The organism is Pseudomonas fluorescens (genome assembly GCF_902497775.2).
Taxonomy (GTDB): Bacteria; Pseudomonadota; Gammaproteobacteria; order Pseudomonadales; family Pseudomonadaceae; genus Aquipseudomonas; species Aquipseudomonas putida_F.
Genome location: NZ_OZ024668.1, coordinates 4,858,784 through 4,974,126, shown reverse-complemented (window position 1 = coordinate 4,974,126; position 115,343 = coordinate 4,858,784). Strand labels below are relative to the sequence as shown.

General features: G+C 62.9%; 98 protein-coding genes and 2 riboswitches (2 of these 100 running past the window's edge). Of the genes, 57 read left to right on the top strand and 41 right to left on the bottom strand.

Going from position 1 to position 115,343, the window contains the following annotated elements:
- From ruvX to gshB, 5 genes are all read right to left on the bottom strand, one after another.
- Positions 1-184: the 5' end (the start) of a Holliday junction resolvase RuvX gene (gene ruvX / locus F8N82_RS22900; RefSeq protein WP_038997540.1), read on the bottom strand. Its footprint begins 248 nt before the window's first position; 184 of the gene's 432 nt are visible here — the first part of the coding sequence; its start codon is at positions 182-184; the stop codon falls past the left edge of the window.
- On the bottom strand, positions 184-753 hold the full coding sequence (locus F8N82_RS22895; protein WP_038997539.1) for a YqgE/AlgH family protein: 570 nt from the start codon (positions 751-753) through the stop codon (positions 184-186). Before F8N82_RS22895 ends, ruvX begins: the two co-directional genes overlap by 1 nt.
- 71 nt (positions 754-824) lie before the next feature.
- Entirely contained in the window at positions 825-1,811 is a 987-nt protein-coding gene (locus tag F8N82_RS22890; protein WP_052251595.1) for an ankyrin repeat domain-containing protein, read from the bottom strand.
- Positions 1,812-1,896: 85 nt separating this feature from the next.
- Entirely contained in the window at positions 1,897-2,802 is a 906-nt protein-coding gene (locus tag F8N82_RS22885) for an energy transducer TonB (RefSeq protein ID WP_038997538.1), read from the bottom strand.
- Positions 2,803-2,911: 109 nt separating this feature from the next.
- Positions 2,912-3,865 carry a glutathione synthase gene (gshB, locus tag F8N82_RS22880; protein ID WP_038997537.1) on the bottom strand — a complete coding sequence of 318 codons (954 nt, stop codon included), beginning with the start codon at positions 3,863-3,865 and terminating at the stop codon, positions 2,912-2,914.
- Positions 3,866-4,179: 314 nt separating this feature from the next.
- Here gshB and pilG point away from each other — a divergent pair, with 314 nt between their 5' ends.
- From pilG to trhA, 7 genes are read left to right on the top strand one after another with little or no spacing between them, the layout of a single operon-like run.
- The gene (gene pilG / locus F8N82_RS22875; protein ID WP_038997536.1) at positions 4,180-4,590 is read left to right on the top strand and encodes a twitching motility response regulator PilG; all 411 of its coding nucleotides are present in this window, start codon (positions 4,180-4,182) and stop codon (positions 4,588-4,590) included.
- A 42-nt stretch (positions 4,591-4,632) separates the two neighbouring features.
- Entirely contained in the window at positions 4,633-4,998 is a 366-nt protein-coding gene (pilH, locus tag F8N82_RS22870) for a twitching motility response regulator PilH (protein WP_038999649.1), read from the top strand.
- On the top strand, positions 4,995-5,549 hold the full coding sequence (locus F8N82_RS22865; RefSeq protein WP_080764810.1) for a chemotaxis protein CheW: 555 nt from the start codon (positions 4,995-4,997) through the stop codon (positions 5,547-5,549). Before pilH ends, F8N82_RS22865 begins: the two co-directional genes overlap by 4 nt.
- A 15-nt stretch (positions 5,550-5,564) precedes the next feature.
- Complete coding sequence (locus tag F8N82_RS22860; protein ID WP_038997534.1) at positions 5,565-7,610, top strand: methyl-accepting chemotaxis protein; 2,046 nt, start codon at positions 5,565-5,567, stop codon at positions 7,608-7,610.
- Positions 7,611-7,635: 25 nt separating this feature from the next.
- Positions 7,636-12,948, top strand: a complete 5,313-nt coding sequence (locus F8N82_RS22855; RefSeq protein WP_038997533.1) for an Hpt domain-containing protein — start codon at positions 7,636-7,638, stop codon at positions 12,946-12,948.
- Positions 12,941-13,408, top strand: coding sequence for a chemotaxis protein CheW (locus tag F8N82_RS22850; RefSeq protein WP_038997532.1), 468 nt, complete (start codon positions 12,941-12,943; stop codon positions 13,406-13,408). The genes F8N82_RS22855 and F8N82_RS22850 overlap by 8 nt, the downstream gene beginning before the upstream one ends.
- Positions 13,409-13,463: 55 nt before the next feature.
- Positions 13,464-14,081 (top strand): PAQR family membrane homeostasis protein TrhA, encoded by a 618-nt coding sequence (gene trhA / locus F8N82_RS22845; protein WP_038997531.1) that lies wholly within the window; start codon positions 13,464-13,466, stop codon positions 14,079-14,081.
- Here the strand turns inward: trhA and F8N82_RS22840 are convergent.
- Both F8N82_RS22840 and F8N82_RS22835 read right to left on the bottom strand, forming a co-directional pair.
- On the bottom strand, positions 14,078-14,797 hold the full coding sequence (locus tag F8N82_RS22840; protein WP_038997530.1) for a 16S rRNA (uracil(1498)-N(3))-methyltransferase: 720 nt from the start codon (positions 14,795-14,797) through the stop codon (positions 14,078-14,080). The two genes, trhA and F8N82_RS22840, sit on opposite strands and share 4 nt — an antisense overlap.
- 99 nt (positions 14,798-14,896) lie before the next feature.
- Positions 14,897-16,303: an adenosylmethionine--8-amino-7-oxononanoate transaminase gene (locus tag F8N82_RS22835; protein WP_038997529.1), complete on the bottom strand. Its 1,407-nt coding sequence runs from the start codon at positions 16,301-16,303 to the stop codon at positions 14,897-14,899.
- A 191-nt stretch (positions 16,304-16,494) separates the two neighbouring features.
- On the opposite strand from F8N82_RS22835, the gene F8N82_RS22830 reads away from it, so the two are divergent.
- The 3 genes from F8N82_RS22830 (at position 16,495) to F8N82_RS22820 (ending at position 19,696) form a co-directional block, all read left to right on the top strand.
- Positions 16,495-18,315 (top strand): flavin monoamine oxidase family protein, encoded by a 1,821-nt coding sequence (locus F8N82_RS22830; protein ID WP_038997528.1) that lies wholly within the window; start codon positions 16,495-16,497, stop codon positions 18,313-18,315.
- 217 nt (positions 18,316-18,532) lie between these two features.
- Positions 18,533-19,084 carry a cytochrome b gene (locus F8N82_RS22825; RefSeq protein WP_038997527.1) on the top strand — a complete coding sequence of 184 codons (552 nt, stop codon included), beginning with the start codon at positions 18,533-18,535 and terminating at the stop codon, positions 19,082-19,084.
- Between the two features lie 33 nt (positions 19,085-19,117).
- Positions 19,118-19,696 carry a YceI family protein gene (locus tag F8N82_RS22820; protein ID WP_038997526.1) on the top strand — a complete coding sequence of 193 codons (579 nt, stop codon included), beginning with the start codon at positions 19,118-19,120 and terminating at the stop codon, positions 19,694-19,696.
- Positions 19,697-19,760: 64 nt separating this feature from the next.
- Here F8N82_RS22820 and F8N82_RS22815 read toward each other — a convergent pair whose 3' ends face one another.
- The 5 genes from F8N82_RS22815 to ahcY all read right to left on the bottom strand — a co-directional run bounded on the left by F8N82_RS22815 (position 19,761) and on the right by ahcY (position 26,264).
- Entirely contained in the window at positions 19,761-21,650 is a 1,890-nt protein-coding gene (locus tag F8N82_RS22815) for a DEAD/DEAH box helicase (RefSeq protein WP_038997525.1), read from the bottom strand.
- Positions 21,651-21,871: 221 nt separating this feature from the next.
- The gene (locus tag F8N82_RS22810) at positions 21,872-22,657 is read right to left on the bottom strand and encodes a substrate-binding periplasmic protein (RefSeq protein ID WP_038997524.1); all 786 of its coding nucleotides are present in this window, start codon (positions 22,655-22,657) and stop codon (positions 21,872-21,874) included.
- 65 nt (positions 22,658-22,722) lie between these two features.
- Positions 22,723-23,805, bottom strand: a complete 1,083-nt coding sequence (locus tag F8N82_RS22805; protein ID WP_038997523.1) for a hypothetical protein — start codon at positions 23,803-23,805, stop codon at positions 22,723-22,725.
- 110 nt (positions 23,806-23,915) lie between these two features.
- Positions 23,916-24,761 (bottom strand): methylenetetrahydrofolate reductase [NAD(P)H], encoded by an 846-nt coding sequence (gene metF, locus F8N82_RS22800; RefSeq protein ID WP_038997522.1) that lies wholly within the window; start codon positions 24,759-24,761, stop codon positions 23,916-23,918.
- A gap of 93 nt (positions 24,762-24,854) precedes the next feature.
- Positions 24,855-26,264 carry an adenosylhomocysteinase gene (gene ahcY / locus F8N82_RS22795; RefSeq protein ID WP_038997521.1) on the bottom strand — a complete coding sequence of 470 codons (1,410 nt, stop codon included), beginning with the start codon at positions 26,262-26,264 and terminating at the stop codon, positions 24,855-24,857.
- Between the two features lie 21 nt (positions 26,265-26,285).
- Positions 26,286-26,390, bottom strand: a riboswitch (S-adenosyl-L-homocysteine riboswitch).
- A 182-nt stretch (positions 26,391-26,572) separates the two neighbouring features.
- On the opposite strand from ahcY, the gene F8N82_RS22790 reads away from it, so the two are divergent.
- Positions 26,573-26,971, top strand: coding sequence for an acyl-CoA thioesterase (locus F8N82_RS22790; RefSeq protein ID WP_010221517.1), 399 nt, complete (start codon positions 26,573-26,575; stop codon positions 26,969-26,971).
- A gap of 78 nt (positions 26,972-27,049) precedes the next feature.
- On the opposite strand, the gene F8N82_RS22785 is transcribed toward F8N82_RS22790, so the two are convergent.
- Complete coding sequence (locus tag F8N82_RS22785; RefSeq protein ID WP_038997520.1) at positions 27,050-28,285, bottom strand: cation:proton antiporter; 1,236 nt, start codon at positions 28,283-28,285, stop codon at positions 27,050-27,052.
- Between the two features lie 200 nt (positions 28,286-28,485).
- Between F8N82_RS22785 and F8N82_RS22780 the strand changes: the two genes are divergently transcribed.
- The gene (locus tag F8N82_RS22780; RefSeq protein ID WP_038997519.1) at positions 28,486-29,319 is read left to right on the top strand and encodes an EamA family transporter; all 834 of its coding nucleotides are present in this window, start codon (positions 28,486-28,488) and stop codon (positions 29,317-29,319) included.
- 25 nt (positions 29,320-29,344) lie between these two features.
- Positions 29,345-29,731: an MAPEG family protein gene (locus tag F8N82_RS22775; RefSeq protein ID WP_038997518.1), complete on the top strand. Its 387-nt coding sequence runs from the start codon at positions 29,345-29,347 to the stop codon at positions 29,729-29,731.
- A gap of 6 nt (positions 29,732-29,737) precedes the next feature.
- On the opposite strand, the gene mltA is transcribed toward F8N82_RS22775, so the two are convergent.
- Positions 29,738-30,889: a murein transglycosylase A gene (mltA, locus tag F8N82_RS22770; protein ID WP_038997517.1), complete on the bottom strand. Its 1,152-nt coding sequence runs from the start codon at positions 30,887-30,889 to the stop codon at positions 29,738-29,740.
- 130 nt (positions 30,890-31,019) lie between these two features.
- On the opposite strand from mltA, the gene F8N82_RS22765 reads away from it, so the two are divergent.
- Positions 31,020-31,466 carry a c-type cytochrome gene (locus F8N82_RS22765; protein WP_038999648.1) on the top strand — a complete coding sequence of 149 codons (447 nt, stop codon included), beginning with the start codon at positions 31,020-31,022 and terminating at the stop codon, positions 31,464-31,466.
- Between the two features lie 74 nt (positions 31,467-31,540).
- Here F8N82_RS22765 and F8N82_RS22760 read toward each other — a convergent pair whose 3' ends face one another.
- The 4 genes from F8N82_RS22760 to F8N82_RS22745 all read right to left on the bottom strand — a co-directional run bounded on the left by F8N82_RS22760 (position 31,541) and on the right by F8N82_RS22745 (position 36,158).
- Positions 31,541-31,936: a DUF1090 domain-containing protein gene (locus tag F8N82_RS22760; protein WP_038997516.1), complete on the bottom strand. Its 396-nt coding sequence runs from the start codon at positions 31,934-31,936 to the stop codon at positions 31,541-31,543.
- A 59-nt stretch (positions 31,937-31,995) separates the two neighbouring features.
- Positions 31,996-33,675 carry an NAD-dependent DNA ligase LigB gene (gene ligB / locus F8N82_RS22755; protein ID WP_052251594.1) on the bottom strand — a complete coding sequence of 560 codons (1,680 nt, stop codon included), beginning with the start codon at positions 33,673-33,675 and terminating at the stop codon, positions 31,996-31,998.
- 278 nt (positions 33,676-33,953) lie between these two features.
- Complete coding sequence (metK, locus tag F8N82_RS22750; protein ID WP_038997515.1) at positions 33,954-35,144, bottom strand: methionine adenosyltransferase; 1,191 nt, start codon at positions 35,142-35,144, stop codon at positions 33,954-33,956.
- 12 nt (positions 35,145-35,156) lie between these two features.
- Positions 35,157-36,158, bottom strand: coding sequence for an ArsR/SmtB family transcription factor (locus F8N82_RS22745; RefSeq protein ID WP_038997514.1), 1,002 nt, complete (start codon positions 36,156-36,158; stop codon positions 35,157-35,159).
- Between the two features lie 259 nt (positions 36,159-36,417).
- Here F8N82_RS22745 and tkt point away from each other — a divergent pair, with 259 nt between their 5' ends.
- The 9 genes from tkt (at position 36,418) to F8N82_RS22700 (ending at position 45,738) form a co-directional block, all read left to right on the top strand.
- Positions 36,418-38,415, top strand: coding sequence for a transketolase (gene tkt, locus F8N82_RS22740; RefSeq protein WP_095162101.1), 1,998 nt, complete (start codon positions 36,418-36,420; stop codon positions 38,413-38,415).
- A 103-nt stretch (positions 38,416-38,518) separates the two neighbouring features.
- Entirely contained in the window at positions 38,519-39,586 is a 1,068-nt protein-coding gene (gene epd / locus F8N82_RS22735) for an erythrose-4-phosphate dehydrogenase (RefSeq protein WP_038997512.1), read from the top strand.
- Between the two features lie 12 nt (positions 39,587-39,598).
- Positions 39,599-40,762, top strand: coding sequence for a phosphoglycerate kinase (locus tag F8N82_RS22730; RefSeq protein WP_038997511.1), 1,164 nt, complete (start codon positions 39,599-39,601; stop codon positions 40,760-40,762).
- Positions 40,763-40,792: 30 nt separating this feature from the next.
- Positions 40,793-41,011: a hypothetical protein gene (locus F8N82_RS22725; protein ID WP_038997510.1), complete on the top strand. Its 219-nt coding sequence runs from the start codon at positions 40,793-40,795 to the stop codon at positions 41,009-41,011.
- Positions 41,012-41,062: 51 nt separating this feature from the next.
- Complete coding sequence (locus F8N82_RS22720) at positions 41,063-41,389, top strand: MliC family protein (RefSeq protein WP_038997509.1); 327 nt, start codon at positions 41,063-41,065, stop codon at positions 41,387-41,389.
- 95 nt (positions 41,390-41,484) lie between these two features.
- A complete protein-coding gene (fba, locus tag F8N82_RS22715; RefSeq protein WP_150776734.1) occupies positions 41,485-42,549 on the top strand; it encodes a class II fructose-bisphosphate aldolase in 1,065 nt (354 codons plus the stop codon).
- 213 nt (positions 42,550-42,762) lie between these two features.
- Positions 42,763-44,883: a putative bifunctional diguanylate cyclase/phosphodiesterase gene (locus F8N82_RS22710; protein WP_038997507.1), complete on the top strand. Its 2,121-nt coding sequence runs from the start codon at positions 42,763-42,765 to the stop codon at positions 44,881-44,883.
- Positions 44,884-44,923: 40 nt separating this feature from the next.
- Positions 44,924-45,424 (top strand): YgjP-like metallopeptidase domain-containing protein, encoded by a 501-nt coding sequence (locus tag F8N82_RS22705; RefSeq protein WP_038997506.1) that lies wholly within the window; start codon positions 44,924-44,926, stop codon positions 45,422-45,424.
- Positions 45,425-45,441: 17 nt separating this feature from the next.
- Positions 45,442-45,738, top strand: coding sequence for a winged helix-turn-helix domain-containing protein (locus tag F8N82_RS22700; protein ID WP_038997505.1), 297 nt, complete (start codon positions 45,442-45,444; stop codon positions 45,736-45,738).
- 48 nt (positions 45,739-45,786) lie between these two features.
- Here the strand turns inward: F8N82_RS22700 and F8N82_RS22695 are convergent, their stop codons facing one another.
- A complete protein-coding gene (locus tag F8N82_RS22695) occupies positions 45,787-46,239 on the bottom strand; it encodes a GNAT family N-acetyltransferase (protein ID WP_038997504.1) in 453 nt (150 codons plus the stop codon).
- Between the two features lie 232 nt (positions 46,240-46,471).
- Here F8N82_RS22695 and F8N82_RS22690 point away from each other — a divergent pair, with 232 nt between their 5' ends.
- Positions 46,472-47,212, top strand: a complete 741-nt coding sequence (locus F8N82_RS22690; protein WP_038997503.1) for a substrate-binding periplasmic protein — start codon at positions 46,472-46,474, stop codon at positions 47,210-47,212.
- Here the strand turns inward: F8N82_RS22690 and yccS are convergent, their stop codons facing one another.
- The 8 genes from yccS to putA form a co-directional block, all read right to left on the bottom strand.
- Positions 47,213-49,396 (bottom strand): YccS family putative transporter, encoded by a 2,184-nt coding sequence (gene yccS / locus F8N82_RS22685; RefSeq protein ID WP_038997502.1) that lies wholly within the window; start codon positions 49,394-49,396, stop codon positions 47,213-47,215. It abuts the gene before it with no gap.
- 117 nt (positions 49,397-49,513) lie between these two features.
- Complete coding sequence (locus tag F8N82_RS22680; protein ID WP_038997501.1) at positions 49,514-50,695, bottom strand: NAD(P)/FAD-dependent oxidoreductase; 1,182 nt, start codon at positions 50,693-50,695, stop codon at positions 49,514-49,516.
- A 98-nt stretch (positions 50,696-50,793) separates the two neighbouring features.
- Complete coding sequence (dbpA, locus tag F8N82_RS22675) at positions 50,794-52,131, bottom strand: ATP-dependent RNA helicase DbpA (protein ID WP_232531859.1); 1,338 nt, start codon at positions 52,129-52,131, stop codon at positions 50,794-50,796.
- 105 nt (positions 52,132-52,236) lie between these two features.
- Positions 52,237-53,664 carry a multidrug transporter subunit MdtD gene (gene mdtD, locus F8N82_RS22670; RefSeq protein WP_038997500.1) on the bottom strand — a complete coding sequence of 476 codons (1,428 nt, stop codon included), beginning with the start codon at positions 53,662-53,664 and terminating at the stop codon, positions 52,237-52,239.
- 90 nt (positions 53,665-53,754) lie between these two features.
- The gene (locus tag F8N82_RS22665; RefSeq protein WP_038997499.1) at positions 53,755-55,086 is read right to left on the bottom strand and encodes a TldD/PmbA family protein; all 1,332 of its coding nucleotides are present in this window, start codon (positions 55,084-55,086) and stop codon (positions 53,755-53,757) included.
- A complete protein-coding gene (locus tag F8N82_RS22660; RefSeq protein ID WP_038997498.1) occupies positions 55,086-56,528 on the bottom strand; it encodes a TldD/PmbA family protein in 1,443 nt (480 codons plus the stop codon). The genes F8N82_RS22665 and F8N82_RS22660 overlap by 1 nt, the downstream gene beginning before the upstream one ends.
- A 32-nt stretch (positions 56,529-56,560) precedes the next feature.
- Positions 56,561-58,363 (bottom strand): acyl-CoA dehydrogenase, encoded by a 1,803-nt coding sequence (locus F8N82_RS22655; protein WP_038997497.1) that lies wholly within the window; start codon positions 58,361-58,363, stop codon positions 56,561-56,563.
- A gap of 167 nt (positions 58,364-58,530) precedes the next feature.
- Positions 58,531-62,484, bottom strand: a complete 3,954-nt coding sequence (putA, locus tag F8N82_RS22650) for a trifunctional transcriptional regulator/proline dehydrogenase/L-glutamate gamma-semialdehyde dehydrogenase (protein ID WP_150776735.1) — start codon at positions 62,482-62,484, stop codon at positions 58,531-58,533.
- Between the two features lie 353 nt (positions 62,485-62,837).
- Between putA and putP the strand changes: the two genes are divergently transcribed.
- The 9 genes from putP to F8N82_RS22605 all read left to right on the top strand — a co-directional run bounded on the left by putP (position 62,838) and on the right by F8N82_RS22605 (position 73,600).
- Positions 62,838-64,322, top strand: a complete 1,485-nt coding sequence (putP, locus tag F8N82_RS22645) for a sodium/proline symporter PutP (protein WP_038997495.1) — start codon at positions 62,838-62,840, stop codon at positions 64,320-64,322.
- Positions 64,323-64,448: 126 nt separating this feature from the next.
- Entirely contained in the window at positions 64,449-65,285 is an 837-nt protein-coding gene (locus tag F8N82_RS22640; RefSeq protein WP_038997494.1) for a 23S rRNA (adenine(2030)-N(6))-methyltransferase RlmJ, read from the top strand.
- Positions 65,286-65,443: 158 nt separating this feature from the next.
- On the top strand, positions 65,444-67,201 hold the full coding sequence (locus F8N82_RS22635; protein ID WP_038997493.1) for a carbamoyltransferase family protein: 1,758 nt from the start codon (positions 65,444-65,446) through the stop codon (positions 67,199-67,201).
- On the top strand, positions 67,185-68,315 hold the full coding sequence (locus F8N82_RS22630; RefSeq protein WP_038997492.1) for a glycosyltransferase: 1,131 nt from the start codon (positions 67,185-67,187) through the stop codon (positions 68,313-68,315). The genes F8N82_RS22635 and F8N82_RS22630 overlap by 17 nt, the downstream gene beginning before the upstream one ends.
- Positions 68,315-69,211, top strand: a complete 897-nt coding sequence (locus tag F8N82_RS22625; RefSeq protein WP_038997491.1) for an antimicrobial resistance protein Mig-14 — start codon at positions 68,315-68,317, stop codon at positions 69,209-69,211. Before F8N82_RS22630 ends, F8N82_RS22625 begins: the two co-directional genes overlap by 1 nt.
- Positions 69,208-70,608, top strand: a complete 1,401-nt coding sequence (locus F8N82_RS22620; RefSeq protein WP_038997490.1) for a PIG-L deacetylase family protein — start codon at positions 69,208-69,210, stop codon at positions 70,606-70,608. Before F8N82_RS22625 ends, F8N82_RS22620 begins: the two co-directional genes overlap by 4 nt.
- 51 nt (positions 70,609-70,659) lie before the next feature.
- Positions 70,660-71,616, top strand: coding sequence for a glycosyltransferase family protein (locus F8N82_RS22615; protein WP_038997489.1), 957 nt, complete (start codon positions 70,660-70,662; stop codon positions 71,614-71,616).
- Between the two features lie 67 nt (positions 71,617-71,683).
- Positions 71,684-72,457, top strand: a complete 774-nt coding sequence (locus F8N82_RS22610; RefSeq protein WP_038997488.1) for a glycosyltransferase family 2 protein — start codon at positions 71,684-71,686, stop codon at positions 72,455-72,457.
- A gap of 48 nt (positions 72,458-72,505) precedes the next feature.
- Positions 72,506-73,600, top strand: a complete 1,095-nt coding sequence (locus F8N82_RS22605; protein WP_038997487.1) for a glycosyltransferase — start codon at positions 72,506-72,508, stop codon at positions 73,598-73,600.
- A gap of 5 nt (positions 73,601-73,605) precedes the next feature.
- Here the strand turns inward: F8N82_RS22605 and F8N82_RS22600 are convergent, their stop codons facing one another.
- Entirely contained in the window at positions 73,606-74,208 is a 603-nt protein-coding gene (locus F8N82_RS22600; protein ID WP_038997486.1) for a toluene tolerance protein, read from the bottom strand.
- A 100-nt stretch (positions 74,209-74,308) separates the two neighbouring features.
- On the opposite strand from F8N82_RS22600, the gene F8N82_RS22595 reads away from it, so the two are divergent.
- The 3 genes from F8N82_RS22595 (at position 74,309) to hldE (ending at position 78,862) form a co-directional block, all read left to right on the top strand.
- A complete protein-coding gene (locus tag F8N82_RS22595) occupies positions 74,309-75,484 on the top strand; it encodes an O-antigen ligase family protein (protein ID WP_038999646.1) in 1,176 nt (391 codons plus the stop codon).
- Between the two features lie 15 nt (positions 75,485-75,499).
- Positions 75,500-77,308, top strand: a complete 1,809-nt coding sequence (gene msbA, locus F8N82_RS22590; protein ID WP_038997485.1) for a lipid A export permease/ATP-binding protein MsbA — start codon at positions 75,500-75,502, stop codon at positions 77,306-77,308.
- Positions 77,309-77,440: 132 nt separating this feature from the next.
- Complete coding sequence (hldE, locus tag F8N82_RS22585; RefSeq protein WP_038997484.1) at positions 77,441-78,862, top strand: bifunctional D-glycero-beta-D-manno-heptose-7-phosphate kinase/D-glycero-beta-D-manno-heptose 1-phosphate adenylyltransferase HldE; 1,422 nt, start codon at positions 77,441-77,443, stop codon at positions 78,860-78,862.
- Positions 78,863-78,895: 33 nt separating this feature from the next.
- Here hldE and F8N82_RS22580 read toward each other — a convergent pair whose 3' ends face one another.
- The 4 genes from F8N82_RS22580 to F8N82_RS22565 all read right to left on the bottom strand — a co-directional run bounded on the left by F8N82_RS22580 (position 78,896) and on the right by F8N82_RS22565 (position 82,288).
- Positions 78,896-79,858, bottom strand: a complete 963-nt coding sequence (locus tag F8N82_RS22580; protein ID WP_038997483.1) for a hypothetical protein — start codon at positions 79,856-79,858, stop codon at positions 78,896-78,898.
- 47 nt (positions 79,859-79,905) lie between these two features.
- Positions 79,906-80,715, bottom strand: coding sequence for an aldo/keto reductase (locus F8N82_RS22575; protein ID WP_038997482.1), 810 nt, complete (start codon positions 80,713-80,715; stop codon positions 79,906-79,908).
- Positions 80,712-81,887, bottom strand: a complete 1,176-nt coding sequence (locus F8N82_RS22570; protein WP_038997481.1) for an NAD(P)/FAD-dependent oxidoreductase — start codon at positions 81,885-81,887, stop codon at positions 80,712-80,714. The genes F8N82_RS22575 and F8N82_RS22570 overlap by 4 nt, the downstream gene beginning before the upstream one ends.
- A 68-nt stretch (positions 81,888-81,955) precedes the next feature.
- Positions 81,956-82,288, bottom strand: a complete 333-nt coding sequence (locus F8N82_RS22565) for a DMT family transporter (RefSeq protein ID WP_038997480.1) — start codon at positions 82,286-82,288, stop codon at positions 81,956-81,958.
- A gap of 86 nt (positions 82,289-82,374) precedes the next feature.
- Here F8N82_RS22565 and F8N82_RS22560 point away from each other — a divergent pair, with 86 nt between their 5' ends.
- Both F8N82_RS22560 and waaA read left to right on the top strand, forming a co-directional pair.
- Positions 82,375-83,265: a LysR family transcriptional regulator gene (locus F8N82_RS22560; protein WP_038997479.1), complete on the top strand. Its 891-nt coding sequence runs from the start codon at positions 82,375-82,377 to the stop codon at positions 83,263-83,265.
- 14 nt (positions 83,266-83,279) lie between these two features.
- Positions 83,280-84,548, top strand: coding sequence for a lipid IV(A) 3-deoxy-D-manno-octulosonic acid transferase (waaA, locus tag F8N82_RS22555; protein WP_038997478.1), 1,269 nt, complete (start codon positions 83,280-83,282; stop codon positions 84,546-84,548).
- A 79-nt stretch (positions 84,549-84,627) separates the two neighbouring features.
- Here the strand turns inward: waaA and F8N82_RS22550 are convergent, their stop codons facing one another.
- A complete protein-coding gene (locus F8N82_RS22550; RefSeq protein WP_038997477.1) occupies positions 84,628-86,061 on the bottom strand; it encodes a TolC family outer membrane protein in 1,434 nt (477 codons plus the stop codon).
- 141 nt (positions 86,062-86,202) lie between these two features.
- Positions 86,203-86,307: riboswitch (TPP riboswitch) on the top strand.
- A gap of 157 nt (positions 86,308-86,464) precedes the next feature.
- Here F8N82_RS22550 and thiC point away from each other — a divergent pair.
- Positions 86,465-88,351 carry a phosphomethylpyrimidine synthase ThiC gene (gene thiC, locus F8N82_RS22545; protein WP_038997476.1) on the top strand — a complete coding sequence of 629 codons (1,887 nt, stop codon included), beginning with the start codon at positions 86,465-86,467 and terminating at the stop codon, positions 88,349-88,351.
- 127 nt (positions 88,352-88,478) lie between these two features.
- Positions 88,479-89,771, top strand: coding sequence for a putative hydroxymethylpyrimidine transporter CytX (gene cytX, locus F8N82_RS22540; protein WP_038997475.1), 1,293 nt, complete (start codon positions 88,479-88,481; stop codon positions 89,769-89,771).
- Here the strand turns inward: cytX and F8N82_RS22535 are convergent.
- Positions 89,740-90,486: a DUF3298 and DUF4163 domain-containing protein gene (locus F8N82_RS22535; protein ID WP_038997474.1), complete on the bottom strand. Its 747-nt coding sequence runs from the start codon at positions 90,484-90,486 to the stop codon at positions 89,740-89,742. The genes cytX and F8N82_RS22535 overlap by 32 nt on opposite strands.
- A gap of 186 nt (positions 90,487-90,672) precedes the next feature.
- On the opposite strand from F8N82_RS22535, the gene F8N82_RS22530 reads away from it, so the two are divergent.
- The 9 genes from F8N82_RS22530 to F8N82_RS22490 all read left to right on the top strand — a co-directional run bounded on the left by F8N82_RS22530 (position 90,673) and on the right by F8N82_RS22490 (position 99,936).
- A complete protein-coding gene (locus F8N82_RS22530) occupies positions 90,673-91,293 on the top strand; it encodes an NUDIX domain-containing protein (protein ID WP_038997473.1) in 621 nt (206 codons plus the stop codon).
- On the top strand, positions 91,284-91,736 hold the full coding sequence (locus F8N82_RS22525; protein WP_038997472.1) for a DUF1249 domain-containing protein: 453 nt from the start codon (positions 91,284-91,286) through the stop codon (positions 91,734-91,736). Before F8N82_RS22530 ends, F8N82_RS22525 begins: the two co-directional genes overlap by 10 nt.
- 84 nt (positions 91,737-91,820) lie before the next feature.
- A complete protein-coding gene (cpdA, locus tag F8N82_RS22520; RefSeq protein WP_038997471.1) occupies positions 91,821-92,636 on the top strand; it encodes a 3',5'-cyclic-AMP phosphodiesterase in 816 nt (271 codons plus the stop codon).
- A gap of 102 nt (positions 92,637-92,738) precedes the next feature.
- The gene (locus tag F8N82_RS22515) at positions 92,739-93,347 is read left to right on the top strand and encodes a YqiA/YcfP family alpha/beta fold hydrolase (protein WP_038997470.1); all 609 of its coding nucleotides are present in this window, start codon (positions 92,739-92,741) and stop codon (positions 93,345-93,347) included.
- Positions 93,348-93,383: 36 nt separating this feature from the next.
- Positions 93,384-95,288: a DNA topoisomerase IV subunit B gene (gene parE, locus F8N82_RS22510; RefSeq protein ID WP_038997469.1), complete on the top strand. Its 1,905-nt coding sequence runs from the start codon at positions 93,384-93,386 to the stop codon at positions 95,286-95,288.
- Entirely contained in the window at positions 95,285-96,271 is a 987-nt protein-coding gene (locus F8N82_RS22505) for an esterase-like activity of phytase family protein (RefSeq protein WP_038997468.1), read from the top strand. The genes parE and F8N82_RS22505 overlap by 4 nt, the downstream gene beginning before the upstream one ends.
- Positions 96,268-96,786, top strand: a complete 519-nt coding sequence (locus tag F8N82_RS22500) for a retropepsin-like aspartic protease family protein (protein WP_038997467.1) — start codon at positions 96,268-96,270, stop codon at positions 96,784-96,786. Before F8N82_RS22505 ends, F8N82_RS22500 begins: the two co-directional genes overlap by 4 nt.
- Positions 96,787-96,796: 10 nt before the next feature.
- Complete coding sequence (parC, locus tag F8N82_RS22495; protein ID WP_038997466.1) at positions 96,797-99,055, top strand: DNA topoisomerase IV subunit A; 2,259 nt, start codon at positions 96,797-96,799, stop codon at positions 99,053-99,055.
- A gap of 176 nt (positions 99,056-99,231) precedes the next feature.
- Entirely contained in the window at positions 99,232-99,936 is a 705-nt protein-coding gene (locus F8N82_RS22490) for a PqiC family protein (RefSeq protein ID WP_038997465.1), read from the top strand.
- A gap of 185 nt (positions 99,937-100,121) precedes the next feature.
- Here F8N82_RS22490 and F8N82_RS22485 read toward each other — a convergent pair whose 3' ends face one another.
- On the bottom strand, positions 100,122-101,624 hold the full coding sequence (locus F8N82_RS22485; protein WP_038997464.1) for a HAMP domain-containing protein: 1,503 nt from the start codon (positions 101,622-101,624) through the stop codon (positions 100,122-100,124).
- A gap of 135 nt (positions 101,625-101,759) precedes the next feature.
- Here F8N82_RS22485 and serB point away from each other — a divergent pair, with 135 nt between their 5' ends.
- Positions 101,760-102,974 carry a phosphoserine phosphatase SerB gene (serB, locus tag F8N82_RS22480; RefSeq protein ID WP_038997463.1) on the top strand — a complete coding sequence of 405 codons (1,215 nt, stop codon included), beginning with the start codon at positions 101,760-101,762 and terminating at the stop codon, positions 102,972-102,974.
- 52 nt (positions 102,975-103,026) lie between these two features.
- Here serB and asd read toward each other — a convergent pair whose 3' ends face one another.
- The 3 genes from asd to F8N82_RS22465 are packed head-to-tail and all read right to left on the bottom strand — an operon-like array spanning position 103,027 to position 106,292.
- On the bottom strand, positions 103,027-103,890 hold the full coding sequence (gene asd / locus F8N82_RS22475; protein WP_038997462.1) for an archaetidylserine decarboxylase: 864 nt from the start codon (positions 103,888-103,890) through the stop codon (positions 103,027-103,029).
- Positions 103,891-103,899: 9 nt separating this feature from the next.
- Positions 103,900-104,709, bottom strand: a complete 810-nt coding sequence (locus tag F8N82_RS22470; protein ID WP_038997461.1) for a rhodanese-like domain-containing protein — start codon at positions 104,707-104,709, stop codon at positions 103,900-103,902.
- 47 nt (positions 104,710-104,756) lie between these two features.
- Positions 104,757-106,292 carry an HDOD domain-containing protein gene (locus F8N82_RS22465; protein WP_038997460.1) on the bottom strand — a complete coding sequence of 512 codons (1,536 nt, stop codon included), beginning with the start codon at positions 106,290-106,292 and terminating at the stop codon, positions 104,757-104,759.
- Positions 106,293-106,423: 131 nt separating this feature from the next.
- On the opposite strand from F8N82_RS22465, the gene motA reads away from it, so the two are divergent.
- Both motA and motB read left to right on the top strand, forming a co-directional pair.
- A complete protein-coding gene (motA, locus tag F8N82_RS22460) occupies positions 106,424-107,275 on the top strand; it encodes a flagellar motor stator protein MotA (protein ID WP_038997459.1) in 852 nt (283 codons plus the stop codon).
- A 3-nt stretch (positions 107,276-107,278) separates the two neighbouring features.
- Positions 107,279-108,301, top strand: a complete 1,023-nt coding sequence (gene motB / locus F8N82_RS22455) for a flagellar motor protein MotB (protein ID WP_038997458.1) — start codon at positions 107,279-107,281, stop codon at positions 108,299-108,301.
- A 64-nt stretch (positions 108,302-108,365) separates the two neighbouring features.
- On the opposite strand, the gene F8N82_RS22450 is transcribed toward motB, so the two are convergent.
- Positions 108,366-108,848, bottom strand: coding sequence for a TIR domain-containing protein (locus F8N82_RS22450; protein ID WP_038997457.1), 483 nt, complete (start codon positions 108,846-108,848; stop codon positions 108,366-108,368).
- Between the two features lie 258 nt (positions 108,849-109,106).
- Complete coding sequence (gene rsgA, locus F8N82_RS22445) at positions 109,107-110,138, bottom strand: small ribosomal subunit biogenesis GTPase RsgA (RefSeq protein ID WP_038997456.1); 1,032 nt, start codon at positions 110,136-110,138, stop codon at positions 109,107-109,109.
- A 91-nt stretch (positions 110,139-110,229) separates the two neighbouring features.
- On the opposite strand from rsgA, the gene orn reads away from it, so the two are divergent.
- Positions 110,230-110,772: an oligoribonuclease gene (orn, locus tag F8N82_RS22440; RefSeq protein ID WP_038997455.1), complete on the top strand. Its 543-nt coding sequence runs from the start codon at positions 110,230-110,232 to the stop codon at positions 110,770-110,772.
- Between the two features lie 100 nt (positions 110,773-110,872).
- A complete protein-coding gene (locus tag F8N82_RS22435) occupies positions 110,873-111,484 on the top strand; it encodes a trimeric intracellular cation channel family protein (RefSeq protein ID WP_038997454.1) in 612 nt (203 codons plus the stop codon).
- A gap of 32 nt (positions 111,485-111,516) precedes the next feature.
- Here the strand turns inward: F8N82_RS22435 and queG are convergent, their stop codons facing one another.
- Complete coding sequence (queG, locus tag F8N82_RS22430; protein WP_038997453.1) at positions 111,517-112,617, bottom strand: tRNA epoxyqueuosine(34) reductase QueG; 1,101 nt, start codon at positions 112,615-112,617, stop codon at positions 111,517-111,519.
- A 62-nt stretch (positions 112,618-112,679) separates the two neighbouring features.
- Between queG and F8N82_RS22425 the strand changes: the two genes are divergently transcribed.
- The 3 genes in view from F8N82_RS22425 to F8N82_RS22415 are tightly spaced (at most 3 nt apart) and all read left to right on the top strand, a layout consistent with a single transcriptional unit that may run on beyond the window.
- Complete coding sequence (locus F8N82_RS22425) at positions 112,680-113,540, top strand: NAD(P)H-hydrate dehydratase (protein WP_038997452.1); 861 nt, start codon at positions 112,680-112,682, stop codon at positions 113,538-113,540.
- Positions 113,528-113,998 carry a tRNA (adenosine(37)-N6)-threonylcarbamoyltransferase complex ATPase subunit type 1 TsaE gene (gene tsaE / locus F8N82_RS22420; protein WP_038997451.1) on the top strand — a complete coding sequence of 157 codons (471 nt, stop codon included), beginning with the start codon at positions 113,528-113,530 and terminating at the stop codon, positions 113,996-113,998. The genes F8N82_RS22425 and tsaE overlap by 13 nt, the downstream gene beginning before the upstream one ends.
- A 3-nt stretch (positions 113,999-114,001) precedes the next feature.
- A protein-coding gene (locus F8N82_RS22415) for an N-acetylmuramoyl-L-alanine amidase (RefSeq protein ID WP_200889125.1) crosses the window boundary here: on the top strand, positions 114,002-115,343 show its 5' portion. 83 nt of this gene lie beyond the right edge of the window; only the first 1,342 of its 1,425 coding nucleotides appear in the window; its start codon is at positions 114,002-114,004; its stop codon lies beyond the right edge, outside the window.

The following is a 115,343-nucleotide window of genomic DNA, read 5'->3' as shown; positions in this document are numbered from 1 at the left end:
CGACCACCAGGGCGTCGGGCTTCCATTCCTTGATCAGTTTTTCCACCTGGGCCCAGTCCGGCGTGCCGTTTTGCGCCTTGAGGGTGCACAGCTCGCGGGCCTGGCCGGTGATCACCTGGCCGACCGCGACGCCGATCTGGCGGCTGCCATAGTCAAAGCCCAGCAGTAGGCGTACTTCGGCCATCAGGCGTGCCCCGCCTGGCTGGTCAGCAGGCTGAGGTTGATCCCCAGGCTCGCCGCGGCGGCGGCAAGGCGCTGCTCGCAGGCCATGCCGAAGATGATCTCGGGGTCGAACGGACAGTTCAGCCAGGCGTTGTCGGCCAGCTCCGCTTCCAGTTGCCCGGCTTCCCAGCCGGCATAGCCGAGGGTAATCAGGCTCTGTTTGGGGCCAAGGCCGTCGGCAATGGCGAACAGCACGTCCTGGGAGGTGGTCAGCGACAGGCCGTCGAGCTCGACGGTGGCCTGGAACGTGCGGTCACTGGTGTGCAGGACGAAGCCGCGGTCGGTTTGCACCGGGCCGCCGGTGTAGATCGGCAGGTGAATGCTGCTGGCGGGCGGTTCGACGTCCGGGCGCAGTTGTTCGAGGATATCGGCCAGGTTGAGCTCCAGCGGCCGATTGACCACCAGCCCCATCGCCCCATTGGCGTTGTGCTCGACGATGTAGGTCAAGGTCTGCGCGAAGTTCGGGTCGGCCATGTGCGGCATGGCAATCAGGAACTGATGCTTGAGGTAATCCGGGCTGAGGTTCTTCATGGTTGATAGTGTGGCGGTGAGTGGCCACGCTGACAAGGTGCTGGCGTCACCTTGTCAGCTTTACTGCGGGGTTACTTGAACAGTTTGACCACTTCTTCGGTATACAGGGTTGGCGACTCTTCAGCGGCCGACAGCACGTACTCCTGGACGGTCTTCTGCTTGGCCTGTGGGTACTTGGCCAGGTAGCTCTCCGGGAACGCCGGTGCCTGCAGGCTGGCGCCGGCCTTGATCAGCGCGGCGACGCAATCCGGGTTGTCCATGCGGGCAGCTTCTTCCAGCGGGGTACCGACCGGGAAGGTGCCGTGCTGCTCGTGGTAGGCATCGATCGAGCTGCCTTTTTTCAGCAGCAGGGCAATGCGCTGGCCGGCTTGCGGGTCGGGCTGGCCGTTCATTTCAAAGGCGCGTTCGCACACATGGTGCAGCGGCGTCGAGCCGGTTAGGGTGACCTGATACGGATTGGCGCCGGCAGCCACCAGCAGCTTGATCACCTCCAGGTTCGAGGCACCCGGCCCGGTCAGTGGGGTAAAGCCGTTCGGCCGGACGGCCTTGGCATCGGCGCCAGAAGCCAGCAGCAGCTTGATCAGTTCGGGTGAGCCCTTGCGTGCCGCGGTGTTCAGCGGCGTGGCGGAATCGCCCTGGGCTAGCACGTTGACGTTGGCACCGGCCTTGATCAGGCCCTTGACCATGTGCAGGTCGGCCTCGGAGGCCTTCGACTGTTCGGCCTGGTTGAGGACGAACAGCAGCAGGGTTTCGCCGTTTTCCTGGATTGGCGTGTTGACGTCACCGATCTTTGGCAGGAACAGCTCGAACGGCGCGACGATCTTGTAGGAGGCTGCCAGGAACATCGGCTGGCCTTTCGGGTCGGCACCCTGGTCGAGCAGGGCCTGGATCTTGGCCAGGCGCGCCGGGGTTTCGTCGTACTTGTACTCGCCAACTTCGTTGTACAGCTTCTGCGACAGCTCGGCAGCGGCGTCGGCGAAGGCGGCAGCAGGCAGGGCGCAGGCCGCCAGGGCCAGGCCGAGGGCTGCAGTTTTGCGGGCGAAATTGATGCGCGACATCAACAGAATCCTTTCTTGAGGGAGATATACGGGCGCGCATATTCGCAGAGTGGCTACTGTTTTGCTATCAGGCGGAGCCTTAGATTCAGTTGCTTTGCAGCCGGTCGCCGCGGGCGAAACGCCAGGTACGGATGATCTCCAGCCGGTCGATATCGGCCAGGTCACCGGTGAACGGCGCGAACGGTGCGGCCAGGCGCACGATGCGCTGGGCGGCCTGGTCGAGCAGGGGCTGGCCCGAGGACTCGAGCACCAACACCTCATACAGCGAACCATCGCGGTTGATCGACACCATCAGCCGCAGGCTGCCGTAGATCTGCTGACGCCGGGCTTCGTCGGGGTAGTTGAGGTTGCCGATGCGCTCGACCTTCTTGCGCCACTCGTCCTTGTACCAGGCACCCTTGTCGCGCATGGTCGAGGCGGCATTGAGGCGGTGGATGCGCGGGCGCTTGGCGTACAACTGCTGCTCGTTGGACAGCTCGGCTTCGAGGCTGGCGATCTGGCTGGACAGCTGCGAGCTGTCAAAATCCGGAGTTGCGGCCTTGGGTTTGGGCTGCGGTTTGGCTTCCTTGGGCCGGGTTTCGACTTTTTCCGGTTTCGGTGCCTTGGTCGCAACCACCGCTTTAGGCGGCGTCGGTTGCGGTTGTACCTCGGGCTTGGCGGCCGGAGGCGGGGTGACCTTGTTGATCTTGCTGTCCTGGAAGGGCGCCACTTCGGTGGTTTTTGGCACCGCTTTCTTGTCCAGGGTGCCGCTGCCTTGCTGATTGTCCTGGGCCAGGTAGTCTGCCTTCTGCGGCGCTTTCTCGCTTTTGAAGGTGGCCAGGGTGATTTCCATGGTCCGGCGGATTTCTTCGGGCTTGGCGAAGGTGAAACCCACACCGAGGATCAGCGCCAGGTGCAGCAGCGCCGCCAGGAACAGGGTAAAGCCCAGGCGATCCACCGGGCGTACGCGGGGTGGAGAAAAGTCGGCAGGGATGTCAGCAGGAAGCGTCATCAGGTATCCAGCAGCTGCAAAAACCGGGGAAAACCGGCAGAGCAGGTGCCCAGGTCATAAAAACGACTGGCATGATACCCCACTCTGCGCGGTTGCTCCGCGTCGGCTGTCAGCGCGCCTTGAGCTTGCGATCAATGGCATCCATCAACTGCACGCCGATCTTGGTGCCGAAGGCATTGTCGATCTCGCGGATGCAGGTCGGGCTGGTGACGTTGATTTCAGTCAGGTGCTCACCGATCACGTCCAGGCCAACGAACAGCAGGCCCTTCTCACGCAGGGTCGGGCCGACCTGTGCGGCGATCCAGCGGTCACGGTCGGTCAGCGGGCGGGCTTCGCCACGGCCACCGGCGGCAAGGTTGCCACGGGTTTCGCCCGAGGCCGGGATGCGGGCCAGGCAATACGGCACCGGCTCGCCGTCGATCATCAGGATGCGCTTGTCGCCATCCTTGATGGCCGGCAGGTAGCCTTGTGCCATGATTTGCTGGGTGCCGTTGCCGGTCAGGGTCTCGAGGATCACCGAGAGGTTCGGGTCGCCCGGGCGATGACGGAAGATCGAGGTACCGCCCATGCCGTCCAGCGGCTTGAGGATGGTGTCGCCTTGTTGATTGACGAATTCACGCAGGATGTCCGCGCGGCGGCTGACCAGGGTCGGTGGCGTGCACTGCGGGAACAGCGTGGCGAACAATTTTTCGTTGCAGTCGCGCAGGCTCTGCGGCCGGTTGACCACCAGCACGCCGGCGGCTTCGGCCTGTTCCAGCAGGTAGGTGCTGTAGACGAACTCCATGTCGAACGGCGGATCCTTGCGCATCAGGATCACGTCCAGCTCGCTCAGGGCGCAGTCTTGCTCGGCCTCCAGTTCGAACCAGTGCTCCGGGTCGGCGAAGACTTTCAGCGGGCGCATGCGCGCGCGGGCCTGGCCGGCGCCCTGGTAGAGGTCCTGCTGCTCCATGTAGAACAGCGACCAGCCGCGCTCCTGGGCGGCCAGCAACATGGCCAGCGAGCTGTCCTTTTTATAGGAGATGCGCGCAATGGGGTCCATGACAATCCCGAGGCGAACGCTCATGGGCAAAATCCTCTCAGCGGCATTGGGCCGCATTGGCTCGAATGAAAAGTGGCGTCAGGGTGGCGCTCGCAGCGCTGGCGGTCAAGGGAAAAACGTATCCTGGGCAGTGCTGCGCCGGGTGTCGGCGCGGGCCGATGGAATGCACCCCCCAGAGTGTGCTAAAAAGGCCTGGCACGTGGCCTGCACGGCCGTCTCCAGCTGCAAGCCACAAGGCATAAGCCACAAGAAAAAGCACGCCGCGTTCACCCTGCTTTTTCTTGCCGCTAGAAACTTGTAGCTTGCCGCTCATAGCGAGCAGCGATGGTAGAGCAATTATGGAACAGCCCGGCGCGGCATTGAAGGTGATGGTGATCGACGACTCCAAGACGATTCGCCGCACCGCCCAGATATTGCTCAGTGAAGCAGGATGTGAGGTCATCACGGCCATCGACGGTTTCGATGCCCTGGCCAAGATCATCGACCACCAGCCGCAGATCATTTTCGTCGACGTGCTGATGCCACGTCTGGACGGCTACCAGACCTGCGCCCTGATCAAGCAGAACAGCACGTTCAAGGACACGCCGGTGATTCTCCTGTCGTCCCGCGATGGCCTGTTCGACAAGGCCCGAGGCCGTGTCGTCGGTTCTGATCAATTTTTGACCAAGCCTTTCAGCAAGGAAGAGCTGCTGGACGCAATCCGGGCCCATGTGCCCGGATTCGCCGCAGAAGAACAACACGCACCCTGACGCTGCGCCGCCGCAGGCGTCTATTCCTTCATGGGGAACAGCATGGCCCGAGTTCTGATCGTCGACGATTCGCCGACCGAAATGTACAAACTGACCGGTATGCTCGAAAAACACGGGCATCAGGTGCTCAAGGCCGAAAACGGCGCCGACGGCGTGGCCCTGGCCCGTCACGAAAAGCCCGACGCGGTGCTGATGGATATCGTCATGCCCGGGGTCAACGGCTTCCAGGCTACCCGCCAACTGAGCAAAGACCCTGAAACCGCGCACATCCCGGTGATCATTGTTACCACCAAGGACCAGGAGACCGACAAGGTCTGGGGCCAGCGCCAGGGCGCCAGGGACTACCTGACCAAGCCGGTGGATGAAGACACCCTGATCAAAAAGCTCAACGACGTGCTCAAAGGTTGACCACCCGGCCGATGGGGGAGTCGCTGACGGCTTTCGAGCTGCTGCTGGACATTGACCGACGCTGCCGGCTGCTGGCTGCCGACCTGCCATTGCAGGAAACCCGCCTGCAGAGCTGGAGCGGCATTGGCTTTCGCATCGCCGAGCAGTGGTTCGTCGCGCCCATGGGCGAAGTCGCCGAAGTGCTGCACGAGCCGCGCCTGAGCCGCATCCCCGGGGTCAAGGCCTGGGTCGGCGGCGTGGCCAACCTGCGTGGCCGACTGCTACCGGTGATGGACCTTTGCGGCTTTTTTGGCCTGGGCCTGTCGGCGCCGCGCAAGCAGCGGCGGGTGCTGGTACTGGACCATGAAGAGCTGTTTGCCGGCTTGCTGGTCGATGAAGTGCTGGGCTTGCAGCATTTTCCGCTGCACAGCCTCGACCTGTCGCCGCCAACGCCGCTGCTCAGCGCTGCAGCGCCCTTCGTCCAGGGGCATTTCCAGCGTGAGCGCAGCTGGGCAATCTTCAGCCCTTTCGCCCTGGCCCAGGCGCCGGGTTTCCTCGACGTCGCGCTGTAAAGGAACGCCACCTCCGTGACCACGACCAAGACGGCTCCATCGACCCAGGGTTCCCGTAGCAGCGCACAGATTGCGGCGCTGTTCGTAGTGCTGATCCTGTCGATTATCCTGCTGTTCGCCAATTTCGCCTACCTCAACACCCAGGCCAACTACGACAAGCAGTACATCGGCCATGCCGGTGAACTGCGGGTGCTGTCCCAGCGCATCGCCAAGAACGCTACGGAAGCGGCGGCCGGCAAGGCCGTGGCCTTCCGCCTGCTCAGCGAGGCGCGCAACGACTTCGAACAGCGCTGGGGCTACCTGAAAAAGGGTGACGCCAGCACGGGCCTGCCGGCTGCACCGCCGGCCGTGCGCAAGGAAATGGACGCAGTGCTGCGCGATTGGGAAAACCTGCGCAAGAATACCGACACCATCCTTGCCAGCGAGCAGACCGTGCTGTCGCTGCACCAGGTCGCCGCGACGCTGGCCGAAACCGTGCCGCAGTTGCAGGTGGAGTACGAGAAGGTCGTCGAGATCCTGCTGCAAAGCGGCGCGCCGGCCAGCCAGGTGGCCGTGGCCCAGCGCCAGTCGCTGCTGGCGGAGCGTATTCTTGGCTCGGTCAACACGGTGCTGGCCGGTGACGACACCGCCGTGCAGGCCGCTGATGCCTTTGGCCGCGACGCCAGCCGTTTTGGCCAGGTACTCGAAGCCATGCTCGGCGGGAATCAGGCGATCCAGGTGACCCGCGTGCAAGACCCGGACGCGCGCGCGCGCCTGGCCGAGATCGCCGAGCTGTTCCAGTTCGTCGCAGGTTCTGTCGACGAGATCCTCGAAACCTCGCCTGAACTGTTCCGTGTGCGCGAAGCCGCCGGGAGCATCTTCGGCCTGTCGCAGACTCTGCTCGATGAGGCCTCGCGCCTGGCCACCGGCTTCGAAAACCTGGCCAACGGGCGCACTCTGGATACCGTCGGCGGCTATGTGCTGGGCTTGCTGGCACTGGCGTCGATCATCCTCATCGGCCTGGTGATGGTGCGCACCACCCACCGGCAACTGCGCGAAACCGCCGAAAAGAACGAACGCAACCAGCAGGCGATCATGCGCCTGCTCGACGAAATCGAAGACCTTGCCGATGGCGACCTGACCGTGACCGTGTCGGTGACCGAAGACTTTACCGGGGCCATCGCCGATTCGATCAATTATTCCATCGACCAGCTGCGCGATCTGGTGGCGACCATCAACCTTAGTGCCGAGGAAGTCGCTGCCGCCGTGCAGGACACCCAGAACACTGCGCGTCAGCTGGCCAAGGCTTCCGAGCACCAGGCCCAGCAGATCAGCGATGCCTCGGTGGCGGTGGGCGACATGGCCGAGTCCATCGACCGGGTATCCACCCACGCCTACGAATCGGCGAAAGTGGCCGAGCGTTCGGTTGCCATCGCCAACAAGGGCAACGAGGTGGTGCACAACACCATCAACGGCATGGACAACATCCGCGAACAGATCCAGGACACCGCCAAGCGGATCAAGCGCCTGGGCGAGTCGTCCCAGGAGATCGGCGATATCGTAAGCCTGATCGACGACATTGCCGACCAGACCAACATCCTCGCCCTCAACGCGGCGATCCAGGCCTCGCTGGCCGGGGAGGCTGGGCGTGGTTTTGCCGTGGTTGCCGACGAAGTCCAGCGCCTGGCCGAACGCTCGTCGTCGGCCACCCGCCAGATCGAAGCATTGGTGCGCACCATTCAGGCCGACACCAACGAGGCGGTGATTTCCATGGAGCAGACCACCGCCGAAGTGGTGCGCGGTGCGCGCCTGGCCCAGGACGCCGGGGTGGCACTGGCGGAAATCGAAGGTGTTTCGCAGACCCTCGCCGACCTGATTCACAGCATCTCCGATGCCGCCCAGCTGCAGACCTCTTCGGCCGGGCAGATCTCGCATACCATGTCGGTGATCCAGCAGATCACCTCGCAAACCTCGGCCGGCTCCACCGCCACCGCCGAGAGCATCGGCAACCTGGCACGCATGGCCAGTGAAATGCGCCGCTCGGTGTCCGGCTTTACCCTGCCGCCGACGCCGCCGCGTTGAGGGCATCATGGTGATGGGAGCAGTTATGGCGGATCGGCACGATACGGTGGCGCTGGCCTGGGTCAAAGGGGCGATTGCCGACTGCCTGGGCCAGGCGCGCCTGACCCTTGAGCACTTCGCCGCCGAGCCCGGGGATGAAGCGGTGCTCGACGGTTTCGTCGACCAGTTGCACCAGGTGCGCGGCTGCCTGCTGATGCTCGAACTCAATGGCGCAGCGTTGCTGGCCGAAGAAATGGAACAACTGGGCCTGGCCTTGCGCCAGGGCCGTGCCAGCCAGCGCGGTGAAGCGCTGGGCGCGTTGTTTCGTGGTCTGGAGCAATTGCCGCTGTACCTTGAGCGTCTGCGCAGCGCCCGCCGCGACCTGCCGCTGGTGGTGCTGCCAGTGCTCAACCAATTGCGTGCCGAACGCGGCGCGAAGGCCCTGGCACAAGACAGCCTGCTCAGCAGCAGCCCCGCCGACGCCGAGGAACTGGCCAATCTCGACCTGTACCTGGGCACCTGGCGCGATCGTCTGCAGGCCGGGCCTGATCGTGACGCCTTGCGCTCGGTGGTCGCTGCCCTGTGTGAAGACCTCAAGCGGGTCAAGGAGCGTCTCGACCAGTTCGTGCGTGGTGATCGCCAGCACCTGGATGAACTCGAGCCGCTGCTGGCGCCGCTGCGCCAGATCGCCGATACCTTGGCGGTCCTTGGTTTTGGCCAACCACGGCGGGTGATCATCGACCAGGTGCTGGTGCTGCAAAGCCTGGCCCAGGGCCAGCGTGAACCGGCCGATGCCTTGTTGATGGATATTGCCGGTGCGCTGCTGTATGTCGAGGCCACCCTGGCCGGCATGGTCGGGCCACTGGAGCAGCACAGCCAGAGCCCGCTGCCGGGTACCGATCTGGCCGAAATTCGCCAGCTGGTGCTGGAAGAAGCCTTTGCCGTGATACAGCAGGTCAAGGACCTGATCGGCGATTGCCTCGACGCCGGCTGGCAGCCACAGCGCCTGCAGCCGCTGCCGGGCTTGCTGCAACAGGTGCGCGGCGCCCTGGCGATGTTGATGCTGCCGCGCGCAGCGGCATTGATCGGGCATTGCGGCGACTATGTGCATGAGCAACTGCTGGGCAGCGAAACCCTGACCGATCCTGCGGCCCTGAGCCATCTAGCCGAGGCCTTGAGCGCCTGCGAGTGCTACCTGCAATGGCTGATTGCCGACCCGCAGGCCAATCCGTCGCGGTTCCTCGAGGCCGCCCAGCACAGTCTGGCTGACCTGGGTTATCGCCTTGAGCCGGAACCTGCGGCGCCAGAGCCGCCCGCTGTAGAAGTACCCGAAGAAGCGCCGATCGATGACGAGTTGCGCGAGATTTTCCTCGAAGAAGCCAACGAACTGTTGCCGTTGCTTGATGCAATGTGGGCGCGCTGGCAAGCCGACGGCGCCGATCGTGACGCCCTGATCGAACTGCGCCGGGGCCTGCACACCCTCAAGGGTAGCGGGCGCATGGTCCGCGCCCAGGTGCTGGCGGAGCTGGCCTGGGCGGCTGAACACCTGCTCAATCGCGTGCTCGAAGGCCGGGTGGCAATCGGCGCGGCGCCCCTGGCCGCGTTGCAGCAGGCCCTCGACACGCTGCCTGCGCTGCTCGGCGAGTTTGCCCGGGCACAGGCACCGGCGCATCCGCAGGTTGAACAGCTGGCCGCGCACCTGCACGCACTGGCCATGAATGATCCGCACAGCGACAGCGAGGCCAGCGAATCCATCGACCCGCAGTTGCTGGAGATATTCCGCAACGAGGCCCTGGGCCACCTGGACAGCCTCGAAGCCTACCTGCACGAAGCCGACAAGCATTTGCCGCTGGCGGTCAGCGATAACCTGCAGCGCGCCTTGCACACGCTCAAGGGCAGTGCGGCGATGGCCGGGGTATCGCCGATTGCCGAGCTGGCCGGCGCCCTGGACTTGCTGGCGCGCGAGTACAAGGCCCATCAGTTGGCCTTCGACCTGGAGGAAATCTACCTCCTGGAAACCGCCGAACCGCTGCTGCGCCGTGGCGTGCAGCAGCTTGCCAGTGCGCCGTTGGCGCCGATTGCCGGGGCCGCGACGCTGATCGCCGATGTCCATCAGGTGGTCGATACGCGCCTGCAAGCCCTGCTCGATGCGCCGAGCCAGGGCCTGCGGGTCAAGCGCGACCCGCAACTGATCGCCAGCTTCCTGGCCCAGGGCATGGACATCCTGCTCGACGCCGAATCGTTGCTGCTGCGCTGGCAGGAGCACCCGGGCGAGCGTCAGGAACTCAACGCCCTGCTCGATGAGCTGACCACCCTTGGCCAGAGCGCGCACCTGGCCGACCTGTGGCAGGTCGATGAACTGTGTGAAGGCTTGCTCGACCTCTACGGTGCCGTGGAGGAGAGCAGCCTGGCGGTCAGCCCGCGCTTCTTCAGCGAGGCGCAAAGCGCCCATGAAGCCCTGATCGACATGCTCGACCAGATCGCCGCCGGCCAGGAAGTCGACCCGCGCCCGGAACGCCTGCAGGCCCTGCGTGAGCTGCTCGATGAAGGCCTCGACCCATCGGCCATGGGCCTGGTCAGCAACCAGGGCGCAGCGATCACCGAGCTTGCCAGCGCCACCGCCGAACTGGCGGCCCAGGCGCCGGACCCGGCAATGGTCGAGCTGTTCCTCGATGAAGCCAGCGACATTCTCGACAGCGCCGACCAGGCCCTGGCGCGCTGGCTGTTGGATACCGACAATGCCTCGGCCCTATCGTCACTGGCTCGTGATCTGCAAACCCTCAAGGGCGGTGCGCAGATGGCCGCCATGGGCGCGTTCGAAGTGTTGGCGCAAGAGCTTGAGCTGCTTTACGAAGGCCTGGTGGATCGCCGTTTCAGCCCCGGTGCCGAGCTGTTTGCCCTGCTCAAGCGCAGCCATCAGCAACTGGCGCAGATGCTCGAACAATTGCAGCAAGGCCAGGTGCCGGCGGCCCAGGTCGAACTGCTGGCGGCGCTGCGCGAGTTTCGTCATGAGGCGCCGCCGCCAACGCCTCTGGACAAGCCACTCGAGGCGCAGCAGGACGCTGGCGACAAAGAGCTGCTGGAGATCTTCCTCGAAGAGAGCCTGGACCTGGTCGAAAGCACCAGCGCGGCCCTGCTACGCTGGCAGGCCGAGCCGCGCAATGGCGTCGAGGTGGAAAACCTGCTGCGTGACCTGCACACCCTCAAAGGTGGCGCACGCATGGTCGAGATCGGGCCGATCGGTGATCTGGCCCACGAACTGGAGTTTCTCTACGAACTGCTCGCCGCTGGCCAGTTGCAACCCAGCCCGGCGCTGTTCAGCCTGCTGCAGAACTGCCACGACCGCCTGGCCCATATGCTCGATGCCGTGCGCCTGCAACAGCCGCTGCATGCGGCCACGGCGCTGATCGATTACATTCGCAACTTCAGCAGCGCAGCACTGGCCGACACTGCCGCCGGCCAGGCGCACCCGGACACGGCGCCACCGGAACTGCCGGTGACCGCACCTGAGCGAGGCGCCGGCGACATGGTCAAGGTGGCCTCGGAGCTGCTCGATGACCTGGGCAACCTGGCCGGGGAAAACTCGATCATCCGTGGCCGCATCGAGCAGCAGGTCAACGATGCACAGGTGGCCCTGAACGAGATGGAAACCACCCTTGAGCGCATGCGCGACCAGTTGCGCCGCCTGGATACCGAAACCCAGGGGCGTATCCTCAGCCGCCAGGCTGACGGCGACGGCCAGGCCTACGACGATTTCGACCCGCTGGAGATGGACCGTCACTCGCAACTGCAGCAGCTGTCGCGGGCGCTGTTCGAGTCGGCCTCGGACCTGCTTGATCTCAAGGAAACCCTGAGCGTGCGCGCCCATGATGCGCAGAGCCTGTTGCAGCAGCAGGCACGGGTCAACAGCGAACTGCAGGAGGGCCTGATGCGCACGCGCATGGTGCCATTCGAGCGCCTGGTGCCGCGTTTGCAGCGGGTGGTGCGGCAGGTCTCCAGCGAACTGGGCAAGCAGGTCGAGCTGGTGGTCGGCAATGCCGAGGGTGAGATGGACCGTAGCGTGCTGGAGCGCATGATGGCGCCGCTGGAGCACATGCTGCGCAACGCCGTCGACCATGGCCTGGAGTCGCGCGAGGTGCGCCTGGCAGCCGGCAAGCCGGAGCAGGGGTTGATCTCGCTGAATTTGTTGCATGAAGGCGCTGATATCGTCATCGAAATGACCGATGACGGTGCCGGGGTGCCGTTGGAGGCGGTGCGGCGCAAGGCGATCAAGCGCGGCCTGCTCGATCCGGCGGCAGTGCTGACTGACCACGAAGTGATGCAGTTCATCTTGCAGCCTGGGTTCTCCACTGCCGAGAAGATCACCCAGATTTCTGGCCGCGGCCTGGGCATGGACGTGGTTCATGAAGAGGTCAAGCAGCTCGGCGGTTCGATGGTGATCGAGTCGAACCCGGGCAAGGGCGCGCGCTTTCTGATTCGCCTGCCGTTCACCGTGTCGATCAACCGCGGGTTGATGGTTCACTACGGCGAAGAGCAGTACGCGATTCCGCTGAACACCATCGAAGGCATCGTCCGCGTGCCGCCGGCAGAGCTCGAGGCTTGCTACCAGCTCGATCCGCCGCATTACCAGTACGCCGGGCACCGCTACGAGCTGCGCTACCTGGGCGAGCTGCTGCAGGGCGCGGCGCAACCAAAACTGTTGGGCCAGAGTTTGCCGCTACCGGTATTGCTGGTGCACTCCCATGACCAGCAATATGCCGTGCAGGTCGATGGCCTGGCGGCGAGCCGCGAGATCGTAGTCAAGAGCCTTGGGCCGCAGTTTGCGGCGGTCCAGGGGTTGTCCGGGGCGACCTTGCTGGGTGATGGCCGGGTGGTGCTGATCCTCGATTTGCTCGGCCAGTTGCGTGGTTTGCAGCAACAGTTGGCCCTGCACTCGCGTGGCAGTGATGGCCAGCGTCGGGACAGCCTCGGCAGCTTTCCGGCCAAGCCGTTGCTGGTGATGGTGGTGGACGATTCGGTCACCGTGCGCAAGGTCACCGGGCGCCTGCTCGAACGCCACGGGATGAACGTGCTGACCGCCAAGGACGGGGTCGACGCCATGGCCCTGCTGCAGGAACATCGTCCGGACATCCTCCTGCTGGATATCGAGATGCCGCGCATGGACGGCTTCGAAGTTGCCACGCAGATTCGCCACGATCCCAAGCTCAAGGACTTGCCGATCATCATGATCACTTCGCGTACCGGCCAGAAGCACCGCGACCGGGCTATGGCCATTGGCGTCAACGACTACCTGGGCAAGCCTTATCAGGAGTCGGTGCTGCTGCAGAGCATCGCCCAATGGAGTCGCCGCGATGCTTGAACAACCCGCCCGGCAAAACCGGCGCAGCAGCCTGACCGGTTTACTGCTGCCCTTGAGCGACCGCTGCCTGCTGCTGCCCAACGTTGCCGTGGCCGAGCTGATCGGCTTTCAGGCCGGCAGCCCGACGCTGGAGCCGCCTGAGTGGTTGCTCGGCTGGATCGACTGGCGGGGCCAGCGCCTGCCGCTGCTGAGCTTCGAGTCGGCGTGCGGTGGGCAGCTGCAGGTTGGCGAACGGGCGCGGATCGTCGTGCTCAATGCCCTGGGCAACAGCCCGCTGCGCTTTATCGCCTTGCTGGTGCAGGGCATTCCGCGCTCGTGCAAGCTCGACAGCCAGCTCAACTACGTCGATGTGCCGCTGGCCGGTCTGGAGCTGGCGGCGGTGCAGGTGGGGGAACAGGTGGCACGGGTACCGGATTTGCCGGCACTGGAACAGCTGTTGGTGGACGCGGGGGTGGTTTGAAACATTTGCCTGTGTAGGATGGGAGGCCTGTTCTAAGTCAGGAGGACCCTGTTGCATGTATCACGGTGAACGTTTCAATGCCTGGACCCATCTGGTCGGCGCCGTGCTGGCCTGCATCGGCGCCATCTGGTTGCTGGTGGTCGCGAGCCTGCAAGGCGACCCCTGGAAGATTGTCAGCCTGGCGATCTATGGCTTTACCCTACTGTTGCTCTACAGCATCTCGACGCTTTATCACAGCGTGCGCGGCAAAGCCAAAGTGATCATGCGCAAGCTCGATCACCTGTCGATCTACCTGTTGATTGCCGGCAGCTATACGCCGTTCTGCCTGGTCAGCCTGCGCGGGCCTTGGGGCTGGAGCCTGTTCGGGGTGGTCTGGGGGCTGGCGGTGATCGGCATGCTGCAAGAGATCAAGCCGCGCTCTGAAGCGCGGGTCATGTCGATCATCATCTATGCCCTGATGGGCTGGATCGTGCTGGTGGCGGTCAAGCCGTTGCTGGCCAGCCTCGGCACAGCAGGTTTTGCCTGGCTGGCGGCCGGTGGTGCGTTCTACACCATCGGCATCATCTTCTTCGCCTACGACAGCCGCTTTCGCCATTGGCATGGCATCTGGCACCTGTTCGTGATCGCCGGCAGCCTGCTGCACTTCATTGCGGTGTTCTTCTACGTGCTCTAGAAGTCGCCCCACAACTGCTGGGCCACAGCCAGGGCTACTACCGGCGCGGTTTCGGTGCGCAGCACCCGCGGCCCCAAGCGCGCGGCATGGAAGCCAGCGCCTTTGGCCTGCTCGACCTCCGCCTCGCTGAGGCCGCCTTCAGGGCCGATCAAAAACGCCAGGCTGGCGGGTTGCTGATGGCTGACCATGGGTTCGGCGACCGGGTGCAGGACCAGCTTGAGCTCTTCGTCGCAAGCCTTGAGCCAATCGGCGAGCAGCTGCGGCGAGTGGATGACCGGCACGCTGGAGCGCCCACACTGTTCGCAGGCGCTGATAGCTACCTGGCGCCAGTGGGCCAGACGTTTGTCGGCACGTTCATCCTTGAGGCGCACTTCGCAGCGCTCGCTGACGATCGGGGTAATGGCGCTGACGCCCAGTTCGGTGGCTTTCTGGATCGCCCAGTCCATGCGTTCACCGCGCGACAGGCCCTGGCCGAGGTGAACCTTGAGGCTTGAGTCGGCTTGCCCGGCGAAGGCTTCGTCGAGCTGTACGCGGACGGTTTTCTTGCCGACCTCAAGCAACTGGCCACGAAACTCCTGGCCGCTGCCGTCGAACAGTTGCACGGCGTCGCCAACGGCCATGCGCAGGACTCGGCCGATGTAATGGGCCTGGGCTTCAGGCAGGTCGTGGGCGCCGAGGCTCAGGGGGGCGTCAATGAAGAAGCGGGACAGTCTCATGTACTAACTCTGTAAAGGTGTTGGCTGTGCGGGCTACATCGCGGGTCAAGCCCGCTCCCACAGGGATCTCTGTAGGAGCGGGCTTGACCCGCGATGCTGTTAGCCCGGATCGCGGAAATCAGGGTGGAAATCAGCCGGCACCGTCACGCTGACGCTGCTGCTGGTGGCAATGTCGATGCCCTCGGTGGCCACCTCGGCGAGGAAGTCGATCTGCTCCGGGGTAATCACGTAAGGCGGCAGGAAATACACCACGCTGCCCAGCGGGCGCAGCAGGGCGCCACGGCCCAGGGCGTGCTCGAAGACCTTCAGGCCACGGCGTTCCTGCCACGGGTAGGCGGTCTTGGTCGCTTTGTCCTGGACCATCTCGATGGCCAGGGCCATGCCGGTCTGGCGCACTTCGGCGACATGCGGGTGGTCGACCAGGTGCGCGGTGGCAGTGGCCATGCGCTGGGACAGGGCCTTGTTGGCCTCGATGACGTTGTCCTGGGCGAAGATGTCCAGGGTCGCCAGCGCCGCGGCACAGGCCAGCGGGTTGCCGGTGTAGCTGTGCGAGTGGAGGAAGGCGCGCAGGGTCGGGTAATCGTCGTAGAAGGCGCTGTATACCTCATTGGTGGTCAGGCACGCGGCCAACGGCAGGTAGCCACCAGTCAGGGCCTTGGACAGGCACAGGAAATCCGGACGGATGCCGGCCTGTTCGCAGGCGAACATCGTGCCGGTGCGGCCAAAGCCAACGGCAATTTCGTCGTGGATCAAGTGCACGCCATAGCGGTCACAGGCCTCGCGCAGCAGCTTGAGGTACACCGGGTGGTACATGCGCATGCCACCGGCGCCCTGGATCAGCGGCTCGACGATGACCGCCGCGACAGTGGCGTGGTGTTCGGCCAGGGTCTGCTCCATGGCTGCGAACATATTGCGCGAATGCTCTTCCCAGCCCATGCCCTCGGGGCGCAGGTAGCAGTCCGGGCTCGGTACCTTGATGGTGTCGAGCAGCAGCGCCTTGTAGGTTTCGGTGAACAACGGCACATCGCCGACCGACATCGCCGCGATGGTCTCGCCGTGATAGCTGTTGCTCAGGGTGACGAAGCGCTTTTTCTCCGGCTGGCCCTTGTTCAGCCAGTAGTGAAAGCTCATTTTCAACGCCACTTCGATGCACGACGAGCCGTTGTCGGCGTAGAACACCCGGTCCAGGCCTTCAGGGGTAAGCTGCACCAGGCGCTCGGACAGCTCGATCACCGGTTGATGACTGAAGCCGGCAAGGATCACATGCTCGAGCTGGTCGACCTGATCCTTGATGCGCTGGTTGATGCGCGGGTTGGCATGGCCGAACACGTTGACCCACCAGGAACTGACGGCGTCGAGGTAGCGCTTGCCTTCGAAGTCTTCCAGCCACACGCCTTCGCCGCGCTTGATTGGAATCAGCGGCAGTTGTTCGTGATCTTTCATCTGGGTGCAGGGGTGCCACAGGACCTTGAGGTCACGTTGCATCCACTGTTGGTTGAGGCCCATTTCAATTCTCCTGGCGACGGCGGCTCGGACATGCCGCGCAAGCCTATGCAATGCGCCGGTCGAGAACAACCCGTGCGCTGCAATCAGGGTGCTGGCGTTGCTGGCGGGGGCGCTTGGCGTGGCGTATCCTTCGACTACTCTTTCTGGGGGGATCCCCCCAAACACTTCTGCTTTGATCCGGAGTTCGCCGAATGTCTGCTGGTTGGCTGCGCGCCTGTGCGCTGGTAATGATAGGACTGTTCAGCGGCACTGCGCTGGCCAAGGACAAGGCCCCGACGGCAATCGTCGTCGGTGGCGGTCTGGCCGGCCTGACAGCCGCCTATGAGTTGCAGAACAAGGGCTGGCAGGTGACCCTGCTGGAAGCCAAGGCCGGCATGGGCGGGCGTTCGGGCCTGGCCACCAGTGAATGGATCGGCAACAGCAAGGCCCAGCCGGTGCTCAACCAGTACCTGGATGCCTTCAAGCTCAGCACCCTGCCAGCGCCGGAGTTCGTGCGTACCCCCGGTTACCTGATCGACGGCGAATATTTCAGCGCCGCCGACCTCGCCACCAAGCAACCGGCCACCGCCGAGGCGCTCAAGCGTTACGAGAAGACCCTCGACGACCTGGCCCGTTCGATCGATGACCCGTTGAACCCGGCGGCCAACAGCACCCTGTTCGCTCTCGACCAGCTCAATGTCTCCGGCTGGCTCGACAAGCTGCAGTTGCCGGCTACCGCGCGTCAGCTGGTCAACCAGCAGATCCGTACCCGCTATGACGAGCCGTCGCGCTTGTCGCTGCTCTATTTTGCCCAGCAGACCCGCGTCTACCGTGGCGTCAGCGACCGTGACCTGCGCGCCGCACGCCTGCCCGGCGGTAGCCCGGTTCTGGCCCAGGCCTTCGTCAAGCAACTGAAGACCATCAAGACCCAATCGCCGGTCAGCGCCATCATCCAGGACAAGGACGGCGTCACCGTCAAGGTCGGCAGTGTCGGTTACCAGGCTGATTACGTGGTGCTGGCGGTGCCGCTGCGCGCGCTGTCGAAGATCCAGATGACCCCGGGCCTGGACACCAAGCACCTGGCCGCCCTCAAAGGCACCAACTACGGCTGGCGCGACCAGCTGATGCTCAAGTTCAAGACCCCGGTGTGGGAAAGCCGCGCGCGGATGTCTGGCGAGATCTACAGCAACACCGGCCTGGGCATGCTCTGGATCGAGCCTGCGCTCAAGGGTGGCGCCAATGTGGTGATCAACCTGTCGGGTGACAACGCGCGTCTGCTGCAAGCCTTTGGCGACAAGCAGATGGTCGACCAGGTGCTAATCCGCCTGCACGCCTTCTACCCGCAGGCCCGTGGTGCCTTCACTGGCTACGAAGTGCGCCGTTACAGCACCGACGTCGGTACCGGTGGCGCATACCTGGCCTATGGCCCTGGTCAGATCAGCAAGTACTGGCGCCTGTGGGAGCGCCCGGTGCAGCGTGTGGCCTTTGCTGGCGAGCACACCGATGCGATGTACCCGGGCACCCTCGAAGGCGCCCTGCGCAGTGGCCAACGCGCTGCCAGCCAGGTCCAGGACCTGGCTGCCGGCAAGTCGTTCGAGCCGGTCAAGGCGGTTGCAGCTACTGCCGCTGCAGGCACCGCGGCAGCTGCGGCGAGCAAGGGCAACTTCTTCAGCAACCTGTTTGGCGGTTCGTCCGACAAACCGGCCAAGGCCGAGGCGCCGGTGAAGAAGGAAGAGGGCAAGCCAGGCTTCTTCAAACGCATGTTCGGTAGTGATGACAAGCCTGTCGAGCAGCCTGCGGCCAAGCCTGCCGAGGTAGCGCCAGCACCGGTTGCCAAGGAAGAGCCGACCAAGGCGCCGGTAAAAGCGGCCCCGGCCAAACCTGCGGCCAAGCAGGCGCCGGCGAAAAAACCGGTGTCCAAGGCGCAACAGCAGAAGAAGACTGCAGCCAAGGCTGCACCCGCGAAGAAAGCCGCCGCCAAGGCGGAGCCAGTGAAAAAGCCGGTGGCCAATACCCAGGCCAAGGCGCAGTAATGCGCTGACCCCATCGCGGGGCAAGCCCGCTCCTACAGTTGTGGGAGCGGGCTTGCCCCGCGATAAGCTCTTCCCTTCCCACGTAGTTAATGTTTCCTTAATAGCTTCGTTACATACTAAAGATCGTATTTCTCGATATTTCAGAGCAAGTTTTTCTGCTTTTAATCGATAAATAACTCGTTAGTCTTGAGCACAGTTCTTACAGGGAAACACGGCAATGCAACTGCGCAACTCATCTTCTCGTTATGGCTTTGTCAGCATCGTCCTGCACTGGGGGGTTGCGCTGGCTGTATTCGGCCTGTTCGGCCTGGGTCTGTGGATGATGGGCCTGGACTACTACAGCCCATGGCGCAAAGACGCCCCTGACCTGCATAAAAGCATCGGCCTGGTGCTGCTTGGTGTGATGCTGCTGCGTGTGCTCTGGCGCTTTGTAAGCCCGCCGCCGCCCGCGCCGGCCAACCACGGCACACTGACCCGTATGGCCTCCAAGGCTGGCCATGGCTTGCTGTACCTGGGCCTGTTCGCGGCGATGATCGCCGGTTACCTGATTTCCACCGCCGATGGCGTCGGCATTCCGGTGTTCGGCCTGTTCGAAGTACCGGCGCTGGTCAGCAACCTGCCCGACCAGGCCGATGTCGCCGGCGAGATCCATTTCTACCTGGCCTGGGGCCTGGTGATCTTTGCCGGGCTGCACGGCCTGGCAGCCCTGAAACACCACTTTATTGACCGTGACGCGACCCTGATCCGCATGCTGGGCCGCAAAGCTTGATGTTCAACCTCAACTCCAAAGGGATATAGACGCATGTTGAAAAAGACTTTTGCCGCTCTGGCGCTCGGTACCGCACTGTTCTCGGCCGGTCAGGCAATGGCAGCAGACTACAAGATCGACAAGGAAGGCCAACACGCCTTCGTTGACTGGAAGATCAGCCACCTGGGCTACAGCTTCATCCACGGTACCTTCAAGGATTTCGATGGATCCTTCAGCTGGGATTCGACCAAGCCTGAAGCCAGCAAGATCGCGGTCGACCTGAAAACCGCCAGCCTGTGGTCCAACCACGCTGAGCGTGACAAACACATCGCCAGCAAAGACTTCCTGGATGTGAGCAAATTCCCAGAGGCCAAGTTCGTCTCTACCGCTGTCAAATCGACCGGCGAGAAAACCGCTGACGTAACTGGCGACCTGACCCTGCACGGCGTCACCAAGCCTGTGATCTTCAAAGCCGTGTTCAACGGCGAAGGCAAGGATCCATGGGGTGGCGAGCGCGCCGGTTTCAACGCCAAGACCACGCTGAACCTGAACGACTTCGGCATCAAAGGCCCAGGCCCGTCTTCGCAGACCCTGGATCTGGATATCTCGATCGAAGGCGTCAAACAGAAGTAATGCTTGCTGCATAAACAAAAACGCCGCCCCTAGGGGCGGCGTTTTTGTTGGCGCGGTCGCTGAATCAGCGGTTACGCGTCAGCAGCGCAGGCTTCTCGCCACGTGGACGGCTTGGCAGCTGCTCGAGCTGTTCGGCAGTCGGGAAGCGGTCGACCTTCGACTCCTTGTGCACGATCTTTGGCTGCGGCTGGCCTTCACGCGGATTGCGTACGGCCGGCTCTTTGCTCGATTGATCATCGCGAGCCGGGCGGCGATTGCGACCGCCACCGTCACGGCTGCCACCACCATTACGGGCACCACCACCGCGCTTCTCGCCATTGGCCGGAGCACCACCGCCGCTACGCGGGCCGTTGTTGCTGCGCGGCTGACCGCCACGTGGCTGGCCGCCGGTGCCAGTGCCAGTGCCGGTACCGGCCTGGGCAGGCGCACCCGGGCGACGGTTGCGGCCCTGGTTGCCCTTGTTCTGGTAGGGGCTGACGTAGTCGGCGCGGTTACCGAAGTTGTCCACTTCGTCATCCAGGAACTCTTCCGGATCACGATTGGTCGCCACTGGCGGGACACCAGGCTGGGCCGACTGGGACTGACGCGGCTTGTTGTCGCGTGGCTTACGCTCCTGGCGACCACCGGCGGATTTCTCCGCGGATTTTTCCTTGTCCTTGTCGCGGCCTTTGTCTTTGCCCTGATCCTTGCCCTTGTCCTTGCGACCGCCGCTGCCGGCATTGCTGCCATCGGCACGCTGGCCACGGCCACCGCGTGGGTTGCTTTGCGGACGCTCACGGGTTTCGGGCTTTTCGGCTTCGACCTTGGAGGCATCAAAGCCCATCAGGTCGCCATCCGGGATTTTCTGGCGGGTGACGCGCTCGATGCTCTTGAGCAGCTTTTCTTCATCCGGGGCGACCAGCGAGATAGCCTCGCCCGAACGACCGGCACGGCCGGTACGGCCGATACGGTGGACGTAGTCTTCTTCGACGTTGGGCAGCTCGAAGTTGACCACGTGCGGCAGCTGGTCGATGTCCAGGCCACGAGCGGCAATGTCGGTGGCAACCATGATGCGCACGGTGCCGGCCTTGAAGTCGGCCAGGGCCTTGGTGCGCGCGTTCTGGCTCTTGTTGCCGTGGATCGCGGCGGCGGTCAGGCCGTGCTTTTCCAGGTACTCGGCCAGGCGGTTGGCGCCATGCTTGGTGCGGGTGAACACCAGCACCTGTTCCCACGCACCGGTGGTGATCAGGTGAGCCAGCAAGGCGCGCTTGTGACTGGCCGGCAGGCGGTAGACACGCTGCTCGATACGCTCGACCGTAGTGTTGGGCGGCGTGACTTCGATGCGCTCCGGGTTGTGCAGCAGCTTGTCGGCAAGGTCAGTGATGTCCTTGGAGAAGGTTGCCGAGAACAGCAGGTTCTGACGCTTGGCCGGCAGGCGGGCAAGGACCTTCTTCACATCATGGATGAAGCCCATGTCGAGCATACGGTCGGCTTCGTCGAGCACCAGGGTTTCGACGTGGGACAGGTCAACGCTGCCCTGGCCGGCCAGGTCGAGCAGGCGACCCGGGCAGGCAACCAGCACGTCAACACCCTTGGCCATGGCCTGAACCTGGGGGTTCATGCCGACGCCACCGAAGATGCAGGCGCTGACGAATTTGAGGTCGCGGGCGTAGACCTTGAAGCTGTCGTGAACCTGGGCGGCCAGTTCGCGCGTCGGGGTCAGCACCAGTACCCGCGGCTGGCGTGGGCCATGACGCTGGGACTTGTCCGGGTGACCACCGGGGAACAGGCGTTCAAGGATCGGCAGGGCGAAGCCGCCGGTTTTACCAGTACCTGTCTGGGCGGCAACCATCAGGTCGCGGCCTTGCAACACGGCGGGAATGGCCCGCTGTTGCACCGGAGTGGGCTGGGTGTAGCCCGCAGCCTCGATGGCGCGAACTAGAGCCTCGGAGAGACCGAGGGAAGCAAAGGACATGAGTAATCCTGTTCTAATGGGGGCTGAGCCCGATGGGATAATCTTGCCTGGCGCGACGGGCATCAGGTGATGCTATCGCGTCCGGTCCAGCAGGGTCTTCAATGCGCATCCGGGGTGGCGGGCGGGCTCTGGGCCGCGCTGTCCTGCCGGTCGGGATGCCTTTTGCAAGGCCGAGCGTCCGGGCGTAAGCCTGGCGGGAAGGCCCGAGTATAACAGAGCATTCAGTGCGTGCTGCGTTCCTGCTGCTCAACGGCGGGTTGAAAGTTTTCCCCGGCATTGGTGTAGCGGGCATGCAGTTCGGCATAGGCCGGCTCGCGCTTGAAGCGGCGCAGCTCGGCGGCGAAGCGCCGGGCCAGCAGGTCCATGCCGACATTGCGGCGTACTGCCAGGTACTGGCTCTGGCGGCTGACCACCAGCGGCAGCTCGCTGATCTGCTGCTCCAGGCCCAGATTGCGCACAAGATAACGACCCACCCGGCGGTCAGTGATCAGCAGATCGATGCGCCCGCGCTGGAGCTTGCCGAAGTTGGCCTCGTGGGTCGGCGCAGGCTCGCGGGTGAACAGCGGCGACTCGATGAACGCCGCGCCGTAGCTGTAACCAGGCGAGGTGCCGACCGTCAGGCCGCGCAAGTCTTCCAGGCGCTTGACCTTGTGCGGGCGCTCATTGGCATAGAACAGGGTAAATTCGACGTCAGACAGCGGCTCGCTGGGGTAGAACAGCTGGCTGTCGCGCTGTTCGGTCTGGAAAATATCCAGCACACCGTCGGCAAGGCCCTGTTCGATCATGGCCAGGCAGCGTTTCCACGGCAGGAACTGCCATTGCACCTCGACCCCCAGGCGCTTGAACACCTCGGCGGTCACCTCATAGTCGAGGCCTTTGGCCTGGCCGTCTTCGAGATAGACATAGGGGGCCCAGGGTTCGGTGACGATACGCAGCTTCTCGCCGTAGGCAAAGGCACTCAGGCAAGTGAGAAACAGCGCGGTCAACAGGCGGGTGAAATCGGGCATGGCTGGAGATTACGACGTGCGCACGGCTATGGCTAGTAGCCGTGCATGTCGATCCAGCCGGGTTGTCAGCGCTGTGATCGCTTTAACAGTGAATCACGCACGGTGCGGTGCTTGCGGCCCAACGACAGGCGCATGCCCGGATGATCGAACCAGCGGTGCAAGGTATCGGGGCAGATTGGCCGAGGATGACGGGCGTTGGCGTTATCCAGAGCCTTGTCCCACCAGGCGTTGGCGCAAGCGCGGTCGAACTCGTTGGGGTAGTCGTAGCAGCCATTGAGCAGCTCGCGCATGAACTGGCGCTGTTCGCTCGGCAGGGCCAGGCTCAGTGCCTTGTAGCCCAGGCGCTGCAAGGTGGGCGGTTTGGGCAGTTGGGCATTGACACGGTTGACGTCGGCCAGCGCCTCTTCGCACAGGGGCGCATGCTGGTGCTTGGCCAGCCAGGCCTGGACCTTGGCCCGGAACAGCTGCTTGCGGCTCCAGTAGTGGTGGATCAGGTCAGTACACTGGTTGACCTGCAGGTGCCGGTAGGCGGCCACGGCCAGGCAGAATTCTTCCAGGGTGTAGGCACCGTTGGCGTGCGGATAATACTCGTCCATCAAGGCGATGGAGCGATCGAGCAGCGGCGCGTCCTCCTGGACCAGGCCGATGACCCCGGAGTTCAGCAGCGGCATGTTGTGGTCGGCCAGCCCGCGTTCCTTGAGCATCGTCGCCAGAGTCTGGAACAGCGGACACTGCGGATCACTGCCATAAGTACTGCCGATGGCGTTGCACAGCAGGGTGCCCGGCTTGACCCGGCGGAACAGTTCGATGGGTGACTGATGGAAAAACGTATCGGTATCGATCAGCACGGCCATGGGCGCGGTGGCCAGCACTTGGCGCAGAACCACGTGCTTGCTGCGAAAGTGATAGCCGTAGGGCTGGTTCCAGGCCTCGCGGGTGGCGGCGTCGAGCAGGTGAACGGTTACCGGCAGGTGCTGGTAGGGTTCGGGATTGTCGCTATAGACCTGGATATCAAGAGCTTCCCCGGGAGTCTTGCGCAGGTTGGCCAGGGCGCTGACGATGCTGAACTGGGCTTCCTGATGATAGGTATGTGGCCCGAAGACCAGGTACACGAGTTGCGGTCGAGCTGGGGTAAGTCCTTGGCGCATGTAGGCACGAAAATCCGTCAGAGGGATAGGAATGCAGAAAGGCCCTTAGCGTAAGCTAAAGGCCTTTTCAGTATTCTGAAGCAATTGTTACTGGTGGTGTAGCGAGCCGATCAGCGGGGCAACTTGAGGTTGTTCCAGATCGCCAGGCTTGGTTCGGCCTGGTTCAGGGTATAGAAATGCAACCCGGGTGCGCCGCCTTGCAGCAGTTGTTCGCACATGCGGGTGATAACTTCTTCGCCAAAGGCCTGGATGCTCTTCACATCGTCACCATAGGCTTCCAGCTGCTTGCGGATCCAGCGTGGGATCTCGGCGCCGCAGGCGTCGGAGAAGCGCGCCAGCTTGCTGTAGTTGGTGATCGGCATGATCCCCGGCACGACAGGAATATCCACACCCATCTGCTGCACGCGCTCGACAAAGTAGAAGTAGCTGTCGGCGTTGAAGAAGTATTGGGTGATGGCGCTGTTGGCACCGGCGTTGGCCTTGCGCACGAAGTTCTTCAGGTCATCTTCGAAGTTGCGCGCCTGGGGGTGCATCTCCGGGTAGGCGGCGATTTCGATATGGAAGTGATCACCGCTTTCCTGGCGGATGAACTCGACCAGCTCGTTGGCGTAGCGCAGCTCACCGCTGGCCATGCCCATGCCCGACGGCAGGTCGCCGCGCAGGGCAACGATGCGCTGGATGCCGGCTGCCTTGTATTGGGTCAGCAGCGAGCGCAGGTCATCCTTGCTGTCGCCGACGCACGACAGGTGCGGGGCAGCGGGGACTTTCACTTCGCTTTCCAGCTGCAGCACGGTGTTGAGCGTGCGGTCGCGGGTCGAGCCACCGGCGCCATAGGTGCAGGAGAAGAAATCCGGGTTGTAGCTGGCCAGCTGGCGGGCAGTGGCGAGCAGTTTTTCATGTCCAGCATCGGTCTTGGTCGGGAAGAACTCGAAGCTGTAACGACGTTCCTGAGACATAGAAGATTCTCTTCAGCGGCAAGCTACAAGCCGCAAGCGACAAGCAGAAGCGGCGCGAACCGCTTGCAGCTTGTAGCTTGCAGCTACCAACTTTCAGTAGCGATAGGCGTGTGGCTTGAATGGCCCTTCAACAGTAACGCCGATGTATTCGGCCTGCTGCGGGGTCAGTTGGGTCACAACGCCACCGAAGCCGCGGACCATTTCCAGGGCCACTTCTTCATCAAGTTTCTTCGGCAGGACTTCAACGGTCAGACGCTCGGCTTTCTGAGCGGCTGGCAGGTCGGCGTACTTCTGTTCGAACAGGAATATCTGCGCCAGGACCTGGTTGGCGAACGAGCCATCCATGATCCGGCTCGGGTGACCGGTGGCGTTGCCCAGGTTCACCAGGCGGCCTTCGGCCAGCAGGATCAGGTAGTCGTCGTTCTGTGGGTCGAAGTCGCCGTGGCCGGTACGGTGGATCTTGTGTACCTGTGGTTTGACTTCTTCCCAGGCCCAATTCTTGCGCATGAAAGCGGTGTCGATTTCATTGTCGAAGTGGCCGATGTTGCAGACCACGGCGCGCTTTTTCAGGGCCTTGAGCATGTTGGCGTCGCAGACGTTGACGTTACCGGTGGTGGTCACGATCAGGTCGATCTTGCCCAGCAGGGCCTTGTCGATGCTCGCTTCGGTGCCGTTGTTGATACCGTCGATGAACGGCGAGACCAGCTCGAAGCCATCCATGCAGGCCTGCATGGCGCAGATCGGGTCAACTTCGGAAACCTTGACGATCATGCCTTCCTGACGCAGCGACTGGGCCGAGCCCTTGCCCACGTCACCGTAACCGATGACCAGCGCCTGCTTGCCCGACAGCAGGTGGTCGGTGCCGCGCTTGATGGCATCGTTGAGGCTGTGACGGCAGCCGTACTTGTTGTCGTTCTTGCTCTTGGTGACCGAGTCGTTGACGTTGATCGCCGGGACTTTCAGCTCGCCCTTGGCCAGCATGTCGAGCAGGCGGTGTACGCCGGTGGTGGTCTCTTCGGTGACGCCGTGGACGCGCTCAAGCACAGCCGGGTACTTCTTGTGCAGCAGCTCGGTGAGGTCACCGCCGTCGTCGAGGATCATGTTGGCGTCCCATGGCTGGCCATCCTTGAGGATGGTCTGCTCCAGGCACCACTCGTACTCTTCTTCGGTCTCGCCTTTCCAGGCGAAAACCGGGATGCCGGCAGCGGCGATGGACGCAGCGGCCTGGTCTTGAGTCGAGAAGATGTTGCAGGACGACCAGCGTACTTCGGCACCCAGGGCTACCAGGGTCTCGATCAGCACGGCGGTCTGAATGGTCATGTGGATGCAGCCGAGGATTTTCGCACCCTTGAGCGGTTGCTCTTGCAGGTACTTGCGGCGCAGGCCCATCAGCGCAGGCATTTCCGATTCAGCAATGATGGTCTCGCGACGGCCCCAGGCAGCCAGGGAGATGTCGGCGACTTTGTAATCGGTAAAACCAGCAGGCGTGTTTACAGCGCTCATTGAGAGCCTCCATTCGTAGTGTGCGAATGGGCGCCGTTGTGCGTTTAGTGTCCGCAGGCAGGCCTGGCCGGACAACGCCCCATCCGAGCCTGACAGGTTGAACCTGCTGCAGCGCCCCTCGGACAGGTGGCGGGAACGGTCGTGGATGACAATGACCGTTTTGAAACGTTGGCGATTATAGCTGCGCCGGCGCAACTGCCCAAGGTTTTCTGTCGATTAATCGAGACCATAGTCGATGTTAAATGGAGGAGGGGGTCAGGCTCTGCCATCATTACCCACATCGATTGGCAAGACGGTCAGGAGCAGATATGAATTTCCACACCCGCAAATGGGTAAAACCCGAAGACCTCAACCCCAACGGCACCCTGTTCGGCGGCAGTCTGCTGCGCTGGATCGACGAAGAGGCGGCGATCTATGCGATCGTCCAGCTGGGCAACCAGCGCGTGGTGACCAAGTACATCTCGGAGATCAACTTCGTCAGCGCCTCGCGCCAGGGCGACATCATCGAACTGGGCATCACCGCCACCGAATTCGGCCGCACCTCGATTACCCTCAAGTGCGAAGTGCGCAACAAGATCACCCGCAAGAGCATCCTCACCGTCGACCGCATGGTCTTCGTCAACCTGGGTGAAGACGGCCTGCCGGCGCCGCACGGGCGCACCGAGATCAAGTACATCAAGGATCAGTTCGATACCGCGGTGGAGTAACCAAAGCATCGCGGGTCAAGTCGAGGCGTCGCACCGCCGCTCTCACTGGAGGAGCGGACTTGCCCCGCGATGAGGCCCTCAAGGCTGCTCGGTAACCCCGCGCACCACCCGCCCGATCGTCAGGCCCTGCAACAGGATCGACGACAGCACCACGATGTAGGTGATGCTCAGCAGCAGGTCACGCTCGGTGCCCGATGGCAGCGACAGGGCCAGGGCCACCGACACGCCACCACGCAGGCCACCCCAGGTCAGTACCCGCACGGTGCCGCGCGGTACAGGCCGCCAGCGGCGCAGCATGACGATGGCCGGGGCCACGGTCAAAAGACGCGACAGCAGAATCGCCACTGCCAGCACGCCGGCAGCCGCCAGGTGCATCCACGAGAACGGCAGCAGCAACAGCTCCAGGCCGATCAGGGCGAACAGCAGGGCGTTGAGCATGTCGTCGATCAGTTCCCAGAAGCCGTCCAGGTAACGACGGGTCATGTCGTTCATCGCCAGGTTGCGGCCCAGGTTGCCGATGATCAGACCGGCCACGACCATGGCGATCGGGGCCGAAACGTGCAGTTCATAGGCCATGGCCGAGCCGCCGATGACCAGTGCCAGGGTCAGCATGACCTCGACCTGGTACTGCTCGATGCTCTTGATCATGCGGTAGGTGATGTAGCCCACCAGGCCGCCGAACACCACGCCGCCAATGGCTTCGCGGGCGAACAGGATCGCGGTGTCAGCCAGCGTCGGTGTTTCGCCAAGCTGGGCGATGCCCAGCAGCACGGTGAACACCACGACTGCGGTGCCGTCGTTGAACAGCGACTCGCCGACAATGGTGGTCTTCAGTGGCTTGGAGGCATTGGCGGTACGCAGTGCGCCGAGTACTGCGATCGGGTCGGTTGGCGAGATCAATGCGCCGAACAGCAGGCAATAGAGCAGGCTCACGTGCCAGCCGAACAGGGCGAAAATCCAGTGGGCGAGAAAACCGATGACCACGGTGGCGATCAGCACACCGACGGTCGCCAACAGGCCGATCGGCCAGCGGTAGCTGCGCAGGTCGGCAAGGTTTACGTGCAAGGCGCCGGCGAACAGCAGGAACGAAAGCATCCAGTGCATCAGCAGATCGTTGAAGTCGATCTGGTTCATCAAGCCTTGCACGCGCTCTTCCAGGCCGGGGTAGCCGATCACGCTCAGGCCCTGCAGCAGCAGTGAGAACAACAAGGCGGTGACCATCACGCCGATGGTTGGCGGCAGGCCGATGAAACGGTAATTCACATAGGTGAGGAGGGTGGTCAAACAGATAAACGCAGCAACGAGCTCAAGCATCCTAGGTCCTGTAGTGGCTTCCAAGTCGACACCCGATAGCCTCGGGCATTTCTTTGATGACCTGCCGAGGGCTTCGGGACACACTTTTGACTGGATTCGTTGACCGCGTTCCTTCGATTTCGTTTCCAGCAGCCTGCGCTGAAGTGGTTATATAGCGGCTGGCCATTGATGACCTCACCTGCCTTGCCAAGGACCTCTGTGTGTTAGCCACTTCATTGGTACTGGTCGCGGCGCTGTTGCACGCGACCTGGAACACTCTGATCAAATTCAGCGGCGAACGCCTGCTGGTGATTGCCAGCATGGACGTGGTGGCGCTGGTGTTTGCCGTCGCCATGGTCGCGTTCGTTCAGGTTCCGCCGGCTGAGGTCTGGCCTTGGATGCTGGCCTCGGCAGTGTTTGAGCTCTTCTATCGTTTCCTGCTGATTCAAGCCTATCGGGTCGGCGACCTGGGGCTGGTCTACCCGTTGATGCGTGGCTTGTCGCCGCTGGTGGTGCTGGCGCTGACCCTGACTTTTGCCGGAGAGGCCCTGAGCAGTCAGCAGATCATCGGCATCATGTTGATCCCTTGTGGCATGGCCTGCTTGCTCTTGCAGGGCGGCGGCGGTGACCGGCTGCCCTGGTCGATGCTGCCGGTGGTGGCCTTGATCGGCCTGTGCATCGGTTGCTACACCTGGCTCGACGGCCAGGCGATCCGCCTGTGGTCGCAGCCACTGGACTATCTTGTATGGCTGACGCTGGTCAGTGCCTGGCCCTTTCCGTTGCTGGCAGGGGTGGCCCGGCGGGCGCCGTTCATACTGTTCTGGCGCCTGCAGTGGCGGTTGGGGCTGGCGGTGGGGTTTTGCGTGTTGTTCAGCTACGCCCTGGTGCTCTGGGCCATGCAACTGGGCTCGGTGGCCGAGGCCGCGGCGCTGCGTGAGGTCAGCGTTATCCTGGTGGTGCTGTTCGGGATGCGCTACCTCAAAGAACCTTTTGGCGGGCCGAGGCTCTTAGCCTGTGCCCTGGTGCTGATCGGCATGCTGATCATGAAACTCTGATAATTCTACTGACAAGGACTTGGCCATGACCGTTGCCTTCTGGTGTGTACTGATTGCGTTGTTCCTGCCCATTGTGTGTACCAGCATCGCCAAGGTTGGCAGCGGTCGCTTCAGCTTGCGCCAGAACCACGACCCGCGGGCCTTCCTCGATAAGCTGGAGGGCTTGCCGCGTCGAGCCCACGCGGCGCAATTGAACAGCTTCGAAGCCTTCCCCGCGTTCGCCGCAGCGGTGATCATCGCCGACATCGTCGGCAATGCCGAGCAGGTGACCCAGGACGTGCTGGCGGTGCTCTACATCACCAGCCGCCTGCTCTACATCATCTGCTACCTGGCCGACTGGGCCGCCCTGCGTTCGCTGGTGTGGTTCGTCGGCCTGGGCCTGATCGCGTCGTTCTTCTTCGTCTCGATCTGAGCCGCGTCACGGCACCTGGGGCACGGCCGGCAAGGCTGCGCCCTTGGGCCACAGCAGCCAGATCTGGCCTTGCTGCTTCATGTCACCGGCCAGTTTGCCGGCTTCAGTGCCAGTGCCCCAGAACAGGTCGGCGCGCACTTCGCCGGTGATGGCTCCGCCGGTATCCTGGGCGGCCACCGGGCGTACCACCGGAGCGCCATCAGGGCGGGTGGTGGAGAGCCAGAGCAGGCTGCCCAATGGAATCACCTTGCGGTCAATGGCCACGCTGTAACCTGCGGTCAACGGCACATTGAGCGAGCCGCGCGGGCCTTCGTTGCTGTCCGGACGGGCACTGAAAAACACGTAGCTGGGGTTGCTCGCCAGCAGTTCCGGGACCCGCGTCGGGTTGCTCTGCGCCCAGGCATGGATGCTACCCATGGTCACTTCCTCTTTCTTCAACTGCCCTTGTTCCACGAGCCAGCGGCCAATCGGACGATAAGGGTGGCCGTTCTGGTCGGCGTAGCCGATGCGCAGTTGGCGGCCGTCGTCCAGCTGAATGCGACCCGAGCCCTGGATCTGCAGGAATTGCAGGTCCATCGGATCGGTCAGCCAGGCCAGCACCGGAGCCTTGGCGCCCTGGGCGTTGATGGTTTGCGCGGTGTCGTAGGGTTTGAGCACCCGGCCGTCAAGGCGGCCGCGCAGGCGCTTGCCCTTGAGCTCGGGATAGACGCTGTCCAGCGCCACCACGATCATGTCGTCCGGAACGCCATAGACCGGCACGTCGGCGCTGTCGGTCTGGGTCAGACTGCCGGGATAGACCGGCTCGTAGTAGCCGGTGATCAGGCCGTTGGCGTTGTTCTCGGCCGAACGCATGCTGTAGACGTCCAACTGCGTTTGGAGAAAGCTGTGTATTTCAGCCGGGCTGGCAGCAACGGTTGCCGCTGCAGTGCAGGTGTTGGCCCAGATCGCATCACGCTTGAGCCGTTCGCAGGCACTGCGCCACGACTCGAAACCGGCGACCAGGTCGCTGTCACTGACCTGTGGCAGGTCTTTCCAGGTGGCACCGACGTAGGTGGCCAGCGGGTGGGGCTTGGGCTTTTCCGGCACGCTGCCGTTGCAACCGGCCAGCAGGGCCAGCACTGACAGGGTCCAGCCAAGGTGGCGAAAAGGAAGTTTCATCAACGGGTTTCCTCGACGGTTGGCGCGGCTTGCAGCCTGTTTCGCAAACCGTAGTTTTAATAAGGGTATTGGTCTTTGCCGGTGAGGCGAGGATACTGGCCGCCTTTTTCCGTGAGCCGAAGTGATCAAGATGCTCAAGCGACTTTCTGTTGTACTGCTGGCGTGTTTGACCCTGAGTGCCTGTGGCGGGGTCGATCCCAACTCGCCACTGGGCCAGCGCAAGACGATCTTCAAGCAAATGCTCAAGACCAGCGAAGACCTGGGCGGCATGCTGCGCGGACGCCTGGCTTTCGATGGGCAGAAGTTCGCCGATGGCGCGGTCAAGCTCGATAACCTGTCCCGGGAACCTTGGAAGCACTTCCCGCAGGTTCGCGAAGAGGATGATACCAGCGCTCGCGCTGATGTCTGGGAGAAGCAGGCACGCTTCCAGGACCTGGCCCGGCAGATGGAAGCCAGCACCGCCGAGCTGGTTGCGGCGACGCGTACCCAGCCGCTCAAGGCGGCCCAGCTGGCTGCGCCGATGGACAAGGTCGAGGCGGCGTGCAAAGCCTGTCATACCGAGTTTCGTAATCACTGATCTACTGTAGGGACGGCGGTGCGACGCCTCGACTTGACCCGCGATGAGGCCAGTCCAGTCGCCGCTCCTATCGATTACTTCTCCAGCACATCCAGGGCTTCTTGCAGTTCCTTCTTGGACTCGGCCAGCTTGTCCTTGCGCTTGTTGATCTTCTCGGCGTCACCTTTCTTCATGGCCTTGTCCAGGTCCTTGGTGCGTTGGTTCACTTCGTGGCGGGCATCGAGGACTTTTTGTTCGCGCTCTTTGCGCAGACTGGCGTCGGTGCAGTGCTCGGTCACTTCGCTGAGGGCTTTTTCCAGGCCGGCTTGCTGATCGCTGTTGCCATGGGCACGAGCCTGTTCGATCTGTTCGCTGATAGCTTGCTTCTTGGCTGCGCAACCGGTCAGGCCTGGCTGTTGTTCGGCAGCCAGCAAGGGCGTGGCCAGGAGTGAACAGGCGGTGAACAGGGCAAGCGGGGAAAGCAGTTTCATTAGGGGCTCCGTTGTCGCGGGCTTGGCAGAACCCATGATGCTGCCCTGATCCGGGAAAATTAGAAACCCTCGATTGTGTGTCTGCGCAATTGTTCGGCCACTATCTGCACCTCCGGCGAGCGGAAAAATGCCAGCAATTGAGCACTGCGCCCGCGACCAATGCCCGGTTCGTTCAGCCACTGCTCGGCATCGCGCTGGAGCAGGCCTGCCCAGGTGGTATCCGCAGCCACGGGCGTTGCGGCTGGAACGCCCAGGGCACTGAGCCAGCGAGCGAAGGGCTGCTGGCGAGCCTGGTCGAAGGCCTGCAGCAAGTGCTGGCGACTGCGCTCACCCAGCCCGGGTACCGATTGCAAGTCTTCATCCTGCAGATCAAGCCAGTCGCCCAGACCACGAACATGCCCGCTGTCGATCAGTTTTTCCCAGGTGCCAGGGCCCAGGCGCGGCATGTCCAAGCCTTGCTTGCCGCTGAGCCAGCTGAGGCGGGCGAGGAACTGGCTGCGGCAGCCTTCGCTTGGTTGCCAGCAACTGAGCGAGTGGTAGCGGGCAGGGTCAGGGGCCTTGAGGTCCAGGCGTTGAACGCTGCGGTGTACTACGTCATCGAGGCGCGGAATGGTCAGCCCGGCCAGGCTGATGGCTGCCTGGTCGCCGGGGCGGATATCCAGTTGCTGCCAGCGTTGAAAGGAGCCGAGGCTGACCTGGCGGATCTGCCGGTCATCCAGTTGCACCGGCTCGATCTTCAGCACCGGGGTGATGCGTCCGGTGCGGCCAATGTTGAACTGCACGTCACTGACTTCAGCCAAGGCCTGGGCAAAGGGGTATTTCCAGGCGGTTATCCAGTGAGGGTCGCGTGCTTGCCAGCGCCTGCCGTCCGGGCGCTTGCCCTGACGCAGCACAACGCCGTCGCTGGCGAACGGCAGCGGGCTGCGGTACCAATGCTCACGCCACCTGGCCGCCTCGGCGAAGCTGCTCAAGGGCTCGCTGTAGCGTTCGCTATGCTCAAAACCCAACGCACTCAGGCCCTTGAGTCGTTCGCGCTGATCGGCCGGCCCCAGCGGCCAGGCCCAGACAAACAACCCGACCACCGCACCCTGTTCGGCACTGATGCGTTTGCGCGCGAGCAGGCCAGCGACATTGCCGCGGGCGTTGAGGCTGCCGGCGTTGGCTTGCACGTGGCCGTCCAGGCGCCAGAACAGTTCGCCCTGGAGCACCAGGTCGAGGGGCTCGGGTAGCTGCTGGTTGAGTGTGCCCAGAGCCGGTATGTGCCGGCTCCAGTCATGGCCATGGATGCCATCGCCGCGGCTGATCAGTTGCACCAGCTTACCGCCGCGATAGACCAGGGTGGCGGCCACGCCGTCCACCTTGGGTTGAATCCACAGGTCTTGCTTGCCGTGCAGCCAGGCTTTGACTGCGGCATCGTCGGCCAGCTTGCCCAGGCCGGTATGGGCAATCGGGTGACGCAGGGGGCCGACGGCGGTTTTCAGCGGGTTGTCCTGCGGCGTGGTCAGCGAGGGGAAGCAGCTTTGCAGATGGCTCAGGCGTGTGCGGCTCTGGTCGTAGAGTTCGTCAGCGACCAGCGAGGCGCCCTGACGGTGATAGTGGTCGTCCCAGTCAGCGAGGGTTTGCTGGAGCTGGCGGATTTCTGCCCGGGCTTGGATAGGCAGCCAGTCAGGACAGGTCTGCGCGTGTGCCGGGAGCAGCCAAAACAAGAGCAGAAGGAACAACAGTGGCTTGTGCAGCATGGCGAGCATCCTTGCTCGGTGAGGTGGAATACCAAGCCTAGGAAAGATTGTTCGCCTTGAGGGTTTGCAACTGTCAGGTCATGTGTCGAGGCGAGCGCTGGCAAGGCCAGCCCCACAGGAGGGAATACGATCCCCAAAAAAAAGGTTCTTCACGGAATCCTGGATAAGCTAGAAACCTCAACATCCCAACCCAAGGATCATAGCCCCCGGCAACCCGTGAAGAACCAAAAAAAAGCCCCGTCCGGTTTCCCGGGCGGGGCTTTTTGACTACCTGGTTTTTACAAACCGGCAGCGGCGCGCAAGGCGTCGACGCGGTCGGTGCGTTCCCAGGTGAAGGTGGTGAAGGTGTCGTCGCCGACAGTCTTCTGCTGCGGGATGCGGCCGAAGTGACCGTAGGCAGCGGTTTCCTGGTACATCGGGTGCAGCAGGTCGAGCATGGTGGTGATCGCGTACGGACGCAGGTCGAAGCACTCGCGCACCAGCTGGACGATCTTGTCGTCGGAGATCTTGCCGGTGCCGAAGGTGTTCAACGAGATCGAAGTCGGCTGCGCAACACCGATGGCGTAGGAAACCTGGATCTCGCAACGCTCGGCCAGGCCGGCGGCGACGATGTTCTTGGCGACATAACGACCGGCGTAGGCAGCGGAACGGTCAACCTTGGACGGGTCCTTGCCGGAGAACGCACCACCGCCGTGACGGGCCATGCCGCCGTAGCTGTCGACGATGATCTTGCGACCGGTCAGGCCACAGTCGCCTACCGGGCCGCCGATGATGAACTGGCCGGTCGGGTTGATGTGGAACTGGGTGTCCTTGTGCAGCAGTTCTGCCGGCAGGGTGTGCTTGACGATCAACTCCATCACCGCTTCCTGCAGGTCTTTTTGCGACACTTCAGGATTGTGCTGGGTTGACAGCACCACGGCGTCGATACCGACGACCTTGCCGCCTTCGTAACGGCAGGTAACCTGTGACTTGGCATCCGGGCGCAGCCACGGCAGCAGGCCGGACTTGCGCGCTTCGGCCTGGCGCTCGACCAGACGGTGCGAGAAGCAGATCGGTGCTGGCATCAGCACGTCGGTTTCGTTGCTGGCGTAGCCGAACATCAGGCCCTGGTCGCCGGCGCCCTGGTCTTCAGGCTTGCTGCGGTCAACGCCCTGGGCAATGTCGACCGACTGCTTGCCGATGATGTTCATGACTGCGCAGGTCGCACCGTCGAAGCCGACGTCGGAGCTGTTGTAGCCGATATCGACGATGACTTTACGAACGATGTCTTCCAGATCGACCCAGGCCGAGGTGGTGACTTCGCCAGCGATGATTGCTACGCCGGTTTTCACCAGGGTTTCGCAGGCTACGCGGGCGAATTTGTCCTGGGTGATGATGGCGTCCAGCACCGCATCCGAAATCTGGTCGGCGATTTTGTCCGGATGCCCTTCAGACACGGACTCGGAGGTGAAAAGGGAGTATTCGCTCATCTCGACGGGTTCCTAAAATTTACCGATGGTGATGTCGCCAGCCGGTCGCTGAAAATGGCGGACCTGAATCTGGAAACCATTACGTAAGCCCACATAGAGGCTGTCCCCGGGAGCCAGTCCCGCAGCGCTGGCCCAACGGGCCAGGTCGTCCTGCTCGAAGCCCAGCCAGATATCGCCACAGGCCTCTCTGGCCCAGCTCTGGTCGTGGCTGCACAACTCTGTTACCAACAGGCTTCCGCCTGGTTTCACGCGGTTGGCCAGCTGCCGCAGGGCTTCGGCCGGGGCGCTGAAATGGTGCAGGACCATGTTCAGCACTACGCAGTCGGCTTCCACATCCGTTGCACTGAGTGCATCGGCCAACTGCAGGTTCACATTAGCCAGACCTTCGCGCTCGCAGACCTGGCGGGCCAGGTCGAGCATGGTCGGGCTGTTGTCCAGGGCAGTGACCCGGGTAAAGCGCCGGGCCAGCTCGGGAAGAAATTCGCCATCGCCGGGGCCCACTTCAAGGGCATCGGCGCTGGCTTCGAAACTGAGTTTGTCGAGCAGGGCCAGCAGGCTTTCGCGGTATTGCGGCAAGCCGGCGATCAAGTCCTGCTGGGCGCGAAATTTCTCTTCGACACGCAGGAAAAAGTCTTGGCTGGTGGCCGCCCGCCGTTGTTGCACCTGGGCGATACGGGCCTGGACCTCATCGGCCAGGCTCAGCCCGTCGACCTCTTCGAGCAAGGCCGCATGCAGCTTGCCGCCCAGGCTCAGGCCGTCGGGCAGGGCGCGGCGGTAGAAGATCGCATTGCCCTCGCGACGGGTCGCCACCAAGCCGGCCTGGGCCAACACCTTGAGGTGATGGCTCATGCCCGACTGGCCGATGGCGAAGATCTGCGCCAGTTCCAGCACGCCGAACGAATCGCTGGCCAGTGCGCGCAATACGTTAAGGCGCAGCGGATCGCCGCCGGCTTTGCACAGGGCAGCCAGCGCATCGCTTTGCTCTTGACGGATCGACGACACGGGTAGGTTCATGGAGCGGCAGTCTAGTCAGGCAGCGATTACCTCGCAAGGCCAATATCAAAAAGTTTTGATATTGCACGATAAGCGGGGCAATTCGTCGCAGTCCAAGCAGCCGATCTGGCTGTTTGCCCGGGTTAACGCCTGATTCTTCTCTCAATCACAGGAAAATCATGCTGCATCGACCATCCGTCATTGCCCCCGGGCACGTGCCTGGGCGAAAATGGCCGCCTTTTTTCGTTTCGTAACTAATTCAACACCCAGGAGATAAGCGATGCCCAGCCGTCGTGAGCGTGCCAACGCCATTCGTGCCCTCAGCATGGATGCCGTGCAAAAGGCCAACAGCGGCCACCCCGGTGCCCCTATGGGCATGGCGGATATCGCCGAGGTTCTGTGGCGTGACTACCTGAAGCACAACCCGACCAACCCGAACTTCGCTGACCGTGACCGCTTTGTGCTGTCCAACGGCCACGGTTCGATGCTGATCTACTCGCTGCTGCACCTCACAGGTTACGACCTGTCGATCGACGACCTGAAGGGCTTCCGTCAACTGCACAGCCGTACCCCGGGCCACCCGGAGCTCGGTTACACCCCGGGCGTCGAGACCACCACTGGCCCATTGGGTCAGGGCCTGGCCAATGCCGTCGGTTTCGCCCTGGCGGAAAAAGTCCTGGCTGGCCAGTTCAACCGCGAAGGTCACAACGTCGTCGATCACCACACCTATGTGTTCCTGGGTGATGGTTGCATGATGGAAGGCATTTCCCACGAAGTCGCTTCCCTGGCCGGTACCCTGGGCCTGGGCAAGCTGATCGCCTTCTACGATGACAACGGCATCTCCATCGACGGTGAAGTCGAAGGGTGGTTCACCGATGACACGCCAAAGCGTTTCGAAGCCTACGGTTGGCAGGTGATCCGCAATGTCGACGGCCATGACGCCGACGAGATCCGCACCGCCATCGATACCGCACGCAAGAGCGAGCAGCCGACCCTGATCTGCTGCAAGACCATCATCGGTTTCGGCTCGCCGAACAAGCAGGGCAAGGAAGATTGCCACGGTGCTCCGCTGGGCAACGACGAAATCGCCCTGGCGCGCAAAGCGCTGAACTGGAACCACGGTCCATTCGAAATCCCGGCCGATATCTATGCCGAGTGGGATGCCAAGGAAGCCGGTAAAGCCGTTGAAGCCGAATGGGACCAGCGTTTTGCTGCCTACTCCGCGGCTCACCCGGAGCTGGCCAATGAGCTGGTGCGTCGCCTGAGCGGTGACCTGCCGGCTGATTTCGCCGAAAAAGCAGCGGCCTACATTGCTGAAGTCGCGGCCAAGGGCGAGACCATCGCCAGCCGTAAAGCCAGCCAGAACGCCCTGAACGCCTTCGGCCCGCTGCTGCCTGAACTGCTGGGCGGCTCGGCTGACCTTGCCGGCTCCAACCTGACCCTGTGGAAAGGCTGCAAAGGCGTCAGCGCTGAAGACGCCAGCGGCAACTACATGTTCTACGGCGTGCGCGAGTTCGGCATGACCGCGATCATGAACGGCGTTGCCCTGCACGGCGGCCTGGTGCCTTACGGCGCGACCTTCCTGATGTTCATGGAATACGCCCGCAACGCGGTGCGCATGTCGGCGCTGATGAAGCAGCGGGTCATCCACGTTTACACCCACGACTCCATCGGTCTGGGCGAAGACGGCCCGACCCACCAGCCGATCGAACAGCTGACCAGCCTGCGCAGCACCCCGAACCTGGACACCTGGCGCCCAGCCGATGCCGTCGAATCGGCGGTCTCCTGGAAGTTCGCCCTGGAGCGTAAAGACGGCCCATCGGCGCTGATCTTCTCGCGCCAGAACTTGCAGCACCAGGAGCGTGATGCCGAGCAGATCGCCAACATCAGTCGCGGTGGCTACGTCCTCAAAGACTGCGCCGGCGAGCCTGAGCTGATCCTGATCGCTACCGGTTCGGAAGTCGGCCTGGCGGTTCAGGCCTTCGACAAGCTGACCGAGCAAGGCCGCAAGGTCCGCGTCGTGTCGATGCCATCGACCAGCGTCTTCGACGCCCAGGATGCTGGCTACAAGCAGTCGGTGCTGCCGCTGCAAGTCGGCGCGCGTATCGCCATCGAAGCGGCTCATGCCGACTTCTGGTACAAGTACGTCGGCCTCGAAGGCCGCGTCATCGGCATGACCACCTACGGCGAGTCGGCACCTGCGTCGGCCCTGTTCGAAGAGTTCGGTTTCACCCTGGAAAACATCCTGGGTACTGCTGAAGAGCTGCTGGAAGACTGATCAACAGTGCTGGATTTATCGCGGGGCAAGCCCGCTCCTACAGTTTTGTAGGAGCGGGCTTGCCCCGCGATTGCAGATAACGCTTCTGTTCCGTGAGCATCCCATGCCCCAATCGCGTCCTTACAAAGTTGCACTCAACGGCTACGGCCGTATTGGTCGTTGCGTCTTGCGCGCACTCTTTGAACGGGGGGCGAAGGCGGGCTTCGAGATCGTTGCACTGAACGACCTGGCCGACCAGGCCAGTATCGAATACCTGACACGCTTCGACTCCACCCACGGGCGTTTCCCCGGCGAGGTGAAGGTCGACGGCGATTGTCTGCATATCAATGGCGACTGCGTGAAGGTCTTGCGCAGTGCCACCCCGGAAGGGGTCGACTGGGCGGCGCTCGACGTCGACCTGGTGCTGGAGTGTTCCGGCGCCTACAACACCCGCGCCGATGCCCAGCGCTTTCTTGACGCCGGTGCGCCACGGGTGCTGTTCTCCCAGCCCATGGCCAGTGAGGCGGATGTCGACGCCACGGTGGTCTACGGCATCAACCAGGATTGCCTGGACGGCACCGAGAAGCTGGTATCCAACGCTTCCTGCACCACCAACTGCGGCGTGCCGCTGCTGCGGGTGCTGGACCTGGCCTTTGGCCTGGAGTACGTGTCGATTACCACCATTCACTCGGCGATGAACGACCAGCCGGTGATCGACGCCTATCACCACGAAGACCTGCGCCGTACCCGTTCGGCGTTCCAGTCGGTGATCCCGGTGTCCACGGGCCTGGCCCGTGGTATCGAACGGCTGCTGCCGGAACTTGCCGGGCGAATTCAGGCCAAAGCCGTACGCGTGCCGACCGTCAACGTGTCGTGCCTGGACATCACCCTGCAGACCTCCCGCGATACCACTGCGGCCGAGGTCAACCGGGTGCTGCGCGAAGCCGCCCTGAGCGGTCCGCTGCAGGGTCTGCTGGCCTACACTGAACTGCCGCACGCCAGTTGTGATTTCAACCATGACCCGCATTCGGCCATTGTCGATGCCAGCCAGACTCGCGTTTCCGGCCCCCGGCTGGTCAACCTGCTGGCCTGGTTCGACAACGAATGGGGTTTTGCCAACCGTATGCTCGACGTTGCCGATCACTTTCTGCACGTCGTCAATCAAACCCGCTCCACTTGTAAACAGCCCTGAAGGACTGCATTCATGACCGTGTTGAAGATGACCGACCTCGATCTGCAAGGTAAGCGCGTACTGATCCGCGAAGACCTCAACGTGCCTGTGAAGGACGGTGTGGTTGCCAGCGATGCGCGCATCCTCGCTTCGCTGCCGACCATCAAGCTGGCCCTGGAAAAGGGCGCGGCCGTGATGGTCTGCTCGCACCTGGGCCGCCCAAGCGAAGGCGAATTCTCTGCCGAGAACAGCCTCAAGCCGGTCGCCGAGTACCTGAGCAAGGCCCTGGGCCGCGACGTACCGCTGGTTGCCGACTACCTCGAGGGTGTCGAAATCAAGGCCGGTGACATCGTCCTGTTCGAGAACGTGCGCTTCAACAAGGGCGAAAAGAAGAACGCCGACGAGCTGGCGCAGAAGTACGCCGCCCTGTGCGACGTGTTCGTGATGGACGCTTTCGGTACCGCTCACCGCGCCGAAGGCTCGACACACGGCGTGGCCAAGTTCGCCAAGGTCGCGGCTGCTGGCCCGCTGCTGGCTGCCGAGCTGGATGCCCTGGGCAAGGCCCTGAAAGCCCCGGCCAAGCCGATGGCGGCCATTGTTGCCGGCTCCAAGGTCTCGACCAAGCTGGACGTGCTCAACAGCCTGAGCCAGATCTGCGACCTGCTGATCGTTGGCGGCGGCATCGCCAACACCTTCCTGGCTGCGGCCGGTCATCCCGTCGGCAAGTCGCTGTACGAGCCTGACCTGATCGACACCGCCAAGTCCATCGCCGCCAAGGTCAACGTACCGCTGCCGGTCGACGTGGTGGCTGCCAAGGAATTTGCCGAAAGCGCCGCAGCGACCGTCAAGCTGGTTGCCGACGTTGCCGAAGACGACATGATCCTCGACATCGGCCCGCAAACCGCGGCCAACTTCGCCGAGCTGCTGAAGTCGTCGAATACTATCCTGTGGAACGGCCCGGTCGGCGTGTTCGAATTCGACCAGTTCGGTAACGGCACCAAGGTTCTGGCCCAGGCCATCGCCCAGAGCGCTGCGTTCTCCATCGCCGGTGGTGGCGACACCCTGGCGGCCATCGACAAATATGGCGTTGCCGAGCAAATCTCCTACATTTCTACCGGTGGCGGTGCATTCCTCGAGTTCGTCGAAGGTAAAGTGCTGCCGGCCGTTGAAATGCTGGAACAGCGGGCCAAGGCCTGATCCATTCGGCCTGGCAAAGGGAGCGACCCGATGGTCAAGCAATTGCCTGTGATTATCCTGGCCGGGCTGCTCGGCGCTTGCTCCAGTAACCCGGAGCAGGCGACGCCAAAGCCCGGTGCGCCGAAAGGCGGCTGCTATCAGTCTGAATGGCAGGCTGAAACGGCACCGGTAATCAACAAAAGGCTGGGCCCGGATGGCCTGGAAAAATACGACGACGAACATCAGCGTCGGGCCCAGGGTTGCCCTTGATCGGTTCACGGCAACCTACTGGCCGGTTTGTGGTCTGCTAGAGGATATTGGATGAAAGCGGTAGCGGCCTTGATGGCCCTGGCAGTACTCGGTGGTTGTGCAAGCCTCAAGCCTGCGCCAACCCCGACCGACAACTGGACCCGTTGGGTCTGTGACAGCCAGGCCGAAGTGCTTTGGCGCTTTACCGATAGCAGCCAGCAGGACGTGGACGTACGCCTGGGTGGCGGCGACCAGGTCTACCGGCTCAAGCCGGAGCCCAGTGGCTCGGGTGCGTTGTACAGCGATGGAGTGCTGGCGTTCCACAGCAAGGGTGACGAAGGCCTGGTGTACTGGGTCGCCACCAACGATTTGATAGGGCGGGGCTGCAAGGCGCCGTGACTGGCCGGGCCTCGAAGGCCCACACTACTTGAATAGCAACCGCCGCTGCGGCAGGCTTGCACGAAAAACGACGCTTGTCGGGAGAGAGATACACAATGGCACTCATTAGCATGCGCCAGATGCTGGACCACGCCGCTGAATTCGGCTACGGCGTTCCAGCTTTCAACGTCAACAACCTTGAGCAGATGCGCGCCATCATGGAAGCCGCTGACAAGACCGACTCCCCGGTGATTGTCCAGGCCTCGGCCGGTGCCCGCAAATACGCTGGCGCGCCGTTCCTGCGCCACCTGATCCTGGCTGCCATCGAAGAATTCCCGCACATCCCGGTGTGCATGCACCAGGACCACGGGACCAGCCCTGATGTCTGCCAGCGCTCGATCCAGCTGGGCTTCAGTTCGGTAATGATGGACGGCTCGCTGGGCGAAGACGGCAAGACCCCGACCGACTACGAGTACAACGTGCGCGTTACTCAACAAACCGTTGCCATGGCTCACGCCTGCGGCGTTTCGGTTGAAGGCGAGCTGGGTTGCCTGGGTTCGCTGGAAACCGGCATGGCCGGTGAAGAAGACGGTATCGGCGCCGAAGGCGTGCTGGATCACAGCCAGATGCTGACCGATCCGGAAGAAGCCGCCGACTTCGTCAAGAAGACCCAGGTCGACGCCCTGGCCATCGCCATCGGTACCAGCCACGGTGCCTACAAGTTCACCAAGCCGCCTACCGGTGACGTGCTGGCGATCGACCGCATCAAGGAAATCCACAAGCGCATCCCCAACACCCACCTGGTGATGCATGGTTCGTCCTCGGTACCGCAAGGGTGGCTGGCGATCATCAACCAGTACGGCGGCGACATCAAAGAAACCTACGGCGTGCCGGTTGAAGAAATCGTTGAAGGCATCAAGTACGGCGTGCGCAAGGTCAACATCGATACCGACCTGCGCCTGGCGTCCACCGGTGCCATGCGTCGCCTGATGGCCACCAACCCGAGCGAATTCGACCCACGCAAGTTCTTCGGCGAAACCGTCAAGGCCATGCGCGACGTCTGCATCGCCCGTTACGAAGCTTTCGGCACCGCTGGCAACGCCTCGAAGATCAAACCGATCTCCCTGGAAGCGATGTTCCAGCGCTACGCCAAGGGTGAGCTGGCCGCCAAGGTCAACTAAGCCTGAACAGAAAAGCCCGCAGCGATGCGGGCTTTTTTGTGCCTGCGCGCCAGGGAAGCGACGCGCATGGCCCGCACGGACAGACCGTTAGTCGGCTAACAGGCCATTCCAGCCATGATGGCAATGTGCTGACTTCAGATTTATGGCAGCCGGGTCTAGAGTTACGCACAGATTTCAGCCGAAGTCCGGCATTGGTGTCCTAAGAGAAGCAGCATGGATTGCGCGCAACTTCAGTCACACGATAGCGGCTCAGTACTGCTGGTCGTTGATGACTACCCGGAAAACCTGATCAGTATGCGGGCCTTGCTGGCCCGCCAGGATTGGCAAGTACTCACCGCGAGCTCGGGGACGGAAGCCCTGAGCGCGCTGCTCGAGCATGAAGTGGACCTGGTGCTGCTGGATGTGCAGATGCCGGGCATGGACGGTTTCGAGGTCGCCCGTTTGATGCGCGGCAGCCAGCGTACGCGGCTGACGCCGATCATCTTCCTCACCGCCAACGAGCAGTCCCAGGCTTCTGTGCTCAAGGGCTACGCCAGCGGTGCGGTGGATTACCTGTTCAAACCCTTCGACCCGCAGATACTCAAGCCCAAGGTCCAGGCCTTGCTCGAGCAGCAGCGCAACCGGCGCTCGTTGCAGCGCTTGAGCCGCGACCTGGAAGCGGCGCGGGCCTTCAATGCCTCAGTGCTCAACAACGCTGCCGAAGGCATTCTGGTGGTGGGTGAAAAGGGTGAGATCACCTTTGCCAATCCGGCCATTTCCCAGTTGCTCGAAGCCCCGGTGGAGGTGCTGCAAGGCGCCAGCTTGCTGGATTTCGTGCAATCGCCGGGGATGACGTTGTGGGCCGAGTCGGCCTTCTACCAGGCCTACCTGGATCGGCAGATCTTCCGTATCCACGATGCCCTGCTGCGCACAGCCGGCGGCCAGCCGGTGCCGGTGGCGCTGTCCTGTTCACCCTTGACCGACGGCCAGCGCGCCATGGTGGTGACGGTGCTGGACATGTCGGTGGTGCGCAACCTGCACCAGCAGCTGGAGTTTCAGGCGGTCACCGACCCCTTGACCGGGCTGCTTAACCGCCGCGGCTTCTACCAGGCTGCCGAAAGCGCCCTGGTGCGTAGCGAACGCAGCGACAAGGCCCAGGCGCTGATGTACCTGGATCTGGACGGTTTCAAGCGCATCAATGACTTTCTCGGTCATGAGGCGGGCGACCGTGTGCTGCATTGGGTCGCCGAGCAGCTCAAGGATTGCCTGGGCGCCAGTGCGATCCTGGCGCGCATGGGCGGTGATGAGTTCACTGCACTGTTCGATGCCCTGGAGTACCCCGAACAGGCTGCGCGCTTTGCCGAGCGGGTGATCGAGCGCATGTCGATCTGTCAGCAGATAGAAGGCATGGAAGTGACGCTGGGGGTGAGTATCGGTATCGCCACCTACCCCGATTGTGGCGCCAGCCTCGACGGCCTGCTGCGCGCGGCCGATGCCGCGATGTATGCGGCCAAGCAGGCCGGGCGTCAGCAGTATCGCTATTACGATCAGGACCTCAATGGCCGCGCGCGTTCTCGGCTGATGCTCGAAGACTCGGTGCGCAGCGCCATCGAGCACAAGGACTTCAGCCTGGTCTATCAGCCCCAGGTGGCCTTTGCCGATGGGCGTCTGCGCGGGTTCGAGGCACTGTTGCGCTGGCAGCATCCCAGCGTTGGCGATGTCCCGCCAGGGTTGTTCCTGCCCTTGCTGGAAGAGGCGCGCCTGATCTCACGCCTGGCCAGCTGGATCTATGCCCAGGGTGTGGCGCAGCGTCGCGACTGGCAGGAATGTTTTGAGCCGGGCCTGGTGCTGGGGATCAGCCTCAGCCGTGTGCAGTTCGCCATGCCCAACCTGGCCGAGGAGCTCGGTCGGGTGATCGCCAGTCAGGGCCTTGATCCTTCGCAGTTGGAGGTCGAAGTGGCCGAGACCTCGTTGATGGTCAATAGCGATGTGGCCTTGAAACAGTTGCACAAGCTGCGAGAGCTGGGCGTACGCATCGCCCTCGACGACTTCGGTGTTGGCGACTGTTCGTTGCGCATGCTGCGCGACCTGCCGATCGATACCCTCAAGCTTGATCGCCATCTGGTCGCGCGTTTGCCTGGATCGAAAGCGGACGCTGCGTTGGTGCGTGCCGTGATCGAGCTGTGCCGCCAGTACGCGATCAGTGTGATCGCCGAAGGCGTCGAAACCCGCGAGCAAGCGCAATGGCTGCAAGCCAATGGTTGCGAGTATGTGCAGGGCTTTCTGGTGGCGCGGCCCATGACGCCGGGGGATGCCGGAGCGTTTCCGGGCTTTTTTGACTGGCAACGGCTGTAGTTGGTTACACTGGGCGCTTTTATCGTCAGCCGTTTTGACCATGACCGTGCTCAAGTACCTGCAAGCCTATCCGCCCGCCCTGCAAGACCAGGTTCGCCAGTTGATTGCCAGCAATCGCCTGGGCGACTACCTGCAGCAGCGCTATCCGGACAAGCATGCGGTGCACAGCGACAAGGCGCTGTACGCCTATGCCCAGACGCTCAAGCAGGAGCACCTGCGCAATGCGCCGAACCTCGACAAGGTGCTGTTCGACAACCGTCTTGACCTCACCCATCGTGCACTCGGCCTGCACACGGCGGTGTCGCGGGTACAGGGCGGCAAGTTGAAGGCCAAGAAGGAAATCCGCATCGCCTCGTTGTTCAAGGACGCGGCGCCGCAGTTTTTGAAGATGATCGTGGTACACGAACTGGCGCACTTGAAAGAGTCCGATCATAACAAGGCGTTCTACCAGCTCTGCGAATACATGCAGCCGGGCTACCATCAACTGGAATTCGACCTGCGGGTTTACCTGACCTACCGTGAGCTGCCCGCCAGCCTGTAGGCCCTGAGGATTTGCCAATGGAAGTGAGCAAGACCAAGAGCAGTTTCTACCGCCGGCTGTATGTCGCCTGGCTGATCGACAGCCAGACCGCCAGTACTGTCCCGGCCTTGATGGAAGCCACCGGCATGCCCCGGCGCACTGCCCAGGACACCATTGCCGCTCTGGCCGACCTGGATATCGTCTGCGAGTTCGAGCAGCAGGACGGGGCGCGCAACCACGCCGGGCACTACCGGATCCGCGACTGGGGAGCGATCGACAAGCAGTGGATCACCCAGCATCTGCGCAGTGTTCGTGAGGTGCTGGGGTATCCCTGAGGGCCTCATCGCGGGGCAATGTGGGAGTGGGCTTGCCCCGCGATACTGCTACCCCCGCCGCATTCCAATATGCGCAATATCGTCTTCGAGAAACACCTCTCCCGCCACCTTGAAGCCATGGCGCGCATAGTAATCCTGCAGGTGCGCCTGGGCTGAAAGGTACACCGGCACCTCGGGCCAGAGTTCCTCTGCGTATTTGAGCCCATGCTCCATCAGCTCATGGCCCAGCCCGCGACCGCGCGCGTCGGGGGCTATCAGCACCCGGCCGATGACCACGTCACCGCCTTGGGATTGCGGATCGAGCAAGCGCAGGTAAGCCAGCAGGTTGTCACCCTCCCAGGCCATCAGGTGGCAGGTGTCGCCTTCCAGGTCCTGGCCATCGACTTCCTGATAGGGGCATTTCTGTTCGACCACGAACACTTCGGTGCGCAGTCGCAGAATGGCATAGAGTTGTTCCTTGCCAATGTCACTGTGGTGTTTGCAGATCCAATCGATGGCCATGGGCGTCTCTCAAACGGTTGATACCCCTGATCATGGCAGACAGTGGGGCGAGGGTCTAATTGCTCCAGGTCAACACAGGCTCGAAGTCGACCGGAATAGAGGCCATTTGATATCATTTGCCTCTGCCCGATGACTTCTTCTTTGTGTAACCTGCGATGGCTGATTGGCACTGAACATTCTCAAGCAGTTGAAATCAACGGCGCGAACCAGGGGTTCGCTAAAGGATTTGAGCATGCGGCCATTGCTTCGAGTCTTGGCTTCAACGGGAATACTGCTACTGCTGAGCACTTCGGCGCAGGCCACCACGCTGCGTCTGGTAGCCGACAGCTGGCCGCCCTTTACCGATGCCAACATGGCCAACGGTGGCCTGGCCACGGCCATCGTCACCACAGCCCTGACCCGTGCCGGCTATACCAGCCAGTATGAGCAGGTGCCCTGGGCGCGGGCGCTGCTGGGGGTTGGGGACGGGCGCTACGATGTGCTGGTCAATGCCTGGTACAACGACTCGCGCACGCAGATAGGCCAGTTTTCCGCCAGCTACCTGACCAACCGTATCCGCCTGCTCAAGCGCAAAGGCGATGCGCTGCGTTTCAACTCCTTGAGCGACCTCTACCCGTTCCCCATCGCTGTGGTGCGCGATTATGCCTACTCGCCCGAGTTCGACAGCGACACCCATCTGCAGAAGGTTCCGGTACGCAGTTTTTCCGTCGCCGTCGGCATGCTGGCCGCCGGCCGTGTGAGCCTGGCACTGGAGGATGAATTCGTTGCCGGGTATTTCCTCAAGCGTGAACCGAAAGAGGTGCGTGAGGCGGTGGAGTTCTTCGACAAGCCGGTCAGCGAGAACAGCCTGCATATCCTCGTCAGCCTGAAGAACCCTGAGCACCAGCAGATCGTCGCCGGCTTCGACCGTGCCATTGCCCAGATGAAAGCCGACGGCAGCTATGCCCGGCTGCTCAAACAGCACGGCCTGTAATCAGGCCGGCGCGCTGTCCTTGATCAGATGCGCGGCGAGGGTGCGCAGCGGCGCCAGTTGCCGGCAGATCAGCGCCAGCTGGGTTTGCACCAGACGCTGGTGTTCATCGAGCTCTTCGGGCATCTGCTCAAGGTCATTGGCCAGGGTTTCTTCGGCATCGCTGTGGATCGCCACCGGCAGCTTGCTGGCCAGGCCTTCGGCAATCTCGTCCAGGCTGTTGGCCAGGCTCGCCCCGGCGCCATCGATCAATTGCTGGCGAACCTCGGCATCCAGCGCGGTGTCGCGGTGCGCGCCAAGGCCCGAAAGATAGCTGAGCAGGGTGTGCGACAGCACCAGGAAGCGGAAGCCGACGTCCGCCTCCTTACGAAAATGCCCGGGCTCCATGAGCATGTTGGCCAGGGTGGTCGACAGCGCCGCGTCGGCGTTGTGGGCGTTGCGCCGGGCCAGGCGGTAGGCCAGGTCGTCACTTTTGCCCTGAGCATACTGCTGCATGATCTGACGCAGGTAGGTGCTGTTGCAACTGAGGGTGTTGGCCAGCACCTTGTTCAGCCGCCGCCCCTGCCAGTCCGGGAGGAACAGGAACACCGCGAGGATGGCGATCAGGCTGCCCACCAGGGTATCGAACAGCCGCGGCAGGAACAGCCCGTAGCCATCACCGATCTGGTTGAAGCAGAACAGCACCATCAGGGTAATTGCCGCCGTGGCCAGGGTGTAGCGGGTGGTGCGGTTGACGAAGAACACCACCCCGGCGGCGACGGCGAACAGCGACTGGATGATCGGGCTGGGGAACAGGTCGAACAGCGCCCAGCCGACGGTCAGGCCGATGGCGGTGCCGATGATCCGTTGCCCCAGCTTGCGCCGCGTGGCACCGTAGTTGGGCTGGCAGACGAACAGGGTGGTGAGGATGATCCAGTAGCCCTGGGTCGGGTGAATCAAGTGGACCATGCCATAGCCGATCGACAGCGCCAGGGGCAGGCGCAGGGCATGGCGGAACAGCAATGAGGTCGGCGTCAGTTGCTGGCGCAGGCGGCTCCAGACGTCCTTGAAATTGCGCGGTGAGCGGTCGAGCAGGCTGCTGTCGCTGGCATCGGCGAGGTTGTCGGGGTTGCTGGCGTCGCTGAGCAGGCGGTCGAGGGTCGCCAGGTTCGCCGCCAGCGCCCGCAGCGAGCGCAGCAGGCCACGCCAGGCCGGGTTGCTCTGGATGCGCAGGTGTTCGAGCGAGGCGTGCAGGTCTTCCAGGGCCTGGGCGAAGCTGGTGTCGTAGGTGAATGGCTGGCGCAGTTGGATGGACTCGGACAGCTGCTGGCAGGCCACGCCCTGCTGGCGCAGCAGGCGCTGGCAGCGGAACAGCACGTCGCTATGGAAGAAGGCTTCGGTCAGGGCGTTGTACGGGTAGTGCGAGGAGCTGGCGCGCTCGTGGATGTCCTGGGCGAGGAAGTACAGCTTCAGGTAGCGGCTGACTTTCGATCCCGGCCGGCCATTGCCGACCCGGTGCAGGATGATTTCCTTGGCTGCGTTGAGCGCGGCCACCACCCGACCGTTCTGCTGCGCCAGTTCCAGGCGGCGGGCCTCGACATCCAGTTGGCGTATGGGTTCGAACAGCGTGGCCTTGAGCTTGAGGTAGCGCCCCAGCTCGCGGAACAGCCGAGCCAGGCTCTGTTGCACCGGCTGGTTGGAGAACAGCGCCTGCCACAGCACCGAAAGCAGGCCGTACCAGGCGGCGCCGGCCACCAGCAGCAGGGGTTCGTGCCAGAAGTCAGTGACTTCGCCGCCGCGCTGGTCGACGCCGATCATGGTATAGACCGACAAGATCAGTGTCGCCGAGGCAATCGCGCCGTAGCGCTCGCCGAGGGCGCCGAGCATGGTCAGGGCGAAGCTGGCCAGGGCCAGGGCGCAGCCGAAGATGATCGGGTAGGGGAACAGCAACTCCACCGACAGCGCGGCGATGGTGAAGCACACCAGGGTGACGGCCAGGGCGTTCAGGCGCCCCTGCCAGCTGTCGTCGGTCTCGGCCAGGGCGCTGGCGATAATCCCCAGAAACAGCGGGATCAGCAGGCTCATCTCGTCCTTGTACCAGCACAGCAGCATGCTGCCGGTCAGGGCGATGAGGACGCGGATGGCGTAGCTGAACTTGTCCAGGGCCCAGAGGCGGCGCAACGATTGGCTGAACGAGGAAGATGACATGTCGGGTGGGCAGGCCTTGGGCGATGATCGAAATTGAGCCAGTCAGATGGCAACGGTGTTACCGCTGCTTCTGACCAGCAAAATTTGTTCCTTGATGCGCTGATTCTACCGCGAAGGTTAGACGAACTGCGCGGCCGCGTACGCCGAGGCCCAGGCCCACTGGAAGTTGAAGCCGCCGAGGTGGCCGCTGACGTCGAGCACTTCGCCGATAAAGTACAGGCCCGGGCTTTTCAGCGATTCCATGGTTTTCGACGAGACTTCACGGGTATCGACGCCGCCCAGGGTCACTTCGGCCGTGCGGTAGCCTTCGGTCCCGGCCGGCACCACCTGCCAGGCCCCGAGTTTGTCGCTGACCTGGGCCAGTTCCGCCGGGGTGTACTGCTTCATTGGCTTGGAGACGAACCAGTGCTCGGCCAGCAGGTTGGCCATCTTCTTGGTGAAAATCTCCCCGAGCAGGGTCTTGAGCTCGCTGTTGGGGCGCTCGGCTTGCTGCTGTTGCAGCCAGCTCAGGGCGTCGTGCTCGGGCAGCAGGTTGATTTCAAGCGTGTCGCCAGCCTGCCAGAACGAAGAAATCTGCAGGATCGCCGGGCCGCTCAGGCCGCGGTGGGTGAACAGCAGGTTTTCCCGGAAGCTGCTGCCGTTGCAACTGGCCACGCAATCGACCGAGGTGCCCGACAGTTCAGTGCAGATTGCCTTGAGCTGCGGTTCGGTGATGGTGAACGGCACCAGGCCTGCGCGGGTCGGCAGCAGGGTGTGGCCGAACTGGCGGGCGACCTGGTAACCGAAGCCGGTAGCACCCAGGGTCGGGATCGACAGGCCGCCAGTGGCGATCACCAGCGACTGGCACTGGAACTGGCCGGCGCTGGTTTCCAGCAGGTAGCCGCTGTCGAGTTTCTCGATCTGCTCGATGCTGGTGTCCATGCGCAGTTCGGCGCCGGCGTTGTCGCATTCATCCAGAAGTATGCCAAGGATGTCGCTGGACTTGTTATCGCAGAACAGCTGGCCGAGCTTCTTCTCGTGGTAGGGCACAGCGTGCTTGCCGACCATCTCGATGAAATCCCACTGGGTGTAGCGGGCCAGGGCCGACTTGCAGAAATGCGGGTTTTGCGAGAGGAAGTTGCTCGGCTCGGTGTACATGTTGGTGAAGTTGCAGCGGCCACCGCCGGACATGAGGATCTTCTTGCCCGGCTTGTTGGCGTGGTCGAGCAGCAGCACCTGGCGGCCGCGTTTGGCGGCGGTCAAGGCGCACATCAGGCCGGCGGCGCCAGCGCCGATGATGATCACTTCGGTGGAACGCACTGCAAAATCCTCGAGAATTCGGTGGTGAAGCGATCGCGGGGCAAGCCCGCTCCTACAGGGATGGTGTGTAGGAGCGGGCTTGCCCCGCGAAAAGGTAATCAGACGATCCGCACCCGCAACGAGCGGCCCTTGATTTTGCCGCTGTTGAGCCGCTGCAATGCCTGCTTGGCCACCGCGCGCTCGACGGCGACGAACGCCTGGAAGTCGAAGATGGCAATCTTGCCGACCTGGGTGCCCGGCAGCCCGGCATCGCCGGTCAAGGCGCCGAGGATATCGCCAGGGCGCAGCTTGTCCTTGCGCCCGGCGGCGATACACAGGGTGCTCATGGTCGGCAGCAGCGGTGCACCATTCTGGGCCTTGAGGCTGTCCAGCTGTTCCCAGCGCAGGGCGGCCTTCTGCATATCTTCAATGGCCTGGGCGCGATGGCCTTCGGCCGGGGCCACCAGGCTCACCGCCAGGCCTTTCTCGCCCGCCCGGCCGGTACGGCCGACACGGTGCACGTGGATCTCGGCGTCGCGGGCCAGCTCGACGTTGATGACCATGTCCAGGGCGTCGATATCCAGGCCGCGGGCGGCGACGTCGGTGGCCACCAGCACCGACAGGCTGCGGTTGGCGAACAGGGTCAGGACCTGGTCGCGATCACGCTGCTCCAGGTCGCCATGCAGGGCCTGGGCGGCAATGCCCTTGGCCTGCAGGTGCTCGACCAGCTCCTGGCACTGCTGCTTGGTGAAGCAGAACGCCACGCACGATTGTGGACGGAAATGGCCGAGCAATTTGCTCACCGCATCCATGCGCTGGTCCGGGTTGATCTCGTAGAAGCGTTGCTCGATCTGGCTGTCGGCGTGCTGCGACTCGACCTTGACGGTTTGTGGGTCGCGCATGAAAGTCGAGGCCAACTGCTTGATACCGGCCGGGTAGGTGGCGGAGAACAGCAGGGTCTGGCGGCGTTTCGGGGTCTGGCCGATGATGTCGGCGATGGCGTCGTAGAAGCCCATGTCGAGCATGCGGTCGGCTTCATCGAGCACCAGGGTGTTGAGGCCATCGAGCACCAGGGTGCCTTTGCTCAGGTGCTGCTGCACGCGGCCCGGGGTGCCGACGATGATGTGCGCACCATGCTCCAGCGAAGCGATCTGCGGGCCGAGGGACACGCCACCGCACAGGGTGAGGATCTTGATGTTGTCTTCGCTGCGGGCCAGGCGGCGCAGTTCCTTGGCCACCTGGTCGGCCAGCTCGCGGGTCGGGCACAGCACCAACGCCTGGCAACCGAAGTAGCGCGGGTTGAGCGGGTTGAGCAGGCCGATGCCGAAGGCGGCGGTCTTGCCGCTGCCGGTCTTGGCCTGGGCGATCAGGTCCATGCCCTTGAGCATCACCGGCAGGCTCTGGGCCTGGATCGGGGTCATCTGGGCGTAGCCGAGGGCGTCCAGGTTGGCCAGCATGGCGGCGGACAGCGGCAAAGTGGCGAAGGCGGTGGCAATGGTGGTCACGAGACTGGCCTGCAAAACAAAATGTCGCGCAGTGTACCAGCCTCATGGCCTTTAGCCCTAAGGCTCGATCTCCGGTTCCAGACGAGGGGCACGCCTTCCGTCCGCCCTGGACAGCTGCATGAAGATCGCCGCCGCCAGCATGGCCATCAGGCCGATGGTCACGAAGGTCAGCTGGAACGCGCCGAGGGTGCTCTCTACGCCCTCGCCACTGCCGGCAGCGGTAAAGCCGCCAAGCAAGGCGCCGGCGCAGGCCACGCCGAGGCTCAGCGACAGTTGCGCGACCACCGACAGCAGGCTGTTGCCGCTGCTGGCGCTAGCGTCGTCGAGGTCGATCAGGGTCACGGTGTTCATTGCCGTGAACTGCATCGAGTTGACCGCGCCGAGCAGGCCCAGCTGGAACAGCAGCAAGGCATAGGGCGTCTGTTCGTCGACCAGGCCCAGGCTGGCCAGCAACAGGCCCAGCAGCAGGGTGTTGCCGGTGAGAATGTTGCGGTAGCCGAAGCGCTCGATCAGCGGCCGGGCAATCGACTTGGCGACCATCGCTGCAGCGGCCAGCGGGATCATGCTCATGCCGGCCTGGGACGGTGAATAACCCAGCGCCACCTGCAGCAACAGCGGCACCAGAAACGGCAGGGCGCCGCTGCCCAGGCGGGCGAACAGGTTACCGAGGATGCCCACCGAAAAGGTCCGGGTGCGGAACAGTTTTGGCGAAAACAGTGGGTTGTCGACGCTCCCGGCACGCAACCAGTAGGCGGCCAGGCACGCCATGCCGGCAAACAGCAGCAACATTACCCGCAGGTGCGGCAGGTGCAGCTCGCCCAGGCCTTCCATGGCAATGGTGATCAGCACCATCGCCGCGCCAAACAGCACGAAGCCGATGCCGTCGAAGCGGGTGCGTTCCGAGCCGCGCAGGTCGGGGATGAACTTCCACACCGCATAACAGCCAATGGCGCCAACCGGCAGGTTGAGCAGGAAGATCCAGTGCCAGCTGAGGATCTCCACCAGCCAGCCGCCCATGGTCGGGCCCAGCAACGGGCCGAGCAGGCCGGGGATGGTGATGAAGCTCATGATCCGCACCAGCTCCGAGCGCGGATAAGCGCGCAGTACCACCAGGCGTCCGACCGGCAGCATCAATGCCCCGCCCAGGCCCTGAATCACCCGCGCCGCCACCAGCATGCCGAGGCTGCTGGCCAGGGCGCAGAGCAGTGAGCCGAGGCTGAACAGCAAGATGGCGCCGAAGAAAATGCGTTTGGTGCCGAAGCGGTCGGCGATCCAGCCCGAGGCCGGGATCAGCAGGGCCACGGTGAGCATGTAGGCGATGATCACCGACTGCATGCGCAGCGGGTCTTCGGCCAGGTCGCGGGCCATGGCGGGCAGGGCGGTGTTGAGGATGGTGCCGTCGAGCGACTGCATGAAAAAGGCGATGGCCACGACCCAGGGGATCCAGCGGGCGGTGGTCGGGTCCAGCGGGGCGCGGTTGGGCATGGGGATGTGTGTAGTCCTTGAGGGCCTCTTCGCGGGGCAAGCCCGCTCCTACCGGAGTTGTAGGAGCGGGCTTGCCCCGCGAAGGGCTAATTACAGTGTCAACGTCAGGCGATTGACCAAAGCTCCCGGCAAATGACTCGAACTGGTCTGGCGCTGGCCATAGGTGCTGGTCGACAGAATCAGCTCGCGCTCTGTGGTCAACGCCTCCAGTTGCGACCCCAGCAAACTGTAGACGCTGTCGTCAAAGCGCATGGTGCTCACCGGCGCCTGGATCTCGCCGTTCTCGACCCAGAAGGTGGCGAAGCGGGTCAGGCCGGTCATGCGCGCGGCGGGCAGGTCCGAGTAGTTCAGGTACCAGAGGTTACTGATGTACAGGCCGGTGCCCAGGCGGGCGAGGATTTCACTCTGCGCAAGCGCGCCGCCTGCCATGCTCAGGGCGCACGGCGACTCGTAGCTATCGGCACCGTTGGCCGCCAGCTCGAACTCGGCGGCGCTGCGCGCGCAGATCAACCGATCACCGGCCTGGCCCTGGTCGATCAGGCGCAGGTCGCTGCGCAACAAGCCTTCATCAGAGAACGACGGGCTCAGCGAACCGCTGATCTGCTCGGCAATGCTGGTCAACGGGCTCAGGCTGGCATCGCCGCTGTACAGGCGCTGTAGCGGACTGTTCTTGGTGGCAATGGCCTGGGCCGAGAAGCCGCCCCAGCAGAGCATGCCCATGATCTCGTCCAGTGCCGCCGGTGCCAGGTAGGCGCGGTACTGGCCAGGGGCGAGTTTTTTCAGCGGGCGACCGAGGTAGTCAAGCTGTTCGCGGGTCTGCTTAAGGCGCAGGGCGAAGGCCTCGCGATCCCAGATCTGCCCGGCATAGTTGGCTTTTACTGCTTCGCCATTACTGTGGAACAGGCTCCAGTCGAGGTTGAAACTGTTGGCCTGGTGCCAGCCAAAAGCCCCGAACGAGCTGGAAAAGCCCCGGCAGATCGGGCCTGCGGCATAGATACCGACCAGGTCGAGGTCGCCCGCGCCTTGCTCGATCTGCGCCAGTACCGCGGCGCTGTCAGGCAGCGGTTGATCCTGCACGCTGTGGCTTTGCCAGGCGCTGTCGTTGAGTTGCAGGTACGGGTCGGGCTCGAGCAGCGGCAGGGTCTGGCGCAGTTGCTCCAGGGCTTGCTGCAAGCGCAGTTGATCGACCTCGGCATCGTTGCCGAGGGTGAACTGCAACTCGGCCTGACGCCCGTCAGCGACCAGCTTGAGCACGCAGCTGGCCTGCTGCACCTCACCGGCCTGACGCACCTTGGCGTGGTTGAAACGGATGAACTGCGAGTGTTCGCCACTGTAGCTCAAAGTGAAATGCTCAGGGGCGCGCACCGCGTCGCGCAGGCTGGCGACCAGGTGCTGGAAGCTTTGCAATGGGGTGGCAGCCATCAGGCGTCTCCTCCGAATACGTCGATCTGGCTGAATACGCAGGCGGGGGAGGCGTGGCCCACGCGCACCACCTGGTTAGGCTCGCCCTTGCCGCAGTTCGGGGTGCCCAGTACCTGCAAAGTGCTGGCGTCGCCAACGGCGCTGAGGTTGCCCCAGAACTGTGCGGAGATCCCGCGGTAGTTGGGGTTCTTGACCACGCCCTTGAGCTCGCCGTTCTCGATCAACTGGCCCCATTCGCAGCCGAACTGGAACTTGTTGCGCGCATCGTCAATCGACCACGAGCGGTTGGTGCGCATCAGTATGCCCTGCTCGATGCCGTCGATCAGTTGCTCGAAGGTCTTGTCCCCCGGCTCGATGTTGAGGTTGGCCATGCGGTCGATCGGCGCCCGGTTCCAGCCGCAGGCGCGACTGTTGGCCACCCCTTCAAGGCCTGAGCGGAACTGCGACAGGGCGCCGCCCAGCGGGCGAATCAGCAAACCGTCCTTGATCAGGAACTGCTTGTGTGCGGCGCTGCCGTCGTCGTCGTGGCTGTAGCTGGCGAGCTCTTCGCGGATCGATGGGTCGAAGGTCACGTTGAGCAGTTTCGAGCCGTATTGCAGGCTGCCGAAGTCGCTGGCCTTGACGAAGCTGGTACCGGCGTAATTGCGCTCGTCGCCGAGGATGCGGTCCATTTCCAGCGGATGACCGATGGATTCGTGGATCTGCAGCATCATCTGGTCAGGCATCAGCAACAGGTCACGCACACCGCTCGGCGTGTTCGGCGCCAGCAGCAGTTGCAGGGCCTGGTCCGCGACCTTGGCCCCGGCGCCGACCAGGCCGCAACGCTCGATCACATCGAGGCCGCCCTGCTGGCCGAAGTTCTCCCGGCCCAGAGTGCGGGTCTGGCTGTCCTGGCCGTCGAAGGCGGTGGTGCTGAAGCCCGGGTAGATAAAACGCTGGGCCTGGCGCAGTTCGGCGCCGGCGGTGTTCAGGTAGATCTGCTCGATATTGCTGACGCCAAGGCTGGCCTGCCAGTTCACCAGGCGGCTGTCATTCGGCACGCTGGCCGACTCCTGGGCAAGCAGAGCGTAGCAGTCGGCCAGGGACGGGAAGGCTTGCTCAAGGTTAGGCGAGCAGTAGTCGGCGCGGCCTGTGGCCAGCGGTTGTTCGCGCAGGTCGAGCAAGGCGCGCCCGGTGATTTGTCGAGCCAGTGTTTCAGCTTGCTCCAGTGCGCGCTGCAAGCCGGATTGAGACAGGTCGGCGGTGGCGGCGTAGGTTTCGACACCGTTCAGACGCACGGTGAGCATCGCGCCTTCGTCGCGGCTGAGGAACGGCGGCTCGGCGATATTCTTGCGCACCGACAGGTGCTGCTGGCTCTGCTGCACGTAACGCAGAGAGAAAAATTCGCCACTGCTGCGCAGGGCGGCGAAGCGCTGGCGCAGCAATGCGGTCAACTCGAACATGCGGGAACCTCCGTGTGCGCGGTGGTTCCCCCTCAGAACCACTCGTCGTGCATGCTCAGGCAGGTATCGTCACGGGCTGCGAGCAATGCCAGCTCATTATGGCAGCCCGGCACTTCCCAGGTCAGGAAATAACGCGCGGCCTGCAACTTGCCCAGGTAGAAGTCGCGATCGGCCGGGTTGCCCCGGGCCAGGCCCTGTTCGGCACGGATCGCCTGCTCCAGCCAGCGCCAGCCGATCACGCAATGGCCGAAGGCCTTGAGGTACAGCGCCGAGTTGGCCAGCGCTACGTTGACCTGGCCCTGGGCCAGATCTGCAAGCAGGCCGAGGGTGACTTCCTGCAGGCGATTGAGCAACTGCTCCAGCGGTACGCGCAGGCGATCCAGGCTGCTGTGCGGGTGGGCCTGTTCGCAGGTCGTGGCGATCAAGCGGACCAGTTGCCTGAGCCCGGCCCCCCCGTTCTGTGCCAGCTTGCGCCCGAGCAGGTCCAGCGACTGGATGCCGTGGGTGCCTTCGTGGATAGGGTTCAGGCGGTTATCGCGGTAGTACTGCTCGACGGGGTATTCGCGGGTGTAGCCGTGGCCGCCAAGAATCTGGATGGCCAGTTCGTTGGCCTTCAGGCAGAACTCCGAGGGCCAGGATTTGACGATCGGCGTCAGCAGGTCGAGCAGTTCGTGGGCCTGCTGGCGAACCGCATCGCTCTCGCCGCTCTGGGTGTCATCGAACAGCCGCGCGGCGTACAGGCCCAGGTCGAAGGCGCCCTCGATATAGGCCTTCTGGGTCAGCAGCATGCGCTTCACATCGCTGTGATTGATGATCGGTACGGCGGCGGCGGACGGGTCCTTGTTATCTGGCAGGCGCCCCTGCGGGCGCTGGCGGGCGTACTCCAGCGAATACAGGTAACCGGCATAGCCGAGCATCACCGCCCCCATGCCGACACCGATACGCGCCTCATTCATCATCTGGAACATGCAGGTCAGGCCCTGATGCGGCTTGCCCACCAGGTAACCGACGCACTGGCCGTTGTCGCCGAAGTTCAGCGCCGTCGAAGTGGTACCGCGCCAGCCCATCTTGTGGAACAGCCCGGCCAGCAGCACATCGTTGCGTGGGCCCAGGCTGCCGTCGGCGTTGACCAGGAACTTGGGCACGATAAACAGCGAAATGCCCTTCACCCCGGGCGGCGCATCCGGCAGCTTGGCCAGGACCAAATGCACAATGTTTTCCGACAGCGGATGGTCACCGCCGGAAATGAAGATCTTGTTGCCGCGCAGGCGATAGCTGCCATCGCTGGCGGGCTCGGCGCGGGTACGGATGTCGGCCAGGGACGAACCGGCATGCGGCTCGGTCAGGGCCATGGTGCCGAAGAAACGGCCGTCGATCATCGGCTGCAGAAACAGGCGTTTTTGCTCTTCGCTAGCGAAGCTTTCAATCAGGTTGGCGGCGCCCATGGTCAGGAACGGGTAGGCCGTGGTCCCGGCATTGGCGGCCTGGAAGTGGGCGAAGCATGCCTGCGAGAGCAGCGTCGGTAGTTGCATGCCGCCGGCCTCGAAGTCACGGCTGGCATTGAGGAAACCGGCTTCCAGAAAGGCATCGACGGCGGGTTTGACCTCGGGGATCAGAATCGCTTCGCCATTCTCATAGCGCGGCTCCTGTTCGTCGCCCTTGCGGTTGTGCGGGGCGAAATACTTTTCGGCGATGGTGCGCGCAGTGTTCAGCGCGGCATCGAAGGTTTCGCGGTTGTGCTCGGCAAAGCGCGGGCGTTGGGTCAGGGCCTCGGCGTCGAGCACTTCGTAGAGTTCGAAGGCCAGGTTGCGGGCACTGAGCAGGGTCTCGGACATGGCGGCATTCCTGTCTGGGGATGGGCCGAGTCTATGAGGGGGGGCGCAAGGGTGCCTAGCACCATAGATGGGGGTGATACTGGGGAATCGGGGTGAGGCCTATCACAAGTCAAGCCCGCTCCCAGTGTAGGAGCGGGCTTGACCCGCGATAGAGGCGCCGCAGGCTATCAGCCGATAGTCATCAGGCTCGCGTTACCACCAGCAGCAGCAGTGTTGACGCTCAGCGCGCGCTCGATCACCAGGCGCTCCAGGGCAATTGCGGTTTCACCCGACGACAGGCCGTGAACACCGACGATGGCACCGGCACGCTTGGCCACCTGCTCGCACACGGCGCGCAGTTGGTCGGAGTCGCCATGATGCAGGACGGCGTCGAACACTATGTCGTCCTTGTTCCAGTCGGCTACCAGCTGGATGCGCGCTTGCACTTCCTTCGGCAGTCGATTACGCAGGGTCTTGCTCAACTCGCCTTCCGGCCAGACCGCCGAGCTGCCCACGGCCAGTACTGCAGCCAGTTGGGTCAGTAGGTCAGCTTCAACCTCGGCCAGGCACAGCACGTGCTCGCGCGGCAGGATGGTGTAGCTGTTGCGCTCGCCGGTCGGGCCCGCCAGCAGGCGGCTGATGCCGCTTTGCGATTGCTGGGCGAACTGCTCGCACAGGCCGCTCAGGTCGTTCAGCTGGTTGCTCGCCGCCCAGGCCTTGAGGGCTTGCAGTGGTTTGCTCATGCTGTCGCGCAGGCGGGTGTCCGGAGCATTTTCGCCGTCGGTGCGCTGGAACGACTGCTCGATGGCATCGGCCGGTCGGGTCGACAGCAGGCGGTACAGGTACAGCGGACCACCGGCTTTCGGACCAGTACCCGACAGGCCTTCACCACCGAATGGCTGCACGCCGACCACGGCACCGACGATGTTGCGGTTGACGTAGACGTTACCGGCGTTGACGTTGTCGATGACCTTGGCAATGGTTTCGTCGATCCGGGTGTGTACACCCAGGGTCAGACCGTAACCGGAGGCGTTGATCTGCTCGATCAGCTGGTCGAGGTTCTTGCGGTTGTAACGCACTACGTGCAGTACCGGGCCGAAGATCTCGCGCTGCAGTTCGTCGAAGCTTTCCAGTTCGATCAGGGTTGGCATTACGAAGGTGCCGCGCTTGATCTCTTCACCATCGGCGATTGCCATCTGGTACACGGTACGGCCTTTGTCGCGCATACCCTGGATGTGCTTCTCGATACCGGCCTTGGCTTCGGCGTCGATCACCGGGCCAATGTCCACGGCCAGACGCTCCGGGTTACCCAGACGGCTTTCGGCCATGGCGCCCTTGAGCATCTCGATCACACGATCGGCGGAATCTTCCTGCAGGCACAGTACGCGCAGAGCCGAGCAACGCTGACCAGCGCTGTCGAAGGCTGACGACACGACGTCGATGACCACCTGTTCGGTAAGCGCCGAGGAGTCGACGATCATCGCGTTCTGGCCACCGGTTTCGGCGATCAGCGGGATCGGACGGCCCTGGGCGTCCAGGCGGCCGGCGATGTTGCGTTGCAGCAGACGGGCGACTTCGGTGGAGCCGGTGAACATTACGCCTTTGACCCGATCGTCACCGACCAGGCGGGCGCCGACGGTTTCACCGCGACCAGGCAGCAGTTGCACCACGCCTTCCGGGATACCGGCTTCGAGCAGCAGGCGTACGGCCTGGGCCGCGACCAGCGGGGTCTGTTCGGCCGGTTTGGCCAGCACCGGGTTACCGGCGGCAAGCGCAGCAGCAACCTGGCCACTGAAGATCGCCAGTGGGAAGTTCCATGGGCTGATGCACACCACCGGGCCCAATGGGCGGTGGGCGTCGTTGCTGAAGTCGTTGCGCGCCTGGACGGCGTAGTAGCGCAGGAAATCGACCGCTTCACGTACTTCGGCAATGGCGTTGGCGAAGGTCTTGCCGGCTTCACGGGCGAGCAGGCCCATCAGCGGCTGGATCTCGGCTTCCATCAGGTCGGCGGCACGCTCCAGGATTGCGGCGCGTTCGGCCGGCGGGGTGGCCTGCCAGATCGGCGCGGCGTTGAGCGCGCACTGGATGGCATTGTCGACGTCGCTGACGTTGGCTTCCTGGACATGACCGACCACATCGCGCAGGTCTGCCGGGTTCAGCACCGGTGCAGCCGCTTCGTTGCTGGAGGCGCAACCGAGCATCGGCGCTGCTTTCCAGTCGTTGTGGGCACTGGCCAGCAGGGCACAGGACAGCGAAGCCAGGCGGTGTTCGTTGGCCAGGTCGATACCGGCGGAGTTGGCCCGCTCGGCGCCATACAGGTCACGCGGCAGCGGAATGCGCGGGTGCGGCAGGCCGGCGTTACCTTCCTGGGTGGCCATCTGTTCGATGGTGGCGACCGGGTCGGCAACCAGTTCCTGGATCGAGATCGACTGGTCGGCAATGCGGTTGACGAACGAGGTGTTGGCGCCGTTTTCCAGCAGGCGGCGTACCAGGTAGGCCAGCAGGGTTTCGTGGGTGCCGACCGGTGCATACACGCGGCACGGACGGTTCAGCTTGCCATCGGCGACTTTGCCGACAACCTGCTCGTACAGCGGCTCGCCCATGCCGTGCAGGCACTGGAATTCGTACTGGCCCGGGTAATAGTTCTGGCCGGCGATATGGTAGATGGCCGACAGGGTGTGGGCGTTGTGGGTGGCGAACTGCGGATAGATGACTTCCGGCACCGACAACAGCTTGCGAGCGCAAGCAATGTAGGAAACGTCGGTGTACACCTTGCGGGTATAGACCGGGTAGCCTTCCAGGCCTTCGACCTGGGCGCGCTTGATCTCGCTGTCCCAGTAGGCGCCTTTTACCAGGCGGATCATCAGGCGATGACGGCTGCGACGGGCCAGGTCGATGACGTAGTCGATCACGTACGGGCAGCGCTTCTGGTAGGCCTGGATAACGAAGCCGATACCGTTCCAGCCGGTCAGTTGCGGTTCGAAGCACAGGCGCTCGAGCAGGTCCAGCGACAGCTCCAGGCGGTCGGCTTCTTCGGCGTCGATGTTCAGGCCGATGTCGTATTGCTTGGCCAGCAGGGTCAGCGACAGCAGGCGCGGGTACAGCTCGTCCATGACGCGCTCGTACTGGGCGCGGCTGTAGCGTGGGTGCAGGGCCGAGAGCTTGATCGAGATGCCCGGGCCTTCATAGATGCCGCGACCGTGAGAGGCCTTGCCGATCGAATGGATGGCCTGCTCATAAGAGGCCAGGTACTTCTGTGCGTCATGTTCGGTCAACGCTGCTTCGCCGAGCATGTCGTAGGAATAGCGAAAACCCTTGGCTTCGAACTTGCTGGCGTTGGCCAGGGCTTCGGCGATGGTTTCGCCGGTCACGAACTGCTCGCCCATCAGGCGCATGGCCATGTCGACGCCCTTGCGGATCATCGGCTCGCCGCTCTTGCCGATGATGCGGCTGAGCGAAGAGGTCAGGCCGGATTCGTTGTGGGTCGAGACCAGCTTGCCGGTCAGCAGCAGGCCCCAGGTGGCAGCGTTGACGAACAGCGACGGGCTGTTGCCCAGGTGCGGCTGCCAGTTGCCGGTGCTGATCTTGTCGCGGATCAGGGCGTCACGGGTGCCTTTGTCGGGGATGCGCAGCAGCGCTTCGGCCAGGCACATCAGCGCCACGCCTTCCTGGGACGACAGGGAGAACTCCTGCAGCAGGCCCTGAACGATACCGGCACGGCCGCCAGCGCTCTTCTGGTTGCGCAGTTTTTCGGCAATGCCGGCGGCCAGCTTGTTGGTGGCTTCGGCCATGGCGGCCGGCAGGCGTGCCTGCTCCAGCAGCATCGGTACCACTTCCGGCTCAGGACGGCGGTAGGCGGCGGTGATGGCCGAGCGCAATACCGATTGCGGCAGGATGCTTTCGGCGAACTCGAGGAAGCACTGGTGGGCGTGATCGGCCTGGACTTCGCCGGCATCGTCGGCATGAATGCCTGGCTGACCGTTGAGTTCGGTCAGGGTGGCGCCACCCTCGAGCTTCTCCAGATAGTTGAAGATCGCTTGCTTGATCAACCAGTGCGGCGTGCGGTCGATGGACGTCGCAGCTGCTTTGAGTCGCTCACGGGTAGGGTCGTCGAGTTTGACCCCAAGGGTGGTCGTCGCCATTTCTTATCCTCATTATTGCCACAGGCTGTGGCTTAAGCTGGCGCCAAGATTAGCCGTGCGCGATTTTGGGTGCAACCTAGTGCAACCCAAAAAATGCAGGAAAAAAGTGCTACTCGTCTGGAGGGTAAATCCCTACAGCCAAAACGGCTGTTTCTGGTGCATTTTCTTCTGAAAATATGCCTTCTTGCTCCAAAAAGGAGCAAAAAGCCGCTGTTACGCAAAAAATCCGACGAGGTGCAACTTGATTGTAAAAACAGGTTGCACCCGCTTTGCGTTGTTGCATAGGATTCGCGGCCTGGGTGCAACCTCCTCTGAGGCTGTCGCTACATAAAAACAAACGCCAGGGCGCAACAATGAGTGTAAGCAATCCAACCTTGATCACGTTCGTGATCTACATCGCGGCAATGGTGCTGATCGGCTTCATGGCCTATCGCTCTACCAACAACCTTTCTGACTACATTCTTGGCGGTCGCAGCCTCGGCAGCGTGGTTACCGCGCTTTCGGCTGGTGCCTCGGACATGAGTGGCTGGCTGTTGATGGGTCTGCCGGGCGCCATCTACATGTCGGGCCTGTCGGAAAGCTGGATCGCCATCGGCCTGATCGTCGGTGCCTACCTGAACTGGCTGTTCGTTGCCGGCCGTCTGCGCGTGCAGACCGAACACAACGGTGACGCACTGACCCTGCCGGATTACTTCTCCAGCCGCTTCGAAGACAACAGCGGGTTGCTGCGGATCATCTCCGCGGTGGTGATCCTGGTGTTCTTCACCATTTATTGCGCTTCCGGCATCGTCGCCGGCGCCCGTCTGTTCGAAAGCACCTTCGGCATGTCCTACGAGACCGCGCTGTGGGCTGGCGCAGCGGCGACCATTGCCTACACCTTCGTTGGTGGCTTCCTGGCGGTGAGCTGGACCGATACCGTCCAGGCCACACTGATGATCTTTGCCCTGATCCTGACTCCGGTGATCGTACTGATCGCAACCGGCGGTTTCGATACCACCTTCGCTGCCATCGAGCTGAAGGATGCGGGCAACTTCGATATGCTCAAGGGTACGACCTTCATCGGCATCATCTCGCTGATGGGCTGGGGCCTGGGCTACTTCGGCCAGCCGCACATCCTGGCGCGTTTCATGGCCGCTGACTCGGTCAAGTCGATCGCCAAAGCCCGTCGCATCTCCATGACCTGGATGATCCTCTGCCTGGTCGGTACCTGCGCCGTTGGTTTCTTCGGTATCGCCTACTTCTCGGCGCACCCTGAGGTCGCAGGCCCCGTTACCGAGAACCACGAGCGTGTGTTCATCGAACTGGCCAAGATCCTCTTCAACCCCTGGATCGCTGGTGTCCTGCTGTCGGCCATCCTGGCAGCGGTCATGAGTACTCTGAGCTGCCAGTTGCTGGTGTGCTCCAGCGCCCTGACCGAAGACTTCTACAAGACCTTCCTGCGCAAGGGTGCCTCGCAGCTTGAGCTGGTCTGGGTCGGTCGTGCCATGGTGCTGCTGGTGGCCGTGGTTGCCATCCTGATCGCCTCCAACCCCGAGAACCGCGTTCTGGGCTTGGTCAGCTACGCCTGGGCCGGCTTCGGTGCCGCCTTCGGCCCGGTCGTGCTGATCTCGGTGCTGTGGAAAGGCATGACCCGCGACGGCGCACTGGCCGGCATCCTGGCGGGTGCAATCACCGTGGTAGTGTGGAAGCACTTCTCCATCTGGGGCCTGTACGAAATCATCCCGGGCTTCATCCTCGGCGCCCTGGCGATCTACTTCGTCAGCAAGGCCGGCAGCCCGTCGAAGACGATGGTCTCGCGCTTCGAAGCCGCAGACCAGGCGTTCAAGGTCGGTCATTGATCGCCTGTTGAGCTTCGCCTGACAACGGCCCGGTCTCGCAAGAGGCCGGGCCGTTGTCGTTTTGGCAGTCCGCGCCTGACGTCGCCTGCGGGACAAGGTAAACTGCGCGGTCTTGCAGGAGTTGCCATGAACTATCGTCACGCCTTCCACGCCGGCAACCACGCCGACGTCTTCAAACACCTTGTGCTGACCCGCCTTATCGCGTTGATGTCACGCAAGGAGCAGTCGTTCGCCTACCTCGACACCCATGCCGGCCTGGGTCTTTATGACCTGCAGGGCGATCAGGCGACGCGCACCGGCGAGTGGCTGGAAGGTATCGGCCGCCTCTGGGGGCGCGACGACCTGCCGGAAGTTACTGCAGACTACCTGCGCATCCTGCGCAAGATGAACCCTGACGGCGAGCTGCGCTACTACCCGGGCTCCCCGGAGCTGGCGCGGCGCCTGGCCCGCCAGCAGGATCGCGTGCTGCTCAACGAGAAGCACCCCGAAGACGGTCGCCTGCTCAAGGACAACATGAAGAAGGACCCGCGCGTCGCCGTGCACCTGGGCGAGGGGTGGCATGTGCCGCGGGCCTTGCTGCCGGTGCAGGAAAAACGCGCGGTCATGCTCATCGACCCACCGTTCGAGCAGGCTGACGAGCTCAAGCGCTGTACCCAGGCGATGAAAGAGACCATTAGCCGCATGCGCCAGACCGTCGCGGCCATCTGGTATCCGATCAAGGACCAGCGCCAGCTGGTGCGCTTCTACCAGGACCTGACCAGCACCGGGGCGCCGAAGCTGCTGCGGGTCGAACTGTATGTGCATCCGCAGGACAGCCCCCAGGGCCTCAACGGCTCGGGCCTGGCCATCGCCAACCCGCCGTGGGGTCTGGAAGAAGAGCTGCGTGCGCTGTTGCCGTGGCTGTCGCAGGTGCTGGCGCAGACCCAGGGTAGCTGGCGGATGGATTGGTTGATCGCCGAGTAGCTGCTGTAGGAGCGGGCTTGCCCCGCGATGCGCTATGACTGACTGTATGCAATCGCGGGGCAAGCCCGCTCCTACGCTTTGCGTTATAATCCCGCTCTTTGGCTGCCGCTCGCCCCAAGTGCCTGCGTGCATATATACAGATTGAAGAGGCTAGACCCTTGGCATTGACGATTCTTGGCCTGTCCGGCGCCCTTAGTCATGACCCTTCCGCGGCCCTGTACATCGACGGCAAGCTGATTGCCGCCGCTGAAGAAGAGCGCTTCGTGCGCGATAAACATGCAAAGAACCGCATGCCCTACGAATCGGCGAAGTTCTGCCTGGAGCAAGCCGGTATCAAACCGTCCGACGTTGACGTAGTGGCGATCCCGTTCGCCCCGATCAGCCTGTTCGGCGAGGCTCGCTGGCACTACGCCAAGCGTTACTGGTATGCCCCGGATCGCGCCCTCGACGCCATCCTGATGGGCAACCGTCGCTACAAGCGCTACCGCAAGAAGATCGTCTGGTGCCTGGAGCAGCTGGGCTTCGACCCGAAAAAGGTCAAGATCGAGCCGGTCGAGCACCACCTGGCGCATGCCTCCAGTGCCTACCACTGCTCCGGTTTCAAAGAGAAAACCGCGATCCTCGGTATCGACGGCAAAGGCGAGTACGCCACGACCTTCTTTGGCTACGGCGAAAACGGCAAGATCCACAAGATCAAGGAATTCTTCGATCCGGACTCCCTGGGTGGCCTGTACGGCGCGATCACCGAGTTCCTCGGCTTCGAAATGCTCGATGGCGAGTTCAAGGTCATGGGCATGGCGCCTTATGGCGATGCTAGCAAGTACGACTTCTCGCGCTTGGCCTCGTTCGAGAACGGCGAGCTGGTGATCAACACCGACTACGCCAACGTCATCGGCCTGCGTCGTTATAAAGAGAAGGGCAAGGGTTTCTACTTCTCGCCGAAGTTGATCGAGTGGCTGGGCCCGAAACGCGAAGGCGACATCGCCGACGAGCCGTATATTCACTACGCCGCGAGCATGCAGGCGCTGTTCGAGAAGCTCGCCCTGCAGATGATCGACCACTACCTGGGCGACATCCTCAAAGAGACCGGCAAGCTGGCCTTCGCCGGCGGTTGCGCGCTGAACGTCAAGCTCAACCAGAAGATCATCGCCCGTCCTGACCTCAAGGAACTGTTCGTCCAGCCGGCTTCCGGTGACGCCGGTACCGCGGTCGGTGCTGCTGCCTATGTGTCCCACGCCCGTGGCGTGCCGGTCGAGAAGATGGAGCATGTCTACCTCGGCCCTGCGTACTCCAACGAAGACGTGATCGCCGCCTGTGCCCGTCACCCGAGCCAGCCGAAATGGCGCAAGCTGGAGAACATGCCCGAGCAGATCGCCAAGATCATGGTCGATGGCAACCCGGTGGCCTGGTTCCAGGGCCGCATGGAGTTCGGCCCGCGTGCCCTCGGGGGGCGCTCGATCATCGGTTGCCCAAGCGTTGAAGGCGTTGCCGACCGCATCAACCACCAGATCAAGTTCCGCGAGCGCTGGAGGCCTTTCTGCCCGTCGATGCTCGACACCGTTGCGCCGCAGATGATCAAGATCGATCACCCGGCGCCGTTCATGACCTTCACCTTCGAAGTGGCTGAAGAGTGGAAGACCCGCGTGCCGGAAGTCGTCCACGAAGACGGCACCTCGCGGGCCCAGGTGCTCAAGCGCGAGTACAATCCGCGCTACTACGACATGATGAAAGCGCTGGAGACCCTGACCGGCAACGGCGTGTCGCTGAACACCTCGCTCAACCGTCGTGGCGAGCCGATGATCTGCTCGCCGACCGATGCGCTGAACATGTTCTTCGGCTCGGACCTGCAGTACCTGATCATGGAAGACATCCTGGTGGTCAAGGACGGCGCGGACACTTATGACGTCCAGGGCTGAAAAACGCGTCCTGCAGTTCTGTCATGGTTATGACGGTCCGTTTCTGGATTGCGCGCGCCAGTACGCCAGCCTGTTCGCCGGCAGCGGTTACAAGGTCACCACGGTGTTCCTTACTGGCGCCGCCGATCCTCAGGTAGCGGCGGGCTGCGCCTCGGATGAGGTGATCTTCCTCGAGTTCAGCTCCAAGGCAATCCGTGGCCTGAAGCTGGGGGCGATCCGCGCATTGCGGCGGATCGTCGCCAGCCGCCAGTTCAGCTTCTGCATCGCGCACCGCTTCAAGCCGATCTATATCGCCTTGCTCGGCAGCCGCTTGCCGGTGGTTGGCGTGCATCACGCTTTTGGTGACTACCTGCGTGGCAGCCGCCAGCTGTTTGCCAACCTGTTCAGCAAGCGCCTGAGCCTGCTCGGCGTTTCTGATGCGGTGCGTGACGACATGCGCAAATGCCTGCCCAAGTGGCCGGTCGAGCGTATCCAGACCCTCTACAACCGCATCGATATCGAGGCGCTGCAGGCCAGCCAGGTGCCCGCCGCGCAAGCGCGCGAGGCCTTGGGCCTGGACCCGCAGGCATGGATCGTCGGCAATGTCGGCCGCCTGCATCCGGACAAGGACCAGGCCACTTTGTTGCGTGGCTTTGCCCAGGCCCAGCCGCAACTGCCGGCTGGCGCGCGCCTGGCAATCCTTGGCAAGGGCCGTCTTGAGCAAGCGCTCAAGGATCAGGCCGCCGCGCTCGGCATTGCTGGGCAGGTGGACTTTCTCGGCCAGGTGCCTGACGCCCGCCGCTACTTCCGCGCTTTCGATGCCTTCGCCTTGAGCTCTGATCATGAGCCATTCGGCATGGTGCTGCTTGAAGCCATGGTCGCCGGCGTGCCGCTGCTGGCCACGGCCTGTGGTGGTGCGGTCGAGGTGGTCGAGGGTGTCGGCATCCTGTTCCCGCTGGGCGACGCCGAGCGCCTGGGACAAGGTTTGCAGCACCTGGCGGCGCTGGATGCAGGGCAACGCCAGGAGTGTGCCGAGCATATGCTGGTGCGGCTGCGTGAGCGTTTCTCCGATGCCGCGGTACGCGAGGCCTTCTGGCAACTGCCGCACGTTCGTGCGCTGACGGCGGAGGCTTGATGCTCAACCATATTCAAGGCTGGCGCGAGCGTGGCTGGGTGCAGATCGATGCGCCAACCTATGCTCAAGCCTGGCAAAAATTTGGTGGCAGTGTTGCCACCCATCCGCTGGTTATCGAACAGCTGGCTGACCTTGCACAGATCCCGGTGCGTTACCTGGGGTGGGAGCACAATGGCGAGCTCAAGGCCGCGATTCCCACTTGGGGCCGCTATCTGGCGTTGTCCAAGGATGTGCTCAAGCGTCAGGGAAAAAAAGGCCTGTATGACCTGGGCAACGCCGAGCTGATCCTGCCGGCCGCTGTCGATGCCCAGGCGTCGCTGCGCCACGCCGGACGCTACCTGTCCGAGCTCAACCAGGGCCGTTTTACCAACCTCAAGGCGCAGACCGAAGCGCTGGCCATGGCGCGTACACCGGAAGACCTGTCGAAGAAGTTTCGCTACAACCAGCGCCGCGAACTGCGTTTGCTGGAAGAGGCGGGTGGCCAGGTGCGGCCGGTCACGGACTTTTCCAGTGCCGAGCTTGCCGCGATCTACTGCGACCTGTTCCAGCGCCGCTGGGAGTTCCCGGCCACCGGTGCCGAGCGCATGGCCGAGGTGATCGAGCGCCTGCGCACGTTGTTGATCGGTTCGGTGCTGTTTCTTGACGATGCGCCCATTGCCATCCAGTTGGTCTATCGGGTTGAAGCGCCCGAGTGGATCAGCGTTGAATACATCAACGGTGGTGTTGATCCGCAAACCAAGGCGTTCAGCCCTGGCAGCGTACTGAGCTTCCTCAATACCCAGGCTGCCTGGGAAGACGCCCGTGCGCGCAACAAGCCCCTGCGTTTCTCCTTCGGCCGAGCCGATCGTGAGTACAAGGACCGTTGGTGCAACCCCGTGCCGGTGTTTCAGGTGTGAGTCGCAAGCAGCAGTTGCTCAAGCGCCATCGGCGCAACAAGCGCCTGGGGCTGCTGATCGGCCTGTTGGTGCTGCTCGCCCTGGGCATTTTTGTCCAGTGGTGGCTACCGCTGTTGCTTTTGCCGCTGCTGTGGGTGGCGCATGAGGCGTGGTTTGCCGATCATCTGTTCTACTCGCCGGCCGAGGACTATCAGTATCAGTTCCCGTCAGACTGCGTGGCCCATCCTGCCACGCTGGTCGATGGCCTTGTGCGCCTGCAGTCGCCGCTGCAGCTTGGCGGTGACCAAACGCTAATCTTGCAGGTGCGCCTCAAGAGCAGCTGGCTGGGGCGTTTCCTCGATCCAGCGGTAAACCTGGGCAGTGAAGACGTTCAGACTTTCGAGCGGGGCGTAAACGGCGTGCGCTACCTGAACCTGACCGGGCTGGCCGAGCCGTTGCTGGCTGGACGCCTGCGCCTGCGTGGGCGCCATTGCCGCCTGGTGGGCGAAGCAACGCTGTGGGTAAGCCCTCGGGCCGATCTTCGTCAGCGCCGGGTCATGGTCATCGCGCCCCATGCCGATGATGCCGAACTCGCAGCGTTTGGCCTTTACAGTCAGGCCAAGGAAACCTGGGTGGTGACTTTGACCGCCGGTGAAATCGAAGCCGAACATTACCAGCGCATGGGCCTGGAAGAGGCCGAGGCTGCGTGTCTGAAGGGTCGCTTGCGAGCCTGGGACAGTATCGCCGTGCCGCGCTGGGCAGGCGTGCCGGAGTCTCATTGCGTGCAGCTTGGGTATTTCTGCTTGCAGCTCCCGGCCATGCAGGCCGCACCTGCAGAGCCGATGGCTTCACGCGAGGCCGGGCTTGCCGATACGCGCCTGTTCCGTCAGTTCAACCCGCTGACCCTGCCGGGTGACCAGGACGGCGCGCCGACCTGGAACAACCTGCTGGCCGATGTGCGAGCGCTGTTGCTAAAAGCCCGGCCACAAGTGCTGGTGATGCCGCACCCGACCCTCGATCCGCACCCCGATCACATCTGCGCCCAGGCTGCGGTGCTTGAGGCGCTGCAGGGGCTGGAATGGCAACCTGAAACCCTGCTGTGTTATGCCAATCACCTGCATGACAATGACCGCTGGCCCATGGGCGATAGCGGTGCAGGTGTTGCCTTGCCGCCGCAACTGCAAGCGACCCAGGCCTGGGCCCCCTACAGCCTGTTGCTGGAGCTGCCGGTCCAGCGCGACAAGGCCATGGCCCTGGGCATGATGCACGACCTGCAGCCGCCTGCACCGTTCAAGCGCCGTCTGCGCCGCCTGCTGCAACGCTGGCTGGCCGGGCGTAGCCCTTCGCCTTATGGCGAGAACGAATTCTTTCGCAAGGCTGTGCGTCGCCATGAACTGTTCTGGCGTCGTGATCTCTGAGCATGACACTGCAAGATTGAAAGCGGTGGCCCGAGCGCCGCAAGGAAGACAATGAAAGTTCTATTTCTGGTGCAGAAAGAGCAGCGAGCAATCCTTGATCGCTTGTACGACGGCGTTGCAGCGCATTGCGACTGCGACCTGCGCTGGCTGAGCAGTGACGAGCAACGCAACTTGCGTGGCTATTTCCGCCGCGAAGTCGATGTCGACAAGTACGATCGGATCGTGTTCTTTCTGCGCTTCAAGCAGGAGATTCGCCAAGTCGGGTTCATTCGTACGGTGCCCAATCTGGTCATCCTCGAACATGATGCCTATCAGAACTACATCCCGTGCAAATACACTGGCAAGTTCAGCACCCACTACCGTCAGTTGCCCTGGGCGCGGGTGATCAGTTCCGGTTACATGGTCAGCGAGCGGCTGCGTCAGGAGGGTTTCGATGCCGAGTTCGTACCCAAGGGTTATGACCAGCAGTTGCTGGCCGACCAGGGCCGTGAGCGGGATATCGAACTGGCGTTCGTCGGCAGTACCAACAGTGTTGCCTACAGTGGCCGCAAAGCGCTGCTCGACGAACTGGCGCAGGTGGAAAACCTGCTGGTGACCCGCACCAAATCGGGTGAAGAGTATTGCGACACGCTCAACCGTATCCGCTTTTTTGTCAGTGCGGATGTCGGCATGGGCGAATACATGATCAAGAATTTCGAGGCGATGGCCTGTGGCTGCGTTTTGCTGGCCTTTGACCAGGGTGAAGCAGAGAATCGCGCCCTGGGCCTGAAAGACATGCATAACGTGGTGCTCTATGACAGCATTGCCCAGTTGCAAGAGAAGCTGAAAGTGTTGCGTGCCGACCCCGAGTTGGTCGAGTGCATTGGCAACAACGGCCGTGATCTGGCCGTTTCGCAATTCAGCTTTGCTCAGGTAGGTCGTAGCATCGTGGAAAAAATGCAGCCACCTCTTCGTCCCCGTCCAGCCCTGACCGGTTGGCAACGCTTGCGTTTGAGACTGGGCATATGAGCCGGCTGTCCTGAAGCCAGGGAAGTAGTCTCGAACATTTGAATACAGTTTATGGGGAGGGAGTCCGGTGCGATTCTGCCAAGATAGCGACGTAACACTGGTTGTCACCAGTTGCGGACGCTTCGATTTGTTAAAACTTACGCTGGAAAGCTTTGATCGGTTCAATACCGCGCCTATTCGTGAAGTATTCATCACCGAGGACTCGGGAGATGAAGCGGTTCACGAGGCTGTGCCTGAGCATTGGAAACCGCATTGCAAGGTTTTCGTCAATCGCCCGAAACTGGGGCAGCTTGCCTCGATCGACTTGGCCTACAGCCATGTAAACACTCCTTACATCTTTCACTGCGAGGATGATTGGGAGTTCTACCGGCCTGGATTTGTCGAAGACTCCCAGGCGATCCTGGCGGTCAGCCCCGAACTGCTCCAGGTCTGGTTGCGCAGTTATGTCTACGACCTGAAACTGCACAGCCCTTATATCCACCTTGGCGAGCGCCAGGTGATTGCCGGCGTTCCCTGCTATCCGTTGCTGTCGGACAAACCTGAATGGCAAAGCTTCTCGCTGAACCCGGGTCTGCGCCGCTTGAGCGATTATCAGCGCTGCGCGCCGTTCGCCGCCTATGCTGGTGAAAAGGCACTGTCAAAACGCTATGCCGAGTTGAACCTGACCGGTGTGAGCCTGGAAGGCGATGCCGTGTTGCACACCGGCTTTGGCATGCACGTGAGCCTGCCTGAAGAGCGTCAGCGTAAAGCCCGCCGGCGTCAGCGCGAGCGGGTCAAGCTGGCAGTGACGTTGTTGATCGGCTTGGCAGTGGGAGTCGGTATTGGCTTTCTTGGGAATTGATTCTGCCGTTTTGACGGGGTTCCAGTCCGATACAGGGGGTGTCTCCCTGTGAGTATCGTCAACATCATGTGGGCTGGCGGTTCGCCGTATGTTTCGGTGCACAAGGTGCATCAGCAGATACTATCCCAGGCCGAGCCTGGGGCAGAAGTCAGCAGTTGGCTGTTGCAAGGGCAGGGCGCGTGCTATGGCAGCGGATCGACGCGCGAGTGGCATCTGTCTCATCGCCTGCTCAAGGGGAGGCATGTCTGGCGAGCACTGCGTCCGTGGCTGGGCAGGCGGTTTCGCGACGCACTGGAGCAGGTCAACGCCCAGGTTCTGTTGATTGACGGGCTGGGCGTCTCGCGTTTGATACTGCCGGTGCTCAAGGTCATGCCGGATCTTCGTGCAACGGTCGTGTTTCATGGCAAGACCCGTTTGCGTCGGGCCGATATCGCCTTGTTGCGCACCTTCCCCGCCTCCCGCTTGACGGTTGTCGCCGTTTCACAAACCCTCGCCAACGCTTTGCAGCAGGACCTCGGGGTGCCGGTGCAGGTGTTGCGTACTGCACTTGAGCCTGATGGTTTCCGCTGCGGCTTGCTTGATCGACAACAAGCGCGACAGGCGATGGGGCTCACCGAGCATGGCGTTCGTGTCCTGGGCGCAGTCGGCCGGCTGGTCGATAGCAAGGGCTTTGACTACTTGCTCGATGCCTTCGCCCAGGTTGCCCGGCAGCAGGCCGATCTGCGCCTGGTGATTCTGGGGGAGGGCAACTTGCGCTCACAGTTGCAAGCTCGGGTCCAGGCGCTGGGCCTGGCTCAGAAAGTCTCTTTGCCAGGGCATTGCGTCGGGCTGGAAAAGCTCTACAGGGCGTTTGACTGGCTATTGATTCCTTCGCATTCCGAAGGTCTGGGTCTGGTTCTGCAAGAGGCGGTAATGGCCGATGTGCCAGTCTTGTGTAGTGAACTGGCAGTTTTCCGCGAGCAATTGGGAAGTGCGGGCCGTTATGCGCCGGCGGGTGATGTGGCCGCCTGGAGCGACGCAATCACCGCCTGCGTGGGTCTTGAGGCAAGCGCAGTTGCCCGCGCTCAATACCAGGCCTTGCAGCCCGATGAGGCCTGGCAACGCTTCAGCCAGACTTCAAGGGCGCTGCTGGGCAAGCGCTGAGCCTCCTACGGCAGCAATGCGCGCTCCAGGTCAGCCAGGGGGAATTTGTCCGCCAACTGCTCCCGGGCTATGTACCGGGCAAAATGTTGCACATTGCGCCTGATCATTCGGCTGGACAAAGGCGCCCGCAGGAAACGCATGTCGGCGACGTCGATCAAGCCAAGTTGCTGGTCCGGTGTGACAACGATGTTGCCAAGGTGCAGAGAGCGGAAGTAAATGCCTGACTGATGCAGATGGCGCACCAGTCCTATGAGTTCCGGCAGACGCTCCTGCCAGCTGAAGCCGGGTTCGCGGGACTGTTGGCTCAAGGTTTTGCCTGGCAGTGGGCGGTACAGCACCGCAGTCATTCCTGGTGCGTCCAGCTTGTAGTACTCCAGCACTTCAAGCGTAGGAATTCCCTTTTTCTTTAGCATCACCGCGTTGTCGATAAAGCGTCTCGAGTAAGGTCGCAGCAGCGCAGATGAAATTAACCGCTTGCGCCTGAACAGCTTGAGGATATTGCCGTCTGTTAACAGGTAGACTTTAGCGCCGTAGCTGTCGGCCTCCAGGATCTGGGCGCCGAGTATCAGCTGATTGAAGTCGACCTGGGGGAGCCGGGAACATTGCATGGGTAAGGGCCTTGTCATCGGGCAAGCAAAATGACCGGCAATAATGCCGAAAAGTTCAAGGATGCACCATGGTGATGTTAGTGAATGGATGGGGAGAAGCATGATGTATGCAAGGCGCTGGGCGCAGGTTTGGCTGACGGTCGGTTTTTTATGGTTTCTGGTGGCAATTGCCTTGGCGCCGAGCAACAAAATCTATCAGCAAGGCCTGATCCTCTTTCTCTGGTTGCCGACATTGGTGTTGTTCTGGTCTGCACGTGAGATGTACACGCAAGTGTGGAGCGTTCAACGTTGGTTATGCCTGTCCGTCTGTCTGCTATTGTGCTGGGCTGCATTGAGCCTGTCCTGGTCGGCCGCGGATGATCTCGGGCGTGAGTTCAAGCGTCTGTTCTACATTGCCGTTTTTCTGCTGTTCTTCCCTCTCCTGGCCAGTCTTGGCGTACAGCGCGTGATGCAGCTGATGGTATGGGGAGGCATAGGGCTAGGAGTGGCAGCGCTTTACTCCATCATCTATTACTACGGGGTTCTGGATAAGCCATGGGGCGCCAGATTATGGGGTATAGGTGAGATTTCGCATCCAATTCTTGGCGCTTATGTCATCGCCGCAGCCGTAGTCTGGATGCTCCATTGGCCACCTCAGCAGCGCTGGGTCCAGGTGCTCTGGGGAAGCGCGCTGCTGTTGCTGGGGGCATTTCTGATTCTGTGCCAGAGTCGCGGAGCAGCCTTGGGGTTGTTGATATCGCTGGTCGCCATGCCGTTGTGGTGTCGGGACCGTCGTAGTTGCCTGATTTCGGCTGCCACGGTGGTCGCAGCGATCATCGGATTCATTGTGATGTATTCAATGATCATGCAGCGTGGATCGTCCTTCCGTCCGGAAATCTTCCAGGCCAGTTTGCAGATGATTACAGAGCATCCCTGGTTGGGGCTTGGCCTGGGGGCGTTCTATCAGGTAGCGGCGGCGGGGCAGCAGTTCGACCACACGCATAATATGTTTTCCCATATTGCCATCGAGATCGGTATTCCGGGCATGTTGCTGTGGTTGGCTGTGTGGGTGTGTGTGTTGCACGAAATCTGGCGCGCACGCGGGACTACCTTTGGCAAGGGCCTGATGGGGCTGTGGCTGTTTTCGACCCTCGCAATGCAATTCGACGCCGCAAGTCTGACGGGTACCCCGCGTGCCGAGTGGTTCATCAGCTGGCTGCCGGTCGGTCTGGCCACTGTCCTGGTCTGGGTACGTGTCCGGGCTCCAGGCTGTGATAAAATTTCTGGTTCTATCTGAACAGCGAGCTCGACGATGGCCGAAACACCGCGAGAGGCGGAGCAGAGCTCCAGCCTGAAAATCTACTTCCGGCTGCTGAGCTATGTGAAGCCGTACATCGGCATTTTTATGCTGAGTATCCTCGGCTTTGTGATCTTTGCTTCGACCCAGCCAATGCTGGCCGGGATTCTCAAGTATTTCGTCGATGGCTTGAGCAATCCCCAGGCGGTGTTGTTCCCCAACGTGCCGTATCTCAAGGACCTGCAGTTGCTGCAGGCGGTGCCGCTGCTGATCGTGCTGATCGCCGCCTGGCAGGGCCTCGGCTCGTTCCTGGGCAACTACTTCCTGGCCAAGGTTTCCCTGGGCCTGGTGCACGACCTGCGGGTCGAGTTGTTCAACAAGCTGTTGGTGCTGCCTAACCGTTACTTCGACAACCACAACTCCGGTCACCTGATTTCACGCATCACCTTCAACGTGACCATGGTCACCGGCGCGGCAACCGATGCAATCAAGGTGGTGATACGTGAAGGTCTGACCGTGGTCTTCCTGTTTGTCTACCTGCTGTGGATGAACTGGAAGTTGACCCTGGTGATGCTGGCAATCCTGCCGATCATTGCGGTGATGGTCGGTACGGCGAGCAAGAAATTCCGTAAGCAGAGCAAGAAGATCCAGGTGGCCATGGGTGACGTTACCCACGTCGCTTCCGAGACTATCCAGGGCTACCGGGTCGTGCGCAGCTTCGGTGGCGAAAGCTATGAGCAACAGCGCTTTGCCAATGCCAGCCAGAGCAACACCGACAAGCAGCTGCGCATGACCAAGACCGGCGCGGTCTACACGCCGATGTTGCAGCTGGTGATCTATACCGCCATGGCCGCGCTGATGTTCCTGGTGTTGTTCCTGCGAGGTGATGCCACGGCAGGTGACCTGGTTGCCTATATCACCGCGGCGGGTCTGCTGCCCAAACCGATTCGCCAGTTGTCGGAAGTCAGTTCGACCATTCAAAAGGGCCTGGCCGGAGCCGAAAGCATTTTCGAGCAACTGGACGAGGCGCCAGAAGTCGACAGCGGCACTGTTGAACTCGACCGTGTAGTGGGTCGCCTTGAGGTCCGCAACCTGAGCTTCACCTATCCGGGTACCGAACGTCAGGTCCTGACCGATATTTCCTTCACCGCCGAACCCGGGCAGATGATCGCCCTGGTGGGCCGTTCGGGCAGTGGCAAGTCGACCCTGGCGGGGTTGATCCCGCGTTTCTACCACCACGACCAGGGGCAGATCCTGCTCGATGGCGTGGAGATTGAAAACTACCGGCTGCGCAACCTGCGCAAGCACGTCGCCCAGGTGACCCAGCATGTAACGCTGTTCAACGATACCGTGGCCAACAACATCGCCTATGGCGATCTGGCCGGGGCGCCACGAGCCGAAATCGAGGCCGCCGCCGCCGATGCCTATGCCAAGGAATTCGTCGACCAGTTGCCCAAGGGCTTCGATACCCAGGTCGGTGAAAACGGCGTGCTGTTGTCTGGCGGCCAGCGCCAGCGTTTGGCGATTGCCCGGGCGCTGCTCAAGAATGCGCCGTTGCTGATTCTCGATGAGGCCACTTCGGCCCTCGATACCGAGTCCGAGCGGCACATCCAGGCCGCCCTGGATCATGTGATGAAAGGTCGCACCACCCTGGTGATCGCCCACCGTCTGTCGACCATCGAGAAGGCCGACATGATCCTGGTGATGGACCAGGGCAAGCTGGTCGAGCGTGGTACTCACGCCGAGTTGCTGGCTGCCAATGGCTACTACGCCAGGCTGCATGCCATGGGGCTGGATGAGCCGGCCAAGGTCGACATCACCTGATCCACCCGCACCGGGGCTTGTTGGCCCCGGTTGCCTTTCCCTGGAAAGCCTCGCAACAAGGCGGTAAACAAGCCTTCGCTTTGCCTGTGCTAATATCCTGCCCCTGTTAATTATTTTGTATATGGGTTGCCCATGAAGTTGTCCATGCCGCGTTTCGATCAAGCCCCGGTACTGGTGGTGGGCGATGTCATGCTCGACCGCTATTGGCATGGCGGTACCTCACGGATTTCACCTGAAGCGCCGGTGCCGGTGGTCAAGGTCGAACAGATCGAGGACCGTCCCGGCGGTGCTGCCAACGTGGCCTTGAACATCGCCGCTCTGGGCGCGCCGGCAGCGCTGGTTGGCGTGACCGGTCAGGACGAGGCTGCCGACAGCCTTGCCAACAGCTTGCAGGCTGCTGGTGTACGCTCGATCTTCCAGCGTATTGCTCACCAGCCGACCATCGTCAAGTTGCGGGTCATGAGCCGTCACCAGCAGTTGCTGCGTATCGACTTTGAAGAGCCCTTTGCCACCGACCCGCTGTCCCTGGGCGCCGAGGTCGATGCGTTGCTCGATGGCGTCAAGGTGCTGGTGCTGTCGGACTATGGCAAGGGGGCATTGAAAAACCACCAGAGCCTGATCCAGGCGGCCCGGGCCAAGGGCATTCCGGTGCTGGCCGACCCCAAGGGCAAGGATTTCTCGATCTATCGTGGCGCCAGCCTGATCACCCCGAACCTCAGCGAATTCGAAACAATCGTTGGCCGTTGTGCCGACGAGGCCGAGCTGGTGGCCAAGGGCGCTCAGTTGATGAGCGAGCTGGAACTGGGCGCCTTGCTGGTGACCCGTGGCGAACACGGCATGACGCTGCTGCGTCCTGATCACCCGGCCTTGCACCTGCCAGCCCGTGCCCGTGAAGTGTTCGACGTGACCGGTGCTGGCGATACAGTGATCTCGACCCTGGCCGCGGCCATCGCTGCCGGCGAAGAGCTGCCGCATGCCGTAGGTCTGGCAAATCTTGCCGCCGGTATCGTGGTCGGCAAGCTGGGTACCGCCGCCATCAGCGCCCCTGAGCTGCGCCGTGCCATCCAGCGCGAAGAAGGTTCCGAGCGTGGCGTGCTGAGCCTCGACCAGTTGCTGCTGGCCATCGACGATGCCCGCGCGCACAACGAGAAGATTGTCTTCACCAACGGTTGCTTCGACATTCTGCATGCCGGTCACGTGACCTACCTCGAGCAGGCCCGAGCCCAGGGCGATCGCCTGATCGTCGCGGTCAACGACGACGCCTCGGTCAGCCGCCTGAAAGGCCCGGGCCGGCCGATCAACAGTGTTGACCGGCGCATGGCCGTGCTGGCTGGCCTCGGCGCCGTGGACTGGGTCATCAGCTTCCCTGAAGGTACCCCGGAAAACCTGCTGAGCCAGGTCAAGCCGGATGTGTTGGTCAAGGGCGGAGACTACGGTATCGACCAGGTAGTTGGCGCCGACATCGTCAAGGCCTACGGCGGCACCGTGAAGGTGCTGGGCCTGGTGGAAAACAGCTCGACCACCGCCATTGTCGAGAAGATCCGCAAGAACTGAAGCATCGCGGGGCAAGTCGCCCCGTGATCGGTTCTACTTGCGCAATCCGCCACGCGCCATCTGCAACAACTCCCGCGCCCTGCCGGTCAGCCGCTTCAAGCCGCTGTCCGGCTTCGCGGGCGTCAGGCCTTGCTGCCTGACCCAGTCTTTCCAGCGAATCCGCTCATCCCTGACCAGCCATCCTTCCTGCCGGGCGAAGCTTTCGGCCAGGTAAAGCCCGCGGGTGGTGGCCGGTACCAGGCGATCCTTGCTCAGGGTATAGAGCTCGGCGCGTGGCTGGCCGTCTTCCAGCGGCATCAGGTAAAGGTCGGGACGCTTGCGGTTGAGACGGGCCACCAACTGGTCGCCTTCAAGGCGCTCATCGACATGAAACAGGCTCAGTGATTTGGCCTCGCGCGGCACTTGCAGGCACAGGTCGTAGATCAGTTGCAGCGAGGCGGTGGGCAAATGCACGTAGGCACGCGGCCGCTCCAGTAGCTGCAGGTTGGCGCAGCGCACCGGGCGTGCGGCGCCGGATTGCGGGGTCAGGACAAACGGCAGGGCTTCGCGGTAGTGCAGGGCGTCAGCGTAGGGGGCCGGTAGCCAGGTATCGTTGAAGCGCCCGCCCAGCCAGCCTTCCGGGGTTTCCAGCAGGCATTCCTCGGCAACCTCCTGAATCGCTGTATGCAGCGGCAGGTTCAGCTCTTGGGCTGGCACGTAGCCGGAGATCAACTTCAAGACCACGTCGCCACGGTCCTGGCGGCGCTGACGCACCAGCACCCAGTAATCGCGATTCTGCCAGCGCAGGGTCAGCCGTACCGACACGCCAAGGTTGGCCAACTCGACAGCAAAGTGCTGGCTGTCGGCGAGCTGGATTGGCTTGCGTCGTTGCAGGGTCTGGGCGAAGTTCAGCGGCATGCCGATGCTCTGGTAGACCAGGCCTTCGGGGCTGGCCTCGACATGCAACGGCAGGGTTTTGAAGTTGCTTGGGTTCTTGCGGATCAGCGTTCGCGGCATGTCGGCTCCTTCTTGCGTTGGGGTCGGCCGCGGCGGCGGCATGAATGTCAGCGGCGCAGAACGTTGGCGACGGTCGCCACATTATGGGCCAGGTGCAGCGGGTTGATGGTACCGACAATAGCACTGCTGACGCCGGGGTGGGCGAACAGCAGTTCGAAGCTGGCACGCACCGGGTCGACACCCGGGCTCAGGCATGCGTGACCACTGGCCAGGGCCTTTTTCACCAGGATCGCCTTGCCGTGGTCGGCAGCATAATCGATCACCGGACGTTCAGCCTGCTCGTTCAGATTGTAGGTGACCATGGCGCAATCGCCGCGTTCGAGCGCCTTGAGGCCGCCGGCTGCAGTTTTGCCGGACAGCCCGAAGCCACGGATCTTGCCTTCCTGCTTCAGCGCTTCGAGGGCCTGGTAGACCTCTTCGTGCTCAAGGATATGCAGGTCGTTGCCGTCGGAATGCACCAGCACCAGGTCGATGCAGTCGGTTTCCAGGCGCGTGAGGCTGCGCTCGATGGAAAAGCGCGTGTGCGCCGCACTGAAGTCGAAGCGCGACTGGCCATCCTCGAACTCTTCACCGACCTTGCTGACGATCACCCAGTGATCACGCTGGCCACGCAACAGCGGGCCGAGGCGTTCTTCGCTGCGGCCATAGGCGGGTGCGGTATCGATTAGATTGATGCCCAGTTCCCGGGCCTGGGCCAGCAGCATCCGGGCTTCGTCATCATCAGGAATGGTGAAGCCGCTGGGGTATTTGACGCCCTGATCGCGGCCGAGCTTGACCGTGCCCAGGCCCAGTGGCGAAACCATCAGGCCGGTGCTGCCGAGTGGGCGATGCAGGTCGTGCAGGGTCGGCAGGCTCATGGCAGCAGTTGCTCCCACACCGGCAGGGCCATGGGCGGCCGCGGCAGTCCGGGCAAGGCGGCCTGGCCGGCCGGCTTGATGCCGTCGCGCTCAAGGTTGGCCAGCACCCGGTCGCTGAAGTCCGGGGCCAGGGCCAGCTTGGTCGGCCAACCCACCAGCAGACGTTGCTCCTCGGCGAGGAAGGCATTGTCGGGGCGTACCAGGCCCGATTGCGCAGGCTCAGCGCGGTCGATACGCACGGTTGCCCAGCGCACCTGGCTCAGGTCGACCCATGGCAGCAGATTGGCGACTTCTTTTTTCGCCGCGGCGATCTGCGCGTCGGGCTCGCGGGCCACGCCCTCTGCTTCGGCCAGGTCGCCGCCCAGGTACCAGACCCACTGACCATCAGCGGCCGGGTGGCTGGTAACGGTGATGCGTGGCTTCGGCCCGCCGCCCAGGCAGTGGGCGTACAGTGGTTTGAGGCTGGCGCCCTTGGCCATGACCATGTGCAGCGGCCGGCGCTGCATGGCCGGCTGGCTCAGGCCCAGAGCCTGGAGCAAGGCAGCATTGCCGGCACCCGCGCTGAGTACCACGCGTTGGGCGCGGATTTCGCGGCCATCGACGCGCAGGCCGGTCAGCTCGCCATTATCGTGCAGGGGCTCGATGGTTTCTGCGGCCAGCAGGCTGTCGCCGGCCAGTTCCGCAAGCTTGTTGAGCAGGCTCGGCACGTCGACGACCAACTCGGCCAAACGATAGACCTTGCCCTTGAACGCGCGGTCCTGCAGGGCGGGTGGCAACTGATCGCCTTTGACCTGATCAACCCGGCCGCGCACTGCCTTGCTGGCAAAGAAGCTGGTGAGGTTACCGGCCAGGGTGCCGGGGGACCACAGGTAATGGGCTTCGGACAGCAGGCGCACGCCGGTCAGGTCCAGCTCGCCATTGCCGGCCAGGGCTTCGCGCCAGCGCCGGGGCATGTCGGCGATGGCTTCCGAGGCGCCGGTCAGGGCGCCGTGCAGCGCATATTTGGCGCCACCGTGGATGATCCCTTGGGATTTGAGGGTCTGCTCGCCACCGAGGCTGGCGCGCTCCACCAGTACCGTCGAATAGCCGAGCCGACGCAGGCGGGCATTGAGCCAGAGGCCTGCGACCCCGGCGCCGACGATCAGCACATCGGTGGAAATTACGGTTGGCATGCATGAACCTCACAAGCTTGGACAGACGCCCAGTATACAGCCTGTGAGCCATTGCACCCGGTTGCCGATCAATGCCCGGCGGTTTTCGAGAAGACCTGGATCACCACCACACCGCCGACGATCATGGCCATGCCGAGCATCGCCGGCACGTCCAGCTTCTGCCCGTAGATCACCAGCGCCGCAACGCTGATCAGGACGATGCCCAAGCCCGACCAGATTGCATAGGCGATACCCACCGGAATGCTGCGCACCACCAGGGTCAGCATCCAGAACGCCACAGCGTAGCCACAGACCATCAGCAGCAGCGGCAGGGGCGTGCTCAGGCCCTTGACGGCTTTCATCGACGCGGTGGCGATGACTTCGGCGCAGATGGCGATAGCCAGGTAGGTGTAGGCATTCATGTCGGTGATCCTCTGTTCTGGCTGGGCATTCTAGAGCAAGCCTGAATGGGGTAAAGTCATTACCTATCTTTCCTGGAGATAGGTTGATGGCCGAGCAGTGGAATCTGGAGCAGTTGCGCATGTTCGTGCGGGTCGCCGAGCTACGTTCGTTCTCGGCCGTAGCCCGTGAACAGCGCAAGGCGCAATCGGCGGTGAGCAATGGTATTGCCCTGCTGGAGGCCGACCTGGGTGTGACCTTGTTCGAGCGCAGCAGCGGCCGCCAGCCACGCCTGACCGAGGCCGGCGCAACCTTGCTGGAAGATGCCCGCGAACTGCTGCGCCAGTGCGAGCGCCTGGATGGTCGGGCCCTGGCCTTGATGCGCGGGCAGGAGGCACAACTGCGTGTGGCTCAGGACGAGGCCATGCCGTATCAGCCGGTGATCGACAGCCTCGATGAACTGGCCCGGCAGTTCCCCTTGCTCGAAGTGCAGATGGCCAGCGGTGCCCAGGGCGACGTGGCGCGCAAGCTGATCGAGCGGCGTGCCGATCTGGGGCTGCTGTTCCACCATGACCAGATGCCGGTGTCCCTGGAGCGCCGGGCAGTGGGGCGGATCGAGATGGTCACCGCGTGTGGCGTAGATCATCCCTTGACCCGGTTGGATCGCGTCACTCGCCAGGACCTGGCCCGCCACCGTCAATTGCTGATTACCCCGCAGGAAAGCGGCTACCCCGGTGGCGAACCGATCAGCCCGCAGATCTGGCGCGCCGACAGCTTCTACGCCATGGCCGAACTGCTGATGCGCGGGCTGGGCTGGGCCTGGCTGCCACGGCATGTGGTGCAGTACCCCACGTACCAGGCGCAAATGGTCGAGCTGGCCAGCGAGTGGACGCCGCCGGCGCTGGTGGTCGAGCTGGTGTGGCGGCGTGACGAGCCGCTGGGCCCCGCCGCGCAGTGGTTGGCTGAACGCTTCGCAGTGCACTTGCGCGCAATTGGCTAGTACACTTCGGCGCCATGAACAGAACCCTCTATACCTTGCTGTTTCACCTGGGCCTGCCGCTGGTTGCGCTGCGCCTGTTCCTGCGTTCGCGCAAGGCGCCGGCTTATGGTCAGCGCATCGGTGAGCGATTTGCCCTGAACCTGCCGGCCATGGCCGAAGGCGGGATCTGGGTGCATGCGGTGTCGGTGGGCGAGAGCATTGCCGCCGCGCCGATGATTCGCGCCTTGCTGCAGGCTTATCCACAGCTGCCGATCACTATCACCTGCATGACCCCGACCGGTTCCGAGCGGGTTCGGGCGATGTTTGCCGATGAACCGCGCATCCAGCACTGCTACCTGCCATACGACTTGCCCTGGGCCGCCGGACGCTTTCTCGATCACGTGCAGCCCAAGCTTGCGGTGATCATGGAAACCGAGCTGTGGCCCAATCACATTCACCAGTGTGCCAAGCGCGGCATTCCCGTGGCCCTGGCTAACGCGCGGTTGTCCGAGCGCTCGGCCCGGGGCTATGCGCGCTTTGCCGGGTTGACCCGGCCGATGCTGGCGCAGATGAGCCTGATCGCGGTGCAGACCGAAACCGAAGCCCAGCGTTTTCGCCAGTTGGGTGCGCGCCTGGAATGCGTGCAGGTGACCGGTTCGATCAAGTTCGACCTGAGCATCGACGAGCACCTGTTGTCGCGTGCGCAGGCCTTGCGTGAGCAATGGCAGGCCGCTCAGCGTCCGGTGTGGATCGCGGCCAGCACTCATGAAGGCGAGGACGAGATCATCCTCGCCGCTCACCGGCAGTTGCGCGAGCACCATGCCGACGCCTTGCTGATTCTGGTGCCGCGTCACCCGGAGCGCTTCAACAGTGTCTTCGAGTTGTGCCGCGGGCAATTGCCGACGGTACGTCGTTCCAGTGGCGAACCGGTGGCTGCTGATACCGCAGTGCTGCTCGGCGACACCATGGGTGAGCTGCTGTTTCTCTATGCCCTGGCCGATATTGCCTTCGTTGGTGGCAGCCTGGTGCCCAATGGCGGGCACAACCTGCTGGAGCCTGCGGCATTGTCATTGCCGGTGCTCAGTGGTCCGCATTTGTTCAACTTTCTCGAGATCGCGGCGATGCTGCGTGAGGCCGGTGCCTTGCAGGAAGTCGATGATGTCCAGGGGGTGGCGGCCGAGGTGCGCCGCTTGATCGAGTTGCCTCGAGATGCGCAACGCATGGGGGCGGCAGGGCTGGCGGTGATGAAGGCCAACCAGGGGGCGTTGCAGCGCTTGCTTGAAGGGTTGGGGCGGTTGATCTAGGCAGACTTTGCCTGCCATCGCCGGCAAGGCCGGCTCCACACAGGGTTTTGTGGGAGCCGGCTTTGCCGGCGATTGCGTTTCAGGGCCGTGCTTCGAAGTTGGCCTTGGCCGCAGCGGCCAGGTCCGGCGGCAGGAAGTCCTTGTCCGGGTTGTAGTCCGGTTTCAGGTAACGGCTCAGGTCGTTCAGGTCCTGCGGGCTCAAGGTGCCCGCGGCCTGCTTCAGGCGCAGGTTGTCGAGGATGTAGTCGTAGCGGGTGTTGTTGTAATCACGCACCGAGGTGTACAGCTGGCGCTGGGCGTCGAGCACGTCGACGATATTGCGGGTACCCACCTGGTAGCCGATTTCAGTGGCTTCCAGGGCGCTCTGGTTGGAGATGATCGACTGCTTGCGCGCTTGTACCTGTTCCACGTCGGTGTTCACCGCGCGGTGCAGGTTGCGGGTGTTTTCCACCACCTGGCGGCGCAGGCTTTCGCGCTGCTGTTCGCTCTGGCTCAGGCGCTGGTAGGCCTCGCGCACTTGCGAGCTGGTCAGGCCGCCGCTGTAGATCGGGATGTTCAGTTGCAGGCCGATGCTGGTCTGCTCGACATCACCGCTGTAGTTCTGTCCGGTAAGGTTGGGGTTGGTGAAGCCCAGGCTGTCGTTGTCGCCTTTCTGGTAGCGCGCTACCGCATCCACGGTCGGCGCGTGCCCGGCCTTGCGCTGGCGCAGGGTTTCTTCGGCGGCGCTCACCGCGTAGTTGGTGGCGAGCAGATTGAGGTTCTGCTTGCCGGCAGTCTCGACCCAGGCTTTGGCATCGTTCGGTACTGGCACTTGCACCGGCAAGGTGTGGACGATGCCTTGTACCGAGTTGTAGTCGCGGTTGGTCAGGGTGATCAGCGCCTCGAAGGCGTCATCGACCTGGCGCTGGGCAACGATGCGGTTGGCCCGGGCAGTGTCATAGCTGGCTTGGGATTGCAGCACGTCGGTCTTGTCCGAGAGGCCGACGTCGAAGCGCTCGTTGGACTGGTCGAGCTGGCGCTTGAACGCTGCTTCTTCGGCTTTGGTCGAAGCCAGGGTGTCCTGGGCGCGCAGCACGGCGAAATAGTTTTCGGCACTTTGCAGGATCAGGTTCTGTTCGGTTGCCGACAGTTCCAGGGCTGACTGCTCGTTGACCGCTTCGGCGGCCTGCAACTGGAACCAGCGGTCAGCGCGGAAGATCGGTTGCGCCAGGGTCGCCTGCCAGGAATTGCCACTGCGGTTGGCAGTCGCCGACGGGCTGTCGATCTTGGTGCGGTTGCTCATCATCTCGGCGCCGGCCGAGAGGTTCGGCAACAGGCCAGCGCGGGCCTGAGGCACCACTTCCTTCTGAGCGCCGTAGTTGGCGCGGGCGGCCGCCAGGTCGGCGTTATTGTTCACGGCCTCCTGATAGACACTGACCAGGTCGGTCTTCGCCGACAGGGGCACGTCCGCTGCCCAGGCCATTCCGTTGGTAGCACAAGACACGGCGAGGGCCAGTGAAAGTTTGCGCAGCATAGGGCAATCCTTGAACGGTGAGTATTTCTGAACTGGTGAGTGTAGTTGCGCAGCCATTTTGCAACAATCCGCTATTTGCGCCATTTATCGTGTCCGTGTCCAGGTGCTTGGCTTTGTATGCCACTCCAGTCTAGACTGGCCCCGTTCTTGTCGGGGTGCCTTGCGTTGAGGCTGAGATCGGATAATCCGGATCCCGTTGAACCTGATCAGGTTAGCGCCTGCGTAGGGAACAAGATTTCTCGCTTTCCCGGCGAGTCTCTTGTGCCAGGTCCGGGAATGTCGAGTCAGCCACCACAGCTGCAGGCATCACCGCGCATTTGGCACAGCACCACCCTTGGTGCGTCCGTGCCGTTCAGGTTCTCCCCGACATTCCACTGCTAGGAAGCCGTCTGGAGAGCCTGTGATGAGTAAACAAGAAAAATATACCAATTTGAGTGAATCGGCCCAGGTCGATCAACAGTCCGTACAGCCGTTCACCCGCTCGCGCAAAATTTATGTCGAGGGCTCGCGCCCGGACATCCGCGTGCCCATGCGTGAAATCAGCCTCGATGACACCCCCACCGATTTCGGCGGCGAAGCCAACGCTCCGGTGCTGGTCTACGACACTTCCGGCCCCTACACCGACCCCAACGTGATCATCGACGTACGCAAGGGTCTGGGCGATGTGCGCTCGGCCTGGATCGACGCCCGTGGCGACACCGAGCGCCTGGCCGGCCTGTCGTCGGACTTCGGCCAGCAACGCCTGGCCGATGCCGAGCTGACCAAGCTGCGTTTCGCCCACGTGCGCAACCCGCGCCGGGCCCAGGCCGGCGCCAACGTCAGCCAGATGCACTATGCACGCCAGGGCATCATCACTGCCGAGATGGAATATGTCGCCATCCGCGAAAACATGAAGCTGCAAGAAGCTCGCGCCGCCGGCCTGCTTGACCAGCAGCACGCCGGGCACAGTTTTGGCGCCAGCATCCCGAAAGAAATCACCGCCGAATTCGTCCGCGAAGAGATCGCCCGCGGCCGCGCCATCATCCCGGCCAACATCAACCACGTGGAGCTGGAGCCGATGATCATCGGCCGCAACTTCCTGGTGAAGATCAACGGCAACATCGGCAACAGCGCCCTGGGCTCGTCCATCGAAGAAGAAGTGGCCAAGCTGACCTGGGGCATCCGCTGGGGTTCGGACACGGTGATGGACCTGTCCACCGGCAAGCATATCCACGAAACCCGCGAGTGGATCATCCGCAACTCGCCGGTGCCGATCGGTACCGTGCCGATCTACCAGGCGCTGGAGAAGGTCAACGGCGTGGCCGAGGACCTGACCTGGGAGCTGTTCCGCGACACCCTGATCGAACAGGCCGAGCAGGGTGTGGACTATTTCACCATCCATGCTGGCGTACTGCTGCGCTATGTGCCGCTGACCGCCAAGCGCGTTACTGGCATCGTCAGCCGCGGCGGTTCGATCATGGCCAAGTGGTGCCTGGCGCACCACAAAGAGAACTTCCTCTACACCCACTTCGATGAAATCTGCGAAATCATGAAGGCCTACGACGTCAGCTTCTCGCTGGGCGACGGCCTGCGTCCGGGCTCGATTGCCGATGCCAACGACGCAGCGCAGTTCGGCGAACTGGAAACCCTCGGCGAGCTGACCAAGATCGCCTGGAAGCATGACGTCCAGTGCATGATCGAAGGCCCGGGCCACGTGCCGATGCAGTTGATCAAGGAGAACATGGACAAGCAGCTCGAGTGCTGCGACGAAGCGCCGTTCTACACCCTTGGCCCGCTGACCACCGACATCGCCCCGGGTTACGACCACATCACCTCGGGTATCGGTGCGGCGATGATCGGCTGGTTCGGTTGCGCCATGCTCTGCTACGTCACGCCCAAGGAACACCTGGGCTTGCCGAACAAGGATGACGTCAAGACCGGCATCATCACCTACAAGATCGCCGCCCATGCTGCGGACTTGGCCAAGGGGCATCCCGGCGCGCAAATCCGCGACAACGCCCTGTCCAAGGCGCGCTTCGAGTTCCGCTGGGAAGACCAGTTCAATCTTGGCCTGGACCCGGACACCGCGCGTAGCTTCCACGACGAGACCCTGCCCAAGGACTCGGCCAAGGTCGCGCACTTCTGCTCGATGTGCGGACCGAAGTTCTGCTCGATGAAGATTACCCAGGAAGTGCGTGAATACGCCGCCAACCAGCGCATCGACGCGGTGGACGTGGCAGTCGAAGATGGCATGCGCGAGCAGGCCGAGCGGTTCCGCCAGGAAGGCAGCCAGTTGTACAAAAAGGTGTAAGCCGATTCGGGGGTCAAGTCGAGCCGTCGCACCGCCGCTCCCACAGTGGGAGCGGCGGTGCAACGGCTCGACTTGACCCGCGATAGGGCCTCAAATAACAACAACTTCTCCTGTCGAGACCACTCTCGTGAGCACACTCAGCCAGTTTTCCCCCGATCACCCGGTCACCGCCGAGCAACGCGTGCTCAGCGGCCGCGACCTCTGTTCCCTGTGGTTTTCCCTCGGCATCGGCCTGATGGTCCTGCAGACCGGCGCCTTGCTCGGCCCCGGCCTGGGCTTGGCCAATGCGGTGCTGGCGATCATCATCGGCACCAGCGTCGGCGTGCTGTTGTTGGCGGCTGTCGGGGTCATCGGCAGCGATACCGGCCTGTCGTCCATGGCCGCCCTGCGTCGCAGCCTGGGCCGCAACGGCGCGCGCCTGCCGGCCATGCTCAACCTGCTGCAACTGATCGGCTGGGGTTCGTTCGAAATCATCGTCATGCGCGATGCCGCCAGCTTGCTCAGCGAGCGTGCCTTCGGCGCCGGCAGTGCGCTGACCAATCCTTTGTTGTGGACCTTGTGCTTCGGCGCGCTGGCCACCTTGCTGGCGGTCAGCGGCCCCTTGACCTTCGTGCGCAAGATCCTGCGCAAATGGGGCATCTGGCTACTGATCGGCGCCTGCCTGTGGCTGACCTGGAACCTCTTCGCCAAGGCCGATCTGGCTGCGCTGTGGGCGCAAGCCGGCGATGGCTCGATGCCACTGGCGATCGGCATTGATATCGCCATTGCCATGCCGCTGTCGTGGCTGCCGCTGATTGCCGACTACTCACGCTTCAGCCAGCGTGCCAGCCGGGTGTTCGCTGGCACGGCGCTGGGCTACTTCGTCGGCAACGTCTGGATGATGAGTCTGGGCGTGGCCTACACCCTGGCGTTTGCTCCGGCCGGCGAGGTCAATACCCTGCTGCTGGCGCTGGCCGGCGCGGGCCTGGGCATTCCGCTGCTGCTGATCCTGCTCGATGAGTCGGAAAAGGCTTTCGCCGATATTCACTCGGCGGCCGTCTCCAGCGGTTTGCTGGTGCGCCTGAAGGTCGAGCACCTGGCCCTGGCTATCGGCGTGCTGTGCACCCTGATCGCCAGCTTCGCGCCGCTGGCGCAATACCAGAACTTCCTATTGCTCATCGGCTCGGTGTTCGCGCCGCTGTTCGGTGTGGTGCTGGTCGATCACTTCATCGTCCGACGCCGGCGCAGCGACACCAGCCCGATCCACAGCCTGCACTGGCCGGCATTGCTGGCCTGGGCAATTGGTGTCGCAGCTTATCACCTGCTGGCGCACTACGCGCCGAACGTCGGCTCGACCCTGCCGGCCTTGCTGCTGGCAGGGTTGGTCTACTGGACTGCCGCGCCGGCGGTCAGCCGCGACCGGGAAACAACTCCGGCTTGATCACGCCGTTCAGGCGCGGGTAGGGGATTTTCAGCTCGATGTGGCCCATGGAGTACGGGGCGATGGCATAGACCTCGTACTTCAGCACCACCGCGCCGTAGGTCAGGGCGATATGCGGGGTCTGGCGGAATGGCCAGTTCTGGACGAAGTCAGCGTCCTTGTCCATGCCGGTGCTGATCAGCCAGCCTTTATGGGCTTCTTCGGCGGTCTTCCAGAAGGTCGCTTCCTGGCCTGGCACCAGCATGTCCTGCAGGGTCAGGACCTTGTCCTGTTGGCGCGAATAGTTAATGAAGCCGCGCCCGGGCATACCATGGGCGCCACCGGTGTCCAGGTAACTGGACAGCTCGATGATCACCAGTCCGTCATGCTGCTCGCGTACCTTGGCTTGCAGGTAGCTGCTGTTGCGGCTTTCGGCGCTGGCCATGAACTGCTCTTCATAGGCTTTGAGTGAGCTGGGTGGTGCGCTGCGCTCGTTGTCCTGGGTCAGTTGCAGCAGGCGTTTCTCGACGATCGCGTCCAGTTTGGGGTTGGCCGGGAAGTGGATGGTGTCGATGTTGACCAGGGGGCAATCGGCGTTGCTGCAACCGGGCTTGATGTGCTCCCAGCGGTCGCGCTTGACCTCCAGCGGCGTGCGCATGTTGGGCTGGAACAGGCTCTGACAAGCGCCCAGGGCCAGGGCCAGCACGGCCACGGAAGTCAGTTTCACAAGCGTCATGATGATCCTTGTAAGGCAAAGGTGATCGGACTTGGACCGTCGGCAAGGCCTTCAGTTCGCCACTAAGCTGAATAGACCAGCGGGGTGCCTATCCTCGCAGCCCGGGCGGTATCTTTAAAGAGGTGAAACACGGCGGTGCGCAGGTTAGGATGGCGCGATGTGGTAAATGAGGCAATGAGGATTCCCATGTCAGACACGTTCAACAACGCTACGCCCAGCAAGGTCGATATCGCCGATCGGACCACTTGCTACAAGGGCTTCTACCGCCTCGACAAGTTGCGCCTGCGCCACGAGCTGTTTGCCGGGGGCATGGGGCGTGAGATCAGTCGCGAGCTGTTCGTGCGTCACGATGCTGTTTGCGTTTTGCCCTACGATCCACAGCGCGACGAAGTGGTGCTGATCGAACAGTTTCGCGTAGGGGCGCTGGGCAAGATTGAAGACCCCTGGATGATCGAACTGGTCGCCGGTCTGATCGACAAGGACGAAGAACCGGAAGAAGTTGCACACCGCGAGGCCGAGGAGGAAGCTGGGCTTGTGTTCAGTACGCTGTGGCCGATGACCCGGTATTTCCCGTCACCGGGCGGCAGCGATGAATTTGTCCATCTTTACCTGGGCCGTTGCAGCAGCATTGGGGCCGGAGGCCTGCACGGGCTGGAAGAAGAAGGTGAGGATATTCGCGTCAAGGTCTGGGCGCTCGAGGATGCGCTGCAGGCCGTGCGCGACGGCAAAATTGCCAACGCGGCAACCATCATTGCCTTGCAATGGCTGGCCTTGAACCGCGCTGAAGTCAGGGGGCTATGGTCGTGAATCTGCTGCGCGAGCGCTACCGGGTCGATCTGGTCGGGTTGCAGGCTGCCTGTGAGGCCAACTATGCGCGCTTGATGCGCCTGTTGCCCGACATGCGCAGCACCATGAGCTCGCGCCGTATCGGCATGACCCAGGGCGACCAGATGCTTGGCGTGCTGGTCCTTGATGTGGTGCTCGCCTGCCCCTACACCACCACCTTGCGCGTGCGCCAGGAGCACAGCCTGCCCTGGCTGCCGGTGCCGCAACTGGAGGTGCAGGTCTACCACGACGCGCGCATGGCCGAAGTGGTCAGCGCCGAGCACGCCCGGCGTTTTCGCAGCATCTATCCGTATCCCAATGCGGCCATGCACCAGCCGGACGAAAAAGCCCAGCTCAACCTGTTCCTCGGTGAATGGCTGAGCCATTGCCTGGCCTGCGGCCACGAGTTGGCTGTCGTTCGCTGAAATGTGATGGCGGTCGTTTTCGAGTATTTGCTCACAGCCCGCCAGCCGCCATAATCGCGCTGAATCCTTTCAAGGAGTCGGCCCTTGCCGCAACCATCGATCCCTCTTAGCGCCGTGCCGGTGTACCTGGTGCAACTGACCGACAGTCACCTGTTTGCCGACCCGCAAGGCACGCTGCTGGGCATGAATACCCGCGACAGTCTGCAGCGTGTGATCGAACGGGTGCGTGACGAGCAGCCGCGGATCGATTTGCTGCTGGCCACTGGCGACCTGTCTCAGGATGGCTCGGTGGCGTCCTATGCGAGCTTTCATGAGCTGACGAAAAGCCTCGGGGCCCCGGCGCGCTGGCTTGCCGGCAACCACGACGAACCTGTGCCCATGGAGCAGGCTGCAACGGGCACTGATTTGCTGAGCCCCGTGGTGGACATGGGCAATTGGCGCATCCTGATGCTCAACTCGGCAGTGCCCGGCGCGGTGCCGGGATTGCTCGATGACGACCAGCTCAGTTTGCTTGAGCAAGCCTTGCGCGAAGCGCCCGAGCGTCATCACCTGATCTGTTTCCACCACCAACCGGTGCCCATCGATTGCGCGTGGATGGCGCCGATCGGCTTGCGCAATGCCGATGCGCTGTTCGCCGTACTGAAAGGTTATCCACAGGTACGTGCCTTGCTCTGGGGGCATATCCATCAGGAGTGGGACCAGGTGCGTGACGGCGTGCGGCTATTGGCCTCACCCTCGACCTGCATCCAGTTCGAGCCGGGCAGTGATGACTTCAAGGTCGGCGAACAGGCCCCAGGCTATCGCTGGCTGCGCCTGCAAGCGGATGGCTCGATCGACACCGGCGTATCACGGGTAAGCGACTTCGAATTCAGCGTCGACTACGAAGGCGACGGCTATTAAGTGTTGCCAAATCGCTGAAACTGCTCCATCTACAGTCGAACAGGCTAAAATGCGCGCTTTCCTGCCTGGCGTTCCAGGCACTCAAGGCGCATCGGGGGCGGCATGTCGGGTTCGATTCTCTATATTCACGGGTTCAACAGCGCGCCGTCGTCGAAGAAGGCCTGCCAACTGGTAGCGGTCATGGAGCAGTTGGGGCTGGGCGATCGCCTGCGGGTGCCGGCCCTGCATCATCACCCGCGCCAGGCCATCGCCCAACTGGAGGCCGCCATTGCCGAGCTCGAATCGCCATTACTGGTCGGCAGCTCGCTCGGCGGCTACTATGCCACCCATCTGGCCGAGCGCCACGGGCTCAAAGCCCTGTTGATCAACCCGGCGGTCAACCCGCACCGGCTGTTCGACGGCTACCTGGGGCCCCAACAGAACCTCTACACCGGCGAAACCTGGGAGCTGACCCTGGACCACGTGCAGGCCCTGGCCGAACTGGAAGTGTCGGCGCCAGTGGATGCCGGGCGCTTTCAAGTGTGGCTGCAAACCGCCGATGAAACCCTGGACTACCGCCAGGCCGAGCAGTTCTACCGCGCCTGCGCGCTGTGCATCCAGGCCGGTGGCGATCACAGCTTCCAGGGCTTTGCCGAACGCCTGCCAGTTTTGCTGAGCTTTGCCGGCATTGCCCCGCAGCAGTATCAAGCGCTCGATTTTTCTGTATTTTGATAACCTATTTTCACCCACGACTGACGACGAGAACCCATGGCCATTCCCAGCGCTAGTGCCTATAACGCAGACGCCATCGAAGTCCTCTCCGGCCTTGACCCGGTGCGCAAGCGTCCGGGCATGTACACCGATACCAGCCGGCCGAACCACCTGGCCCAGGAAGTAATCGACAACAGTGTCGACGAAGCCCTGGCCGGGCACGCCAAGTCGGTGCAGGTGATCCTCCATGCCGACCATTCCCTGGAAGTGTCCGACGATGGTCGTGGCATGCCGGTTGATATCCACCCTGAAGAAGGCGTATCCGGGGTCGAGCTGATCCTTACCAAATTGCACGCCGGCGGCAAGTTCTCCAACAAGAACTACCAGTTCTCCGGCGGTTTGCACGGGGTGGGTATTTCGGTGGTCAACGCCTTGTCCAGCCAGGTGCGGGTCAAGGTCAAGCGCGACGGCAACGAGTACCAGATGACCTTCGCCGATGGCTACAAGGCCACCGAACTGGAAGTGGTCGGCAGCGTTGGCAAGCGCAACACCGGCACCAGCGTGTACTTCGCCCCGGACCCCAAGTACTTCGACTCGCCGAAGTTCTCCGTCAGCCGCCTCAAGCACGTGCTCAAGGCCAAGGCCGTGTTGTGCCCGGGGCTGCTGGTCAGCTTCGAAGACAAAGGCACTGGCGAGAAGGTCGAGTGGCATTACGAAGACGGCCTGCGTTCCTACCTGGTCGATTCGGTCAGCGACTTCCTGCGCCTGCCAGACGAGCCGTTCTGCGGCAGCCTGGCCGGTAACAAGGAGGCCGTCGACTGGGCCTTGCTGTGGCTGCCCGAAGGCGGCGACAGCGTTCAGGAAAGCTACGTCAACCTGATTCCCACCGCCCAGGGCGGTACCCACGTCAACGGCCTGCGCCAGGGCCTGCTTGATGCCATGCGCGAGTTTTGCGAGTTCCGCAACCTGCTGCCACGCGGCGTAAAACTGGCGCCGGAAGACGTCTGGGAGCGCATCAGCTTCGTGCTCTCGATGAAGATGCAGGAGCCGCAGTTCTCCGGGCAGACCAAAGAGCGCCTGTCCTCCCGTGAGGCCGCTGCGTTCGTTTCCGGCGTGGTCAAGGATGCCTTCAGCCTGTGGCTCAATGCGCACCCCGAGCTGGGCATGCAACTGGCGGAGCTGGCCATCAACAACGCCGGCCGACGCCTGAAGGCGAGCAAGAAGGTCGAGCGCAAGCGCGTCACCCAGGGCCCGGCACTGCCAGGCAAGCTGGCCGACTGCGCGGGGCAGGACCCGATGCGCGCCGAGCTGTTCCTGGTCGAGGGTGACTCGGCGGGCGGTTCGGCCAAGCAGGCGCGGGACAAAGAGTTCCAGGCCATCCTGCCGCTGCGCGGCAAGATCCTCAACACCTGGGAAGTCGACGGCGGCGAAGTGCTGGCCAGCCAGGAAGTGCACAACATTGCCGTGGCCATCGGGGTCGACCCCGGTGCTGCCGATATGAGCCAGTTGCGCTATGGCAAGATCTGCATCCTCGCCGACGCCGACTCCGACGGCCTGCACATCGCCACCTTGCTTTGCGCCTTGTTCGTCCAGCATTTCCGCCCGCTGGTCGAGGCCGGCCATGTGTATGTGGCCATGCCACCGCTGTACCGCATCGACCTGGGCAAGGAAATCTACTACGCCCTGGACGAAGCCGAGCGTGATGGCATCCTCGATCGCCTGGTCGCCGAGAAAAAGCGCGGCAAGCCGCAGGTCACCCGATTCAAAGGCCTGGGCGAGATGAATCCGCCACAACTGCGTGAAACCACCATGGACCCGAACACCCGGCGCCTGGTCCAGCTGACCCTGGACGATCTGGACGGCACCCGCGAGATCATGGACATGCTGCTGGCCAAGAAGCGCGCCGGTGATCGCAAGAGCTGGCTGGAGTCCAAAGGCAACCTGGCCGAGGTCCTGGCTTGATACGTCTGGCCCTGACTGCAGCACTGGCGCTGTTGACGCTTCCGGCACTGGCAGCGCCGTGGCCCGAGCTCAAGCTGGTCGCCGAGCACCCGGTCGAGGGCATGCGCGGCGGCAACCTGTCTGGCCTGAGCGAATGCCGTGGCGGCTTGTGGGCGGTTTCCGACCGTGACGACGAGTTGCTCTACCACCTGGATACCTCGGCCACCGTGTGGCAGGCGCAAGCGCTGCACATGGAGGTGCCACCAGTACCGGAAAGCGGCCTGCCCTGGGGCCTGCGCTCGCGTACCTGGGCGGCTTCGCAGGTGCGTGGCGGCGAGCTGGATTTCGAAGGTATCAGCTGCGATGCCGCCGGCAATCACTACCTGGTCAGCGAAGCCCATGCCGCCGTGCTGCAGGTGCCGGTGGAGGGCGCGCCGAACTGGCTGAAGATTGATCCGAGCATGGTCCGCCAGGCGCGGGCCAGCGGCATGTTGCTGCATTTCAATGCATTGTTCGAAGGCCTGGCGGTGAGCCCGGCCGGTGACCGTATCTGGCTGGCGGCCGAGCGCGAGCGCCGCGGCCTGCTGCTGATCAACCGCCAGCAGACCACCTGGAACTGTGGCAACGGCTGCGTGCTGCTCAGCGAAGCCGGGGTCGAGATGCAGCCGCCGCAGATGGATAAACCGCGCCCGGTCTCGCGTGATTTTGCCGATCTTGCACTGTTCAACGACAAACTTTTTACCCTGGAGCGCAACGCCTACCGCATCTGTCGGCGCGACGCGCAGACGGCCAAGGTCGAGCGTTGCTGGTCATTTGCCGCCGACGCCCTGGCCGAACCTCGGCGTTACTCCCAGCCATTCGGCCTGGCCGAGGCGCTGGTGATCGATGCCAAGGGCGCCTGGATCGGCCTGGACAACAACGGTGCGACCCGCCAGGACGGCGAATCGCGACCGATCGTCTGGCGCTTTGCTGCGCCGGCCGGTGGCTGGAGTGCCGAGTCGTGAGCCAGCCGCCGGGCAAGCGTGCTGGCCGGATACTGCTGATCCTGGCCTGGGCGGCCGGGCTGTTCCTGGCCACACGCTTTTTCGGCGAGTGGGAGCAGCGTCAGGCCAACCCCAACGCCGTGGTCACCTCGCAACATGGCGAGGGTTACATCGAAGTGCAGCTGGCGGGCAATGGCCAGGGGCATTTTGTCGCCGATGGCCGGATCAACGGCCAGACGGTACATTTTCTGCTCGACACCGGGGCGACCGACGTGGCGATTCCCGAAGCCCTGGCCGGCAAGCTTGGCCTGGAGCGCGGCGCGCCGGTGATGCTGAGTACCGCCAATGGCCGGACCCAGGGCTACCGCACGCGCCTGGATCAACTGCAACTGGGCGATATCCTCCTGCGCAATGTGCGCGCGCTGGTGGTGCCGGGGCTGGATGGCGAACAGGTATTACTGGGCATGAGTGCCCTGAAACAACTCGAATTTACCCAGCGTGGCGGCACCTTGCTGCTACGCCAGAACCTGAAATGATGAGGCCCGCATGAGCGACTCCCTTGATCTCAGCCTCGATGGCGTAGAGCGCCGGTCACTGGCTGACTTCACCGAACAGGCCTACCTCAACTACTCCATGTACGTGATCATGGACCGGGCCTTGCCGCATATCGGCGATGGCCTGAAGCCGGTGCAACGGCGCATCGTCTACGCCATGAGTGAACTGGGCCTGGACGCCGATTCCAAGCACAAGAAGTCGGCGCGTACCGTCGGTGACGTGCTCGGCAAGTTCCACCCCCATGGCGACTCGGCCTGTTACGAAGCCATGGTGCTGATGGCCCAGCCGTTCAGCTACCGCTACACCCTGGTCGACGGCCAGGGCAACTGGGGTGCACCGGACGATCCGAAGTCCTTCGCTGCCATGCGCTACACCGAGGCACGCCTGTCGCGTTACTCCGAGGTTCTGCTCAGCGAGCTGGGCCAGGGAACCGCCGACTGGGTACCGAACTTCGACGGCACCCTTGACGAGCCCGCGGTGCTGCCGGCGCGCTTGCCGAACATCCTGCTCAACGGTACCACCGGTATCGCCGTGGGCATGGCCACTGATGTACCGCCGCACAACCTGCGCGAAGTCGCCTCGGCCTGCGTACGCCTGCTCGATGAGCCCAAGGCCACGGTCGAGCAGCTCTGCGAGCACATCCAGGGCCCTGACTACCCGACCGAAGCGGAGATCATCACTCCGCGCGCCGAGCTGCTGAAGATCTACGAAACGGGTCGCGGTTCGGTGCGCATGCGCGCGGTGTACCGTATCGAGGACGGCGATATCGTCGTCACCGCACTGCCGCATCAGGTCTCCGGGGCCAAGGTGCTGGAGCAGATCGCCGCGCAGATGCAGGCCAAGAAGCTGCCGATGGTCGCCGACCTGCGTGACGAATCGGACCACGAGAACCCGTGCCGGATCGTCATCATCGCCCGCTCCAACCGGGTCGACCTCGACGAGCTGATGCAGCACCTGTTCGCGACCACCGAGCTTGAGTCCAGCTACCGGGTCAACGTCAATATCATCGGCCTGGATGGCCGCCCACAGCTGAAAAACCTGCGGGCGCTGCTGGTCGAATGGCTGGAATTCCGCGTGCAGACAGTGCGTCGCCGGCTGAAATTCCGTCTGGACAAGGTCGAGCGCCGCCTGCACCTGCTCGAAGGCTTGCTGGTTGCTTTCCTCAACCTGGATGAAGTGATCCACATCATCCGCACCGAAGAGCACCCCAAAGCCGCGCTGATCGCCCGTTTCGACCTGACCGAAACCCAGGCCGAGTACATCCTCGAGACCCGTCTGCGCCAGTTGGCTCGCCTGGAAGAGATGAAGATCCGCAACGAGCAGGACGAACTGGCCAAGGAACAAGCCAAGCTGATCGCCCTGCTGGGCAGCGAAACCAAGCTGCGCAAGCTGGTACGTGCCGAGCTGATCAAGGACGCCGAAACCTATGGCGACGACCGCCGTTCGCCAATTGTCGCGCGTGCCGAAGCCAAGGCGCTGTCGGAAAACGAGCTGATGCCGACGGAGCCGGTCACCGTGGTGCTCTCGGAGAAGGGCTGGGTGCGTTGTGCCAAGGGCCACGATATCGACGCCACCGGCCTTTCCTACAAGGCCGGAGATGGCTTCAAGGCCGCTGCGGCGGGGCGCTCGAACCAGTTTGCCGTGCTTATCGACTCCACCGGCCGCAGCTACTCGCTGGCCGCCCATACCTTGCCATCGGCCCGTGGCCAGGGCGAGCCGCTGACCGGCCGCCTGACGCCGCCGCCAGGTGCAAGCTTCGACTGCGTGCTGTTGCCCGAAGATGACGCCCTGTACGTCATTGCCTCCGACGCCGGCTACGGCTTTGTGGTCAAGGGCGAAGACCTGCAGGCCAAGAACAAGGCCGGTAAAGCCCTGCTCAGCCTGCCGAACGGCGCCAAGGTCATTGCCCCGCGGCCGGTGGCCGATCGCGAGCATAACTGGCTGGCCGCAGTGACCACCGAAGGGCGCTTGCTGATCTTCAAGATCAGTGACCTGCCACAGCTGGGTAAAGGCAAGGGCAACAAGATCATCGGCATTCCGGGTGATCGGGTAGCTTCACGTGAAGAGTTTGTTACTGATCTGGCGGTCATTCCCGACGGTGCGACGCTTGTATTGCAGGCCGGCAAGCGTACCCTGTCTCTGAAAGCCGATGACCTTGAGCATTACAAAGGCGAACGCGGTCGCCGGGGCAACAAATTGCCCCGTGGCTTCCAGCGGGTTGATGCGCTGTTGGTCGAAATCCCCGGATAAGCCGGGTCAGACACCCTGAACGGGTATTTTCGTGCCCGTTCGCGGTTGAAACACTGGAGTCGAGCCGCTATTTCGCGGATGATAGGCCCCTTGCGGTACCAGCGTGGCTGTGTATCCGAACGAATCTATATGAGTATCACTGCGGTTTGCCTTGTGGCGACCGCCTGGATGGGATGATGAAATTTCTGCGCCTTCCGTTGGTTCTGCTGTGTGGCGTACTCGGACTGGCTGGTTGCAGCATGCACCAACCGGTTTCCCTGTATCAGCTCGACAGCGGTGAGCCTGGCCAACCCAAGCAAAGCGCGGGCATGGCAGTGGTGCTCGGCCCAGTGTCGATTGCCGACTACCTGCAACGCGAGACCCTGCTGCAGCGCCAGGCCGATGGCAGCCTGACCGCCGCCACCGATGGCCGCTGGGCCGGTAGCCTGTCTGCCGATATCGACCAGTTGCTGGTCCGTCAGCTGGCCTGGCGCCTGGACAGCCAGCGCGTAGTCCTGGCCCCGGCCAGCACCGGCTTCACCCCGGACGTACAGGTCCTGCTGTCGATTACCCGCCTGGACTCCGGTACCAACCAGCCAGCGATCCTCGACGCCCAATGGCGCCTGCTCGATCGTCGTGGGCAGGTCCGTGACAACCGCATCGTGCATCTGGAGCAACAGCATCAGGGAAGCGAAAGTGCCCAGGTGCAAGCTCAGGGCCAGTTGCTGCAAAAGCTCGCCGAGCAGTTGAGTATTGCCTTGAAGCCGCTGGCCAACCAGCCAGCAGTGGTTGAAGAACAACCGAAGAAGGCTGCACCCGTACAGGTGCGTAAAGAGCCGGAGAAACCGAAGATTCCATTGGCTACGCCGATTCGGACCGACCTGGAAGTGTTCCGCTTCTGAGTCGAGTACTTACAAGAAGCCCGCAGCGATGCGGGCTTTTTTGTGCCGGTGTGGGAGCGGGCTTGACCCGCGATGCGGCCGGCGCAGGCGACACATCGGGTTGCTAGCGTTTTCGCGGGGCAAGCCCGCTCCTACAGGGCAATAAAAAAGCCCGCATCGCTGCGGGCTTTTTGTCTGGCAAGGGCTCAGCTCTTGACCCGGCGCTCGTGCATCCGCGCCAACTGGCGCTCCAGCATCGACGGGTACGGCTCCATCAAGCGCTCGACACAGCAGGCGCCTTCGGGGCTGGCGATCGGGCGGATGCGCGCACGCTGGCGTACCAGGGCGTCGTCGCTGATCTTGCGCTCGACCAGCAGCAGGTTGCGGCTGTGCTGCGACAGCGCCAGGGCGTCCTGGGCCTTTTCAGTCAGCAGCAGGTCGATCTGGCTCAGACCGTGCAAGTCTTCGCCCAGGGCCAGGCCCAGTTGCAGCTGCAAGGTGATGCCGCTGTCGGCTACTTCGATCTGCAGCTCATGGCCCAGGGCGCGCAGCAGCTCGCCACAGCAGATGGCATTGGTGAGGTAGTCCTCGCCGCTGTCCTGGCTGTGGAACAACAGCAGGGTGCTGCCGTCGTTGAGGGTGTGCACTTCGCTTTCATACAGCGAGGCCGCCTGGTCGAGGCAGTCGCGGTAGCGCTCCAGCAGCTCGGTCAGGCGCGCGCGTGGCAGGCGCCGCAGTTGCTCCTGGGAGCCCAGTTGCACCGCCAGCACAGCGCTGGCCTGTGGCTCGCGGTTGAGCGGAGCCGCCGGGGCAGGGGCAGGGCTGTCGTCTTCGTCGAGCAGGTCGGCGAAGGCATCATCGCTGTCGTCGTCCGTTGCAGGCTTTACCACTTTGGCGGCCTTGGCCACGGCAGGTTGTTCGTCGAAGCTCGGATCCCGCAGGTTGCGCACTTCGAATTCCGGCTCATCATCGTCGAAGGACTCTTCGGCGTCGTCTTCCGGTTCGATTTCCCGTGGCGGCGGTGCCAGGCGGGTGTGCAGCTGGCGCGCCAGGTCGCCGATTTCATCCTGGCGCTCGATCGCCGGGGTGAACTCGTTGATATCGCGCAGCCAGACCCGCAACTGCAGCAATGGCGTGGAGATATAGCGGCCCAGGCGCAAGCTCATGGCCAGTGCCAGGGCCAGCAGGATACCGGCGAGGATGCCCATGCTCTGCAGGCTGATGGTCAGCGGCTGCTGGAATTGGCTCATATCCAGGCTGATGCGCAGTTGCCCGGCGGTCACGTCCTGGAAGGTGATCTTGGTCTGGTACAGGCCTTCGGCCTCGCCCAGCAGGCCGTTTTTCGGGCGCTGGCCGGCTTCGGCGAGGATCCGGTTGTCGACGCTGTAGATCGCCGCATGGGCCACCAGCGGGTTCTTCACCAGGTTGCCAAGCAGCACGTTGAGGCTGAGGATGTCGTTGGACACCAGCAGCTCGGTGGCCGAAGTTGCAGTCTGGGTGGTCAGGCTCTGCCCCAGGGCATCGGCCTGCTCATGCATGGCTTCCTTGAACTGCAGGCCCATCACGCAGGCATAGATCACCAGTGCCAGTGCCACCAGGAACACGTTATGGCAGGCGATACGCAGCGCCAGCGGTATTCGGCGTTGGCGCAGGGCGTGGAAGATCAGCAGGAAGAAGTTGTCGGTCTTAACGGGCGTGGGCCGGTTCACAGAGCGCGGCTCTTTATGTCGGAGAAGTTGCTGCGCAGTATAGCGAGCGCTCAGGGGCGGGCAAAGTATCGACTGCGCCCGATGGTCAGCGAAAATCGGTAGAATGCGCTTTTTTTCAACGAGTCGGAGCCCGTCTTGCGCGAAATCGTTCTGATTAACATCACCGGTGAAGACCGCCCGGGTCTTACCGCGGCCATCACCGGCGTTCTGGCCCAGGGTGGTGTGAACATCCTCGACATTGGTCAGGCGGTGATTCACGACACCCTGTCCTTTGGCATCCTGGTTGAAATTCCGGATACCGAGAAGGCGTCCGCGGTGCTCAAGAACATCCTGTTTGCGGGCAACGAACTCGACCAGCAGGTACGTTTCACCCCGGTTTCCGAAGCCGACTACCAGAATTGGGTCGAAGGCCAGGGCAAGGCCCGGCACATCGTTACCCTGCTGACCCGCAGGGTCACTGCCGAGCAATTGCAGCGCGTCAGCTCGATCACGGCCAAGTACGGGCTGAATATCGACCACATCGATCGCCTGTCGGGCCGCGTCGCGCTGGACACGCCGGCGGAACAGAGCAAGGGCTGCATCGAGTTCTCGGTCCGTGGCGAACCGGCTGACCCGCAGGCCCTGCGCGCCGAGTTCCTCAGCGTTGCCCAGGAATTGAACGTCGACATCGCCTTCCAGCAGGATTCGCTGTTCCGTCGCAACCGCCGCCTGGCGGTATTCGACATGGACTCGACGCTGATCGAAGCCGAAGTGATCGACGAACTGGCCAAGGCCGCCGGTGTCGGCGAGCAAGTGTCGGAAATTACCGAGCGGGCCATGCGTGGCGAGCTGGATTTCCGTGCCAGCTTCAAGGAGCGCCTGGCGCTGCTCAAGGGTCTGGACGTCGGTGTGCTGGACGAGATTGGTGCTTCACTGCGCCTGACCGAAGGCGCCGAGACACTGTTCGCCGAGCTCAAGCGCTTGGGCTACAAGACTGCCATCCTCTCTGGCGGCTTCACTTACTTTGCCAAGCAGCTGCAAGCCAAGCTGGGCATCGACTACGTGTTTGCCAATGAGCTGGAAGTGGTCGATGGCAAGGTGACCGGTGTGGCGGTCGAGCCTATCGTCGATGCCCAGCGCAAGGCCGACCTGCTGGGCGAGCTGGCGCGCAAGGAAGGCTTGCAGATGGAGCAGACCATTGCGGTCGGTGACGGCGCCAACGACTTGCCGATGCTGGCGATTGCTGGCCTGGGTGTGGCTTTCCGGGCCAAGCCGCTGGTCAAGCAATCGGCCAAGCAGGCGATTTCGACCCTGGGGCTGGACGGCGTGCTGTACCTGTTGGGCTTGCGCGATCGCGACGGTCGCGCCTAAGTCCGCTCCTACAGGTACAAAAAAGCCCGCATCGCTGCGGGCTTTTTCATTTTCAGGCTTGTGCCGGCAGGGCCAGGCGCTCGCCCATGCTCACCGCGGAACCGGCGCCGAGTTCTTCGGCCCATTTCACTTGCTCTGGCCCGAACAGCACCACAGCCGTCGAACCCAGCTTGAATCGGCCAAGCTCCGCGCCTTTTTCCAGGTGGATCGGCGCACGGCTGGCTTCGTCGTAGCGCACGGTTTTCAGTTCGCGCTTGGGTGGCGTTACCAGGCCGGCCCAGACAGTTTCGATCGAGGCGACGATCATCGCGCCAACCAGCACTACGGCCATCGGCCCGCGCTCGGTGTCGAACAGGCAGACCACGCGCTCGTTGCGGGCGAACAGCTCCGGAACGTTTTCGGCAGTGGTCTGGTTGACCGAGAACAACCGGCCCGGCACGTAGATCATCTCGCGCAGGGTGCCGGCCAGCGGCATGTGCACGCGGTGGTAGTCCTTGGGCGACAGGTAGATGGTGGCGAACTGGCCACCCATGAACGGCGCGGCATTGGCCGGATCGCCACCCAGCAGCTCCAAGGCGCTGAAGCTGTGGCCTTTGGCCTGGAAGATGCGGCCATGCTCGATCGGGCCAAGCTGGCTGACGGCGCCGTCGGCCGGGCAGAGGATCGCCCCCGGGGTTTCATCCAGCGGGCGTGCGCCCGGCTTGAGAGCGCGGGTGAAGAAGGCGTTGAAGTGCTCGTAGGCGGTGACGTCTTCGACCAGGGCCTGAGACATGTCAACCTGGTAGCGCTTGGCGAACCAACTGGTGAAGGCGTTCTTGAACCAGCGCACACGGCATTCGGCGATGCAGCCGGCCAGGCGCGAGAGCAGGTGATGAGGCAGCAGGTACTGGCTGATGATGAACAAGCGGGATTTCATTAGGTTTCCTTAAACGTCTACAGGGGTGTCGGGGTGGTTGCCCCATTCGCCCCAGGATCCGGCGTAGGCTTTGACCCGAGGGTAGCCCAGATGTTTGGCGACCAGGTAGGTAAAGCCGGAACGGTGGTGAGTCTGGCAGTGGGTGACCACTTCCTTGTCTTTGCTGATACCCAGCTGTTCGAGGATCTCGGGCATGTCTTTGCGGATGCGCAGGGCATCGTTCATGTCCATGCCGGCAGTCCACTCAAAGTTGACCGCGCCGGGAATGTGTCCGCCCTTGGCGGCCAGGACCTTCTCGCCGCGGTATTCGGCTGGGCTGCGTGCGTCCCAGATCGCCAGGTCGGCGGCGCCGAGACGGCTTTGCAGGTACTCGCGGGTGGCTGTTGGCTCTTCGTGCAGGGTCAGGTTGACCGTGCCGCTGGCATTGGCCGGTACTTCTTTGCTGAGTTCGCTCGCCGGCCACGCCTGAGCGCCGCCGTTGAGGTAGTGGTAACGGGAGTGGCCGATCACATCCAGCAACCAGATGAAACGCCCGGCCCAGCCGCCGCCCTCGTCGTCATAGACCACGTAGACCGCATTGGCGTTATGGCCAAGCTCGGCGAACAGCTTTTCCAGATCGGCCTTGGCCGGCAACAGGCCTGGCGCGGGAGGCTGGCCCAGCTGGGTGCGCTTCGGGTCGACAAAGCGCGCACCGCGAATATGCCCGCTCTCATAACGGTTGGGGCTGGTCAGGTCGACCAGGATCAACTCTGGCACATTCAGTCGGGTCAGCAGGTCCGTCGGCTCGATTACCAGGGGCAAGCCAGAAAAGTCAGTCATCCAGAGTCTCCAGAGCGGAACAGAGGGAGGCGATTGTAGCGCATGGCTCAGGCACTGCGGTTGCTGAAGGCGGTCAGGGCCCGCTCGATGCATTGCGCGGTTTTGCCGAAGGCTTGCACGCTGACGTCCGCCAACGGCTTGCCGCCCTGGTCGGCGACTAGCAGCATGACCACCCGGCCATTGCTCGACAGCGAGCGCAGCAACAGGTGTTCGCTGCGAAACAGGGCGCGCAGGCTTGGCGGCAGCAGGGCTGAGAACTGCGCGTGGTTTTCCGGGGTCAGGCGCAGTTGCGCCGATTTGCTCAACAAGCGTTGCAGCAATTTGCTCTGCTCGATGGGCAGCACCAGGCTGGCGGCATCCGCTGGCAGGCCGGCAATTTGATGGACGCGCAGCTGGCTGAGCGTCTTGTCGGTCATCAGCAGCATCACCCGCTGCATACCGCAGGCGACCAGGGCATCGCGGGCCAGGGTCGTCAGGTGGATGGCATTGCTGAACGGGCTGGGCTCGGCCAGCAGCTCGCCGCAGAGCTTGCGCCAGGTGCCCAGGGCCTGGGCCGAGGGCGTTGGCGGGGCGATCTGGCCCTGGTGCAGGCGTTGCTGGTGCCAAGGCCAGAGCAGCGCCTCGGCCGGGTGGAACAGGCCGGGGCAGGCATGATGGCGGGCGCTGATCGCGGCTTGTTGGTGGACCAATTGCTGGACATCGTTCAGCGGGGTTTGCAGGTACAGGCTGGTGAGCAGTTGCCAGCGCTGCACGTGCGGATTGGTCCAGCCTACCTGCGCGGCCAGGGCCAGGCCGTTGGCCAGCAGCACGGTATTGGCCGGCTGGTTGAACCAGCGGCGCAAGCTCGGTTGATCGTCGAGGCGTTGTTGCTGGTGCAGGCTGTCCTGATCACGGGCGATGAGGATTGCCTGAGCCAGGAGTCGGCGTTCTTCCTGAAGTAAATGGTAACCGCGAGTTACCCAGTCCGGCAGGCGCCAGTGTTCGGCCAGGGCTTTGCACAGGCTCATGACCCGCACGCCAAACAGCTCTTTCTCCACCCTCGGGGCCGATTCGCCCTTGTGCACCACACGCAGCTCCCACTCATCCAGGAGTTTGGGGTGAGTCAGCGCCAGGGGCCAGAGTGGGGACAGGAACAGCAGGCTGCCCCAGTGGATTTCCTGCCACAGGCGCGCCAGGCGGCTGGCGAACAGGCCGTTGGCCTGTTGGCTGGCGTGCTGGCTGACAATCTGCAGCTGGCGCAGGGTCGGGGCAATTTCGCCCTCGGGCATCGCCGGCAGGCGCTCCAGCAGCTCTGCCGTGCGCGTCAGGCCCAGGCGGTTGAGGGCGATCTCCAGGCTTTCGGCCGGTTCGCCCAGGCCGGTGTTGCTGTGATGGTTGGCCTCGCGCATGACGCTGAGCACCAGCGCCGGGCTGTCCTGCATCAGTTCGGCGATATCGCGCAACGAGCGGCGGCTGTCGCCGATGGCGGATTTTACCCGCTCGTAACTGGCCAGCGGCACCGGCAGGCGCACGCTATCGAGGAGCTTGACCCAGGCATCGAGTGTTTTTGGTGTTTGACTTGGCACGATGGTTTCAATAGGCATGCTGGAGGTAGGCCGAACTGGCTTTTCGCCTTGACTGACTATAGTCTGGCGCAGTTCTGCCGATAAGTAGAAGAAGAGTTTTTTTAACTTCCGCTCACGACCCTGACCACGACAGTAAGTGCTTTCTATCTATGGCTAAAATTATCGGCATCATCGTCGTATTCGCGAGCGTGCTCGGCGGATATGTACTTTCCCACGGCAAGATTGCGGCCCTGATTCAGCCTTTCGAAGTGCTGATTATCGGCGGCGCCGCATTCGGTGCGTTCCTCCAGGCTAACCCTGGTTACATGACCATGCATGTAATCAAGAAGTCGCTGAAGATGTTCGGCACGCGCTTTACCCACACCTTCTATATCGAGGTGCTGGGCCTGGTCTACGAGATTCTCAACAAATCCCGTCGCGAAGGCATGATGGCGATCGAAGCCGATATCGAAGACGCCGCTGCCAGCCCGATTTTTGCCAAGTACCCGGCGGTACTGGGTGACGAACGCATGACCGCGTTCATCTGTGACTACCTGCGCATCATGTCCACTGGCAACATGGCCCCGCACGAGCTCGAGGGCCTGTTCGACATGGAACTGCTGAGCATGAAGGAAGAACTCGAGCACCCGTCCCATGCCGTGACCGGCATCGCCGACGGCATGCCGGGCTTCGGTATCGTTGCCGCGGTACTGGGTATCGTGGTGACCATGGCCTCGCTGGGCGATGGCGACCAGAAGTCCATCGGCCTGCACGTGGGTGCGGCGCTGGTCGGTACCTTCTTCGGTATTCTCGCCGCGTACGGCTTCTTCGGCCCGCTGGCCACTTCCCTGCGTCATGACGCCAAGGAAGAGCTGAATGTTTACGAGGCGATCAAAGCCTCGCTGGTGGCTTCGGCCTCCGGCATGCCGCCATCGCTGGCCGTGGAATTCGGGCGCAAGGTGCTGTTCCCGGCCCATCGCCCGAGCTTCGCCGAGCTGGAACAAGCAGTTCGCGGTCGCTAAGCCATGGAGAACAATCAGCCCATTATCGTCAAGCGCATCAAGCGCTTTGGCGACGGCCACCACGGTGGTGCCTGGAAGATTGCCTTCGCCGACTTTGCCACGGCGATGATGGCGTTCTTCCTGGTGCTGTGGCTGCTGTCGACGGCCACCCCTGAGCAGAAGATCGCCATTGCCGGCTACTTCAAGGACCCGATCGGTTTTTCCGAAAGCGGTACGCCGTACATCATCGACCTGGGCGGTTCGCCCCAGCTCGCGCCGGAAAAAACCATCAACCCGGAAGAAAAGTCCGAACCTACGCCTGACACCAGCATCCCGATCGATCAGAACACGGTCGAGAGCATGGCCGAGCAGGTCGAGCGCGAACGCCTGGAATTGTTGCTGCAAGAGCTACAGAACAAGGTCGAAGAGAACCCGCAACTACAGAAGTTCAAGGACCAGATCCTCTTCGAGATCACCCAGGACGGCCTGCGTATCCAGATCATGGATGCTGAGAACCGGCCAATGTTCGACCTCGGCAGCGCGCGTTTGCAGCCGTACTTCGAGGACATCCTGCTGGCCATGGCCGACACCATCAAGGCGGTGCCGAACAAGATCAGCATCAGTGGCCATACCGATGCCAAGCCCTATGCCGGTACCGGTGACTTCGGTAACTGGGAACTGTCGGCCAACCGCGCCAACGCCGCCCGTCGCGCGCTGGTCGCCGGTGGCTACCCGGATACCCAGGTGGCGCGGGTGGTTGGTTATGCCTCGTCGTCGCTGTTTGACCGGCAGAACCCGCTCAACCCGGTCAACCGCCGTATCGACATCATCGTGCTGACCAAGAAGGCCCAGCGCACCATCGAAGGCGAGCAGAACCAGCCCGCCGCTCCCGAAACCGGGCAGCCCGGTGCTGCAGCGCCGGCACCCGGGGCAACGACAGAGCCGGCCCCGGTGGCCGAGCCGGAGCCGATGCAGCCACGGGAGTTGCGGCAGAAGCTGAACATCTTCGAAGACGGTGTATTGAAGATGGACGAAAACAAGCAATAAGCCTGCTTGCTGAAAAACGCCCGTGCGCAGCGATGCCCACGGGCGTTTTGTTTGGCGCTACAGGCTAGAAGCCGCGACGGATCTTGGCCTTGAGGTCGGCATGGAAGAAATCGGCGTTGGAGCGGTTGGTGGCATTAGCCTCGCAGGCTTCACTGTCGATCGAACGCTTGAAGGTCTGCTCGTCATGGTAGGCGCGAACGTACAGGTCGATGTGCTCGCGATTGTTCATGGTTGGCCACTTCTCCAGATACCCCGGTAACGTGGCTTCGCCGCATTGGTAGAAGGCAACGCGGCGATTGATCAGGGTTGCCGCGCCCAGTTGGAAGGGCACCCACCAGGCCTCGGCGGTCTCGGGGGCGAGCACGGCGATCAGGTGGGTGCATTGGCTGATGTTGCGGCGGATGATGCCGCTGATATCGTCGGTGGTCTGCTGTGCCTCACTGTCGAACAGTTCCAGTTGGGTACTGATGCCTTCGAGCTTGAGCCGTTCATTGATGATGAAGGCATCCAGGCGTTCGCTGTGGCGATAGCTGATAAAGACTGGCATCACTGGTGCCCTCCCGCGCTGGAGGGGGCGGCATCGATGCGCAAAAGCTGAATTGTCATGGTCGATTCCTTTCATACGCAGGGCATGGAGTCGATTCGCTTCATGGCGGCGAACCTTGAAAGGTGACAATCAGCGAAAGTCCTGCGCACGGCAAGGTACGACCAGCAAACAAGATGCGTCCTGCTTATCTGGGTAATAAATCCTACGGAATGATCCTACTTTGCAGCTGTTTGAGGCTCGTTTCCGAGCCTCGGGTGCTCAGTAGCTGTCTTGCGGCAGGCTGGCGATGATCGAGCGGTAGCTGTTCATGCGCTGCTGTTGCACGCGGCCATCTTCGAGTGCCTTGAGCAGTGCGCAGCCGGGTTCGCGATCGTGCTTGCAGTCGCGGAAGCGGCAAGTACCCAGCAGGTCGGTGAATTCGATGAAACCAGCCTCGACATCGGCGCGGCTGACGTGGCCCAGGCCGAATTCGCGGATACCCGGCGAGTCGATCAGTTCGCCACCGCCGGGGAAGTGATAAAGGCGGGCGGTGGTGGTGGTGTGGGTGCCCTGGCCGGACCATTCCGACAGGTCGCCGACGCGGGTTTGCACCTCTGGCAGCAGGCTGTTGACCAGCGACGATTTACCTACCCCGGACTGACCGACGAACACGCTGATATGGCCGTCGAGTTGTGCCTGCAGTTGCTCCATGCCATTGCCGTGGTGGGCCGACACTTCCAGTAGCGGGTAGCCGAGCTGCCGGTACACCGCCAACAATGCGTTGAGCGCCGGAGCGTTCTGCTCGTCGATCAGGTCGGCCTTGTTCAGCAGCAGTAACGGGCGGATACCGGCATGTTCGGCCGCGACCAGGTAGCGGTCGATCAGGTTGGCATGGGGTTCCGGTGCCGGAGCGAAAACGATCACGATCAGGTCGACGTTGGCCGCTACCGGCTTGAGTTGGCCGCGGCTGTCCGGGCGGCACAGCTCGGTGTGCCGCGGCATCTGCGCAACGATCACGCCAATGCCCTGGTTGCCAGCGCGCCATACCACCTTGTCGCCGGTGACCAGCGCCGGCAGGTTGGCCCGCAAGTGGCAACGGAACACCTGGCCGGCAACGTCGCCGTCCTGGGCTTCGACTTCGACCTGCACGCCAAAGTGGGCGATGACCAGGCCCAGTTGTTCCGGGCCGAGGTCGCCGCCTTCCAGCTCCTTCAGGGTCTGTTGTTCGCGTTTGGCGGCGCGGGCAGCGCGTTCACCCTGGATTTTTTCGATGCGCCAGTTCTGGCGTCGATTGAGCTGGCGTTTGGCCATGAAGGTTCCGTGTTCGGGAGGCAATATTTAACGGCGGGGAGTTTAGCACGCTCCACTAGGCTAAACTGCGCACCTACCGAGGAGCAGAATCATGCAGAACCCACAGAACCTGATCTGGATCGACCTGGAGATGACCGGTCTGGATCCGGATCACGACGTCATTATCGAAATGGCCACCATCGTTACCGACAGCGACCTCAACACCCTGGCCGAAGGCCCGGTGATCGCCATTCACCACAGCGACGAAGTGCTCGCGCGCATGGACGAGTGGAACACCCGCACCCATGGCGCCTCCGGCCTGACCCAGCGGGTCAAGGACAGCAAGGTCAGCATGGCCGAAGCCGAAGCCCAGACCATCGCCTTCCTGGAGCAGTGGGTGCCGAAGGGCAAGTCGCCGATCTGTGGCAACAGCATCTGCCAGGATCGCCGCTTCCTCTACCGCCACATGCGCAACCTGGAAAACTACTTCCACTACCGCAACCTCGACGTCTCGACCCTCAAGGAACTGGCGGCACGCTGGGCCCCTGAAGTGCGTGACAGCTTCAAGAAGGGCGGTACCCACCTGGCGCTGGACGATATCCGCGAGTCGATCAACGAACTGCGTCATTATCGTCAGCACTTCATCAAGTTCTGATCGCAGCGCCGCCGGCTTGTACAGACAATCCGTGCGGCGCCCCCTTTTGGTGCCTGTGGCAACTGGTTAGACTGCGCGCCCCATTGCACGGATCTGCGCCATGTTGTTGATGCTCTACCTTATTGCTATCACCGCCGAAGCCATGACTGGCGCGCTGTCTGCCGGGCGCCGCGGCATGGACTGGTTCGGTGTGGTGCTGATCGCCTGCATCACGGCGCTAGGTGGTGGCTCGGTGCGCGACGTGCTGTTGGGGCATTACCCGCTGACCTGGGTCAAGCATCCGGAGTACCTGGTGCTGACCAGCTTCGCGGCGCTGATGACCATCTTTATCGCGCCGTTGATGCGCCACCTGCGTTCGCTGTTCCTGGTGCTCGATGCCCTGGGGCTGGTGGCTTTCACCCTGATCGGCTGCATGACCGCGCTGGAAATGGGCCAGGGCATGCTGGTGGCATCGATCAGCGGGGTGATTACCGGGGTGTTTGGCGGCATTCTGCGCGATATCTTCTGTAACGATATTCCGCTGATCTTCCGCCGAGAGTTGTATGCCAGTGTGTCGTTCGCCGCGGCCTGGTTTTACCTGGGCTGCGTCTACTTCAACGTGCCAGGCGAGCAGGCGATTCTGCTGACATTGTTTGGCGGCTTCCTATTACGGCTGCTGGCGATCCGTTTTCACTGGGAAATGCCCAAGTTTCATTACAACGACGAGCATTGAGTCGATAACCATATCGCGGGGCAAGCCCGCTCCTACAGGCCGGGGCTAATCCCTGTGGGAGCGGGCTTGCCCCGCGAAGAGTGCTGCGCCAGCGCCCACTCCACATGCTCACGCACCAGTTCCGACGGAAAATCCTGCCGTGCCTTGAGCGCCTCCAGCACCTGGATAGTCGATGGCGCATTGCCCAACCCCACCGCCAGGTTGCGCAACCAGCGCTCATAGCCGGCACGGCGCAGCGGTGAGCCCTCAGTACTATCAAGGAAGGTCTGCTCATCCCACATGAACAGCTCGGCAAGCCCGGCACTGTCGAGATTGTGCCGGGGCTTGAAGTCGCTTTCGCCGGTGGGGCGGGCGAAACGGTTCCACGGGCAGACGATCTGGCAGTCATCGCAACCGAACACCCGATTACCGATCAACGGTCGCAGGTCTTCGGGGATGGCGCTTTTCAGCTCGATGGTCAGGTACGAGATACAGCGCCTGGCATCCAGCACGTAAGGGCCGACAAAGGCCTGGGTCGGGCAGATGTCCAGGCAGGCGCTGCAGCGTCCACAGTGTTCGCTGGCCTGTGGCGGGTCGACCGGCAGCGGCATGTCGACGAACAGTTCGGCGAGAAAGAAGTAGCTGCCGGCCTTGCGGTTGAGCAGCAGGGTGTTCTTGCCGATCCAGCCCAGCCCGGCCTGCTCGGCAATGGCCTTTTCCAGTACCGGGGCGCTGTCGACAAACGCACGAAAACCGAACGGGCCGATGTCTTTCTGGATGCGCTCGGCCAGGTGCTGCACGCGTTTGCGCACCAGCTTGTGGTAATCGCGGCCCAGGGCGTAGCGGGAAATGTAGGCTTTTTCCGGTTGGGCCAGTTGTTGGGCCATGCGCGTATCGCCGGGCAGGTAGTCCATGCGCAGCGACACCACGCGCAAGGTGCCGGGCACCAGCTCATCTGGGTGCGAGCGCTTGCTGCCGTGGGCGCCCATGTAGTCCATTTCACCGTGGTAGCCGGCCTCGAGCCAGCGCTCCAGGTGTTTTTCGTGCTCGCCCAGGTCCACCCCGGCAATGCCGACATGGGCAAAGCCGAGCTCTCGGCCCCAATCCTTGATCGATTGGGCCAGCGCAGGTAGATCGGGGGCAGAAGCAGACATGGGAATAAGGCAATACGGACTCAGGTGCGTATAATTCTGCCAGACATCAGAGCCTTTGACCCATGCCTCAGACCAAACACCCCGCAAACGAGCCGCATCGGCTCACCAGCGTCACCCTTGCGCCCTTGGCGCCTCGTCCTGCCGACGCCCATAAGGGCGACTTTGGCCATGTGCTGGTGATCGGTGGCGATCGCGGCACGGGAGGCGCCGTGCTGCTCAGCGCCGACGCGGCGTTGCGTTGCGGCGCCGGGCTGGTGTCGCTGGTTACCCGGCCTGAGCATGTGCCTGCGGCGATGTCCCGTCTGCCTGAAGTGATGAGCCTCGGTGCCCATTCGGCCAACCAATTGATGGCGCCGATCGAGCGGGCTTCGGTGCTGGTGGTCGGTCCGGGCCTTGGCCAGGCGGCCTGGGGCCGCAGCCTGTTGTCGGCGGTGGCCAGCAGCAAGCTGGCGCAGGTGTGGGACGCCGATGCCCTGAACCTGCTGGCGCGCCAGCCCTTGCCGTTGCCCAGGGGCAGTATCATTACCCCGCATCCGGGGGAAGCAGCCCGCCTGCTCGGTGTGTCGACCGAAGCGGTGCAGGCCGACCGACCCGGCGCGGCGCGCAAACTCGCGCGCAAATACGCGGTCGTATGTGTGCTCAAAGGCTCCGGCACCCTGGTGGCCGATCCGGCCGGGCAGCTGGCGCTGTGCTCGCGCGGTCATCCGGCCATGGCTGGCGCCGGCCTGGGTGATGTGCTCAGTGGCGTGCTCGGCGCCTTGCTCGCCCAGGGCATGTCGGCCTGGGACGCGGCCTGCCTGGGCGTCTGGCTGCATGCCTGCGCCGGCGAACGCCTGGGTGTGCAGGGCCGCGGCCTGGCGGCCAGCGATATGGTCGCGGCAATTCGTCAGTTATTGGAGGAGCATTCAGCGTGTCTGGCATAACCCTGTTTTTGGCCGATGAAGAGGCCATGGTCCGCTTCGGCTACCGCATTGCCGAAGTGACCCAAGGTCACGGCGTGATTTTTCTCGAAGGGGACCTGGGAGCCGGCAAGACCACCTTGTCGCGGGGCATTATTCGCGGCCTGGGGCACCAAGGTGCAGTAAAAAGTCCTACCTTTACCGTGGTTGAGCCTTATGAGATTGGCGACATTCGCGCCTTCCACTTCGACCTCTACCGCCTGGTCGATCCGGAGGAACTGGAGTTCCTGGGCATCCGCGATTACTTCGAAGATGATGCCCTGTGCCTGTTCGAATGGCCCCAAAAAGGGGCGGGCATTTTGCCAAAGCCCGACCTGACCATTACCATAAGCCCCCAGGCGAGCGGTCGTTCGCTCAACCTGTCGCCGCAGGGGGCACGTGGCGAAGCCTGGTGTGCCACTCTGGCCTTGGAATTCAAATAGAAAATGGGGATAGGTATGCGCATTCGCGCACTGGTTTCTGTCGTAGGACTGCTGCTTACGGTAGTGACCGTTGACGCTCTGGCCGTCACGCAAGTCAAAAGTATGCGTTTATGGCGAGCGCCGGATAACACACGGCTGGTCTTCGACCTCTCGGGTCCTGTGCAGCACAGCGTGTTTACCCTGACCGCCCCGGATCGCCTGGTGATCGACATCAATGGCGCGACTCTGGCTGCGCCGTTGTCGGTGTCCACCTCCAATACCCCGATTACCAGCGTGCGCTCGGCCCAGCGTACGCCGACCGACCTGCGTGTGGTGGTCGACCTGAAGAAGTCGGTGACGCCCAAGAGCTTCACCCTGGCGCCCAATGCCCAGTACGGCAACCGCCTGGTGGTCGACCTGTTCGACCAGGAAGCCGATGCCGCGCCGCCAACACCAACGCCGCCGGTGGCAACCACCCCAGCGGTGCCGGTCACCCCGGCGCAACCGGCGATCAAGCTGACCCCGGTGCCCAACGGCAAGCGTGACATCGTCATCGCCATCGACGCCGGTCACGGCGGTGAAGACCCGGGTGCCTCCGGTTCGCGTGGCCAGCACGAAAAAGACATCGTCCTGGCCATCGCCAAGGAACTGCAGCGCCAGATCAACACCGAGAAGGGTTTCCGCGCCGAGCTGACCCGTACCGGCGACTACTTCATCCCGCTGCGCAAACGTACTGAGATTGCCCGCAAGAAGGGCGCCGACCTGTTCATCTCGATCCACGCCGACGCCGCGCCGTCCAAGGCCGCATTCGGGGCCTCGGTGTTCGCCTTGTCCGATCGCGGCGCCACCTCGGAAACCGCGCGCTGGCTGGCTGACAGTGAAAACCGCTCCGACCTGATCGGTGGTGCCGGCAACGTCAGCCTCGATGACAAGGACCGCATGCTCGCCGGGGTGTTGCTCGACCTGTCGATGACCGCTTCGCTGAGCTCCAGCCTCAACGTCGGCCAGAAGGTCCTGGGCAACATGGGCCGCATCACCCCGCTGCACAAGCAGCGCGTCGAGCAGGCTGGGTTCATGGTGCTGAAATCGCCAGACATCCCGTCGATCCTGGTGGAAACCGGCTTCATCTCCAACGCCAACGAGGCGGCCAAGCTGGCCACCCCGAGCCACCAGCAGTCCCTGGCGCGCTCGATTCACAGCGGCGTACGGCAGTTCTTCCAGCAGAACCCGCCGCCGGGCACTTATGTGGCCTGGCTGCGTGACAGCGGCAAGATTGCCCAGGGCCCGCGCGAGCACTCGGTGCGCCCGGGCGAGACCCTGGCGATGATCGCCGTGCGTTATCAGGTCAGCGTTGCCAGCCTGCGCA

Excerpts from the sequence above, each read along its gene's own strand:
- F8N82_RS22720 (WP_038997509.1), top strand. The coding sequence starts at position 41,063 with ATGAAAGCGGTAGCGGCCTTGATGGCCCTGGCAGTACTCGGTGGTTGT.
- F8N82_RS22775 (WP_038997518.1), top strand. The coding sequence starts at position 29,345 with ATGACCGTTGCCTTCTGGTGTGTACTGATTGCGTTGTTCCTGCCCATT.
- F8N82_RS22655 (WP_038997497.1), bottom strand. The coding sequence starts at position 58,363 with ATGTCCGAGACCCTGCTCAGTGCCCGCAACCTGGCCTTCGAACTCTAC.
- F8N82_RS22535 (WP_038997474.1), bottom strand. The coding sequence starts at position 90,486 with ATGACGCTTGTGAAACTGACTTCCGTGGCCGTGCTGGCCCTGGCCCTG.
- F8N82_RS22660 (WP_038997498.1), bottom strand. The coding sequence starts at position 56,528 with ATGTTCGAGTTGACCGCATTGCTGCGCCAGCGCTTCGCCGCCCTGCGC.
- F8N82_RS22615 (WP_038997489.1), top strand. The coding sequence starts at position 70,660 with ATGAAAGTTCTATTTCTGGTGCAGAAAGAGCAGCGAGCAATCCTTGAT.
- F8N82_RS22885 (WP_038997538.1), bottom strand. The coding sequence starts at position 2,802 with ATGACGCTTCCTGCTGACATCCCTGCCGACTTTTCTCCACCCCGCGTA.
- F8N82_RS22690 (WP_038997503.1), top strand. The coding sequence starts at position 46,472 with ATGCGGCCATTGCTTCGAGTCTTGGCTTCAACGGGAATACTGCTACTG.
- F8N82_RS22695 (WP_038997504.1), bottom strand. The coding sequence starts at position 46,239 with ATGGCCATCGATTGGATCTGCAAACACCACAGTGACATTGGCAAGGAA.
- F8N82_RS22625 (WP_038997491.1), top strand. The coding sequence starts at position 68,315 with ATGCTCAACCATATTCAAGGCTGGCGCGAGCGTGGCTGGGTGCAGATC.
- F8N82_RS22470 (WP_038997461.1), bottom strand. The coding sequence starts at position 104,709 with ATGACTGACTTTTCTGGCTTGCCCCTGGTAATCGAGCCGACGGACCTG.
- metF (WP_038997522.1), bottom strand. The coding sequence starts at position 24,761 with ATGTCTCAGGAACGTCGTTACAGCTTCGAGTTCTTCCCGACCAAGACC.
- tkt (WP_095162101.1), top strand. The coding sequence starts at position 36,418 with ATGCCCAGCCGTCGTGAGCGTGCCAACGCCATTCGTGCCCTCAGCATG.
- F8N82_RS22665 (WP_038997499.1), bottom strand. The coding sequence starts at position 55,086 with ATGGCTGCCACCCCATTGCAAAGCTTCCAGCACCTGGTCGCCAGCCTG.
- mdtD (WP_038997500.1), bottom strand. The coding sequence starts at position 53,664 with ATGCCCAACCGCGCCCCGCTGGACCCGACCACCGCCCGCTGGATCCCC.
- waaA (WP_038997478.1), top strand. The coding sequence starts at position 83,280 with ATGAACAGAACCCTCTATACCTTGCTGTTTCACCTGGGCCTGCCGCTG.
- F8N82_RS22530 (WP_038997473.1), top strand. The coding sequence starts at position 90,673 with ATGTCAGACACGTTCAACAACGCTACGCCCAGCAAGGTCGATATCGCC.
- motA (WP_038997459.1), top strand. The coding sequence starts at position 106,424 with ATGGCTAAAATTATCGGCATCATCGTCGTATTCGCGAGCGTGCTCGGC.
- F8N82_RS22640 (WP_038997494.1), top strand. The coding sequence starts at position 64,449 with ATGAACTATCGTCACGCCTTCCACGCCGGCAACCACGCCGACGTCTTC.
- F8N82_RS22890 (WP_052251595.1), bottom strand. The coding sequence starts at position 1,811 with ATGTCGCGCATCAATTTCGCCCGCAAAACTGCAGCCCTCGGCCTGGCC.
- mltA (WP_038997517.1), bottom strand. The coding sequence starts at position 30,889 with ATGAAACTTCCTTTTCGCCACCTTGGCTGGACCCTGTCAGTGCTGGCC.
- F8N82_RS22525 (WP_038997472.1), top strand. The coding sequence starts at position 91,284 with ATGGTCGTGAATCTGCTGCGCGAGCGCTACCGGGTCGATCTGGTCGGG.
- fba (WP_150776734.1), top strand. The coding sequence starts at position 41,485 with ATGGCACTCATTAGCATGCGCCAGATGCTGGACCACGCCGCTGAATTC.
- F8N82_RS22570 (WP_038997481.1), bottom strand. The coding sequence starts at position 81,887 with ATGCCAACCGTAATTTCCACCGATGTGCTGATCGTCGGCGCCGGGGTC.
- gshB (WP_038997537.1), bottom strand. The coding sequence starts at position 3,865 with ATGAGCGTTCGCCTCGGGATTGTCATGGACCCCATTGCGCGCATCTCC.
- pilG (WP_038997536.1), top strand. The coding sequence starts at position 4,180 with ATGGAACAGCCCGGCGCGGCATTGAAGGTGATGGTGATCGACGACTCC.
- F8N82_RS22820 (WP_038997526.1), top strand. The coding sequence starts at position 19,118 with ATGTTGAAAAAGACTTTTGCCGCTCTGGCGCTCGGTACCGCACTGTTC.
- ahcY (WP_038997521.1), bottom strand. The coding sequence starts at position 26,264 with ATGAGCGCTGTAAACACGCCTGCTGGTTTTACCGATTACAAAGTCGCC.
- epd (WP_038997512.1), top strand. The coding sequence starts at position 38,519 with ATGCCCCAATCGCGTCCTTACAAAGTTGCACTCAACGGCTACGGCCGT.
- F8N82_RS22765 (WP_038999648.1), top strand. The coding sequence starts at position 31,020 with ATGCTCAAGCGACTTTCTGTTGTACTGCTGGCGTGTTTGACCCTGAGT.
- ligB (WP_052251594.1), bottom strand. The coding sequence starts at position 33,675 with ATGCTGCACAAGCCACTGTTGTTCCTTCTGCTCTTGTTTTGGCTGCTC.
- F8N82_RS22790 (WP_010221517.1), top strand. The coding sequence starts at position 26,573 with ATGAATTTCCACACCCGCAAATGGGTAAAACCCGAAGACCTCAACCCC.
- F8N82_RS22760 (WP_038997516.1), bottom strand. The coding sequence starts at position 31,936 with ATGAAACTGCTTTCCCCGCTTGCCCTGTTCACCGCCTGTTCACTCCTG.
- F8N82_RS22805 (WP_038997523.1), bottom strand. The coding sequence starts at position 23,805 with ATGCGCCAAGGACTTACCCCAGCTCGACCGCAACTCGTGTACCTGGTC.
- F8N82_RS22850 (WP_038997532.1), top strand. The coding sequence starts at position 12,941 with ATGCTTGAACAACCCGCCCGGCAAAACCGGCGCAGCAGCCTGACCGGT.
- F8N82_RS22725 (WP_038997510.1), top strand. The coding sequence starts at position 40,793 with ATGGTCAAGCAATTGCCTGTGATTATCCTGGCCGGGCTGCTCGGCGCT.
- F8N82_RS22630 (WP_038997492.1), top strand. The coding sequence starts at position 67,185 with ATGACGTCCAGGGCTGAAAAACGCGTCCTGCAGTTCTGTCATGGTTAT.
- putA (WP_150776735.1), bottom strand. The coding sequence starts at position 62,484 with ATGGCGACGACCACCCTTGGGGTCAAACTCGACGACCCTACCCGTGAG.
- parE (WP_038997469.1), top strand. The coding sequence starts at position 93,384 with ATGGCCATTCCCAGCGCTAGTGCCTATAACGCAGACGCCATCGAAGTC.
- F8N82_RS22825 (WP_038997527.1), top strand. The coding sequence starts at position 18,533 with ATGCAACTGCGCAACTCATCTTCTCGTTATGGCTTTGTCAGCATCGTC.
- F8N82_RS22815 (WP_038997525.1), bottom strand. The coding sequence starts at position 21,650 with ATGTCCTTTGCTTCCCTCGGTCTCTCCGAGGCTCTAGTTCGCGCCATC.
- F8N82_RS22560 (WP_038997479.1), top strand. The coding sequence starts at position 82,375 with ATGGCCGAGCAGTGGAATCTGGAGCAGTTGCGCATGTTCGTGCGGGTC.
- F8N82_RS22580 (WP_038997483.1), bottom strand. The coding sequence starts at position 79,858 with ATGCCGCGAACGCTGATCCGCAAGAACCCAAGCAACTTCAAAACCCTG.
- F8N82_RS22565 (WP_038997480.1), bottom strand. The coding sequence starts at position 82,288 with ATGAATGCCTACACCTACCTGGCTATCGCCATCTGCGCCGAAGTCATC.
- hldE (WP_038997484.1), top strand. The coding sequence starts at position 77,441 with ATGAAGTTGTCCATGCCGCGTTTCGATCAAGCCCCGGTACTGGTGGTG.
- thiC (WP_038997476.1), top strand. The coding sequence starts at position 86,465 with ATGAGTAAACAAGAAAAATATACCAATTTGAGTGAATCGGCCCAGGTC.
- metK (WP_038997515.1), bottom strand. The coding sequence starts at position 35,144 with ATGAGCGAATACTCCCTTTTCACCTCCGAGTCCGTGTCTGAAGGGCAT.
- F8N82_RS22515 (WP_038997470.1), top strand. The coding sequence starts at position 92,739 with ATGTCGGGTTCGATTCTCTATATTCACGGGTTCAACAGCGCGCCGTCG.
- F8N82_RS22840 (WP_038997530.1), bottom strand. The coding sequence starts at position 14,797 with ATGAGACTGTCCCGCTTCTTCATTGACGCCCCCCTGAGCCTCGGCGCC.
- F8N82_RS22895 (WP_038997539.1), bottom strand. The coding sequence starts at position 753 with ATGAAGAACCTCAGCCCGGATTACCTCAAGCATCAGTTCCTGATTGCC.
- dbpA (WP_232531859.1), bottom strand. The coding sequence starts at position 52,131 with ATGCTGGCCAACCTGGACGCCCTCGGCTACGCCCAGATGACCCCGATC.
- F8N82_RS22745 (WP_038997514.1), bottom strand. The coding sequence starts at position 36,158 with ATGAACCTACCCGTGTCGTCGATCCGTCAAGAGCAAAGCGATGCGCTG.
- motB (WP_038997458.1), top strand. The coding sequence starts at position 107,279 with ATGGAGAACAATCAGCCCATTATCGTCAAGCGCATCAAGCGCTTTGGC.
- F8N82_RS22785 (WP_038997520.1), bottom strand. The coding sequence starts at position 28,285 with ATGCTTGAGCTCGTTGCTGCGTTTATCTGTTTGACCACCCTCCTCACC.
- F8N82_RS22855 (WP_038997533.1), top strand. The coding sequence starts at position 7,636 with ATGGCGGATCGGCACGATACGGTGGCGCTGGCCTGGGTCAAAGGGGCG.
- F8N82_RS22450 (WP_038997457.1), bottom strand. The coding sequence starts at position 108,848 with ATGCCAGTCTTTATCAGCTATCGCCACAGCGAACGCCTGGATGCCTTC.
- F8N82_RS22810 (WP_038997524.1), bottom strand. The coding sequence starts at position 22,657 with ATGCCCGATTTCACCCGCCTGTTGACCGCGCTGTTTCTCACTTGCCTG.
- F8N82_RS22730 (WP_038997511.1), top strand. The coding sequence starts at position 39,599 with ATGACCGTGTTGAAGATGACCGACCTCGATCTGCAAGGTAAGCGCGTA.
- F8N82_RS22830 (WP_038997528.1), top strand. The coding sequence starts at position 16,495 with ATGTCTGCTGGTTGGCTGCGCGCCTGTGCGCTGGTAATGATAGGACTG.
- rsgA (WP_038997456.1), bottom strand. The coding sequence starts at position 110,138 with ATGGCCAAACGCCAGCTCAATCGACGCCAGAACTGGCGCATCGAAAAA.
- F8N82_RS22595 (WP_038999646.1), top strand. The coding sequence starts at position 74,309 with ATGATGTATGCAAGGCGCTGGGCGCAGGTTTGGCTGACGGTCGGTTTT.
- F8N82_RS22600 (WP_038997486.1), bottom strand. The coding sequence starts at position 74,208 with ATGCAATGTTCCCGGCTCCCCCAGGTCGACTTCAATCAGCTGATACTC.
- F8N82_RS22435 (WP_038997454.1), top strand. The coding sequence starts at position 110,873 with ATGTTGTTGATGCTCTACCTTATTGCTATCACCGCCGAAGCCATGACT.
- putP (WP_038997495.1), top strand. The coding sequence starts at position 62,838 with ATGAGTGTAAGCAATCCAACCTTGATCACGTTCGTGATCTACATCGCG.
- trhA (WP_038997531.1), top strand. The coding sequence starts at position 13,464 with ATGTATCACGGTGAACGTTTCAATGCCTGGACCCATCTGGTCGGCGCC.
- orn (WP_038997455.1), top strand. The coding sequence starts at position 110,230 with ATGCAGAACCCACAGAACCTGATCTGGATCGACCTGGAGATGACCGGT.
- parC (WP_038997466.1), top strand. The coding sequence starts at position 96,797 with ATGAGCGACTCCCTTGATCTCAGCCTCGATGGCGTAGAGCGCCGGTCA.
- F8N82_RS22550 (WP_038997477.1), bottom strand. The coding sequence starts at position 86,061 with ATGCTGCGCAAACTTTCACTGGCCCTCGCCGTGTCTTGTGCTACCAAC.
- yccS (WP_038997502.1), bottom strand. The coding sequence starts at position 49,396 with ATGTCATCTTCCTCGTTCAGCCAATCGTTGCGCCGCCTCTGGGCCCTG.
- F8N82_RS22700 (WP_038997505.1), top strand. The coding sequence starts at position 45,442 with ATGGAAGTGAGCAAGACCAAGAGCAGTTTCTACCGCCGGCTGTATGTC.
- F8N82_RS22490 (WP_038997465.1), top strand. The coding sequence starts at position 99,232 with ATGAAATTTCTGCGCCTTCCGTTGGTTCTGCTGTGTGGCGTACTCGGA.
- F8N82_RS22705 (WP_038997506.1), top strand. The coding sequence starts at position 44,924 with ATGACCGTGCTCAAGTACCTGCAAGCCTATCCGCCCGCCCTGCAAGAC.
- asd (WP_038997462.1), bottom strand. The coding sequence starts at position 103,890 with ATGAAATCCCGCTTGTTCATCATCAGCCAGTACCTGCTGCCTCATCAC.
- queG (WP_038997453.1), bottom strand. The coding sequence starts at position 112,617 with ATGTCTGCTTCTGCCCCCGATCTACCTGCGCTGGCCCAATCGATCAAG.
- F8N82_RS22710 (WP_038997507.1), top strand. The coding sequence starts at position 42,763 with ATGGATTGCGCGCAACTTCAGTCACACGATAGCGGCTCAGTACTGCTG.
- F8N82_RS22465 (WP_038997460.1), bottom strand. The coding sequence starts at position 106,292 with ATGCCTATTGAAACCATCGTGCCAAGTCAAACACCAAAAACACTCGAT.
- msbA (WP_038997485.1), top strand. The coding sequence starts at position 75,500 with ATGGCCGAAACACCGCGAGAGGCGGAGCAGAGCTCCAGCCTGAAAATC.
- pilH (WP_038999649.1), top strand. The coding sequence starts at position 4,633 with ATGGCCCGAGTTCTGATCGTCGACGATTCGCCGACCGAAATGTACAAA.
- F8N82_RS22575 (WP_038997482.1), bottom strand. The coding sequence starts at position 80,715 with ATGAGCCTGCCGACCCTGCACGACCTGCATCGCCCACTCGGCAGCACC.
- F8N82_RS22425 (WP_038997452.1), top strand. The coding sequence starts at position 112,680 with ATGCCTCAGACCAAACACCCCGCAAACGAGCCGCATCGGCTCACCAGC.
- F8N82_RS22835 (WP_038997529.1), bottom strand. The coding sequence starts at position 16,303 with ATGGGCCTCAACCAACAGTGGATGCAACGTGACCTCAAGGTCCTGTGG.